Origin of the sequence: Nonomuraea sp. AD125B, from assembly GCF_041402765.1 — a bacterium.
Lineage (GTDB): Bacteria > Actinomycetota > Actinomycetes > Streptosporangiales > Streptosporangiaceae > Nonomuraea > Nonomuraea bangladeshensis.
On record NZ_JBGLOU010000022.1, the window covers coordinates 1 to 110,761 of the forward strand.

At 72.7% G+C, this 110,761-nt stretch carries 110 protein-coding genes and 1 pseudogene (1 of these 111 cut by a window edge); 69 read left to right on the plus strand and 42 right to left on the minus strand.

The features are described from left to right. Positions 1-411, minus strand: a 411-nt coding sequence (locus tag ACBR40_RS41030) for a tetratricopeptide repeat protein (RefSeq protein WP_371252196.1), incomplete at its 3' end; no start/stop codon positions are given. Positions 412-581: 170 nt separating this feature from the next. On the opposite strand from ACBR40_RS41030, the gene ACBR40_RS41035 reads away from it, so the two are divergent. Next, a complete protein-coding gene (locus ACBR40_RS41035; RefSeq protein WP_371252197.1) occupies positions 582-3,059 on the plus strand; it encodes a M28 family peptidase in 2,478 nt (825 codons plus the stop codon). A 4-nt stretch (positions 3,060-3,063) separates the two neighbouring features. Here the strand turns inward: ACBR40_RS41035 and ACBR40_RS41040 are convergent, their stop codons facing one another. Then, positions 3,064-4,629, minus strand: coding sequence for a cellulase family glycosylhydrolase (locus ACBR40_RS41040; protein WP_371252198.1), 1,566 nt, complete (start codon positions 4,627-4,629; stop codon positions 3,064-3,066). 201 nt (positions 4,630-4,830) lie between these two features. Here ACBR40_RS41040 and ACBR40_RS41045 point away from each other — a divergent pair, with 201 nt between their 5' ends. Then, entirely contained in the window at positions 4,831-6,519 is a 1,689-nt protein-coding gene (locus ACBR40_RS41045; RefSeq protein ID WP_371252199.1) for a GAF domain-containing sensor histidine kinase, read from the plus strand. Here ACBR40_RS41045 and ACBR40_RS41050 read toward each other — a convergent pair. The 4 genes from ACBR40_RS41050 to ACBR40_RS41065 form a co-directional block, all read right to left on the minus strand. After that, on the minus strand, positions 6,497-6,916 hold the full coding sequence (locus tag ACBR40_RS41050; protein ID WP_344213333.1) for a pyridoxamine 5'-phosphate oxidase family protein: 420 nt from the start codon (positions 6,914-6,916) through the stop codon (positions 6,497-6,499). The genes ACBR40_RS41045 and ACBR40_RS41050 overlap by 23 nt on opposite strands. A 174-nt stretch (positions 6,917-7,090) precedes the next feature. After that, positions 7,091-7,732: a response regulator transcription factor gene (locus ACBR40_RS41055; RefSeq protein WP_350770241.1), complete on the minus strand. Its 642-nt coding sequence runs from the start codon at positions 7,730-7,732 to the stop codon at positions 7,091-7,093. A 41-nt stretch (positions 7,733-7,773) separates the two neighbouring features. Next, positions 7,774-9,276 carry a long-chain fatty acid--CoA ligase gene (locus tag ACBR40_RS41060; RefSeq protein ID WP_371252200.1) on the minus strand — a complete coding sequence of 501 codons (1,503 nt, stop codon included), beginning with the start codon at positions 9,274-9,276 and terminating at the stop codon, positions 7,774-7,776. Next, complete coding sequence (locus ACBR40_RS41065) at positions 9,263-10,639, minus strand: PucR family transcriptional regulator (protein WP_371252201.1); 1,377 nt, start codon at positions 10,637-10,639, stop codon at positions 9,263-9,265. The genes ACBR40_RS41060 and ACBR40_RS41065 overlap by 14 nt, the downstream gene beginning before the upstream one ends. Before the next feature lie 179 nt (positions 10,640-10,818). Between ACBR40_RS41065 and ACBR40_RS41070 the strand changes: the two genes are divergently transcribed. From ACBR40_RS41070 to ACBR40_RS41090, 5 genes are read left to right on the plus strand one after another with little or no spacing between them, the layout of a single operon-like run. Further along, on the plus strand, positions 10,819-11,577 hold the full coding sequence (locus tag ACBR40_RS41070; protein WP_371252202.1) for an ABC transporter ATP-binding protein: 759 nt from the start codon (positions 10,819-10,821) through the stop codon (positions 11,575-11,577). After that, complete coding sequence (locus ACBR40_RS41075) at positions 11,574-12,290, plus strand: ABC transporter ATP-binding protein (RefSeq protein ID WP_371252203.1); 717 nt, start codon at positions 11,574-11,576, stop codon at positions 12,288-12,290. Before ACBR40_RS41070 ends, ACBR40_RS41075 begins: the two co-directional genes overlap by 4 nt. Before the next feature lie 2 nt (positions 12,291-12,292). Then, positions 12,293-13,174, plus strand: coding sequence for a branched-chain amino acid ABC transporter permease (locus ACBR40_RS41080; RefSeq protein ID WP_371252204.1), 882 nt, complete (start codon positions 12,293-12,295; stop codon positions 13,172-13,174). Continuing rightward, the gene (locus ACBR40_RS41085) at positions 13,171-14,175 is read left to right on the plus strand and encodes a branched-chain amino acid ABC transporter permease (protein WP_371252205.1); all 1,005 of its coding nucleotides are present in this window, start codon (positions 13,171-13,173) and stop codon (positions 14,173-14,175) included. Before ACBR40_RS41080 ends, ACBR40_RS41085 begins: the two co-directional genes overlap by 4 nt. 58 nt (positions 14,176-14,233) lie before the next feature. Then, complete coding sequence (locus ACBR40_RS41090; RefSeq protein ID WP_371252314.1) at positions 14,234-15,448, plus strand: ABC transporter substrate-binding protein; 1,215 nt, start codon at positions 14,234-14,236, stop codon at positions 15,446-15,448. A gap of 4 nt (positions 15,449-15,452) precedes the next feature. Here the strand turns inward: ACBR40_RS41090 and ACBR40_RS41095 are convergent, their stop codons facing one another. Further along, complete coding sequence (locus ACBR40_RS41095) at positions 15,453-16,406, minus strand: NAD-dependent epimerase/dehydratase family protein (RefSeq protein ID WP_344213315.1); 954 nt, start codon at positions 16,404-16,406, stop codon at positions 15,453-15,455. A 23-nt stretch (positions 16,407-16,429) separates the two neighbouring features. Continuing rightward, positions 16,430-17,629 (minus strand): cytochrome P450, encoded by a 1,200-nt coding sequence (locus tag ACBR40_RS41100; protein WP_344213313.1) that lies wholly within the window; start codon positions 17,627-17,629, stop codon positions 16,430-16,432. Between the two features lie 206 nt (positions 17,630-17,835). Here ACBR40_RS41100 and ACBR40_RS41105 point away from each other — a divergent pair, with 206 nt between their 5' ends. After that, a complete protein-coding gene (locus ACBR40_RS41105; protein WP_344214068.1) occupies positions 17,836-19,350 on the plus strand; it encodes an FAD-dependent monooxygenase in 1,515 nt (504 codons plus the stop codon). A 3-nt stretch (positions 19,351-19,353) separates the two neighbouring features. On the opposite strand, the gene ACBR40_RS41110 is transcribed toward ACBR40_RS41105, so the two are convergent. Next, positions 19,354-20,787, minus strand: coding sequence for an FAD-dependent monooxygenase (locus ACBR40_RS41110; RefSeq protein ID WP_371252206.1), 1,434 nt, complete (start codon positions 20,785-20,787; stop codon positions 19,354-19,356). Positions 20,788-20,839: 52 nt separating this feature from the next. Here ACBR40_RS41110 and ACBR40_RS41115 point away from each other — a divergent pair, with 52 nt between their 5' ends. Further along, positions 20,840-21,043 carry a helix-turn-helix domain-containing protein gene (locus ACBR40_RS41115; RefSeq protein WP_170223733.1) on the plus strand — a complete coding sequence of 68 codons (204 nt, stop codon included), beginning with the start codon at positions 20,840-20,842 and terminating at the stop codon, positions 21,041-21,043. Between the two features lie 10 nt (positions 21,044-21,053). Then, positions 21,054-21,509, plus strand: coding sequence for a Clp protease N-terminal domain-containing protein (locus ACBR40_RS41120; RefSeq protein ID WP_371252207.1), 456 nt, complete (start codon positions 21,054-21,056; stop codon positions 21,507-21,509). A 38-nt stretch (positions 21,510-21,547) separates the two neighbouring features. Here ACBR40_RS41120 and ACBR40_RS41125 read toward each other — a convergent pair whose 3' ends face one another. Further along, positions 21,548-22,027 (minus strand): hypothetical protein, encoded by a 480-nt coding sequence (locus ACBR40_RS41125; protein WP_371252208.1) that lies wholly within the window; start codon positions 22,025-22,027, stop codon positions 21,548-21,550. 450 nt (positions 22,028-22,477) lie between these two features. On the opposite strand from ACBR40_RS41125, the gene ACBR40_RS41130 reads away from it, so the two are divergent. Next, complete coding sequence (locus tag ACBR40_RS41130; protein WP_371252209.1) at positions 22,478-23,878, plus strand: hypothetical protein; 1,401 nt, start codon at positions 22,478-22,480, stop codon at positions 23,876-23,878. Positions 23,879-23,919: 41 nt separating this feature from the next. Here ACBR40_RS41130 and ACBR40_RS41135 read toward each other — a convergent pair whose 3' ends face one another. After that, positions 23,920-25,254 carry a hypothetical protein gene (locus ACBR40_RS41135; RefSeq protein ID WP_344213303.1) on the minus strand — a complete coding sequence of 445 codons (1,335 nt, stop codon included), beginning with the start codon at positions 25,252-25,254 and terminating at the stop codon, positions 23,920-23,922. Positions 25,255-25,458: 204 nt separating this feature from the next. Here ACBR40_RS41135 and ACBR40_RS41140 point away from each other — a divergent pair, with 204 nt between their 5' ends. From ACBR40_RS41140 to ACBR40_RS41175, 8 genes are all read left to right on the plus strand, one after another. Then, positions 25,459-25,920: an Hsp20/alpha crystallin family protein gene (locus ACBR40_RS41140; protein ID WP_344213301.1), complete on the plus strand. Its 462-nt coding sequence runs from the start codon at positions 25,459-25,461 to the stop codon at positions 25,918-25,920. A gap of 15 nt (positions 25,921-25,935) precedes the next feature. Then, positions 25,936-26,502 carry a hypothetical protein gene (locus tag ACBR40_RS41145; RefSeq protein WP_364461861.1) on the plus strand — a complete coding sequence of 189 codons (567 nt, stop codon included), beginning with the start codon at positions 25,936-25,938 and terminating at the stop codon, positions 26,500-26,502. Positions 26,503-26,508: 6 nt separating this feature from the next. After that, complete coding sequence (locus ACBR40_RS41150) at positions 26,509-26,871, plus strand: hypothetical protein (protein WP_344213295.1); 363 nt, start codon at positions 26,509-26,511, stop codon at positions 26,869-26,871. Between the two features lie 77 nt (positions 26,872-26,948). Further along, positions 26,949-27,227, plus strand: a complete 279-nt coding sequence (locus ACBR40_RS41155; RefSeq protein WP_344213293.1) for a hypothetical protein — start codon at positions 26,949-26,951, stop codon at positions 27,225-27,227. 62 nt (positions 27,228-27,289) lie between these two features. Then, positions 27,290-27,592, plus strand: coding sequence for an EthD family reductase (locus ACBR40_RS41160; protein ID WP_371252210.1), 303 nt, complete (start codon positions 27,290-27,292; stop codon positions 27,590-27,592). 180 nt (positions 27,593-27,772) lie between these two features. Beyond that, the gene (locus tag ACBR40_RS41165; protein ID WP_371252211.1) at positions 27,773-29,140 is read left to right on the plus strand and encodes a family 2B encapsulin nanocompartment shell protein; all 1,368 of its coding nucleotides are present in this window, start codon (positions 27,773-27,775) and stop codon (positions 29,138-29,140) included. 40 nt (positions 29,141-29,180) lie between these two features. Next, a complete protein-coding gene (locus tag ACBR40_RS41170) occupies positions 29,181-30,323 on the plus strand; it encodes a family 2 encapsulin nanocompartment cargo protein terpene cyclase (RefSeq protein ID WP_371252212.1) in 1,143 nt (380 codons plus the stop codon). Next, complete coding sequence (locus ACBR40_RS41175; protein ID WP_344213285.1) at positions 30,320-31,207, plus strand: geranyl diphosphate 2-C-methyltransferase; 888 nt, start codon at positions 30,320-30,322, stop codon at positions 31,205-31,207. The genes ACBR40_RS41170 and ACBR40_RS41175 overlap by 4 nt, the downstream gene beginning before the upstream one ends. Positions 31,208-31,275: 68 nt before the next feature. Here ACBR40_RS41175 and ACBR40_RS41180 read toward each other — a convergent pair whose 3' ends face one another. The 3 genes from ACBR40_RS41180 to ACBR40_RS41190 form a co-directional block, all read right to left on the minus strand. Next, positions 31,276-32,499, minus strand: a complete 1,224-nt coding sequence (locus tag ACBR40_RS41180) for a S1C family serine protease (RefSeq protein WP_371252214.1) — start codon at positions 32,497-32,499, stop codon at positions 31,276-31,278. Positions 32,500-32,667: 168 nt separating this feature from the next. After that, positions 32,668-33,390, minus strand: coding sequence for a class I SAM-dependent methyltransferase (locus ACBR40_RS41185; RefSeq protein WP_371252215.1), 723 nt, complete (start codon positions 33,388-33,390; stop codon positions 32,668-32,670). 33 nt (positions 33,391-33,423) lie between these two features. After that, entirely contained in the window at positions 33,424-33,807 is a 384-nt protein-coding gene (locus tag ACBR40_RS41190) for an STAS domain-containing protein (protein ID WP_344213279.1), read from the minus strand. Between the two features lie 198 nt (positions 33,808-34,005). On the opposite strand from ACBR40_RS41190, the gene ACBR40_RS41195 reads away from it, so the two are divergent. The 4 genes from ACBR40_RS41195 to ACBR40_RS41210 are packed head-to-tail and all read left to right on the plus strand — an operon-like array spanning position 34,006 to position 36,844. Continuing rightward, positions 34,006-34,575, plus strand: coding sequence for a CGNR zinc finger domain-containing protein (locus tag ACBR40_RS41195; RefSeq protein WP_371252216.1), 570 nt, complete (start codon positions 34,006-34,008; stop codon positions 34,573-34,575). Further along, the gene (locus ACBR40_RS41200) at positions 34,575-35,048 is read left to right on the plus strand and encodes a protein-tyrosine phosphatase family protein (protein WP_344213275.1); all 474 of its coding nucleotides are present in this window, start codon (positions 34,575-34,577) and stop codon (positions 35,046-35,048) included. The genes ACBR40_RS41195 and ACBR40_RS41200 overlap by 1 nt, the downstream gene beginning before the upstream one ends. Continuing rightward, positions 35,045-35,554 (plus strand): N-acetyltransferase family protein, encoded by a 510-nt coding sequence (locus ACBR40_RS41205; protein ID WP_371252217.1) that lies wholly within the window; start codon positions 35,045-35,047, stop codon positions 35,552-35,554. Before ACBR40_RS41200 ends, ACBR40_RS41205 begins: the two co-directional genes overlap by 4 nt. 57 nt (positions 35,555-35,611) lie before the next feature. Beyond that, the gene (locus ACBR40_RS41210; RefSeq protein WP_371252219.1) at positions 35,612-36,844 is read left to right on the plus strand and encodes a site-2 protease family protein; all 1,233 of its coding nucleotides are present in this window, start codon (positions 35,612-35,614) and stop codon (positions 36,842-36,844) included. Between the two features lie 32 nt (positions 36,845-36,876). Here ACBR40_RS41210 and ACBR40_RS41215 read toward each other — a convergent pair whose 3' ends face one another. Both ACBR40_RS41215 and ACBR40_RS41220 read right to left on the minus strand, forming a co-directional pair. After that, positions 36,877-37,347 (minus strand): hypothetical protein, encoded by a 471-nt coding sequence (locus tag ACBR40_RS41215; protein ID WP_371252220.1) that lies wholly within the window; start codon positions 37,345-37,347, stop codon positions 36,877-36,879. Between the two features lie 147 nt (positions 37,348-37,494). Beyond that, positions 37,495-38,670, minus strand: a complete 1,176-nt coding sequence (locus ACBR40_RS41220) for a sensor histidine kinase (protein ID WP_371252221.1) — start codon at positions 38,668-38,670, stop codon at positions 37,495-37,497. Between the two features lie 130 nt (positions 38,671-38,800). On the opposite strand from ACBR40_RS41220, the gene ACBR40_RS41225 reads away from it, so the two are divergent. The 3 genes from ACBR40_RS41225 (at position 38,801) to ACBR40_RS41235 (ending at position 41,530) form a co-directional block, all read left to right on the plus strand. Continuing rightward, complete coding sequence (locus ACBR40_RS41225) at positions 38,801-39,598, plus strand: lytic polysaccharide monooxygenase (protein ID WP_371252222.1); 798 nt, start codon at positions 38,801-38,803, stop codon at positions 39,596-39,598. A gap of 194 nt (positions 39,599-39,792) precedes the next feature. After that, entirely contained in the window at positions 39,793-40,980 is a 1,188-nt protein-coding gene (locus tag ACBR40_RS41230; protein ID WP_371252223.1) for an alpha/beta hydrolase, read from the plus strand. Positions 40,981-40,990: 10 nt separating this feature from the next. After that, positions 40,991-41,530, plus strand: a complete 540-nt coding sequence (locus tag ACBR40_RS41235; RefSeq protein ID WP_344213261.1) for a DinB family protein — start codon at positions 40,991-40,993, stop codon at positions 41,528-41,530. A gap of 8 nt (positions 41,531-41,538) precedes the next feature. On the opposite strand, the gene ACBR40_RS41240 is transcribed toward ACBR40_RS41235, so the two are convergent. Together ACBR40_RS41240 and ACBR40_RS41245 are read right to left on the minus strand one after the other, a co-directional pair. After that, on the minus strand, positions 41,539-42,669 hold the full coding sequence (locus ACBR40_RS41240) for a hypothetical protein (RefSeq protein WP_344213259.1): 1,131 nt from the start codon (positions 42,667-42,669) through the stop codon (positions 41,539-41,541). Between the two features lie 269 nt (positions 42,670-42,938). Continuing rightward, positions 42,939-44,807 (minus strand): adenylyl cyclase, encoded by a 1,869-nt coding sequence (locus ACBR40_RS41245; RefSeq protein ID WP_371252224.1) that lies wholly within the window; start codon positions 44,805-44,807, stop codon positions 42,939-42,941. Between the two features lie 184 nt (positions 44,808-44,991). Here ACBR40_RS41245 and ACBR40_RS41250 point away from each other — a divergent pair, with 184 nt between their 5' ends. The 13 genes from ACBR40_RS41250 (at position 44,992) to ACBR40_RS41310 (ending at position 61,489) form a co-directional block, all read left to right on the plus strand. After that, complete coding sequence (locus ACBR40_RS41250) at positions 44,992-46,419, plus strand: hypothetical protein (RefSeq protein ID WP_371252225.1); 1,428 nt, start codon at positions 44,992-44,994, stop codon at positions 46,417-46,419. Between the two features lie 180 nt (positions 46,420-46,599). Continuing rightward, a complete protein-coding gene (locus tag ACBR40_RS41255) occupies positions 46,600-48,264 on the plus strand; it encodes an ABC transporter substrate-binding protein (protein WP_371252226.1) in 1,665 nt (554 codons plus the stop codon). Positions 48,265-48,267: 3 nt separating this feature from the next. Then, positions 48,268-49,278, plus strand: a complete 1,011-nt coding sequence (locus ACBR40_RS41260; protein WP_329588794.1) for an ABC transporter permease — start codon at positions 48,268-48,270, stop codon at positions 49,276-49,278. Further along, the gene (locus ACBR40_RS41265; RefSeq protein WP_344213249.1) at positions 49,278-50,141 is read left to right on the plus strand and encodes an ABC transporter permease; all 864 of its coding nucleotides are present in this window, start codon (positions 49,278-49,280) and stop codon (positions 50,139-50,141) included. The genes ACBR40_RS41260 and ACBR40_RS41265 overlap by 1 nt, the downstream gene beginning before the upstream one ends. Then, positions 50,138-51,916: an ABC transporter ATP-binding protein gene (locus ACBR40_RS41270; protein ID WP_344213247.1), complete on the plus strand. Its 1,779-nt coding sequence runs from the start codon at positions 50,138-50,140 to the stop codon at positions 51,914-51,916. Before ACBR40_RS41265 ends, ACBR40_RS41270 begins: the two co-directional genes overlap by 4 nt. Next, complete coding sequence (locus tag ACBR40_RS41275) at positions 51,913-53,976, plus strand: hydantoinase/oxoprolinase family protein (protein WP_371252227.1); 2,064 nt, start codon at positions 51,913-51,915, stop codon at positions 53,974-53,976. The genes ACBR40_RS41270 and ACBR40_RS41275 overlap by 4 nt, the downstream gene beginning before the upstream one ends. Continuing rightward, positions 53,973-55,670 (plus strand): hydantoinase B/oxoprolinase family protein, encoded by a 1,698-nt coding sequence (locus ACBR40_RS41280; protein WP_371252228.1) that lies wholly within the window; start codon positions 53,973-53,975, stop codon positions 55,668-55,670. Before ACBR40_RS41275 ends, ACBR40_RS41280 begins: the two co-directional genes overlap by 4 nt. Next, on the plus strand, positions 55,663-57,330 hold the full coding sequence (locus tag ACBR40_RS41285; protein WP_371252230.1) for a hydantoinase B/oxoprolinase family protein: 1,668 nt from the start codon (positions 55,663-55,665) through the stop codon (positions 57,328-57,330). Before ACBR40_RS41280 ends, ACBR40_RS41285 begins: the two co-directional genes overlap by 8 nt. Next, positions 57,327-58,562, plus strand: coding sequence for an amidohydrolase family protein (locus ACBR40_RS41290; RefSeq protein WP_371252231.1), 1,236 nt, complete (start codon positions 57,327-57,329; stop codon positions 58,560-58,562). Before ACBR40_RS41285 ends, ACBR40_RS41290 begins: the two co-directional genes overlap by 4 nt. Further along, positions 58,559-58,957, plus strand: coding sequence for a nuclear transport factor 2 family protein (locus tag ACBR40_RS41295; RefSeq protein WP_344213237.1), 399 nt, complete (start codon positions 58,559-58,561; stop codon positions 58,955-58,957). The genes ACBR40_RS41290 and ACBR40_RS41295 overlap by 4 nt, the downstream gene beginning before the upstream one ends. Beyond that, entirely contained in the window at positions 58,954-59,286 is a 333-nt protein-coding gene (locus ACBR40_RS41300) for a TIGR04076 family protein (protein WP_344213235.1), read from the plus strand. Before ACBR40_RS41295 ends, ACBR40_RS41300 begins: the two co-directional genes overlap by 4 nt. Then, a complete protein-coding gene (locus ACBR40_RS41305) occupies positions 59,283-60,302 on the plus strand; it encodes an LLM class flavin-dependent oxidoreductase (protein ID WP_371252232.1) in 1,020 nt (339 codons plus the stop codon). The genes ACBR40_RS41300 and ACBR40_RS41305 overlap by 4 nt, the downstream gene beginning before the upstream one ends. Next, positions 60,299-61,489 carry an alpha/beta hydrolase gene (locus tag ACBR40_RS41310; RefSeq protein WP_371252233.1) on the plus strand — a complete coding sequence of 397 codons (1,191 nt, stop codon included), beginning with the start codon at positions 60,299-60,301 and terminating at the stop codon, positions 61,487-61,489. Before ACBR40_RS41305 ends, ACBR40_RS41310 begins: the two co-directional genes overlap by 4 nt. On the opposite strand, the gene ACBR40_RS41315 is transcribed toward ACBR40_RS41310, so the two are convergent. Beyond that, complete coding sequence (locus ACBR40_RS41315; protein ID WP_344213229.1) at positions 61,473-61,910, minus strand: Lrp/AsnC family transcriptional regulator; 438 nt, start codon at positions 61,908-61,910, stop codon at positions 61,473-61,475. The genes ACBR40_RS41310 and ACBR40_RS41315 overlap by 17 nt on opposite strands. A gap of 144 nt (positions 61,911-62,054) precedes the next feature. Between ACBR40_RS41315 and ACBR40_RS41320 the strand changes: the two genes are divergently transcribed. Beyond that, positions 62,055-62,867 carry a tryptophan 2,3-dioxygenase gene (locus ACBR40_RS41320; RefSeq protein ID WP_371252234.1) on the plus strand — a complete coding sequence of 271 codons (813 nt, stop codon included), beginning with the start codon at positions 62,055-62,057 and terminating at the stop codon, positions 62,865-62,867. Between the two features lie 32 nt (positions 62,868-62,899). Next, positions 62,900-64,153, plus strand: coding sequence for a kynureninase (gene kynU / locus ACBR40_RS41325; protein ID WP_371252235.1), 1,254 nt, complete (start codon positions 62,900-62,902; stop codon positions 64,151-64,153). On the opposite strand, the gene ACBR40_RS41330 is transcribed toward kynU, so the two are convergent. From ACBR40_RS41330 to ACBR40_RS41340, 3 genes are all read right to left on the minus strand, one after another. Then, positions 64,150-64,764 carry a cupin domain-containing protein gene (locus tag ACBR40_RS41330; RefSeq protein ID WP_364463185.1) on the minus strand — a complete coding sequence of 205 codons (615 nt, stop codon included), beginning with the start codon at positions 64,762-64,764 and terminating at the stop codon, positions 64,150-64,152. The genes kynU and ACBR40_RS41330 overlap by 4 nt on opposite strands. 72 nt (positions 64,765-64,836) lie before the next feature. Continuing rightward, entirely contained in the window at positions 64,837-65,121 is a 285-nt protein-coding gene (locus ACBR40_RS41335; RefSeq protein WP_371252236.1) for a hypothetical protein, read from the minus strand. A 6-nt stretch (positions 65,122-65,127) separates the two neighbouring features. Then, the gene (locus ACBR40_RS41340) at positions 65,128-65,991 is read right to left on the minus strand and encodes a dioxygenase (protein WP_371252238.1); all 864 of its coding nucleotides are present in this window, start codon (positions 65,989-65,991) and stop codon (positions 65,128-65,130) included. A 205-nt stretch (positions 65,992-66,196) separates the two neighbouring features. Between ACBR40_RS41340 and ACBR40_RS41345 the strand changes: the two genes are divergently transcribed. After that, entirely contained in the window at positions 66,197-66,808 is a 612-nt protein-coding gene (locus ACBR40_RS41345; RefSeq protein WP_371252239.1) for a hypothetical protein, read from the plus strand. Positions 66,809-67,648: 840 nt separating this feature from the next. Further along, entirely contained in the window at positions 67,649-68,197 is a 549-nt protein-coding gene (locus ACBR40_RS41350; RefSeq protein WP_371252240.1) for an NBR1-Ig-like domain-containing protein, read from the plus strand. A gap of 44 nt (positions 68,198-68,241) precedes the next feature. Here ACBR40_RS41350 and ACBR40_RS41355 read toward each other — a convergent pair whose 3' ends face one another. The 5 genes from ACBR40_RS41355 to ACBR40_RS41375 form a co-directional block, all read right to left on the minus strand. Further along, positions 68,242-69,192 (minus strand): SpoIID/LytB domain-containing protein, encoded by a 951-nt coding sequence (locus tag ACBR40_RS41355; RefSeq protein WP_371252241.1) that lies wholly within the window; start codon positions 69,190-69,192, stop codon positions 68,242-68,244. A gap of 34 nt (positions 69,193-69,226) precedes the next feature. Further along, positions 69,227-70,120 (minus strand): peptidase inhibitor family I36 protein, encoded by an 894-nt coding sequence (locus ACBR40_RS41360; RefSeq protein ID WP_344213210.1) that lies wholly within the window; start codon positions 70,118-70,120, stop codon positions 69,227-69,229. A 47-nt stretch (positions 70,121-70,167) separates the two neighbouring features. Beyond that, positions 70,168-71,013 carry a peptidoglycan-binding protein gene (locus ACBR40_RS41365; RefSeq protein WP_371252242.1) on the minus strand — a complete coding sequence of 282 codons (846 nt, stop codon included), beginning with the start codon at positions 71,011-71,013 and terminating at the stop codon, positions 70,168-70,170. A 159-nt stretch (positions 71,014-71,172) separates the two neighbouring features. Next, positions 71,173-71,808 carry a response regulator gene (locus ACBR40_RS41370; RefSeq protein ID WP_371252243.1) on the minus strand — a complete coding sequence of 212 codons (636 nt, stop codon included), beginning with the start codon at positions 71,806-71,808 and terminating at the stop codon, positions 71,173-71,175. Continuing rightward, the gene (locus ACBR40_RS41375; RefSeq protein WP_371252244.1) at positions 71,805-72,932 is read right to left on the minus strand and encodes a sensor histidine kinase; all 1,128 of its coding nucleotides are present in this window, start codon (positions 72,930-72,932) and stop codon (positions 71,805-71,807) included. Before ACBR40_RS41375 ends, ACBR40_RS41370 begins: the two co-directional genes overlap by 4 nt. A gap of 112 nt (positions 72,933-73,044) precedes the next feature. Here ACBR40_RS41375 and lgt point away from each other — a divergent pair, with 112 nt between their 5' ends. The 3 genes from lgt (at position 73,045) to ACBR40_RS41390 (ending at position 76,120) form a co-directional block, all read left to right on the plus strand. Next, positions 73,045-73,860, plus strand: a complete 816-nt coding sequence (lgt, locus tag ACBR40_RS41380; protein WP_371252245.1) for a prolipoprotein diacylglyceryl transferase — start codon at positions 73,045-73,047, stop codon at positions 73,858-73,860. Between the two features lie 77 nt (positions 73,861-73,937). Next, positions 73,938-74,831, plus strand: a complete 894-nt coding sequence (locus ACBR40_RS41385; RefSeq protein WP_344213200.1) for a type II CAAX endopeptidase family protein — start codon at positions 73,938-73,940, stop codon at positions 74,829-74,831. Between the two features lie 29 nt (positions 74,832-74,860). Continuing rightward, positions 74,861-76,120, plus strand: coding sequence for a sensor histidine kinase (locus ACBR40_RS41390; protein WP_371252246.1), 1,260 nt, complete (start codon positions 74,861-74,863; stop codon positions 76,118-76,120). 3 nt (positions 76,121-76,123) lie between these two features. Here ACBR40_RS41390 and ACBR40_RS41395 read toward each other — a convergent pair whose 3' ends face one another. Further along, positions 76,124-76,771 (minus strand): response regulator transcription factor, encoded by a 648-nt coding sequence (locus ACBR40_RS41395; RefSeq protein WP_344213196.1) that lies wholly within the window; start codon positions 76,769-76,771, stop codon positions 76,124-76,126. A 272-nt stretch (positions 76,772-77,043) separates the two neighbouring features. On the opposite strand from ACBR40_RS41395, the gene ACBR40_RS41400 reads away from it, so the two are divergent. The 6 genes from ACBR40_RS41400 to ACBR40_RS41425 are packed head-to-tail and all read left to right on the plus strand — an operon-like array spanning position 77,044 to position 84,870. Continuing rightward, complete coding sequence (locus ACBR40_RS41400) at positions 77,044-77,133, plus strand: potassium-transporting ATPase subunit F (RefSeq protein ID WP_344213194.1); 90 nt, start codon at positions 77,044-77,046, stop codon at positions 77,131-77,133. Continuing rightward, positions 77,133-78,794: a potassium-transporting ATPase subunit KdpA gene (gene kdpA, locus ACBR40_RS41405; RefSeq protein WP_371252247.1), complete on the plus strand. Its 1,662-nt coding sequence runs from the start codon at positions 77,133-77,135 to the stop codon at positions 78,792-78,794. Before ACBR40_RS41400 ends, kdpA begins: the two co-directional genes overlap by 1 nt. A 1-nt stretch (position 78,795) precedes the next feature. Continuing rightward, complete coding sequence (gene kdpB, locus ACBR40_RS41410) at positions 78,796-80,862, plus strand: potassium-transporting ATPase subunit KdpB (protein ID WP_371252248.1); 2,067 nt, start codon at positions 78,796-78,798, stop codon at positions 80,860-80,862. Further along, positions 80,863-81,669, plus strand: a complete 807-nt coding sequence (locus ACBR40_RS41415; protein ID WP_371252249.1) for a potassium-transporting ATPase subunit C — start codon at positions 80,863-80,865, stop codon at positions 81,667-81,669. 1 nt (position 81,670) lies between these two features. Further along, positions 81,671-84,205: a DUF4118 domain-containing protein gene (locus tag ACBR40_RS41420; RefSeq protein ID WP_371252251.1), complete on the plus strand. Its 2,535-nt coding sequence runs from the start codon at positions 81,671-81,673 to the stop codon at positions 84,203-84,205. Next, the gene (locus ACBR40_RS41425) at positions 84,202-84,870 is read left to right on the plus strand and encodes a response regulator (RefSeq protein ID WP_371252252.1); all 669 of its coding nucleotides are present in this window, start codon (positions 84,202-84,204) and stop codon (positions 84,868-84,870) included. Before ACBR40_RS41420 ends, ACBR40_RS41425 begins: the two co-directional genes overlap by 4 nt. On the opposite strand, the gene ACBR40_RS41430 is transcribed toward ACBR40_RS41425, so the two are convergent. Beyond that, entirely contained in the window at positions 84,858-85,433 is a 576-nt protein-coding gene (locus ACBR40_RS41430) for a TetR/AcrR family transcriptional regulator (protein ID WP_371252253.1), read from the minus strand. The two genes, ACBR40_RS41425 and ACBR40_RS41430, sit on opposite strands and share 13 nt — an antisense overlap. Positions 85,434-85,542: 109 nt before the next feature. On the opposite strand from ACBR40_RS41430, the gene ACBR40_RS41435 reads away from it, so the two are divergent. From ACBR40_RS41435 to ACBR40_RS41455, 5 genes and pseudogenes are all read left to right on the plus strand, one after another. After that, positions 85,543-86,091, plus strand: coding sequence for a hypothetical protein (locus ACBR40_RS41435; protein ID WP_371252254.1), 549 nt, complete (start codon positions 85,543-85,545; stop codon positions 86,089-86,091). A 39-nt stretch (positions 86,092-86,130) separates the two neighbouring features. Further along, complete coding sequence (locus ACBR40_RS41440) at positions 86,131-88,236, plus strand: NACHT domain-containing NTPase (protein ID WP_371252255.1); 2,106 nt, start codon at positions 86,131-86,133, stop codon at positions 88,234-88,236. Between the two features lie 98 nt (positions 88,237-88,334). Beyond that, positions 88,335-88,694: a hypothetical protein gene (locus ACBR40_RS41445; RefSeq protein ID WP_371252256.1), complete on the plus strand. Its 360-nt coding sequence runs from the start codon at positions 88,335-88,337 to the stop codon at positions 88,692-88,694. Positions 88,695-89,076: 382 nt separating this feature from the next. Further along, positions 89,077-89,874: pseudogene (locus tag ACBR40_RS41450) on the plus strand (PP2C family protein-serine/threonine phosphatase); the annotation flags it as partial. A 130-nt stretch (positions 89,875-90,004) separates the two neighbouring features. Then, positions 90,005-91,843: a glycoside hydrolase family 15 protein gene (locus ACBR40_RS41455; RefSeq protein WP_371252257.1), complete on the plus strand. Its 1,839-nt coding sequence runs from the start codon at positions 90,005-90,007 to the stop codon at positions 91,841-91,843. On the opposite strand, the gene ACBR40_RS41460 is transcribed toward ACBR40_RS41455, so the two are convergent. Then, positions 91,782-93,197: an MFS transporter gene (locus tag ACBR40_RS41460; RefSeq protein ID WP_371252259.1), complete on the minus strand. Its 1,416-nt coding sequence runs from the start codon at positions 93,195-93,197 to the stop codon at positions 91,782-91,784. The genes ACBR40_RS41455 and ACBR40_RS41460 overlap by 62 nt on opposite strands. A gap of 206 nt (positions 93,198-93,403) precedes the next feature. On the opposite strand from ACBR40_RS41460, the gene ACBR40_RS41465 reads away from it, so the two are divergent. Next, positions 93,404-93,928, plus strand: coding sequence for a hypothetical protein (locus tag ACBR40_RS41465; RefSeq protein ID WP_371252260.1), 525 nt, complete (start codon positions 93,404-93,406; stop codon positions 93,926-93,928). Positions 93,929-93,955: 27 nt separating this feature from the next. Here ACBR40_RS41465 and ACBR40_RS41470 read toward each other — a convergent pair whose 3' ends face one another. Next, entirely contained in the window at positions 93,956-95,080 is a 1,125-nt protein-coding gene (locus tag ACBR40_RS41470; protein ID WP_344213166.1) for an AI-2E family transporter, read from the minus strand. 154 nt (positions 95,081-95,234) lie between these two features. Between ACBR40_RS41470 and ACBR40_RS41475 the strand changes: the two genes are divergently transcribed. Beyond that, on the plus strand, positions 95,235-95,642 hold the full coding sequence (locus tag ACBR40_RS41475) for an SHOCT domain-containing protein (protein ID WP_371252261.1): 408 nt from the start codon (positions 95,235-95,237) through the stop codon (positions 95,640-95,642). A gap of 6 nt (positions 95,643-95,648) precedes the next feature. On the opposite strand, the gene ACBR40_RS41480 is transcribed toward ACBR40_RS41475, so the two are convergent. Further along, complete coding sequence (locus ACBR40_RS41480; RefSeq protein ID WP_371252263.1) at positions 95,649-96,896, minus strand: amidohydrolase; 1,248 nt, start codon at positions 96,894-96,896, stop codon at positions 95,649-95,651. 135 nt (positions 96,897-97,031) lie between these two features. On the opposite strand from ACBR40_RS41480, the gene ACBR40_RS41485 reads away from it, so the two are divergent. Further along, positions 97,032-97,712 (plus strand): trimeric intracellular cation channel family protein, encoded by a 681-nt coding sequence (locus ACBR40_RS41485; protein WP_371252264.1) that lies wholly within the window; start codon positions 97,032-97,034, stop codon positions 97,710-97,712. Between the two features lie 7 nt (positions 97,713-97,719). Here ACBR40_RS41485 and ACBR40_RS41490 read toward each other — a convergent pair whose 3' ends face one another. After that, on the minus strand, positions 97,720-98,034 hold the full coding sequence (locus ACBR40_RS41490) for a hypothetical protein (protein ID WP_371252265.1): 315 nt from the start codon (positions 98,032-98,034) through the stop codon (positions 97,720-97,722). A 65-nt stretch (positions 98,035-98,099) separates the two neighbouring features. Here ACBR40_RS41490 and ACBR40_RS41495 point away from each other — a divergent pair, with 65 nt between their 5' ends. The 8 genes from ACBR40_RS41495 to ACBR40_RS41530 all read left to right on the plus strand — a co-directional run bounded on the left by ACBR40_RS41495 (position 98,100) and on the right by ACBR40_RS41530 (position 104,642). Beyond that, the gene (locus ACBR40_RS41495; RefSeq protein ID WP_371252266.1) at positions 98,100-98,972 is read left to right on the plus strand and encodes a hypothetical protein; all 873 of its coding nucleotides are present in this window, start codon (positions 98,100-98,102) and stop codon (positions 98,970-98,972) included. Between the two features lie 126 nt (positions 98,973-99,098). Beyond that, positions 99,099-99,254 carry a hypothetical protein gene (locus ACBR40_RS41500; protein ID WP_344213144.1) on the plus strand — a complete coding sequence of 52 codons (156 nt, stop codon included), beginning with the start codon at positions 99,099-99,101 and terminating at the stop codon, positions 99,252-99,254. A gap of 50 nt (positions 99,255-99,304) precedes the next feature. Further along, positions 99,305-100,264, plus strand: a complete 960-nt coding sequence (locus tag ACBR40_RS41505; protein ID WP_371252267.1) for an MvdC/MvdD family ATP grasp protein — start codon at positions 99,305-99,307, stop codon at positions 100,262-100,264. Then, complete coding sequence (locus tag ACBR40_RS41510; protein ID WP_371252268.1) at positions 100,261-101,259, plus strand: TIGR04500 family putative peptide maturation system protein; 999 nt, start codon at positions 100,261-100,263, stop codon at positions 101,257-101,259. Before ACBR40_RS41505 ends, ACBR40_RS41510 begins: the two co-directional genes overlap by 4 nt. Next, on the plus strand, positions 101,256-101,444 hold the full coding sequence (locus ACBR40_RS41515; protein WP_344213138.1) for a hypothetical protein: 189 nt from the start codon (positions 101,256-101,258) through the stop codon (positions 101,442-101,444). The genes ACBR40_RS41510 and ACBR40_RS41515 overlap by 4 nt, the downstream gene beginning before the upstream one ends. Next, on the plus strand, positions 101,441-103,576 hold the full coding sequence (locus ACBR40_RS41520) for a peptidase domain-containing ABC transporter (protein WP_371252269.1): 2,136 nt from the start codon (positions 101,441-101,443) through the stop codon (positions 103,574-103,576). Before ACBR40_RS41515 ends, ACBR40_RS41520 begins: the two co-directional genes overlap by 4 nt. 21 nt (positions 103,577-103,597) lie before the next feature. After that, on the plus strand, positions 103,598-104,065 hold the full coding sequence (locus ACBR40_RS41525) for an NUDIX hydrolase (protein WP_371252270.1): 468 nt from the start codon (positions 103,598-103,600) through the stop codon (positions 104,063-104,065). Positions 104,066-104,186: 121 nt separating this feature from the next. Further along, entirely contained in the window at positions 104,187-104,642 is a 456-nt protein-coding gene (locus ACBR40_RS41530) for an SPW repeat protein (RefSeq protein ID WP_344213132.1), read from the plus strand. A gap of 30 nt (positions 104,643-104,672) precedes the next feature. Here the strand turns inward: ACBR40_RS41530 and ACBR40_RS41535 are convergent, their stop codons facing one another. From ACBR40_RS41535 to ACBR40_RS41575, 9 genes are all read right to left on the minus strand, one after another. Next, complete coding sequence (locus ACBR40_RS41535; RefSeq protein WP_371252271.1) at positions 104,673-106,166, minus strand: MFS transporter; 1,494 nt, start codon at positions 106,164-106,166, stop codon at positions 104,673-104,675. 18 nt (positions 106,167-106,184) lie between these two features. After that, entirely contained in the window at positions 106,185-107,072 is an 888-nt protein-coding gene (locus ACBR40_RS41540; protein WP_371252315.1) for a DMT family transporter, read from the minus strand. 48 nt (positions 107,073-107,120) lie between these two features. Then, a complete protein-coding gene (locus ACBR40_RS41545; RefSeq protein ID WP_344213126.1) occupies positions 107,121-107,699 on the minus strand; it encodes a hypothetical protein in 579 nt (192 codons plus the stop codon). Beyond that, complete coding sequence (locus ACBR40_RS41550) at positions 107,696-108,334, minus strand: DUF6286 domain-containing protein (protein WP_371252273.1); 639 nt, start codon at positions 108,332-108,334, stop codon at positions 107,696-107,698. The genes ACBR40_RS41545 and ACBR40_RS41550 overlap by 4 nt, the downstream gene beginning before the upstream one ends. Beyond that, positions 108,331-108,705, minus strand: coding sequence for an Asp23/Gls24 family envelope stress response protein (locus ACBR40_RS41555; RefSeq protein WP_371252274.1), 375 nt, complete (start codon positions 108,703-108,705; stop codon positions 108,331-108,333). The genes ACBR40_RS41550 and ACBR40_RS41555 overlap by 4 nt, the downstream gene beginning before the upstream one ends. Beyond that, positions 108,702-108,878 (minus strand): hypothetical protein, encoded by a 177-nt coding sequence (locus ACBR40_RS41560; RefSeq protein ID WP_344213120.1) that lies wholly within the window; start codon positions 108,876-108,878, stop codon positions 108,702-108,704. Before ACBR40_RS41560 ends, ACBR40_RS41555 begins: the two co-directional genes overlap by 4 nt. Then, positions 108,875-109,276: a hypothetical protein gene (locus tag ACBR40_RS41565; protein WP_371252276.1), complete on the minus strand. Its 402-nt coding sequence runs from the start codon at positions 109,274-109,276 to the stop codon at positions 108,875-108,877. Before ACBR40_RS41565 ends, ACBR40_RS41560 begins: the two co-directional genes overlap by 4 nt. After that, a complete protein-coding gene (locus tag ACBR40_RS41570; protein WP_371252316.1) occupies positions 109,273-109,773 on the minus strand; it encodes an Asp23/Gls24 family envelope stress response protein in 501 nt (166 codons plus the stop codon). The genes ACBR40_RS41565 and ACBR40_RS41570 overlap by 4 nt, the downstream gene beginning before the upstream one ends. Positions 109,774-109,912: 139 nt before the next feature. Next, positions 109,913-110,392 (minus strand): GNAT family N-acetyltransferase, encoded by a 480-nt coding sequence (locus tag ACBR40_RS41575; RefSeq protein ID WP_371252277.1) that lies wholly within the window; start codon positions 110,390-110,392, stop codon positions 109,913-109,915. 132 nt (positions 110,393-110,524) lie between these two features. On the opposite strand from ACBR40_RS41575, the gene ACBR40_RS41580 reads away from it, so the two are divergent. Then, on the plus strand, positions 110,525-110,761 hold the 5' portion of the coding sequence (locus ACBR40_RS41580; RefSeq protein WP_371252278.1) for a metalloregulator ArsR/SmtB family transcription factor. Its footprint extends 126 nt past the window's final position; the window shows 237 of its 363 coding nt (coding positions 1-237); its start codon is at positions 110,525-110,527; the stop codon falls past the right edge of the window.

Consider the following 110,761-nt stretch of genomic DNA (forward strand, 5'->3'; position numbering starts at 1 on the left):
GGGTGCGGCGGGGAGGGCGAGGGCGGTGGCGACCTCCGGGTCGGCGGAGGACGGGTCGCGGGTGACGGCGTCGTAGTAGCGGTAGGCGGCGCGGCCGAAGTCGCCCTCGCCGAGCAACGCGCGGGCCGCGACGACGCCGAGGCGCGGCGGGTAGCCGGGCGTCGCGAGGAACGGCTCCAGCGCCGTCAGCGCCTCGCCGTACGAGCCCCGCCGCACGAACGTCTCCGCGAGCGAAGCCGTCACGTCCGGGTCCCGGGGAGCGAGCATGAGCGCGGCCCGGAGCTCCGTCTCGGCATCGGCGAGGTGCCCCTTGGCCAGCAGTTGCTCGCCGAGGTGCCGCCGGAGCGGGAGGTTGTCCGGGGACAGGCGCGCCGCCTCCCGGAGCGCCTGGAGGCCGGCGTCTTCGAGCACAGTCCCGGTCCCTTCTGTCGCAGAACATCACTTCTGTACGGGACTAGGCAGGCTATCGAAGTCGATCGGAGCGGCGTGTCCGCTTCCCGCGAGCCTGAGGAAAACCACAGGTAGATCCGGGCATCCGCATCATTCCGGCGGCAGGGGCCCAGTCCGTAGCGTCCCCGGACATGATCGGAAAGTTGATCGACGTCCCGCGCCGGGCCGTGGCGGGCCTCGGCGCGGCACTGGTGCTGGCGTGCGCCGTCCTGCTGGCCGCGATGACCGACAGCACGATGCAGCCACTGCCCGCCTCCGCCGCGTCCGGCGAGTTCAGCGCCGCGCGGGCCCGTACCCATCTGGAGCGCTTCGCCACCGAACCGCGCCCCATCGGCGGCGCGGCGGCCGAACGGGCCAGGAACTACCTGGTGGCCCAGTTGCGCGCGGCCGGGCTTGATGTCGAGGTGCAGCGGGCCGTGGGCGCGAACGCCTCCACCGGGCTCGCCTCGTTCGGGCTGGTGCACAACATCGTCGCCACCCGGCGTGGCCACGACCCGACGGGCACGGTCGTGGTCGCCGCCCACTACGACTCGGCGGCGATGGGCCCCGGGGTCTCCGACGACGCCGCCGCCGTGGCCGCCATGCTGGAGACCGTACGGGCGCTCGGCGACGCGCCGCTCCGCAACGACCTCATGCTGCTCATGACCGACGGCGAGGAGGACGGCGTGCTCGGCGCCGAGGCGTTCGTCAGGGAGCACCCGCTCGGCCGGGCCGGAGGCGTGCTGCTGAACTGGGAGGCGAGAGGCGTCTCAGGACCGTCGCTGATGTTCGAGACCTCGCGGGGCAGCGCCGGGCTGGTGGAGGCGTACGCCGCCGCCGCGCCACGCCCGCGCGGCGACTCCACGATGGCGGCGGTGTACCGGCTGCTGCCCAACAACACCGACTTCACCCCGCTCACGGCGGCCGGCTTCGCGGGGCTGAACTTCGCCTACATCCAGCGCTCCTCGCACTACCACACGGCCGGCGACTCCCTCGCCAACCTGGACCCGGGCAGCCTGCAGCACCACGGCTCCACCATGCTGGCGCTGACCCGCGCGCTCGGCGCGGCCGACCTGCCCGCGTTGCGCACCGACCACGACGCCACCTACTTCCGTCTCTTCGGCGTCCTGATCACCTATCCGGACGCGCTGGTGTGGCCGCTCGCGGGGCTCGCCGCCGCGGCCGTCGCGGGGCTCGCGGTCGTGGCCCGGCGCAGGCGGCTGCTCAGCGTGCCGCGGCTGGTCGTGGCGGCGGTGTCGGGGCTCGTGCCGCTCGTGGTGTCCGCGCTGCTGGCGCAAGGGTTGTGGGAGCTGCTGGTGGCCTGGCGGCCCGCGTACGACGGGATGGGCGGGCTGCTGCACCGGCCGGACGCCTTCCGCGCGGCCGTGGTGGCGCAGACCGCGCTCGTGGTGCTCGGCTGGTACCTGCTCCTGCGACGGCGGCTGGGCCCGGCCGCGCTCGCGGTCGGCGGACTCGCCTGGGCGGCGGCGTTCGGCGTGCTGTGCGCCGCCGTCGCGCCTGGGGCGTCGTTCGTGTTCGCGCTGCCCGCGCTGGGCTGCGCCGTCGGCGGTCTCGTGGCGCTCTCGGTGGGTCGGCCGCTCGTCGCGGCGGCGGCGCTGACGCTCGGCGCGGTGCCGGCCGCGATGCTGCTGTCCGGGCTGGCCAAGAACGTCTTCGACGGGATGGGGCTGGCGCTCGGCGGCGCGGCGGCGCTGGTGACGGCGCTGCTCGGACTCCTGCTCCTGCCCGTCGCCGAGCTGTCCCTGCCCGGACCGAGCGCCCGCGCACGGGCCCGAGGGCTGGGCCGGCCCGAGGGTGATGCCCGTGCTCGGGGGCTGGGCCGGCCCGGAGCTGATGCGCGTGCCCGGGGGCTGGGCCGGCCCGGAGCTGATGCGCGTGCCCGGGGGCTGGGCCGGCCCGAGGCGGGCGCGCGTGCCGGGGGACTGGCCGGGGCGCCGGTGGGCGCTCTCGGTCTCGCGCTCGTCGCCTTGCTCGTTCCCGTGCTGGTCGCCGCCGGCCTGGCCGGTGACCGGTTCGACGCCCGCAACCCCGCCCGCACCCACCTGGCGTACGTCATGGACGCCGGCACCGGCGTCGCGCGCTGGGTCAGCGCCGACCCGGAGCCGCCGGCCTGGACCAGGAGGTACGTCACCGGCCGCGACCGCACGCCGCTGCCCCCCGGCTACGCGCGCGGCACCACGCTGTGGACCGGCCCCGCCCCCACCCTGGACCGGGCCGCCGGGCCCCGCCTGACCGTGCTGCGCCGCGACGGCGACCGCGTCGAGCTGCGCGTGAGCGCGGGCCGGGCCGCCCGTTCGCTCACGCTCAGGATCGAGCGCCCGATCACCGAGGCGACGGCGGTCACCGCCGGGACGGCCCCGGTGACCGTGCGCGTCGCCGGGACGCGGGCCAACACCTGGCCGGGCGAGGTCCGCTTCCGCGGCCTGCCGGACGCGGGGGCCCGGATCACCCTGCGCGTCCAGGGCGCCGACAAGGTACGGATCACCGCGATCGCCGAGACGGACGGCCTGGCCGCCGTGCCCGGCTTCGTGCCCAGGCCACCGGAGCTGGTGGCGGCCACCCGGGAGGACGGCGAGCTGATCGCGATCACCCGTACCTACACTGTCTGACCGGTCAGGAGCAGGCGGCGTTCTGCGGGGCGCCCGCCGGTCCGTTGGCGGTGAAGCCGACCACCACGGACGCGCCGGGCGCGAGCGTACGGGCGTAGTCGGGCCCCTTCGCCGTCCACGTCGTGCCGGACTGGCTGACGACCGCGTTCCATCCGTTGACCAGCGTCACGCCCGACGGGTACGTCCAGGTGGCGCTCCAGCCGTTGATGGGCGAGGAGCCGGTGTTCTTGACGGTGACCTCGCCCTGGAAGCCGCCCTGCCAGGAGTTCACCTGCCGGTAGGCGACGGTGCACTCGCCGGGCGGCACCTCGGTCGGCGTGCCCGACGGCGAGCTCGTGGGGCCGCCGACCGGCGGGATCAGGTACGGCTGCAGGATGTCCTGCTTGGCCTGGTTGATGGTGGTCCAGTCGTCGTTGACGATGCCGCCGGTGTCACCGGAGTTCGGGTTCCACGACCAGTACGTGAACGACATCCCGTTGACCCCGGTGCCCATGTACTTCATGAGCTCCTGGAGCCAGATCTTGTCGACGTTCGAGGCCAGCGTGGTGCCGAACTCGCCCAGCATGATCGGTGCGATGTTCTGCTTGTAGAGGTAGCCCCAGTACTTGTCCCAGATGGCGGGCATGTTCGCCGGGTAGGCGGGGTCGTCGAACCAGCTCTGGTGGTAGACCGAGGTGGCGTACTCGTGGGGGGAGTAGACCAGGCGGTTGGCCACGTTCAGCCGCACCGGGAACTGGCCGGCCTTGGACAGGTTGCCGCCCCACCAGCCGCAGTCCTCGTCGTTGCTCGGGTCGCCGTCCCAGACGTTGGGCTCGCCGCCGCTCGGGCAGCTGACGCCCTCGACAAAGATCAGCCAGTTGGGGTTGACGGACAGGACGGCGTTCCCCGCCCGCTCGGCGGCGAGCCGCCAGTCGCGGGACTGGTCGCCGCAGCCCCAGCAGGCGCCGGTGGCGTTCGGGTTGGTGCCCTGCGCGTGCGGCTCGTTGTGCAGGTCGGCGCCGATGACCGTGGGGTTGCCCGCGTAGTGCTGGGCGAGGGCCTTCCAGTCGTTGATCCAGGTGGTCTCCGGGGTGGCGGGGACGTACCAGAGGGGTGACTGGCCGGCCGAGGTCGGGCGGTGGCGGTCGAGGATGATCCGCATGCCCTTGGTGCCCGCGTAGTCGACGACCTTGTCGAGGATCTGCATCGGCGACAGGCCGACCAGGTCGGGGTTGACGTAGTCGTTGACGCCGGTGGCCGCGGCCCCGGGCTTCAGCGCGTCGTTCGAGTACGGCACTCGCAGCGTGTTGTAGCCGAGCCGGGCCATCAGGTCGATCTGGCTCTTCCACGGGTTGCTCGACCACAGGCCGTGGAAGGTCTTGTTGTCGGTCTCCATGCCGAACCAGTTGATGCCGGTCAGGCGCACGGTCGCGCCCGTACTGTCGACGATCTTGTTGCCGCTGGTGCGGAGGTAGCCGGTGCCGGTGCCGGCGGCCGCTCCGGCGGGAGCGGCCGTGGTCAGCGCGACCGTCACCGCCGCGCCCGCCACGAGCGCGGCCAGGGCGGACGTCGCCACCTTGGACAAGTGCATGGGGGTGCCCTTTCGAGGAGGGGAACGCGGCCGTCATGCTCGCCACCGTCCTCGCCGACCGTCAATGCGCATGCCCGCGACACCCGCCTTGACCTGCGCGGACGCGTGAAACTTTCACCTCGGCGGCGACGGCGTCACCGGCCGGCGTGATCATCCCTACCTGCGAGGTCGACCGGCCCCGCAGGGTGCGAGACTGAACGCATGGTGGATGACGAGCATCGCCCCCTGATGCCGAACATGCGGCTGGACGAGCTGCTGTCGGAGCTCCAAGTACGGCTCAACGCCGTGCTCGCCACCCGCGACCGCGTGCACGCCCTGCTGGAGGCGGTCGTGTCCGTGGGCAGCGACCTCGATCTGGAGACCGTGCTGCGCACCATCGTGGAGACCGCGACCAAGCTGGTGGACGCCAGCTTCGGCGCGCTCGGCGTGGTCGGGCAGGAACAGACCCTCGTGCAGTTCATCCCGGTGGGGCTGAGCGACGAGGAGATCGCGGCCATCGAGCACTGGCCCCACGGGCTGGGCCTGCTCGGCCTGCTGATCAAGGACGCCCGGCCGCTGCGGCTGGGCCGGATCTCCGACCACCCCGAGTCCTACGGCTTCCCGCCCGGCCACCCGCCGATGGGCACCTTCCTCGGCGTGCCCATCCGGGTCCGGGACGAGGTGTTCGGCAACCTCTACCTGACGGAGAAGCGCGGCGGCGGCGAGTTCGACGAGGAGGACGAGGCCATCGTGATCGCGCTGGCCACGGCCGCCGGCGTCGCCGTCGAGAACGCCCGGCTCTACGAGGAGTCGCGTCGCCGCGAGGCGTGGCTGGAGGCGTCCACCGAGGTGACCACCCGGCTGCTGTCCGGCGGCGGCACCCGCGAGGTGCTGACCATGGTGGCGGCGCGGGCCCGGCAGATGACCGACGCCGACCTGGCCAGGATCCTGCTGCCCGACCCGGCGGGCGAGCGGCTGCTGGTCGAGTTCGCCGAGGGCACGGCCGAGGACGAGCTGACCGAGATGTCCTACGCGCTCGACGGGACGGCCGCCGGCGAGGTCTTCCGCGAGGGGCGGCCGCTCCACTCGCCCGACCCGCTCGACGCCGACTCCCGGCTGCGCGAGCTCGGCTACGGCCCCGAGCTGCTGCTGCCGCTCGGCGCGGGCGACTCCGTACGCGGCGTGCTGGCCCTCGCCAAGTGCGTCGGCCGCATGCCGTTCAGCGCGGGCGACGTGCGGGCGCTGGAGGCGTTCGGCGGGCAGGCGGCGATCGCGCTGGAGCTGGCCGACACCCGCCGCGACGCCGAGCGGCTGAGCCTGCTCGAAGACCGCGACCGCATCGCGAAGGACCTGCACGACGTGGTCATCCAGCGGCTGTTCGCCACGGCCATGACGCTGATGAGCACGGTCCGGCTGGTCGAGCACCCCGAGGCGTCCGGCCGGCTCCAGCACGCGATCGACGAGCTGGACGAGACCATCCGGCAGATCCGCTCGACCATCTTCGCCCTCCAGAACGTCAGGGAGAGCGCGGCCCCGAGCCTGCGCGGCCAGATCGTGGAGCTGGTGGAGGGCGCGCGGGGTCACCTCGGCTTCATGCCGGGGCTGCGCATGGAGGGCCAGCTCGACGCCAGGATCTCCGACGAGCTCGCCGAGCAGCTGCTCGCCGTCCTGCGCGAGGCGCTGTCCAACGTGGTCCGGCACGCGAAGGCGACCAGGGCCGACGTGGCGGTGGAGGTGACGGGCGACCTGCTCGCGCTGTCGGTCCGCGACAACGGCGTGGGGCTGCCGTCCGGCGGCCGGCGCAGCGGCCTGCGCAACCTGGAGGAACGGGCGACGCGGCTCGGGGGGTCGTTCACGGCCGGACCGGGGGAGCAGGGCGGGACCGCGATCAGGTGGAGTGTCCCCCTGTGATCCGGCGTCCGCTGATCTGCTCCAGGCTGACCCGGATGTAGTGGTCGAGCCTGCCCGGCACCCACGGGTCGAGCGGCAGCGCGGCCAGCCGGGCCGTCTCGGCGGGGTCGGTGATAGCGTTGGCGTGCCCGACGACGCTCACCGACCAGCCCGTACGCAGCACGGGGTCGTAGTCGTCCACCTCGAACGCGACCACCGCCCGCCGGGTGGCCGCCGCCAGCTTGGAGCCGACGCCGGTGCGGATGACGATGCCGTCGCCGTCGAGGCAGAACGCGACCGGCTGCACCGCGGGCAGCGCCCGGTCGGTGAAGACGATCCGCCCGATGGGCGTCGAGGCGAGCAGGCGCAGGCACTCCTCGTCGGTGAGCACCTGGAGTCCGGACGAATCGAGTCGCATGCCTGCCAGCATCGCCGCCGGACGGGGCGGACGCTTAGGGACGAAAGTCCCTTCATGCCCGCCGTTCCGCCAGGACCCGGACGCGGGGGCTGGGGCTCGGTGGGGGGTGGGGGCCGGTCTGGGGCTGGGGCCTGGGCCGGCTTGGGTCTGGGGCTTGCGGCCGGGCCGGGGCCGCTACGGGCGGCGTTCGGTGCGCAACCGGGCGGCCAGGGCGGCGGCCTGGGTGCGGCGTTGCATGTTGAGCTTGGACAGCAGGTTGGAGACGTAGTTCTTGACCGTCTTCTCGGCCAGGAACAGCCGCTCGCCGATCTGCCGGTTGGTCAGCCCCTCGCCGATGAGGTCGAGGATGTGCCGCTCCTGCTCCGACAGCGCCGCGAGCGGGTCCTTCCTGGCCGCCTGCTCGCGCAGCCGCTGCAGCATGGCCGCCGTGGTCTGCGGGTCGAGCAGCGACTGCCCGGAGGCGACCGTGCGCACCGCGCCGACCAGGTCGGAGCCGTGGATCTGCTTGAGCACGTAGCCGGAGGCGCCGGCCATCACGGCGTCGAACAGCGCGTCGTCGTCGGCGAACGACGTCAGCATCAGGCACGCGAGCCCCGGCACCCGCGAGCGCACCTCGCGGCACACGTCGACGCCGTTGCCGTCGGGCAGCCGGACGTCGAGCACCGCGACGTCCGGCTTGAGCGCGGGGATGCGCGCGATCGCGGACTCGGCGGTGCCGGCCTCGCCGATGACCTCGATGTCGTCCTCGGAGTCGAGCAGGGCCGCCACACCTCTGCGCACGACTTCGTGATCGTCGACAAGGAACACGTGAATCATGACTCCACGCTAGCCGCCGACCGGCCCTGTCAGGTAGGGACCTAGGTCCCGGATCGGGAGCCGGGGGTCACCGCCGTGAGCTGGCCCAGCTCCCGCTTGAGTATCTTGCCGGTGGGGCTGGTCGGCAGCTCGGCCACGAACGTGACGTGCCGGGGATACTTGTACGCCGCCACCCGCTCGCGGACGAACCCGCGCAGCTCCTCCCCGCTCACCGGCGCCCGCACCGCGACCACGGCCGCGACCTCCTCGCCCAGCTCCGGGTGCGGCACGCCGAGCACGGCCGCCTGCCGCACCGCCGGGTGCTCGTACAGCACCTCCTCGACCTCGCGCGGGTAGACGGTGTAGCCGCCGCGGATGATGATGTCGCGGCGGCGGCCCACCAGGAAGAAGAAGCCGTCGTCGTCCACCCGGCCGAGGTCGCCGGTGTGGAACCAGCCGTCGCGCAGCGCCTCGGCGGTGGCGGCCGGGTCGTTCCAGTAGCCCTTCATGACGTTGGGGCCGCGTACCACGATCTCGCCGATCTCGCCCCGGGGCAGCTCGCGGCCGTCCTCGCCGACGACCTTCATCTCCACGTCCCTGATCGGGCGGCCGATCGAGCCGGGGCGGCGGCCGGGACCGCCCCGGTTCGCGGCGGCGACGGGCGAGGTCTCGCTCAGCCCGTAGCCCTCGACGATGCGGCAGCCGACGCGGGCCTCGTACGCCCGCAGCACGTCGAGCGGCAGCGCCGCCCCGCCCGAGGTGCACACCCGCAGCATCGACAGGTCGGACACGCCGGGATGGTCGAGCAGCGCGATGAACATGGTCGGCACGCCCTGGAACACCGTCACCCCGTCGCGCCTGATGACCTCCAGCGCCCGGCCCGCCTCGAAGCGGGGCAGCAGCGTCAGCCGCGCGCCCGCGTGCACGGTGGCGTTGAGCGAGCAGGTCTGGCCGTAGGTGTGGTAGAGCGGCAGCGCGCCGAGCACCACGTCGTCCACGCCGAGCGCGTGCATGCGGGCCACGGCCTCGGCGTTGCCGGCCAGGTTGGCGTGGGTGAGCTCGACGCCCTTGGGCCGGCCGGTGGTGCCGGAGGTGTAGTGGAGCACGGCGGTGTCGTCGGCGCGGGTGCGGGCCGGCTCGCGCTCGGGAGGGACGGCCCGCAGCAGCCGGGGCAGCTCGCCGGGCACCACGAAGAAGCAGTCGGCGGCGGTGCCCGCCGTCCCCGCCTCGGCGGTCTCGGCGAAGGCGTGCCAGGCGAGCAGCAGCCGCGCCCCGCAGTCGCCCAGGTAGGCGGCGATCTCGCGGCGCTTCAGCAGCGGGTCGAGCGGGACCGCCACGGCCCCGGCCCGCAGCACCCCGTAGTAGACGACGCCGAACTCGGGCACGTTCGGCAGCATGACGGCGACCCGGTCGCCGCGCTCGATCCCGCGGCGGCGCAGCAGCCCGGCCAGGCGGGCGCTCAGCTCGTCCAGCGCGCCGTAGGTCAGCGCCGCCCCGTCCAGCGTGAGAACCGCTCGGCCGCCGAGCCGCGCGGCGGCGTGGTGGAGCCGGTCAGCGAGGTTCATGGGAGGACCGTACGCCGGCGCGCCGCCGCCCCTCATCGGTCACGGCGGCCAGTCTTTCCCGGCCGTCGTTGGTGGGGACCGCGTCCTGCAGCGCGATCGCGACGAGCAGCTCGACGAGGTCGTTGATGGAGCGCAGGCTGCGCCCGGTCCGCTCCTGGATGCGGCGCATCCGGTACTGCGCGGTGTTGGGGTGGATCTGGAGGCGTTCGGCGGCGGTGCGCAGGTTGAGGTCGGCGGCGGCGAACGCCCGGATCGTCGCGGTCAGCACGCCGCCGCGCGCCCGGTCCTCCTCCAGCAGCGCCGTGATGCGCGGGTCAACCAGGTGGCGGGCGGTGTCGTCGGCCCGCAGCGCCAAATACTGGAACGGGGTGATCCTGGGCAGCGCAGCGACCCCGCCCTCCTCGGGCACGAAGTCCAGCACCGCCCGCGCCTCCTGGTACGCCTGCGGGATCTGCGCAGGCCCGGCCACCGGCGTGCTGATCCCCAGGGCGAGCCGGATGCCCTCGCCGGCGAGGCTCCCGACCACCGCCTGCAGCCGGTCGCACAGCTCCCCGGCCTCCGCGCCGGGCCCGAGCACGGGGACCGCCACGATCTCCGACTGGCGCACGACCGACAGCGTGCGGGCCCCGTTGCCGCCGGTCCTCGCCAGGGCGGCGCAGGCCGCGTGCCTGGCCTCGGCGTCCCTGTTGAGCCCGGCGGCCTCCGTGGCGGGGGCCTCGACCAGCATGGCGACCACGACCAGCAGCGGCGTGCGGGCGTCCGGCGCGAGCCCGTGTGCCTGCGCGGCGGCCAGTTCCCTGCCGCGCGTGGGCGTGCCGCCGGCCAGCAGCGTCTCCAGCAGGCCGCGGCTCTCCCGTACGGACTCGGCGGCGGCGTACTGCTGGAACTCCATGTAGGCGTACGCGGCCTGCGTGCTCGCGAAGTCGCAGTAGCGCATCTGGGCGACCGCCAGCGACAGCGCCGCCTCCCGCCCGGCGGGCGTCGGGCCGGCCCGCTCGACCAGCGACTCCCAGAAGACGCGCTGGCCGATCCGGTAGGCGTTGATGTAGTCGGCGAGCGGCACCCCGGCGCGGGCGCGGCGCATCGCGGCCCGCCGGACGAAGGCGATGTCGGCCGCCGTCACGGGCCGCTCCTCCAGCAGCACCGCGAGCTTGGCGCGGTAGTGCCGCAGGACCTGGTCGCGTACGTCGGCGTGGAAGTCGCCGCCCTGCGCCGCGTACGTGGGCACCTCGGCCCGGATCGCCGCCCCTCCGGCGTCGGCCAGGTCGTGGACGTTGTCCAGCAGCTCGGCGAGGATCCGCGCGCGCTGCGCGCGGACGGCCTCGGTGCCAGTGAGCGTTTCCGTGCTGAAACGACCGGACATGCCGGGATGATCCATGCCCGTGGCCGGGCGGTCAACGGGTCGTGACCGGGATGAGACCGTCGCTGTGCTCCGCGGACAACATGCCGCGGACATCTTGGGTCACCGTGCCCAATGCGGCCCCTGACGAGCGGATCCTACGCTGAGCCCACGCGTCAGAACAATGTTCTCCAGGAGGCCGGATGCTGGAGGTGCGCGATCTCACCGTCCGCTTCGGCGGCATCACCGCGCTGTACGGCGTGAGCTTCGCGGTGGCGCGCGGCGAGATGGTGGGGCTCATCGGGCCCAACGGCGCCGGCAAGACCACGCTGTTCAACTGCCTGACCCGCCGCTACGAGGCCGACTCGGGCGTCATCGCCTACGAGGGCACGGACCTGCGGGCGGTGGCCCCGCACGCGATCGTACGGCTCGGCATCGCCAGGACCTTCCAGAACCTCGGCCTGTTCCCGCGCATGTCCGTCCGCGACAACGTGCTGGCCGGCGCGCACCACCGGGGCCGCGCCGGTTTCCTGACGGCCGGGGTCCGGCTGCCCGGCGTGCGGCGCGAGGAGCGCGAGCTGCGCCGCGACGCCGACGCCGTCCTCGACCGGCTCGGCCTGACCGGGGTGGCCGAGCATCCGGCGAGCGGCCTGCCGTTCGGCACGCTCAAGCGGGTCGAGCTGGCCCGCGCGCTGGTCGCCCGCCCCCGGCTGCTGCTCCTCGACGAGCCGGTCAACGGACTGAACGCGGCCGAGGTGGCCGAGTTCGCCTGCACCCTCCGCGAGCTCAAGGACGCCTACGACCTCACCGTGGTCGTGGTCGAGCACCACATGGGCTTCGTGATGAGCGTCTGTCGCCGGATCGTCTGCCTGGACTTCGGCCGCAAGATCGCCGAGGGGTCGCCGGCCGAGGTGCAGCGCGATCCCGGGGTCATCGAGGCGTACCTGGGGACGGCCGTATGAGCTTCCTGGTGGTGGAGGGACTGGTCGCCGGCTACGGCGAGGCGCGCGTGCTGCACGGCGTGGACCTCAGCGTGGCCGAGGGCGAGATCTGCGCGATCCTCGGCCCCAACGGCGCGGGCAAGACCACGCTGCTGCGCGCCCTGTCCGGCATGGTCAGAGCACGCGGGGTGATCAGGCTCGGCGGGACCTCGCTGACCGGCCGCCCGCCCGACGCGGTGGCCCGGCTGGGCGTGGCGCACGTGCCCGAGGGGCGCGGCACGTTCATGCCGCTGACGGTCGAGGAGAACCTGCGGCTCGGCGCGTTCGTCCGGCGCGGCGGGCGCGCCGTTGAGGAGGACCTCGACCGTGTCTGCTCCTACTTTCCGCCGCTGCGCGACCGGCTCGGGCAGGTCGCGGGCAGCCTCAGCGGCGGCGAGCAGCAGATGCTCGCGCTCGGCAGGGCGCTCATGCTGCGGCCCAAGGTGCTCCTGCTCGACGAGCCGTCGCTGGGCCTCGCGCCGCTGGTCACCCGGGAGCTGTTCCGCATCGTCCAGGCCATCAACCAAGAGGAGCGGACCACCGTGGTCGTCGTGGAGCAGAACGCCCACCTCGCGCTCGGCGTCGCGCGGCAGGCGCACGTCCTGGAGACCGGGCGCATCGTGCTGTCCGGCACGGCCGAGCGGATCAGGGCGGACGAGCAGGTCGCCCAGTCCTATCTCGGATACCGGGTGTAGCCGTGGCCGGGTTCCTGCAGCAGGTCGTGGAAGGGCTCGGGGCGGGCGCGGTCTACGCCAGCCTGGCGCTCGCCCTGGTGCTGATCTACCAGTTCACCGGGATCGTCAACTTCGCCCAGGGCGAGCTGGCCATGTTCTCCGCCTATGTCGCCTGGCAGGCCATGGCGGCGGGGCTGCCGTTCTGGGCGGCGCTGGCGCTCACGCTGGCGGTGTCGTTCGCGGGCGGGATGCTCATCGAGCGGATCGTGATCAGGCCGGTCGAGGGCGCGCCCGAGCTGACCCTGGTGATCGTCACCGTCGGGCTGTTCATCTTCGTCAACGCCGCCGCCGGCTGGATCTGGACGTTCCTCATCAAGGACTTCCCGAACCCGTTCCCGCGCGGCGCGCTGGAGGTCGGCGGGGTGAGCGTCGGCTTCTCGACGCTGGGCGTGCTCGGCGTCGTGGCGCTGGTCATGGGCCTGCTGTACCTGCTCTTCCAGCACACCAAGATCGGGCTCGGCATGCGGGCCGTGGCCGCGAACCCCGACTCGGCCCGCCTGGTCGGCATCCGCGTGGGCCGTACGCTCGCGCTCGGCTGGGGGCTCGCCGCCACGGTCGGCGCGGTGTCCGGCGTGCTGGTCGCGCCGCTGCTGTTCCTGGAGCCCAACATGATGGGCGGCGTCCTCATCTACGCCTTCGCGGCGGCCACGCTCGGCGGGTTCGACAGCCCGGCCGGCGCGGTGGCCGGCGGCGTGATCGTCGGCGTGGCGGAGACGCTGGCCGGCGCCTACGTGCCCGCCATCGGCTCCGACCTCAAGATCGGGGTGCCCCTGGCGATCATCCTCGTCGTCCTGCTGGTACGGCCACGCGGGCTGTTCGGCCGAGCGGTGGTGGAACGCGCATGACCCAGGTCGAGGACGCCGGCGTGGACACGCGGCCCGCGCGCCGCCCCCGATGGACCCCCGTCGTGCGGCGCCGGGCGGCGGTGGCAGCGCTGCTGGCCGCCGCGCTCTACGCGCCGTTCCAGCTCGTCCCCTTCCACGTCTTCCAGCTCACGATGGTCCTGGTGTACGCGGTCGCGCTGCTCGGGCTGAACCTGCTCGTCGGGCACGCCGGGCAGATCTCGCTCGGGCACGGGGCGTTCTTCGCCGTGGGCGCGTACACGGCGGCGGTCCTGACGCACGGGCCCGGCCTGCCGTACCCGCTGACGCTGCCGGCCGCGGCGGTCGTGGCGTTCCTGCTGGGGCTGGCATTCGGGGTGCCCGCGGTCCGGCTGCGCGGGCTCTACCTGGCGCTCGTCACGCTGGCCATCGCGATCTTCCTGGTGCCGCTGCTCAAGCGGTTCGAGCACGTCACCGGCGGCTCGATGGGGCTGACGCTGCCCAAGCCCGGCCCGCCGGCCTGGAGCGGCCTCGCCGAGGACCAGTGGCTGTACTTCCTCGCCCTCGCGGTCGCCGTGGCCTCGTTCGCGCTGGTGGGCAGCATGCTGCGGTCGCGGGTGGGGCGGGCGCTGCACGCGCTGCGCGACGACGAGGGCGCGGCCGAGGTCATGGGGGTGCGGCTGTCGGCGTACAAGACGCTGGCCTTCGCGTGGAGCGCGATGTTCGCCGGCGTGGCCGGCTGCGTCTACACGTGGGTGATCGGGTTCGTCTCGCCCGACTCGTTCACCGTCAACCTGTCGATCACCCTGCTCGCCGGCCTGGTCGTCGGCGGGCTCGGCTCGACGGCCGGGCCGGTGCTCGGCGCGCTGTTCGTGATGTTCGTCCCCAGCATCGCGCAGGACCTCAACGAGGCCGCGCCGGGCGTCATCTTCGGCCTGCTGATCATCGCGGTGATGTACGTGGCTCCCACGGGCCTCGCCGGGCTGGCCGGCCGCCTGATCAGGAAAATCCCCCGGAAGGAGTAAGAGGGATGCGTGTATCTGCGATCGGCTGCGCGGCGCTGCTCCTGGTCGCCGTCGGCGCCTGCGGGGGCGCGAGAGCGGCGGCGACGCCGGGACGGCCGCGTCCGGCCGGTGCCAGGGCCAGCAGACGACCGGCATCACCGACAAGAGCATCAAGCTGGGCGGCATCTACCCGCTGTCCGGCCCGGCCTCCGCCTACGGGGACATCCCCAAGGGCATCAAGGCGTACTTCGACTACGTCAACGCCGAGAAGGGCGGCATCGGCGGGCGGAAGGTGGAGTTCATCGTCCGCGACGACGGCTACCAGCCGCCGAAGGCCGTCGAGGAGGCCCGCAGGCTGGTGGAGCAGGACCAGGTCTTCGCCCTGTTCCAGACGCTCGGCACCCCGTCCACCACCGCCACCTGGGACTACACCAACCAGCGCAAGGTGCCGCAGGTCTTCGTGGCGACCGGCGCGTCCAAGTGGGGCACCGACGCCGCGCACCCGTGGACCATCGGCTGGCAGCCGAACTACGTCTCCGAGGCCCGCGTCTACGCGCAGTACCTGAAGGCCGAGAAGCCGTCGGCCAAGATCGCCGTGCTCTACCAGAACGACGACTTCGGCAAGGACCTGCTCGGCGGCTTCAAGAAGGCCATCGAGGGCACTCAGCTCACGATCGTCGCCGAGCAGAGCTACGAGGTCACCGATCCCAGCATCGACCCCCAGATGCGCAACCTGGCCGGCTCGAAGGCCGACGTCTTCCTCGACGTCACCACGCCGAAGTTCGGCTCGCAGGCGCTGGCCGCCGACGTCAGGAACACCGGCTGGAACCCGCTGCACATCATCAACAACGTCGCCGCCTCGATCACCGTGCTCAAGCCGGTCGGCTTCGACAACGTGCAGGGCGTCGTGTCCAGCTCGTACTACAAGGACCCGAACGACCCGACCTGGGCGACCGACGCGGAGATGACGCTCTACAAGCAGAAGGTCAAGCAGTACGCCCCCGGAGCCGACCCGAACATCCCGTACCTGACCTTCGGCTGGGCCGTCGCCAGCAGCTTCCACAAGGCGATGGACGCGGCCACGTGCCCGACCAGGGAAGGGCTGCGCGACTCGGTGCGCAACCTGCGGGACGTCAAGATCGACATGCTGCTGCCCGGCGTGACGCTCAGCACCGGGCAGGGGGACGCGTTCCCGATCGAGTCGATGCAGCTGATGACCTTCAAGGGGCAGCGGTGGGAGCTGTTCGGGCAGGTCATCGACACGCGCAAGGAGTTCGGGCCGCTGACCGGCTGACGACTCAGACGGTGACGGCGCCCGTCTCCACCAGCCGGCCGACGGCCTCCTCGATCGCCTCCAGCGCCTCGTAGCGGGGCCGGTGGCCGAGCAGCCGCTCCGCCTTGGCCATGCTGCAGTGCGGGCTGTACATGATGTGGTCGTAGGTGACGGCCGCGTCCTCCTCGGACACCGTGGCCCGCCACCGCTCCCACGGCAGGTAGGTCAGCCGCGCCTCCCGCCCGAACCACCCGGCCACCGCCTCGGCGTAGCCGCGCAGCGTGAGCGCGCCCGCCGCCACCGAGTGGAAGCTCTCGCCGACCGACGCCGACGGCGTGGCCAGCGCGTCAATGAACAGCCTGGCCACGTCGTCGGCGTGCACGTGCTGCACGGTCTCCATGCCGAAGTTCGGCAGCGCCAGCTCCTCCCCGTCGGCGAGGGTCTGGAAGACGGCCGGGTTGACGTTGCCCGCCGGGTTGACCGGCACCCATCCGGGCCCGGTGATGTGGCCCGGGTGGATGACCGTCGCGGGGAACCCGTCGCGGTGCGCCCGCTCCAGCAGGTACGCCTCGATCGCGGCCTTGCGCTTGCCGTACTCGCCGAGCGGCCGCTTCGGCCGGTCCTCGGTCGTCGGCACCCGTGCGCTCGGGCCGTGCGTCCAGATCGTGCCGCAGTGCAGGAAGTGCCGGACCCGCCCGGTCAGCGCCTCGGCCAGGTGGCGGGCGCTCGCCTCCTCGAAGCAGATGAGGTCGATGACCGCGTCGCCCTCCAGGTCGGCGATCCGCCGCCCGAACGTGCCGGCCGCGTCCTCCGCCTCCCGGTCCGCCGAGACGGCGGTGACCCGTCGCCAGGCGCCGTGCGGGGTGTAGGGCTCCCGCTTGCCCCTGCTCACCGCCACGACGTCGTGGCCGGCGTCCACCAGCCTGGGGATGAGATAGGTGCCGATGTGGCCACTCGCGCCGATCACGACTACTCGCATGGACGCAGCGTAACCCGCAGGCGTCACCAGGCGACCGGGAGGGAGGACAGCCCGTACACGACGCTGAACGAGCGGAACACCGGCTCGGCGCCGTCGGCCACCCGCAGCCCGGGGAAGCGCTGGAACAGCGCGGGGAAGGCCGTCTTCAGCTCCATCCTGGCGAGCGGCGCCCCCAGGCAGTGGTGGATGCCGTGCCCGAACGCCAGGTGGCCGTGATCGCCGCGCGTCAGGTCGAACCGGTCGGCGTCCGGCACCAGCCCGGAGTCCCTGTTGGCCGTGGGCAGGGAGCAGATTACCAGGTCGCCGGCCGCGATGACGGTGTCGCCGAGCCGGGTCTCCGTGGCGGCGACCTTGGTGGTGCCGGAGTGCACGATGCTGAGCCAGCGCAGCAGCTCCTCCACCGCCGCCTCGATGCGCTCGGGCTCCTTGCGCAGCAGGTCGAGCTGGTCCGGGTGGCGGAGCAGCGCCAGCGTGCCGAGCGAGAGCATGTTGGAGGTCGTCTCGTGCCCGGCGAACAGCAGCAGGCTGCCGATGCCGATCAGCTCGTCCTTGGTGAGGTCGTCGCCGTGCTCGCGGACCAGCATGCCCAGCAGGTCCTCGCCGGGGTCGGCCTGGATGCGGCCGACCAGGTCCTCCATGTACGCCCGCGACTGGAACTGCAGCGCCACCCGCTCCTCGGCGGGCACCGTGACGTCGAGCATCCGGCTGGTGCGCTCCTGGAACCCGGCGCGGTCCTCGTACGGCACGCCGAGCAGCTCGCAGATCACCAGCGACGGGATCGGCAGCGCGAACGACGGCACCAGGTCGGCGGGCGGACCGGCGGCCTCCATGGCGTCCAGGTGCTCGTCGATGATGGCCTTGACCCGGGGCTCCAGGCGCCGCATGCGCCGGAGCGTGAACTCGGGGGTCAGCATGCGCCGCAGCCGGGTGTGCTCCGGCGGGTCCTGGCCGAGCAGGTTGCCCGCGTTGATCTTGGCAAGCTGCTCCGGGGTCATCTCGGGCGCTCCGGGCAGCCGCGCGATGGTCTGCTTGGCGATCGGGAACCGCTCGGCGTCGCCCAGGACCTCGCGGACGTAGGCGTGCCGGCTCACCAGCCAGGCGTCGGCGCCGAACGCGGTCGTGATCCGGGTGACGCCCGACTCCTCGCGCGCGGCGGCGAGGTCCGGCGCGGGGTCGAACTGCGCGCGCCGCATGTGCAGCGGCATCACCGAGGACTCGGACATGCGTACCCCTGAATGATCGTCGTTGGTGTGGCGTAAACCGTAACAATGCGGGAGGGGTGCCTCTAGTGTGATCTTCAATCAGTTATGGGTTCGTACCGCGCCTGATCACCTTTCCGCGATCCTGGGCCCCCGCGGGCGCCTTGACGGTGGCGACGGGACGCCAGGAGCATGCCCGTAACTTCCGAGGACGATTGGGGACGGTGGAGATGGACAAGGCGGGCGTGCCCGAGCAGGTGCCCGTGCTGGTCGCCGGAGGCGGGCCCGTCGGCCTGGCGACCGCCGTGGAGCTGGCGCACCACGGCGTGCGGAGCCTGGTGGTCGAGCCGCGGGAGACGGTGTCGTGGCTGCGCCCCCGCGCCAAGACCACCTCCGCCAGGACGATGGAGCTGCTGCGCCGCTGGGGCCTCGCCGAGACGTTACGCGCCCGCGCCCCGCTCGCGGTGTCGTGGTCGGACCAGGCGGTGTTCGTCAACAGCCTGCTCGGCCGCGAGATCGCCAGGATCGGCGGCTGCTTCGGCCTCGACCTGGTCGGCTCCGACCTCGCCGCCGAGCCGGGGCAGCAGGCGCCCCAGCCGCTGGTCGAGGAGATCCTGCGCGAGGCGGCCGGGGACGCGCTGCTCACCGGCTGGCAGGTGGCCGGGCTGACCGAGGACGGCGACGGGGTCACCGTGCGGATCGTGTCGGGCGAGGGCGAGGAGCGCGAGGTCAGGGCCGCGTACGTGGTCGGCTGCGACGGCCCGCGCAGCGTCACCAGGGCCGCCATCGGCGCCCGCTACGAGGGCCGCCAGGACGCCCGGCCCAACTTCAACATCGTCTTCCGCGCCCCCGGCCTCGCCGAGCGCGTCCCGCACGGCCCCGCCGTCCACTACTGGGTGCTCAACCCCGCCCAGCCCGGCCTGACCGGCCGCCTCGACCTGAAGGACACCTGGTGGTGCATCGCCCAGGGCGTACGGGCCGAGGACGCCGACCCGGTGCGGCTCGTCCGCAACCTGGCCGGGGACGACGACCTGGAGGTCGAGATCCTCGCGACCGACCCGTGGACCGCCCGCATGCTGCTGGCCGACCGCTACGCGAGCGACCGCGTGTTCCTGGCCGGCGACGCCGCCCACCAGAACCCTCCCTACGGCGGCCACGGCTTCAACACCGGCATCGGCGACGCGGTCAACATCGGCTGGAAGCTCGCCGCCGTGCTCAACGGGTGGGCGCCGGCCGCGTTGCTGGGCACGTACGAGGCCGAGCGCCGCCCGATCGCCGCCGACACCATCGAGGCCGCCGCCGCGAACATGGCCACCCTCGCCCCCGAGCTGGCCGACCCGGCGCTGATGGGCGACGAGGCCGAGTTCGAGAAGGTGCGCCCGGCGGTGGCCGAGGCCGTGCTGCGCACCAAGCACAGCGAGTTCCACAGCCTGGACCTGGTGCTCGGCTACGTCTACACGGGCTCGCCGATCGTCGCCGACGGCGCCGGCGAACGCCTCCCGCACCGCTGGCTCGCCCCCGGCGTCTCCCTCTACGACCGCCTCGGGCGCGGCTTCAGCCTCCTCGGCGACCCGGACGCGCCCGGCGCCAAGACCCTGGAGGCGGAGGCCCGCGACCTCGGCGTCCCCCTGGAGCTCGTGCCGCTTCCTGACGAGCCCCTGACCCTGGTCCGCCCCGACCAGCACGTGGCCTGGCGCGGCGACACCCCGGACGGCGTGCTCCGCCGCGCGCTGGCCATGAGCTGACCGTCAGGCGCGGCTCGCGGCGACCGCCCCGAACCACCTCCCGGCCGCCTCGGCCAGCCCGGCGGCGCCCGCCCACGCCACGTAGCCGTCGGGCCTGATCAGCAGTGCGTCGGCGGGCGGCCGCCCGGCGGCGGCGTGGACGACCTCGATCCAGTCGTCCTCCGCCAGGCCGTCCGTGCCGCCGCCGAGGTCGAGCAGCACCGGACGGCCGCTCCGCAGCAGCTCGGCCACCCGCCGCCCGTCCGCCAGCTCCAGGTCGGGCGCCGGCCTGCCGACGGCCGGGTGCGCGTCCGCGGCTCCGGGGTCGTAGCGCACCCCGGAGTCGTACAGCAGCCCGGCCAGGTGGCGGACCGGCTCCTCGAAGGCGAACACCTCGCCGAGCAGCGCGCGCAGCGCGGCGCCGTCCTCGCCGTCCACCCGGTCCACGGCCGCCTGGGCGCGGGTCTGCGTGAGCGTACGCGCCCCGGCCGGACGCCGTTCGGCCTCGTACGTGTCCAGCAGCTCCCCGGGCACTCGCCCGCGCAGCACGGCGGCCAGCTTCCAGCCCAGGTTGACCGCGTCCGTCATGCCCACGTTCAACGCGGCGCCGCCCGCGGGGAACAGGTGCGCGGCGTCGCCCGCCAGGAACACCCGGCCCGCCCGGTAGCGCTCCGCCAGCCGGGCCTGCGCGACGGTGGACGACAGCCAGATCGGCTCGCCGAGCGGCAGGTCGCGGCCGAGGTGCTGGCGCAGGGCCGCCCGGAACATCTCCAGGGTCACGGGACCTCGGGGCGGCGCGCCGCGCTCGCGGACGCCGGCGATGAGCACCCCTGGCTGGAGCGAGTTCAGCAGGACCCGGCCGTGGGGGCTGCGGTTCCAGCCGGGCTCCATGCCGGCCTCCAGCGGGTGGGCGTCGGTCCTGAAGTGGCCGACGATCAGCCTCTCCTTGTCGGTGTCGCCGGGGAAGCCGATGCCGGCGGCCTCGCGTACGAGGCTGTGGCCGCCGTCGCAGCCGACGGCGTACCGGGCGCGCAGCTGGCCCCGGCCGGTGGTCAGGGTCACCCCTTCCGCGTCCTGCGCGAGCGCGAGCACCTCGCATCCGCGCCTGACGTCGGCTCCGAGCTCCCGCGCCCGTTCGTCGAGCAGCCGTTCGAGGCGTGGCTGCTGGATGGCCAGGACGCGCAGAGGGATGCCCGGCACCCCTTCGAAGCGCAGCGGCACGCCCGCGAACGGGAAGCCGGGCGCGGGGCCCGCGTAGGGGCTGCCGGCGCTGAAGCGCTCCAGCAGGCCGCGGTGGTCCAGGGTCTCGACGATCTGCCCCACCAGGCCGTTGGCCTTGGGCAGGTCGCCGATCTCCGGACGCTTGTCCAGCACGATCGGGCGGACGCCGGCCAGGCTCAGCTCGCACGCGAGCATGAGCCCCACGGGTCCCGCTCCCACGATCAGCACGTTCTCCATGCCTGTCAGGCTAGATTGACAAAATCGCGGCTGTCAATCTAGCCTGACAAACGTGGACGTCACAGAGTTGTCCGAGCGCATCAGGTCGAACGACCCGGCCATGGGCCTGCGGGCGGTCGGCGCGCTGCACCGGCTGGCCGAGCAGGTCGAGGCCGTGTCGGTGGCGCTGGCCAGGGAGCAGGGCTGGACCTGGGAGCAGATCGGCGACGCGCTCGGCATGTCACGACAGTCGGTGCACGCCAAATACGGAAAGTGAGGCACCCGGGATGTTCGGCTGGGAGAAGAGCGCCTTCGGGGTGATCGTGAAGGCGGCGGTCCAGGAGGCGAGGGAGCGCGGCGACCGGCGCATGGGCACCGAGCACCTGCTGCTCGGCCTGCTCCACCACGAGCCCGTCGCGCGGGCGCTGGGCGCGGACGTCGCCGGGGCCCGCGCGGCCCTCGGCGACCTCGACCGCGAGGCGCTGCGGATGCTCGGCGTGGACGTCGCCGAGGACCTGCCGTCGAGGCCGCGCAGGCACCCGCCGCTCGGGGGCGGCTCGCTCACCTCCAACGCGCGCGCCGTGGTCGACCGGGCGGTCAAGGGCACGACGATGCGCAGCAGGAGCGAGGCGCCGAGGATCATGGCGCTCGCCCTGCTCGACCGCGAGCGGCCGGACCCGGTCGCGCAGCTCATCGACAGGCTCGGCATCGACCGGGCGGCCGCCCGCGCCCGGCTCGCCTGACCGGAGCCCGGCCGCCCGCCGTCGCGGCGCTACGGCGGCTACTCGGCCGCGCGGTGGCGGCGGTCGTCGTCCTCGCGCGGCCGCGGGGCGACGACGGTGAAGGAGGCGGTGGCCGTCCTGCCGCCGACCTCGACGGTCACCTTCCGGGTGCCGGCCTTGGCGTGGGACGGGACGGTCAGCTCCTTGACGGCCCGGCCGCCGGACAGGCTGACGCGGTAGCTCTTGCCCTCGGGGCTGATCACCGTGGCGGTGCCGGAGGTCTGGCCCTTGACGAGGATCGTCACGCCGTACGTCTGCCCGGCCCGCACCCGGGACGGATCGACCGCCACCGAGAGCGAGACCTGCCGGGGCCCGGCGTCCTTTCTGTCGCGGGCGTCCTGCTTCTCGGCGGGGGCCGGGGCGGCCGGGGCCGCGTGGGACGGCTGCGGCGCGGGCGCGGCGAGCGCGGCTCCGGAGAGCGGGAGGGCGAGGAAGGCGGCGCCGGCGAGGGTCACGGTGATGGGCTTGGAGAAACGCATTGCTCGAAACATCCGATCCTGGGACTGACCTGGCCGATCCTTGATGAACCCGGCCCCGGAGGTCATCCCTCGCCCGACATGCTGCTGACCGAAGATGAGAAGAGCCTGTCATCGTCCTGTGGATGGCATAAGAGCAGGTGAAGCGGGCTCCGCGTGGGGCGCGTCCAATTCTCGGCCGCGAACGTCTGGTCTGGAAAGCCGTTCCAGGGGAAGGGGAGGCGGAGCACTGGGTGGCTCCTGTGGCATCGACAGCGCTTTAAAGGGATAGGAAGGGCCCGGTGGGGACACGGCGCACGCGTCCCCACCGGGCCCTTCCGCTGCGCGCGCGGGGCGGCCAGGAAACCGGCGCGGTAATTCCTTTCCCCAACCCTTCCGTAACGGGGTGAACGCACACAGTTACTATGTGTCAGATTCGTACGTGTACGCATCACACATCCCAGGGGGCTGGATATGGACGAGAACAGGGCTGACACCTCACAGCTCGACTTCGACGACGAGGCGACGCTGTTCCAGGCGCAGGACGACCCGTTCGCCGCCGCCGCGGTGGACCTCGCGGTCGAGACCGAGCTGCTGCGGGACGACGACCTCGCCGACCGCGCCACCGCCGAGGTCGCGTGGCTGGCGGCGAGGCACGAGAGCGAGCGCCGCATCGCCGAGCTGGACCCCCGGGACCAGGACCGCGTCCGCCACCTCCAGGGCGAGCTGCGCGCCACCGGCGCCGAGGTGTGGCCCGTGGCCCACTGGTGGGGCTTCGAGATCCAGCTCAACGAGGTGGCCGCCGCCCGCGCCGCCGAGCTGGCGTCCCTGATCGGGGAGACCGCGGGCGCGGTGCTCGGCGGCTGGCTGACGCCGCTCGTCGAGTGGTCGGCCAGGAACAAGGCCCGCTGGATCGGCTCGGTCGCCCGCCCGTACGGCGCCCGCCTGGTCTCGCCGTGGACCGCGCCCGCCTCGCTCGTCCCGGCCCGCGTGGGCGCCGTGCCGGCCGGTGACGCCCGCCTGTGGTGGGCGGTCCACGAGCCCGGCGAGGGCTGGAGCGAGGACCAGCGCTTCGTCGACCACTTCACCGCCACCGGCGCGGCCCTCGCCGAGTACCGCGACCGCCTCTACGTCGCCCACCGCGGCAGCGACGGCGACGCCGCCCTGTGGTGGGCCGTCTACGACGCCGAGCAGGGCTGGAGCGAGGACCAGCGCTTCCCCAAGCACTTCAGCGCGAAGGCCCCGGCGCTCGCCGTGTACGACGACCAGCTCTACTGCGTGCACCGCGGCGCCGGCCAGGACACCGCCCTGTGGTGGGCCCGCTGGGACGGCTCCAGGTGGAGCCAGGACACCCGGCTGCCCGACCACTTCACCGTGAGCAGCCCGGCCCTCGCCGCCTACGACGGCAAGCTGTGGTGCGTGCACCGCGGCGCGCACGACGACAGCCTCTGGTGGACCGTCTGGGACGGCAGCAGGTGGAGCCAGGACAACCGCTTCCCTGACCACGCCAGCCGGTCCAACCCGGCCCTCGCCGTCTTCCGCGGCCACCTGCACTGCGTGCACCGCGGCGCCGGCGAGGACACGGCGCTCTGGTGGACCCGCTGGGACGGCTCCTCCTGGAGCCGCGACGAGCGGCTGCCCGACCACTTCTCGGCCGAGGGCCCGGCCCTCACCGTCTACAAGGACCGCCTCTACGTCGTGCACCGCGGCGCGGCCGACCAGAGCCTCTGGTGGGCCTCCTTCGACGGCGCGAGCTGGAGCGCCGACGAGCGGCTGCCCGGCCATTTCAGCGCCGAGGCCCCGGCCGCCCTCGCCTTCCGCGACAAGAACGCCACCCGCGACCAGCTCGTGGTGCTGCACCGCGGCAGCCGCTGACGCGCAGGAGGGGCGCCGCGCCGGCGCCCCTCGTCCCTTCTCTACCAGCCCGCGAGCTGGTCCACGAACCACTCCACCAGCGTCCCCGACACCGCGCCGTGCGGGGAGTTGCGGCTGTCGCAGCAGTACGCGTCGAGGAACGTCTCGTCCTTCTGCAGCAGCCGCAGGTCGGTGTAGAGCTCCGACGGCCACGTCAGCGGGTCCCGCGCCAGCGCGACCGCGCTCACCGACGGCACGAAGCAGGTGCCGCGGAAGCGGTCCTCGATCGGCAGCCCCATCGCGTCCGCGACCCGGCCGAAGGCGTCCAGGGTGCCGCCGGGCGCCCCGTCGAACGCCGCCACGTACGAGGTCGCGCTCGTCCACACCGGCTCGCCGAAGCCGATCGCGCCGACATTGCGCAGCTCGCCCTGGTCCGGCTGGATCCTCGCCACCAGCCGCAGCGGCCCCTCGCCCAGGTCCAGCACCGGCGTGCCGGGACGCAGGTCCGGCCCGCGCCCGTCGCCGGAGCCGTTGACCAGGCCCAGCTTGTACGGCCGCATCGGGAACCAGCCGATCCGGCGCATGTCCTCCAGCAGTTCCTTGCGCAGCGGGCTGGAGTCGGTGACCCGGCCCGAGTAGCCCGTGCCCGGCAGCCAGCCCCACAGGAGCTGCTGCGCCGCCGGGCTGCGGATCAGCTCGGCCTGCCCGGCCCCGTCGGGGCGCGGCTGGATCGTCTCGTGCAGGTAGGCGAGCTGCTGCAGCACCAGCGGGATCCACGCCCCGAGGTGCGGAGTGTCGTAGGAGAAGTACTTGTCGGTCTGGTGATCCACGCCCTCGCTCTCCATACGGGCCAGGGCGTACCTGGTGATCATGCCGCCGGCGCCGACGCCGCCCACGATCAGCGGCGAGTCGCCGCGCCGCGTCTCCAGCACGCGCAGCAGGCAGGTCACCGCGACGGCCGCGTTCGCCTGCACGTACGCCTGCCGCTGGTCGAAGCCCAGCAGGACGACGTCGAGCCCCATCTCCAGGAGCTGGTCGAGCAGCCCGGGGACGCCCGGCTCGTACGGCGCGTTGAAGTGCCGCCACATGCTCGCCAGGTCGCTCGGGCCGTAGTTGAAGCCGTCGGCGAAGATCAGCGGCCGGACCGGCGCCGTGCGCCCCTCCGCCAGGTGGACGTGGGCCCGGCCGGTCGCCACGTGGCCCCGGTGCGGTTTGTCCGCCACGAGCTCCCACACCAGGTCGGGCTCGGCCGCCTCGCCCTCGCGCACCGGCGGGGTGGCGAACCAGACCCCCGGGTCGCCGAGCGCGCTCGCGATGCGCTCGATCTGCTCCGGGGCCAGGCTGCTCTCGACGGTCCTGGTCTTGCTCTCGACGTCGATCCTCGGTTCCTGTGCCATGGTGATCCCCTCCTCACGTGATCACTCACAGTAATCGAAGCAGGTGAGGGGGTGGTGGCGGCGCGCGTGCGCCCGCCCAAGCGCAGTTCACCGGAGTGTCAGGAAACGGCGCTTCGCCGAGTTTGCCGATGAACGCCGGGTAGGGACGCGATGAACCACATGAGCAGGGACGGTCATGTTCCTGCCGTTACGGAGGTGAAAGCGATGGCACTGCCCGCCAGGCGGCACAGAGCACCGGCGCCGTGGGCGAGCGCGAGCCCGCCGGCCCGCTCGTGGGACCCCTTCACCGAGTTCCAGCAGCTCTGGGACCAGATGGGCCGGCTGTTCGAGCAGGGCGCCGAGGCCGACACCGCCGCCTGGCGGCCGGTCGCCGAGACCGAGGAGACGGCGGAGGCGTACCTGGTGCGCGCGGAGCTCCCCGGGCTGCGGCGGGACGAGATCAACGTCGAGGTCGAGGGCAACGAGCTGTGCGTCTCGGGCGAGGTCGCCGAGGAGGAGCGGGGGCCCAGGCTGAGGCGGCGCACCGGCGCGTTCGTCTACCGGACGATCCTGCCGTCCGACGCCGACCTCGACAAGATCGGCTGCGAGCTCGGCGACGGCGTGCTGACCGTACGCGTGCCGAAGACCGAGCAGGGCCGCTCGCGCCGCATCTCCATCAAGGGCTGACCGGGCGAGGCGGCCATGGCCGGGACCCAGGCGTTCTGGATCGACGCGGCCCACGAGGGCGCGCAGACCCGCTACGGGGAGCAGCTGCGCAGGTGGCGGCAGCTGTTCGCGGCGGTCGAGGGGGAGCCGGGAGCGGCCGGCGTCACCCTGGACCCGCTGCGCTTCGCGCTGGGCGCGTGGGAGGCCGCCATGCGCCCGGTCACGGACCTGCCCTACGTACGCTGCCATCCGCGCGTGCTCGACGCGGCCTGCCACCGCCCCGAGGAGGCGCGCGGCCCGCTGGCCGTGGTCGAGCTCGCCGTGCCCCCGCCGGTGCCGCTGCCCGACGGCTGGCACACCTGGCACCGCCCGGAGGGCGGCGGGGACGGGTACGCGGCGCCGCCGTACGAGCGGCCGACCGCGCTGACCACGCTGGAGCTGCGCACGCCGCTCTCGCCCGACCGGCTGCCCACCCCCACCCACGCCCGCGCCGCGGGCCTGCCCAATCTGGACGACGCACAGGCGTCGCTGGAGGCGCTGGTGTCCGAGCTGAACGCGGTCGTCGCGCCCTTCCTGCACGCCCTGGAACGGAACCCGAGGTGAACCCCCATGAACAGACCCGCAGGCGACCCCGACGACGAGTTCTTCGCGCCCGTGCTGCGCGAGCCGCCGCCCCCCGAGGCCGAGTCGGCGACCGGGAAGGTGAGCGACACCGGCGTGCCCGGCGTCTCCGGCGGCGGCCACGGCGACCCGGAGGAGCAGCCGCCGCCGAGGAGCGCGCTCGGCTTCCGGCTGCTCGCCGTCGCCCTGGTCCTGCTGGCCGGGGTGGTGCTGGCCGTGTGGGCGCTGCTGGCGGGCAACCCGGCGCTGGCGATCGTGCCGGCCGTGGTGGCGCTGGCGGCGGCGGCGTACCTGGTGGCGTTCGGCGTGCGGAGGGCGCGCTCGGACGGCGGGCCGCCCACGTTCGGGTGAGCACGGGCGGGTGAGCACGGGCGGGTGAGTACGGGCAGGGCGATCGGGCCCTGCCGGAGCGAGAAGGAGACCTGACCATGAAGAACGAGCGCAGGGGCGCCGCCGGCACCCAGCTCATCGACCGGGAGTGCGTGCGCGCGCTGCTGGAGTCCGACCGGGACGACGCCACGCTGGTCTACGTGCGCGGCGAGTGCGTGGTGCTGCCCGACGCCGAGGTGGACGAGGCGCACCGGGGGCTGGTGATCGCCCGCCGTGACGAGCTGATGGCCAGGATGCCCGGCAAGGAGCTGACCGACCAGATGCTCGACAACCTGGCGCACCGGCTGGACAACATCGTCCGCGATCTGGGCGCCTGACGTCTGGTGCCGCGCCCCCGGCCGGGGTTTGATCGAAGCACCCACGACCAGGGAGGCGGATCATGGCGTTCCAGCTCATCGTGCTCTACAACCACCCCGAGAGCGCCGAGGACTTCGACAAGCACTACGACGGCACGCACGCCCCGCTGGCCGCGCGGCTGCCGGGGCTGCGGTCCTACACGACGCTGCGGCCCGCCGGGGACCGGCCGCCCTACCATCTCGTCGCGGTCCTGACCTTCGACGACGAGGCCGCGTTCGGCGCGGCGATGGCCGGCGAGGAAGGCCAGGCGACGGCCGCCGACCTGGCGAACTTCGCCGGCGCCGGCGTCGAGATGCTGATGGGGCCCGCGGGGACGATCGTCTGAGCAGTGCGGGTCAGGGCGGCGGCCCCGCGCGGCCGCCCTGACGCCTCGGGAGAAAAAGAGCCGGGGTAAGCATCACCTGTCCGCCGAGCTACTCTGCCCAGCGTGTTCATATGAATACGTTCGGTGACGAGGCGCCGGCGATTGCGAGGGATGATGCCCACGGACCCCACCGAACAGCGGATGAGCCTGGACACCAGGGCCGCACGCACCCTGGCCACGACCACCAAGACCCGCCCCCAGATGCAGGCGATCACCTCCCGGTGGCTGCTGCGCATGCTGCCCTGGGTCGACGTGCGCGGCGGCACCTACCGGGTCAACCGCCGCCTCACCCACCGGGTGGGGCGCGGACGGGTGAGCGTGGTGCGGGAGGGGGCGGGCGACGTCCGCGTCATCCCCGAGACGCTGGCCGAGCTGCGGGCGCTGCGCGGCTACGACGACCTCGACGTGCTGGCCGCCCTCGCCGCCACGTTCACGCCGCGCGAGGTCGCACCCGGCGAGGTGATCGTGGCGGCCGGCACGCCGGTCACCGAGACCTACATCGTCGCCCACGGCCGCCTGGAGAAGCAGGCCGTCGGCAGATACGGCGCCACCGAGTCCCTCGGCGTCGTCACCGACGGCGACCAGTTCGGCGACGAGGCACTCGGCCAGGACGACCCCCGCTGGTCGTGCACGGTCAGGGCGGCCACCGCCGGCACGATCCTGGTCTCGCCGTGGGCCGCCTTCCAGCGCGTCCTCGCCCGCGCCCCCGGCCTGCGCGCCCACCTCGACCGCTACCTCGACAGCACCCGCAGGCCCGTCAACAGCCGCGGCGAGGCCGCGGTCGAGATCGCCGCCGGCCACGTCGGCGAGCCGGTCATCGGCGGCACCTTCGTCGACTACGAACTCCACCCCCGCGAGTACGAACTGAGCGTGTCCCAGACCGTCCTCCGCGTCCACACCCGCGTGGCCGACCTCTACAACCACCCGATGAACCAGCTTGAGGAGCAGCTCAGGCTCACGGTCCACGAGATCCGCGAACGCCAGGAGTGGGAGCTGCTCAACAACCCCGACTTCGGCCTGCTCCACAACGCCGGCTACGACCAGCGCCTGTCCACCTGGTCAGGGCCGCCCACCCCCGACGACCTGGACGACCTCATCAGCATGCGCCGCAAGACCCGCCTGCTGCTGGCCCATCCCAGGGCGATCGCCGCGTTCTTCCGCGAGTGCAACAAGCGGGGCCTGGTGCCGGGCAGCGCCGAGGTCAACGGGCACGAGATCCCGGCCTGGCGGGGCATCCCGATCTTCCCCTGCGGCAAGATCCCCGTCAGCGCGCAGCAGACCACCTCGATCATCGCCATGCGGGTGGGCGAGGACGACCAGGGGGTGGTGGGCCTCCACCAGACCGGCCTGCCGGAGGAGCACGAGCCCGGCCTCAACGTGCGCTTCATGGGCATCGACGAGAAAGCGATCATGTCCTATCTCGTCAGCGCCTACTACTCGGCCGCGATCCTGGTGCCCGACGCGATCGGGATCCTGGAGAACGCCGACGTCGCCGCGCCGCGCTCCTGACCCGCCTCTTCCCCCTGTTTCGTCGTCCGCGAGGAGCGTCATGCCCGCCGACCGGCTCCCGGTCCTGCCCACCGGCCTCGGAACGTCCGCGCTCAGCCTGCGCGCCGCCGCTCCCGTCCCCGCCCCCCTGCGGGAGGAGGGCGACGGGCACGAGGCGGGCCCCGCGCGGCCGTCCCCGCACGTCAGCCTGGCCCCGCTGCCCTATCGCGAGCAGCCCTGGGGTGACGGCTCCTATCCGCCGCTGCTGGTCCCCGAGACCGTTCGCGTCGACGACGACCTCGGCGCGGAGGTCGACCGGCGGCTGCTCGCCTGGGCGGAGCGGCTGGGCCTGCACGAGGGGCGGCTGGAGGAGTTCGGCCGCACCGGCTTCGGCCGGCTCGCCATGCTGACCCACCCCGACACCGACGACCCCGACCTGCTGCTGGTCGCCGCCCAGATGAACACCGCCTGGTGGGCGGCCGACGACTACTACGCCGACGAGAGCGACCTCGGCGCCACCCCGACGGAGCTGCCGCCCCGCCTGGCGCTGGTGATGTCCGCCATGGACCCGCCGCCGCCGGCCGGCGACTACACCCGGCAGCTGGAGGAGACGATCACGGCCGACCCCGTGCTGGTCGCGCTCCGCTCGGCCACCTCCCACCTGAGCAGGCACGCCCTGCCCTCGCAGGTGATGCGGGCGTGCGGCATCACGTTCCAGATGTACGTGAGCTGGTGCGCCTACGCCGCCTGGCGCTACCTGAAGACGCCGCCGCCGGTCTGGCGCTACCTCGCCGCCCGCCAGCACGACAGCTTCTACACCTCGATGACGCTCATCGACGTCGTCGGGGGCTACCACCTGCCCGCCGACCTGTTCTACGACCGCCGCTTCCACACCGCGCTCATGCAGGCGGGCACCGCCAGCGTGCTGGTCAACGACCTGCACTCGGTGGCCAGGGAGGCGGCCGACGAGCTGCCCGACAGCAACGTGATCCTGCTCATCGCCGCCGAGGAGGGCTGCTCGGTCGAGGAGGCGACCGAGCGGGCCGTACACCTGCACAACGACTTCGTCCGAGGATTCGAGGCCGGCCGGCAGGCGCTGGCCGGCGTGCCGTCGCCGGAGCTCAAGCGGTTCCTGCGCGGCGCGCAGGCGTGGATGGCCGGATGCCTCGAATGGCACGGCAGCAGCGCCCGCTACCAGTCATGACCGTCATCAGAAAGGACTTCGCCCGCGTGACCACCACGAACGCGCACAACTCCGTGCTCGGCAGCCAGTACCAGCGATCCGTCGCCGACTACTGGAACGCCGAGCGCAACCCCGTCAATCTCCGGCTGGGCGAGGTCGACGGCCTCTATCACCACCACTACGGCATCGGCCACGTCGACTGGTCGGTGCTGGAGGGTCCCGAGGAGACCCGCGAGCAGCGCCTCGTGGCCGAGTTGCACCGGCTGGAGACCCAGCAGGCCGAGACCCTGGTCGGCCACCTCGGCGCGCTGGGCCCCGGCGACCGCGTCATGGACGCGGGCTCGGGCCGGGGCGGCTCCAGCTTCCTCGCCAACCTGCGCCACGGCTGCCAGGTCGACGGCGTGTCGATCTCCGAGGAGCAGGTGGCCTTCGCCAACGAGCAGGCCCGGCAGCGCGGCGTCGCCGACCAGGTGCGCTTCCACTTCCGCAACATGCTCGACACCGGCTTCGAGACCGGCGCCTACTCCGCGATCTGGAACAACGAGAGCACCATGTACGTCGAGCTCTCGCTGCTGTTCGCCGAGCACGCCCGGCTGCTGCGCCGCGGCGGCCGCTACGTCTGCATCACCGGCTGCTACAACGACGCCTACGGCCTGCCGTCCCGGGCCATCAGCCAGATCAACGCCCACTACATCTGCGACATCCACTCCCGCAGCACCTACTTCAAGGAGCTGGTGGCCAACCGGCTCGTGCCGTGCAGCGTCATCGACATGACGGCGGCCACCATCCCCTACTGGGAGCTGCGGGCCCAGAGCCACCTGGCGACCGGCATCGAGCAGGCGTTCCTGGACGCCTACCAGAACGGCAGCTTCCAGTACCTGCTCATCGCCGCCGACCGCGTCTGAGCCTTCCCCCACCGGCCGGGCCGCCCTCCGGGGCGGCCCGGCCCCCCTCCGGGGCGGCCCGGCCCCCCTTACTTCTGCTCCTGCATCGTGGCGGTGACGACGTTCTCCTTGCCGTCACGCAGATACGTGATCCGCACCTGCTGCCCCACCGTGAACCCGCGGACCTGCCCCACGACCGTGTCGCCGCCGTCCACCGGCGTGTCGCCGATCTTCGTGATGAGGTCGCCCTGCTTGAGCCCGGCCTTGGCCGCCGGGCTGCCCTCGGTCACCTGGCGGATCAGCGCGCCGGGCACGTCGCCGGTCGCGTCGGTGACACTCACGCCGAGGAAGGCGTGGCTCACCTTGCCCTTGCTGATGAGCTGCTCCGACACCTTCTTGGCGGTGTTCACCGGGATGGCGAAGCCGAGGTTGACGCCCTGCGCGGAGACCGCGCTGTTGATGCCGATCAGCTCGCCGGCCGCGTTGACCAGGGCGCCGCCGGAGTTGCCCGGGTTGATCGCGGCGTCGGTCTGGATCATGCCGCCGAGCGTGGTCGTCTTGCTCTGCTGCTGCTGCCCCCAGGGGAACTGCTGACCGCCGCCGCCGTCGCCGGCGGTGACCGTACGGTCGAGCGCGCTGACGATGCCGGCGGTCACCGTGCCGTCCAGGCCGAGCGGGCTGCCGAGGGCCAGCACGTCGTCGCCCACCTTGAGCTGGTCGCTGTCCCCGAGCGTGGCCTTGGCCAGGCCCGACACGCCCTCGGCCCGGATCACCGCGAGGTCCGTCGCCGGGTCGGTGCCGACCACCTTGGCCTTGGCCGTCCTGCCGTCGTTGAACTTGACGGTCAGCGCGGTGCCCTGCCCGTCCACGACGTGGTTGTTGGTGAGGATCAGCCCGTCCTCCGACAGCACCACGCCGGAGCCCTCGGCCGACTGGCCCTGGATCATCACCACCGACGGCTGCACCTTCGCCGCCACCTCGGCCACCGTGAGCTGGTCGGCCACGGTACGGAAGACCGGGCTCGCCGCGCTCGCCGTGGCGACGGCGGCCGGGCGGTCGGCCCCGGCCAGGTACGCCCCCACCGCCCCGCCGCCGACCGCCGACGCCCCGAGTGCGGTCACGGCCGCCAGCGCGAGCCCCGCGACGGCCTTGCGGCTCAGCGCGAACACCGTCCTCCGCGACGACGGCGGAGGCGGCGGCGGCAGCGCCGGGCCCACCGGCTCCTTCCTGGGGAACCCGCCCACCGTGGGCGGCGTGTCACCGAACTGGGTCCAGCCACCGGCGGCCTGCTCGCGGGGGTCGTTCGCGTTCATGTCATCTCCTAGCGTCCCGATGACACAAGACTGATCAATGCCCGGTAAGAGCTGGTTAAGGGAAAGATCGGGTCACTTGTCGCGCCCTGACGCCGGCCTTATCGTCGCTGGCCGGGCGTAGGGGGAGGGGCCGGAAATTTGTCGAAATTTCCGGCAAGAGGCACCGCGTCAGCCGGCTTCGAGCACGAAGAACAGAAAGCTCAGGAACCGCAGGCCGGGCCGGTCGCGGAACTGCTCGGGGAACACCTCGCGGGCTTCCGGCACGGCGGGCGGCTCGCTGATGACGCTGATGCGGAAGCCCGCCGCCGTGAAGGCCTCGGTCATCGCGTGCAGCGGCCGGTCCCAGAAGCTCAGCGTGGTGGTCTGCCCGCCCATGACCCATTCTTCGGTCCGGTTACGGGTCTCGAAGTACTTGGGCTTCTCGCCGGCCATCTGCTGCGTGAGCGTGATGACGAAAGGATGGTCGACCGAGACGAGCAACCGGCCGCCGGGCTTCAGCACGCGTCTGATCTCGGCCAGCGTCGGCCCCCAGTCCTCCAGGTAGTGCAGCACCAGGGACGCGATGACGTCGTCGAACGTGTCGTCGGGGAAGGGCAGCGGGCCGGCCAGGTCGACGACCCGCAGGTCCGCGTCGGCGCCGAGCCGCCGCCGGGCCAGCTCCAGCATCCCGGCGCTCGCGTCAACGCCGGTCACGACGGCGCCCCGCTCGCGCAGCGCGGCGAAAAGGGGGCCCGCGCCGCAGCCGGCGTCGAGGATGCGCCGCCCGGCCACGTCCCCGGCGAGCTCCAGCATCGCGGGCCGCTCGTAGTACGCGTTCACGAGGCTCTTCTCGTTCTCGGCCGCGTACCCCTCGGCGATCGGGTCGTAGTCGTAGGAAGTCTCAGCAGACATCCGGCCATTCTGACCCATCGGTCACGAAGCCGCTCAGGCTTCCGTAAGGGTCTTCTCCTGGGCGTTGGCCTGCTGGAGAGCGGCGATCACGGCCTGTTCCACCGTTTCGTGCACGTGCAGCACGGTGTTCGCCTGGGTCAGCTCCATGAACCCGGCGATCTTGGGATGCGGCGCGGCCAGATGCAGCACGCCGCCGTGCTGACGGGCGAAGGCGTGGGTGTTGAGCAGCACCCGCAGCCCCGCGCTGGCGAGGAAGGTGACCTCGCTGAGATCGACGACCACGTGTTCGCCGGGAGCGCGCCGGTGGCGCTGGATGTAGAGGTCGAACGCGCGAGCCGTGGCGGAGTCGATCTCGCCCGCGACGGAGATCACGCACACGCCCGGCAGTTTCTGCACGGCGAACGTGAGATCCAGCATGCAATGCCCACCGATCGGAATTCGAGTGCGAATTCTCAGAGAACATGGACAAGGCGTTGGTTCGCCTTTACCGCACGATAGCCGGGCGCCGCCCTTCTTAGAAGATGCGGCTGTCGAATTCTTACCCTGCCGGAGGGGGCGCGGCGTGCGCTAGCGTAAGGGTTATAATCCTCCTACAACGGTTACCAAGGGAGGCTCATGGACATCCCGATCGCCGGCTACGCCACCGGAGTGGCGGTGGCGAACGACCTGGTCAGCACCTCGCCGACGGTGCGGGGCGCGGCCGGTGACGCGCTGCCCCGCCCGGCCGCGCTGGCGGGCCTCCTGGCCAGGCACGGCCTCGTCCTCGACGCCCCGCCGCCCGACGACGCCGCGCTCCACGAGGTGCACCTGCTGCGCCGCGAGGTCCGCGGCGTCATCGAGACCGAGACCGAGGAGCAGGCCGTGGCCGGGGCCATGGTGCTGGCCGGGCGCGCGGGACGCTCCCCGGTCCTGCGGCGCGACGACGCCGGAGCCTGGCAGTGGCACGTGCCCACCGCGCCGGGCGCGCCCCTGGCCGCCGAGCTGGCCGCCGTGATCGGCATCGGCCTGCTCGGCGCGGTGCGCACGCTCGGCCACTCCCGCTTCCGCCCGTGCGCCGCGCCCGGCTGCCGTGGCGTGTTCGTGGACGTCAGCAGGGGAGGGCGGCGGGCGTACTGCATGCCCGACCGGTGCGGCAACCGGGTCAACGTCGCCGGCCACCGCGCCCGCCTGCGGAGCGCGAGCTGATGGCGGCGCTGGAAGGGGCGATCCGGCTGCCGGACGGCCTCCATGTACGCGGCCGGGGCCTGCGCCACCCGCTCCCGCCGGGCCCGCGGCCCGACTTCGGGCTCTACCTCGGCTCCGACCGGCTCCGCCGCCGCCACGACGCCGCGCTGACCTGGCCGCACGAGTGGCTCGACTGGCCCGACTTCCTGCTGCCGCGCGACCGGGACCTCGCCGTACGCCGCATCGGGGAGTTGCGCGAGCGGGCGCGGGCCGGCCAGGCGGTCGAGGTGGCCTGCGGAGGCGGCGTCGGGCGCACCGGCACCGTGCTCGCCTGCCTGGCGGTGCTGTCCGGCCTCGACCCGGCCGCCGCGCTCGCCTGGACCCGCGAGCACCACCACCCCCGCGCGGTCGAGACCCCCTGGCAGCGCCGGTGGATCGCCCGCTTCCCAAGTGATCGTACGAAAGGCGACCTCATGAAAGGCGACCGCCCGTGACGCACTCCGACGCCGTCATCCGCGCGGCCGTCCCCGCCGACCTGGCGGCCGTGACCGCGATCAACGCCCACTACGTCGCCAACACCGTCATCACCTTCGAGGAGGCCCCGCCCACGGTGGCGGACTGGCAGGCGAGGCTGGCCGACCTGACCGCCCGCGGCTTCCCCTTCCTCGTCGCCGAGGTCGGCGGCGAGGTCGCCGGCTACGCCTACGCGGGACCCTGGCGGCCCAAGCCCGCCTACCGGCACACCGTGGAGGACAGCATCTACCTGGCTCCCGGCCACGTCGGCCGCGGCCTCGGCGGCGCGCTGCTGGCCGCGGTGATCGACGGCGCGACGGCGGCCGGGCTGCGCCGGATGATCGCCGTCATCGCCGACGCGGGCGACGACCGCTCGATCGCCCTGCACCGCAGGCATGGCTTCACCGAGGCGGGCCGGCTGACCGAGGTCGGCTTCAAGCTCGGCCGCTGGGTGGACACGACGCTGATGGAACGCCCGCTGACCTGAGGTTTCTTCGGTGACTGGCGGGTAGCCGGACCCCATCCGAGCGGATGGAGCAGACAGATGCGTTCGTCGTTCCGGTTGGGCCGCGTCGGCGGGGTCGTGGTCGGGCTCAACATCAGCGTGCTGGTGATCGTGGTCATCCTGGTGGCCGGGCTGTCGTTCGGGCAGTTCCCGCTCGCCTTCCCCGGCTACCCCGTGGTGGCGTACGTGCTGGTCGGCGTGGGCACCGCCGTCCTCTTCCTGGCCTCGCTGCTCGCCCACGAGCTGGCGCACGCCCTGGTCGCCCAGCGCAACGGCATCGAGGTGCCGCGGATCACGCTGTGGCTGCTCGGCGGGGTGGCCGAGCTGCGGAGCGAGCCCCGCACCCCGGGCGCCGACCTGCGGATCGCGGTCGTGGGGCCGGTGACCAGCTTCGTGTGCGCGGTGGTGTTCGCGGCGCTGGCGCTGGTGAGCGGCGCCGTGCCGCTGGTGGCCGGCATGTTCGGCTACCTGGCCGCGGTCAACGTGCTGCTCGCCGTCTTCAACCTGGTCCCGGCCGCGCCGCTGGACGGCGGGCGAGTGCTGCGGGCCGCGCTCTGGTCCCGCTGGGGCGACCGGGTACGCGCCGCCGTGGCCGCCGCCCGCGCCGGCCGCGTCTTCGGCTACGTGCTCATCGCGCTCGGCTTCCTCCAGGTCGTCTCGGGGCTGGGCTTCCAGGGGCTGTGGCTCGTCCTCATCGGCCTGTTCCTGGTGAACGCGGCGAGCGCCGAGGAGCAGCAGGCCCAGCTCGGCGCGACGCTGCACGGGGTGACGGTCGGCGAGGTCATGTCGGCCCGGCCCGTCACCGCCTCGCCGGACGAGACCGTCGCCGGGCTCATCGACCGGCTGGTGCTGAGCCGGCGGCTGTCGACGTACCCGCTGGTGGCGGCCGACGGGAGCTTCCTCGGGCTGGTGACGCTCAACCGGCTGCGCCAGGTGCGGCCCGAGGCGCGGGAGACCACCCGGCTCGCCGACATCGCCTGCCCGCCCGACCAGGTGCCGAAGGCGGTCCCCGACGAGCCGCTGCTCGGCCTGCTGCCGCGGATGAACGGCGGCGCCGACGGCCGCGCCGTGGTGCTCGGCCCCTCCGGGCAGCTCGTCGGCCTGCTCACGCCGAGCGACATCAGCCGGGCGATCCAGACCGCCGGCCTGCACCATCACGACCCCTACCCGCACCCGCGCGGCGCCGACCTCGCCGTCCCGCCCCAGCGCCGGCCCGAGCCCGAGCCCGAGCCCAAGCCCGGGGAGCGCGAGCACCGCCGCACCGAGGTCTGAGAGGGGCTACCGCGCGGCGGCAGGCCGGAGGCCTACCGCGCGGCGGCAGGCCGGAGGCGGCGGAAGAACGGGTTGGCCGCCGGGCCGAACATCATGCTCATCGCCCCGAGCACCGCCGCCAGGTGGATGACCCGGCTGAAAGTGAACAACAGGGTCATGAGGTCGGCGTCGCCGAAGAACTCCACGACCGAGTTCCCCGCCAGCAACCACTGGATCGGCTCGATCACCAGCGACAACGTGCCGAAGACCCCCAGGGACAGCGCGAGCGACACCCGCGCCCAGTTGTGGCCCTGGCTCAGCCGTACGGCCAGGAAGATCGCGGCAGCGAAGATCGTCAGACGCAGTCCGAGGCCACCGGCCAGCGAGGCGAACGAGGCCGTCCCCGCGGCGATCATGCCCGACACGGCCAGGGCCGCCTCGAACACACCGGCTCCGACGGCGACGAACCAGAGTGCCGAGGCGGTCTTGACCGAGGCGGGGGCGGCGAGCGGCGGTGTGGTCATGAGGTTCTCCCAGAGGGGCGGGTGACGAGCGGTACCAGAAGCAGTTTCCGCCGCCATGAGGGTCCTGTTCATGCCCGCGCACACCCGAGCCGCAGGTGGGGACAGCCCTACCGCCGGCCGTCCTGCCCCTCCGGCGGACGCCGCCGGTCAGGGCCGTCGCGCGCCGAGTGCCGCCACGGCGGAGGACGGGAGCGGCAGCACCGCGTGGATCCGGTAACCGCCGTCCTCGTGGAGCCCTGCGTCCATGGCGCCGCGGAAGAGCGCCACCCGCTCCCTGATCCCGGTCAGCCCGTCACCGCCCGGCGGCGGCAGCGGGCCGGGCCGGCCGTCGCGCGGCCACTCTCCGGTGATCTCCAGGCGCAGCTCGGCCTCGCCGTGCGTGATCCTGACCAGGGCCTGCGTGGGGCCGGGGTGCTTGAGCACGTTCGCGAGCGCGTCCTGGGCGATGCGGTAGGCGGACAGGTCCAGGCCCGCGGGCAGGGGCCGGGGCGTGCCGTCGATCCGCAGCGCCACGTCCAGACCCGCCGAGCGCAGGTGCGCGACCAGCTCGGCGAGCCGGTCGAGGGTGGGCTGGGGGGCCGTCTCGCCGGTGTCGGGGTCCGTGCGCAGCAGGTCCAGCGTGCGGTGCAGCTCCTCCACCGCGCCGCGCCCGGTCTCCTCGATCAGGGCCAGCGCCTCGCGCTCCTGCCTCAGCTCCCTGGGCAGGAGCAGCCGTACGCCGCCGGCCTGGAGCACCATGACGCTGACGTTGTGGGCGACGAGGTCGTACAGCTCGCGGGCGATCCTGGCGCGCTCCCGCGCCACCGCCACCACGTCGGGGGACTCGGGAGCGGCCGGCGGCTCGCCGGGGGAGCGCCGGCGGCGGACCGTGACGCCCGCCATCCCGGCGACGAGGGCCAGCGCGCCCGCGACCAGGTGCTCACCGACCGCCGCAGGCTCGGCGAGCACCTGCGCCGACAGGAACAGCGCGCTCATCCCGATCCCGGCCAGTCCCCGCGCGCCGGTCGCCGGGGCCTGGCTGAGTACGGTGAACAGCAGCAGCAGCGCGGCGTGCCACTGCCAGGCCCCCGGGGGCCGACCGGCCAGCAGGTACGCCGCCAGACTGATCCCCGTGAACACGCCCATCACCGTGACCGGCCGGCGCCGCCGCACCAGCACCAGGGCCGCGGCCGGCACCGCCGCCACCGCCCAGAGCCCGGGGACCGCCCCGCCGGCGGCCCGCAGCTCCTCGGCGAGCGCGAGCAGGCCGATCAGCGCGGCCGGCAGCCAGTCGATCGGCTCCGGCCACGTCGTCGTGCGGGGATCACGGGAAGCGTCGGCCATGAAGCGGAGCCTAGGGAGCGGAAGGAGGGGCGGTCATCAGCCCAGCGCCGCACGCGGGGTCCACCTCCGGGGTGATTCCCGGCGGTCGCGGGCCCGCTGAACCGCCGCCGCCCGGCTTCCGTACCTCGGGGTGAGAACGCCGAGCGGGGAGGTCGGGACGTTGCGGCACCGGATCACGAGCGCGGCCGGCGGGCTGCTGCTGTCGATGGCCATGATCGCCGGCCCCGCGGACGCGCACGGCGCGCTGGAGAGCCCGCTCAGCAGGGCCGCGGCCTGCGGCGGGACGGACACGTACGCGGCCTGCCGGGCCGCCGCCAAGGTCGCGGGCTCGGCCCTGCCCGGCGAATGGGACAACCTCAGGGTGGCCAACGTCGCGGGCAGGGACCGCCGGGTCATCCCGGACGGCAAGCTGTGCAGCGGCGGCCTGCCGGGCTTCCGCGGGCTGGACCTGGCCCGCAAGGACTGGCCGGCCACCAAGCTGCGGCCCGGCGCCGGCTTCACCTTCCGCTACCGGGGCACGATTCCGCACAAGGGCACCTTCCGCCTGTACGTCACGAAGCCCGGCTACGATCCGGCCGAGCCGCTGCGCTGGTCGTCCCTGGAACGCGAGCCGTTCCTCACGGTCAAGGACCCGAAGCTCGCCGACGGTTCGTACGCCTTCAAAGGCCGGCTCCCCACCGGCAGGACCGGACGCCACCTGATCTACACGATCTGGCAGAACTCCGACACACCGGACACCTACTACTCCTGCTCCGACGTCGTCTTCACCGCCGCCGCCCGCAAGGGCAACGCTCCCGCGCTCCAGCCGCCGGCCCAGGGCCCGGCCGCGCCGGTCGGCGTCCCGTGGCAGCTCGGCGTGGGCGTCCTGCTGACCGCAGGAGTGGGAACGGCCGCCTTCGTGGGTCTCCGGGCGGGCCGCCGCAGGTGACCGGGGGCTACCAGGATTGCGCTCGCCGCACGTTGTATTAACTTAGGCTTGCCTTAGTCGTACGACGTTGGGAGGCGACCATCAGCCGCGCGCAGCACGCCCTCTACGGCCCGGCCATCACCTCCGCCCTCGCCGCGCTGCCCGCCCGCCCCGCGCCCGCCGACCTGGACGCGCTCCTGGCGGCGGGCGGGCCGGTGCTGACGGAGTCGGACGGCCAGACCGAGGTGACGTTCGTGACCACCGGGGGCCGGGCCCCGCTGTCGCTCTGGATCCAGGGCGTCCGCCAGGCGCTCCCGCAGCGGATGCGCCGCCTCGGCGCCGACGGCCGGGGCCGCCAGGTGTGGGCCTACGGCGCCCGTTTCCCGTCCGACAGCACGCTCACCTACTGCTACGTCGAGCGCGACCCGCTCGCCAGGCTCGGCCCGGTCCGCCGGGCCCGGCTGGCCGCCTCGGCCGGCGCCCGCGACGAGCTGATCGAGACCCTGCTGTCGCGCTCCTTCCCCGACCCGGCCGCCCCGCGCCGGGTGCCGAACGTGCTCGGCCTGCTCGGCGGGCAGAAGGCGCCGATCCCCGCGACGGTCAGCGACTGGGTCACGCCGCTGGCCCTGCCCGGCGCGCCCGGCCAGGACTGGCGGCACCGCCCGGTGCGCCTCGGCCGCCTGGTGACCGAGCGCCCGGGGGCCGGCCCGCTGGCCCGCCCGGTCACCGTCTACCGCCCGCCGTGCCGCGGCGAGGTCCGTGACCTGCCGCTGGTGGTGGTCTTCGACGGCGAGGCGTTCGCCTGGCTGGCCGGCGAGCTGGACGAGGCCATCGCGCGGGGCCGGATGCCCGCCTTCCTCGTCGCCTACGTCCACAACCTGTCCAGGCGGCGGCGGGTCGAGGAGCTGTCCGGCGACCCCGGCTTCGTCGCGGCGCTCGTGTCGGAGATCGTGCCCTGGCTGCGGGCCCGGCACCACGCCGCGGCCGACCCGGCCCGGGTGATCGTGGCGGGGGCCGGCCTCGGCGGGCTGGCCGCCGCCCGCCTGGCGCACCAGCGTCCCGACCTGTTCGGCGCGGCGCTGGTGATGTCCGGCTCGCTCTGGTGGGAGCCGCGCGGGCGCGCCGGCCGTCCGGCCGGGCTCGATTTGCTGGCCCGCCTGGCCCGCGAGCGCCGCCACCGCTGGCCGATCCGCCTGTGGATGAGCTACGGCACGCTGGAGGCCGACGTCGGCGACCGCCGGCTGACCCTGCTCGGCGCCGTCGAGCGCTTCGCCCGCGCGGCCCGGCCGCACGTGGACGAGCTCACGGTGCGGGAGTTCCCCGCCGGTCACGACACGCCGTGCTGGCGGCTGGCGCTCCGCGACGGGCTGCGCCATCTCACGGCCCGCTGGAGGTCCTTCTAGACTCCCTGGAATGACCGTGATCGACGAACAGGGCCGTCCTGAGCCCCCCATCGCCGCCGGCGAGACCGCCACCCTCCTCGGCTACCTCGACTACCAGCGCGCCACCTTCAACTGGAAGTGCTCGGGCCTGGACGAGGCCGGCCTGCGGGCCACCGTCGGCGTCTCGTCGATGACCATCGGCGGGCTGCTCAAGCACATGTCGTACGTGGAGGACCACTGGTTCAACCGCTCGCTGCACGGCAACGAGCCGCACCCGCCGTGGGACACCGTGGACTGGGCGGCCGACCGCGACTGGGACTGGAACTCGGCCGCCGCCGACTCCCCGGAGCAGCTGCACGCGCTGTGGCAGGGCTTCGTGGCCCGCTCCCGCGAGCTGACCGAGAAAGCCCTGGCCGACGGCGGCATGGACCGCCTGGCCAAGCGGGGCTGGTCCGACGGCACGACCCCGTCGCTCCGCTGGATCATCTGTCACATGATCGAGGAGTACGCCCGGCACAACGGCCACGCCGACCTCATCCGCGAGTCCGTGGACGGCCTCACCGGCGAGTGACGGGAGGGTCAGAGCAGCTGGTCGTGCCGGGCGTCGGCCTCCTGGCGGACCGCGACGATGAAGGCGCGGCGCAGCTTCTGCCGGCGCGGGCCCTGCAGGCTCAGGCCGCCGCCCGGCTGGTGGGAGCGTACGTGCCGCTCGTAGAAGCGCCAGCAGCTCTGGATGCCGTGCAGCAGGTTCTCCAGCAGGTCGGGGGCGGGACGGCCGGGGTCGAGCGGGGTCAGGGGCAGGTGCACGGTGTCGGCGCCGACGGCGAGCTCGGGATGCTCGGCGTGGACCTCGCCGATGAGGCGTTCGGCCGCGTTGATGCGGTGGCGGGCCTCGATGATGCCGAGCAGGTGCCCCTCGCCGACGTGCAGGGCGTTGCGTACCAGGGTCATGACGACCTGACGCGGGCGCACGCCCGCCCCGAGCCCGCTGACGACCTCGGTCAGGCTCTCGAACGCGAGCGGCTTGAACCGCTGGTCGGCGGCGGCCACGATCTGCGCGGGATGGGCGTGCGTGAGCCGGGAGGCGGCGGCGACCGCGGCGTGCAGCCAGTGGGCGGCGGCGATGGCCGCCGCGGTGGGGTCGAGCCGGGTGAACAGCGCGTCGCAGCCGAACGGGTGCCGGCGCAGCAGCCGGTCGGCCTGGACCACCTGCAGCGGTGAGGCGTCCTCGCGGCTGAGGGCGACGGCCTGCCCGGCCCGCTGCGACAGGTCGCCCAGCTCGGCCCGCTGGACCGCGTCGAGCTCGGCGGTGACCTCGTCGGCGACCTGGGTGGTCAGGTCGGGCCGGCCGAGGAAGGCCAGGGTGCGGCCGACGGTGTGGGCGGCCTCCTGGACCCTGGTGCCGATCTCCGCCCAGGCGGTCCGGTCGGCGGAGACGATGAAGTCATGGACCGTTCCGAAGGCGTCGCGCTCCTGCTGCCGCTGCCGGCCGAGGCTGCCGGGCCCGTAGTGGTCGGCGACGCTGGCGGGGTGGGTGTAGCAGCGCCAGCAGGCCTGTGAGAGCTGGGTGAGCCCCGCGGACAGCCGCAGCAGCTCGTGGTGGGGGAGGAGGGAAGGTAGGTCGGCCACGGTGGTGGCGGTCTCGCCGATGCCGGTGCTCCATTGAGCGATGAGCGCGCCGCGGGCGCGGTCGATGGCGTACCGAGTCACAGAGACTCCTTCGACGGGGGGTCTGAGCGGGCGAGGGCCGTGCTCAGTGAGCGTGGGCGCGGTGGTGGGCGGCCACGTGCAGAATGCTAATGAGGACCCCGGTCGGCGCGGAGGATTTTTTCCTACGGCGCGCATTCCTGGCGGCGGCTTAATAACCGATAAAATGGCATTTGCGGTGCTCGGCGGGGTGGATATTTTGCTACCACGAATGCCGCCCGGCGGCTGAACGGCCGGGCGGCGTCCGCGTTTCGCGAGGGATTCACCGGGACTCAGGGAGCCGGATAGTCCGTGACGTAGACCGGCGATCCCGTCCTCGTGGCGTCGGCCGCCTCGCCCACGCCGTTGACGACGTGGTCGATCGTCCCGGCGCTGAGGTTGACGGTCATGATGTGGTGCAGCCGGACGCCGGGGGTGCGCGGCACCTCGAAGCCGTTCTCGGTGTGGATGTCGGGGTTGTTCTGGTTGAAGACGTAGACGCCGGCCCCGTACAGGCGGTGCGTCCGCACCCGGTCGCCCACCTTGTAGCCGGCCCAGCCCTTGACCTTCCCGTTCATCCAGTCGGCCTGGGTGGGCGGGTCGTACGGCAGCTCGTTCTGGTAGAGGATCGTGGTGCCCGCCTCGCCGTTCCAGACCGTGTTGTACTGCTGGAAGTGCTCGACGAACAGGCCCGTCGCGGTCACCCGGTCGCCGTTGACGACCGCGCCGGTGCGGCCGAGGTTCGTGTTCCAGCGCTGGGTGTCGGTCAGGCCCTCCACGCCGTGGTCGGCGCGCCACACCCACGTGTGGTCGATCAGCACGTCGTCGCTGTTGACCTCCAGGGCGACGTCCGTGCTGCCGACGTGCGGGCCGCCGACCCGGAAGTACACGTCGGACAGCGTCGTCGGGTTGCCGGGCGAGCTGTGGCCCCGGCCGTTCCGCTTGCCGACCCGCAGCAGGACGGGCGACTTCCGCTCGCCCGCGTCGATGGTCACGCCGGCCACGATCACGCCGGGGACGTCGGCGACGTCGATGGGGGTCGAGCCGCCCGCCGCGGTGAGCGTGGCGTGCCCGAGGCCGAGCACGACGGTGTCGGGGCGCTTGACCTCGATGGAGCGCGGGATGTCGTACACGCCGGGCGTGAGCAGCAGGTGCTTGCCGCGGGCGAGCTGGCTGTTGATGACCTGCACCGGGTCCGACGGCCGGGCCACGAAGAAGTCGCCGATCGGGATCGTCCGGCCGGGCGTCAGGCCGCCGGCCCAGGAGACGCCGCGGGTGTTCCTGCGGGCGGCCGGAACGCGCACCTGGTAGCGGCCGCGCGCGTCGGTGTAGAGGAACGGCTTCTCCCTGCTGACCGGGGTGGTGTCGAGCGTCGTGTACGGCGGGTCGGGGAACGCCGACTCCGCGGGCGCGCCGACGACGCCGGAGAAGACCTGGTTCCAGACCGCGTTGGACCAGCCGGCGACCTCGCTGTCACGGGTCAGCCACTGCTGCTGGGAGCCGTTCGTGACAGCGGGCAGCCGGGAGTCGGCGATGAAGCCGCCGCTCGCGTACTGGGGGCCGGCCGTGCAGTAGTCCATGAGCGACAGGGTGCCGCCGGTGACGTCGAGCCGGCGCAGGGAGACCGCCTGGGAGACGGCCCAGAAGTTCGCCGAGGACCGGCAGCCGTCCTGGCCGGTCGCGTTGATGTTGATGGACAGGTTGGAGAGGGTGCGCCAGAAGTTGACGAGGGCCAGGCAGTTGGCGGTGCCGCCGTCGGCGAGGCAGCGGTTGTAGACCTCGACCTTGCCGTTGATGACGACGTCCGTGGGGGAGGCGCCGAGGCCGGCGATCTCGGTGTAGTAGCCCACCTTGATCTGGAGGGGGTGCTCGGCGGTGCCGTACGTGCCCGGCTTGAACAGGTAGGCGTGCCTGGCGGTGCCCATCTCGGCGTCGACCTGGGCGGCGTGCGCCGCGTCGAGGGTGGCCTGGATGTCGGCGACCGGCATGCCCGGGTCGAAGACGGTGACGTTGGGGCCGAGGTCGGGCGCGCCGCCGCCGTGCGGTGCCGCGCTCGCGGGCAGGCCGGTGGCCCCGGCCGTCATGACGGCGGTGGCCAGCACGACGCCTAAGGCGATCGCCCGGCCGGCACGCCGGCGCCCGTCAGGTTGCTGGATCGTCATACGTGAAGTCCTTTCGACGGGCGGCCTGCCGCTGCGAGAGAGCGCTCTCTCGGGTTGTTTGTACCGTGCCGCCCGTCCCGTTCACAAGGGCGCGTAGGGGCCGTGAGGGCGCGGAAAACAGGGGTTGGCGGCGACCTCAAGATCGTGTTGTCTGGAGGCACCCCGAGATCGCGAGGATCAGCCGATGCCCCAGCCGAGAGCCGCCCTGCCCGCGCTCGCCGCGGCCGTGCTCGTGTCCGCCCTGGTGACCGCCGCTCCGGCCGGCGCATCGGCGGATCAGTCTCTGACCTCGGCGGTCTTCGGCGCCACGCACAACAGCTACTCGGGCGACCTCGACGGCGCCAGGGGCTCGATCGTCCGCCAGCTCGACGAGGGCGTGCGCTTCATCGAGTTGGACATCCACGACAACGGCTACGCGAGCGCCCGCGACTACGCGATCGGCCACGACTCGCCCGGCGACGCCGTGGACCACACGGGCAACCCCGCCTCGAACCTCCTGCGCGACTGGCTCACCGCGATCAACGCCTGGTCGGCGGCCCATCCTGCCGCCGCGCCCATCACCGTCGCGCTCGACATCAAGGACGACCTGACCGACAACACCTCCTACGCCGCGGGCAACCTCGCCGCGCTCAACCAGGAGCTCACCGCCGTCTTCGGCGACCGGCTGCTGCGCGCGTCGGACTACCCGGCCGCCACGCCGACGGTGGACGCCTTACGCGGCCGGGTGCTCGTGCTGCTGTCCGGCAACGGGCGGACACGCACGCTCTACAAGCGCGACGCCGGCACGAGCCCCGCCGTCGCCATGAACGCCCGCGGCCAGGTCGTCGAGGTGCACGACTCGGGGTCGGGCGACCTGTGGTACTGGAGCGGCACGTACGGCCCCGACGGCACGGTGACCTGGCTGCGCCACGGCCGCTACGACAGCGGCGTGACCCCGGCCGTGGCGCTCAACGACGCCGGCGACCTGGTCGAGGTCCACCAGTCCCAGAGCGCGACCACGCTGTGGTACCGCGTCGGCCGCCTCGCCGCCGACGGCGAGATCACCTGGTCGGCGAGCCACCAGTACGACAACGGCGTCCTGCCCACCGTCCGCTTCACCGACGCGGCGGGCACCCGGCTGCAGGAGATCCACCGCAGCCAGAGCAACAGCCAGAACTGGACCTGGACCGGCGCCCTCGACGCCGCCGCGCGCACGGTCGCCTGGACCGGCAACGCGAAGACCGCCGACGCCCGCCCCGACAAGACCACCGCGGTCAGCGGCACGTCCCGGGTGCGCGTCTGGACCGGCGCCGACGGCCCGACCCCTGCCACGACCCTGCGCGTGGACACCGACCGGCGCGCCGGCGAGCGCGTCCGCTACCCGCAGGTCGCCTTCACCGAGTTCCAGCAGGGTGACAGCGCCGAGCTCCAGCAGGACGCGCTCTACTACGCCGCCCCCGCCACGCAGTCGTCGTTCATCGTCTCCGCCCGGCAGGCGGGGCGGCTGGCCCGTGGCTGGGACTTCGATTCGGCGTCCCGGGCGACCGACCCGCTCGCCAACTACCCGGCGACGAACCGCCCGTACGACACGTGGTACCGCACCCTGCTCACGCAGGCGGGGGCCGTTCGCTGAACAGGGTTCGGCATGTTTCACCTGGGTGAAATTATCTGAACAGCCTTGTCCTGTATGCCCGCTTACCGGTAGAACAGCAGGCAACCAGCAGGGCTTTTGCCGGTGAACCGGCTTCGTGATGCGTTCATGAACGGAACGCCTGGCTGAACATGCCGTCCCTTCCGTCCCCCAGGAGGACACATGGCCGGATTCCCGCGCCTGGACGCCGCCACGTCTTCGCCGCTGTCGCGCAGGTCGGCGCTGCGCCTCGGGGGCAGCGTGGCGCTGCTGTTCGCGGCCGGCTGCGCCGCCGGGACCAAGGCGGGCGGCGAGCCCCAGCCGTCGGCGTCCGGCGGGACCGGCGCATCCGGTGGAACGCTCCGCATCGCCGTGAGCAGCTACATCAGCAGCTGGGACCAGGACTTCGTGGGCTTCGACCTCACCGCGTTGATGCTCTACAAGAACGTCTTCCCGTACCTGATCGACTACGGCGTCAAGGACGTCGGCGGGTCGCAGATCCTCGACAGCGAGAACATCGCCCCCACCTTCGCCGAGTCCTTCGAGCCCGACGCCGACAACAAGGTCTGGACGCTCAAGCTGCGCAAGGGCGTGAAGTTCGCCAGCGGCAACGAGATGACCGCCGCCGACGTCAAGTGGTCGAAGGACCGCGCGTTCGCCGCCCAGGCCAACGTCGCCGGCGTCTACCGGCTGATCGGGCTCACCAAGGCCGACCAGGTCAAGGTCGTGGACGACTACACCGTGGAGTTCCACCAGGCGTTCCCGAGCGCGCTCACCCGCCAGATCCAGGCCATCTCCCTCTACGTCTTCGACTCGGCCGAGGCCAAGAAGCACGCCACCGACGCCGACCCCTGGGCCAAGGAGTGGTTCGCCAAGAACCCGCCGACGGGCGGCTACTTCAACGTCGCCAAGGCCGTCCAGGGCCAGGAGATCGAGCTCGCCGCGAACACCGGCTACCCCGGCCCCGACCCGGCCAAGCTGAGCACGATCCGGCTCACCGTGGTCCCCGCCGCCGCCAACCAGCGCCTGCAGCTCCAGGCCGGCGACGTGGACCTCGCCCTCGGCATGAGCCGGCGCGACATCGCCGACCTCAAGGACGCCGAGGGCATCAAGGTCATCTCGGCGCCGAGCAACAACCAGGTCGCCATCCAGATGTCGGTCACCTCCGCGCCCTTCGACGACGTCAAGGTCCGCCGGGCGCTGGCCTGCGCAGTGCCGTACGAGCAGATCATCGCCAACGTCTACGGCGGCGACGCCCGCCCTGCGAAGAGCCTGGTGCCGCTGGACATGCCGGGCTACGCCGAGACCGGCTACCCCTACGCCTACGACCTGGACAAGGCCAAGTCCCTGCTGGCCGAGGCCGGCAAGCCGGCGATCAGCTCCGAGCTGGTCTTCGAGGCCGACAACGGCGAGCAGCAGCAGATCGCCGTGCTCGTGCAGAGCGAGGCGAGGAAGGCCGGCATCGAGCTCAAGCTCGTCCCGCTGGACCCGGCCACGCTCGGCGAGCGCCGGGGCAAGAAGAACATCCCGCTGCAGCTCACGGCCGGGCAGCTCTGGGTCAACGACGTCGAGTACATGCTGGGTACCAGCTTCACCAAGGGCGCCAGCCTCAACTACTCCAACTACGTCAACGACGAGATCGAGGAGATCTTCGACAAGTCGCACACCACGGTCGAGGACGCCGACCGGCTCAAGCTGTGGGCCCGGGTGCAGGAGATCCTCGCCGAGGACGTGCCCTGGGCGATCATCTGCCAGCCGAACTTCACCCTCCCCGTGCGGGAGAAGGTCGCCGGCTGGGTGCAGCCCATGGACGGCCTGGCCCGCCTGCGCTACCTGAGCGGGGTCTGACCCGTGCGGATCGCCCGGTTCACCGCCCGGCGCCTGCTCCAGGCGGTGCCCGTGCTGCTCGGCGTCATCGTGGTGACGTTCGTGCTGGTCCGCGTGCTGCCGGGCGATCCGATCCGCACCATTCTCGGCCCCAACGCGACCGAGGCCGACGCGGCGGCGGCCCGCGCCCGCTACGGGCTGGACCAGCCGCTGTGGCGGCAGTTCCTCGACTACGTGGGCGGCCTGTTCAGCGGCGACCTCGGCACCTCCATCCAGAGCGGCGCGTCCGTGGCGGGCGAGATGGCGGTCCGCGTCGGGCCGACGATGGAGCTCGTCGTGCTCGCCGTGGTGATCGCCACGCTGCTCGCCACCGCGCTCGGCATCTGGTCGGCGCGGCGGGCCGGCCGGGCCGGCGACCACACGCTGCGGGTGCTCGCCCTGGTGGGCAACTCGCTGCCGGAGTTCTGGCTCGGCCTGGTGCTGATCCTGCTCGCCTACAGCGTCCTCGGCTGGGTGCCCGCGCCGAGCGGCCGGGTCGATCCGGACACCGACCTGACGCTCATCACCGGGGCGGACCTGCTGGACGCGGCGCTCACCGGCAACGGCCCGGCGTTCGCCTCGGCCGCCGGGCACCTCGTGCTGCCGGTGCTGACCATGGTCGTCGTCATCGTCGCGCCGCTGCTGCGCAGCGTGCGGGCCTCGGCGCTGGAGGTGCTGGGGTCGGAGGCGTACCAGGCGGCGGCCGCGCACGGACTGTCCGCGCGGACGCTGCTGCGCGGCTACCTCACCCGGGCCGCGCTGGTGCGGCTGCCCGCGCTCGCGGCGCTCGTGTTCGGCTTCGCGATCGGCTCGACGGTGCTGGTCGAGTACGTCTTCTCCTGGCAGGGCTTCGGGCAGTGGGCGCTGCGCGGCCTGCTGTACCGGGACTACCCGGTGGTGCAGGCGTCCGTCGTGGTGATCGCGCTCTGCTACACGCTGATCTTCCTGATCGCCGACGTGGTGCACGCCGTGCTCGATCCGAGAGTGAGGATCTGATGGCCGACCTGACCACCGCGGCCGACTCCGGCCCGCCGCGCGTCGCCGCGGACCGGCGCTTCGCGACCACGCTGATCAGGGCGGGATCGGCGCTCCTCGGCCTGGTCGCGCTGGCCGTGCTGATCGGCCCGCTGCTGGTCCGCTGGGGCCCCGAGGAGATCGACCCGACGGCCTCGCTGGCGCCGCCCGGCGGGGCGCACCCGCTCGGCACGGACGTCAACGGCATGGACATCCTCAGCCGGGTGCTGTACGCGGGCCGCCTCGACCTGGGCGTGGCGATCGCCTCCGTGGCCCTCGCCGTGGTGCTCGGCACCGCGCTCGGGCTGCTCGCCGGCTACCGCGGCGGCCGGGTGGACGACGTGCTCATGCGGGTCCTCGACGTCTTCCAGGCGTTCCCCGCGTTCATCCTGGCGCTCGCGGTCGCGGCCCTGCTCGGCGGCGGCGCGGGCAACCTGATCCTGGTGGTCGCCCTGGTCAACGCCCCCGCCTACGCCCGGCTCGTACGGGCCGAGGTGCGCACGGTGCGCGAGCTGCCGTTCGTGGAGGCGTCGCGGACCGCGGGCGCGTCCGGGCTCGGCACCCTGTGGCGGCACGTGCTGCCCAACAGCCTCACCCCGGTCCGCGTCATCGCGCCGCTGAACTGCGGCTGGGCCATGCTGACCCTCGCCGGGCTGTCCTTCCTCGGCCTCGGCGTCACCGTGCCGGCCGCCGAGTGGGGAGCCATGATCAGCCTCGGCACGTCGGACGTGGTCGCGGGACGCTGGTGGACCTCGGTGCCGCCGGGCCTGTTCCTGCTGGTCAGCGTGCTCGGGTTCAGCCTGCTCGGCGAGGGGCTGCAGGAGCGGGCGGGGGTCGTACGGTGAGCCTGCTCGACATCAGGGACCTGCGGGTCACCATCGGCGAGGTCCAGGCGCTGAAGGGCGTGGACCTCACGGTCGGCCGCGGCGAGGTCGTCGGCCTCGTGGGGGAGAGCGGCGGCGGCAAGAGCATGATCGCCCGCTCGATCGTCGGCCTCCTGCCGGGCGCGGCCCGCGCCACCGGCGAGGTCCTGTTCGACGGCGCGGACGTGCTGACGATGGACGCCGCCGCGCTCGCGGCGCACCGGGGCGGCGGCGCGGCGATCTGCTTCCAGAACCCGCGCGGCGCGCTCAGCCCGACCCGCTCCATCGGCCGTCAGCTCACCGACCGCCTGACCACGCACCAGGGCGTGGCCGCCGCCGAGGCGCGTACGGCGGCGGTCGCCCTGTTCGAGAGCGTCGGCATCAGGTCGGCGGCCCGGCGCTTCGACCACTACCCGCACGAGCTGTCCGGCGGCCAGGCCCAGCGGGTGATGATCTCCCTCGCCACCGGCTGCGCCCCCGGCCTGCTCATCGCCGACGAGCCCACGACCGGCCTGGACGTCACCCTCACCCGCGAGATCCTGCGGCGCTTCCGCGAGGCGGCCGACGAGGAGGGCAGGGGCGTGCTGCTGATCTCCCACGACCTCGCCTCCATCGCCCGCGTCTGCGACCGGCTGGTGGTGCTGAACGCGGGCGCGGTCGTCGAGCACGGCCCGGCCGCCGACGTCCTGGCCGCCCCCGCCGACCCCTACACCCGCGCGCTGCTGGCGGCCGTCCCCGACGTCACCAGACCGGTGGCCCGCACTGCCGCCACCCCCGGGGACGAGGTCGTGCGGATCGAGGACGCCCACGTCGTGTACGGCAGCCGCTTCGGCTCCGGCGGCCACCACGCGCTGCGCGGCGTCAGCCTGAGCGTGCGCGCGGGCGAGACGGTCGGCGTCGTCGGCGAGAGCGGCAGCGGCAAGAGCACCCTGGCCCGCCTCATGCTCGGCCTGATCGCCCCGTCGCGCGGCACGGTCACCCTGGCCGGGCGCGAGCCGTCGAAACTGCGCGGCCGGGAGCTGCGCGACCTGCGGCGGCGGGCCCAGCTCGTCTTCCAGGACCCGATCGGCTCGCTCAGCCCGCGCCGCACCGTCGCCGACGCCGTGGCCGAGCCGCTGCGCGCCGCCGGGGTCAAGGCCCCCGAACGGGCCCGCCTGGTCACGGCGGCGCTGGAGCGCATGGGACTCGACGGCACGTACGCCACCCGGCGCCCGCACGAGCTGTCCGGCGGCCAGGCGCAGCGCGTCGGCATCGCGCGGGCGCTGGCCGGCGAGCCCGACCTCGTCGTCTTCGACGAGCCCACCTCCGCCCTCGACGTGACCGTGCAGGCGCAGATTCTCAAGGTGATCGGCGAGGTGACGGCCGAGCGGGGCCGCGGCTCGGTGTTCATCTCGCACGACCTCGCCACCGTGCGCGGGGTCTGCGACCGGGTGGTGGTGCTCTACCTGGGGCGGATCGTCGAGGAAGGGCCGGTCGAGGAGGTCTTCGCGCGGCCCCGGCATCCGTACACGAAGGCGTTGCTCGCCGCCGCCCCCACCCTCGCCGGGCGGGCGGACGGCGCGGGCGTGAGCCTGACCAAGGACCCCGAGGAGGCGGTTCCCGGCGCGGGCTGTGCGCTCGCGCCGCGCTGCCCGTACTCGGAGGACGTCTGCCGGGCCGAGGAGCAGGAGCTGCGGATCCTCGGCCCGGTCAGCGTCGCCTGCCGCCGCGCCCACGAGCTCCCGGACCCGCCGGATCGAGAAGGACCAGAGAGGTGACGCATCCCATGCCCGCGATCAGGCTGGCCGTCGACATCGGCGGCACGTTCGTCGACGCCATGGAGCTGGACACGCGCACCCACGCGGTCCGCTTCCGCAAGTCCCCGACGACGCCCGCCCGCCCCTGGGAGGGGGTGCTCGCCGCCGTCGGCCTGCTCGGCACCGACCCGGCGGAGGTGGAGCTGTTCATCCACGGCACCACGCTCGGGCTGAACGCGGTGCTGGAGCGGCGCGGCGAGCCCACCGGCATCATCGCCAACGCGGGCTTCCGCGACATCTTCCTGCTGGGGCGCGGCAACGTGCCCGCCGACCACATGTACGACTTCCAGTACCAGCGCCCCGAGAGCCTGGTCCGCCGCGCCGCCACGATCGGCGTGCGCGGGCGGCTCGACTACAAGGGCCGCGTGGTGGAGGAGCTGGACCCGGGCGACGTGCGGGAGGCGGCCAGGATCCTGGTCGAGGAGCAGGGGGTGCGCACGATCGCCGTGTGCTTCCTGCACTCCTACCTCAACCCCGAGCACGAGCTGCGCGCGGCCGAGCTGGTGCGGGAGGCGTACCCGGAGGTCACCGTGTCGGTGTCCACGGACATCGTGCGCGAGTACCGCGAGTACGAGCGCACCAGCACCACCGTGCTCGACGCCTACATCCGCCCCATCTTCGAGCGCTACGTGGACCGCCTGGAGTCCGGCCTCGCCGAGGACGGCTTCGCCGGCCGGTTCCTCATCATGCGCTCCGGCGGCGGGTCGATGACCTCGGCCGTGGCGAAGACCTCGCCCATGCACACCGTGCTGTCCGGCCCGGCCGGGGGGATCGCCGGGGCCTCGTACGTGGCCGCCGCGCTCGGCCGGGACAACCTGCTGACCTTCGACATCGGCGGCACCTCGCTCGACACCTGCGTGATCGAGCGGGGCCAGGCCGTGGCGGCCTACGAGGCCAAGCTGGAGCAGTTCCCGCTGCTCATCCCCGCCTACGACATCCGCACCATCGGCGCGGGCGGCGGCTCGATCGCCTACCTGGACCGGGGCCTGCTCAAGGTCGGCCCGCAGAGCGCGGGCGCCGTCCCAGGACCGGTCTGCTACGGGCGCGGCGGCGACCGGCCGACGGTCACCGACGCCGCCGTCGCCCTCGGCTACGTGGACCCCGACCGGTTCCTCGGCGGCGACATGCGCCTGCACGACGAGGCGGCCAGGGACGCGCTGCGCGAGCAGATCGCCGAGCCGCTCGGCCTCGCCGTTGAGGCGGCCGCGGCGGGCGTCTTCGACGTGCTGCTGGCCAAGACGGTCGGCGCGGTGCGGCAGATCACGGTCGAGCGGGGCCACGACCCCCGGGTGTTCTCGCTGCTGGCCTTCGGCGGCGCTGGGCCGCTGCTGGCTCCGCTGCTCGCCCGCGAGATGGGCATCCCCGAGGTGATCGTCCCGTTCGCGCCGTCGGGGTTCTCCGCGTGGGGGATGCTGACGGCCGACATCGTGGACGACGTGTCGCGTACGGTCATGACGACGCTGGACGACGCCGACCTCGACGCGCTGGAGGCGGTGTTCGCCGAGGCGGAGTCGGCCGCGGCGGCCTCGCTGGCCGCGCAGGCGATCCCCGCCGGGCAGGCCGTGCTCGAACGCGCCATGGAGGTGCGCTACCTCGGGCAGGAGCACTCGCTGACCGTCCCCGTCGGCCGTGACCTGCGGCCGGACGCGGTGCGGGCCGCGTTCGAGGAGCTGCACCACGCCCGGTACGGGCACGTCATGGACAACCGGCTGCAGATTCTCAACCTGCGGGTGCGCGGCATCGGCCGGATCGACAAGCCGGAGCTGCCCGCGTACGAGCCGGGCGACGGCGACCCGGCGCGGGCCCGCATCGGCTCGCGCGACGCCTTCGACTTCGGCGCCCGCGAGGTGACGTCCTTCGCCGTGTACGACCGGGCCAAGCTGGAGCCCGGTGACGTCCTGGACGGCCCCGCCCTGATCGACGAGGGCACCTCCACCACGGTCGTGCACTCCGGGCAGCGGGTTCAGGTGAACCCCTTCGGCCACCTGCTGGTCACCCTCACCCCGGAGGTGCGCTCATGAGCGAGGCGAACGTGCGGCTGGACGGCGCGACGGCCGAGGTGGTGCGCAGCTACCTGCTGGCGGCGGCCGAGGAGATGCGCGCGACCCTGATCCGCACCTCGTTCAACCCGGTCATCTACGAGGTGCACGACTTCGGCCTGTCGATGTACGACGCCGATCTGCGGCTGATCGCCGAGGCCACCGGCCTGACGTTCTTCCTCGGCGCGAACGACTTCTCCCTCGCCAAGGGCGTCGAGTACGTGGGCAGGGAGAACCTGCACCGCGGCGACGTGGTGCTGCTGAACTACCCGTACTGGAACGCGGCCCACGCCTACGACGCGACGCTGTTCGCGCCGGTGTTCCAGCCGGACCCGGCGGACGAGGCGGCCGACGGGACGCTGGTCGGCTTCCTGTGCGTCCGGGCCCACTGGATGGACCTGGGAGCCAAGGACCCCGGTTATGTGCTCGACTCGACGGACATGCACCAGGAAGGGTTGATTTTTCCGGGCACGAAGGTGTTTTCCCGTGGCGAGCCCGTCCGCGACATCCACGAGCTGATCCGGTTCAACTCCCGCATGCCGGACCTGGTCATCGGTGACCTGCACGCCCAGGTCGCGGCCCTGCGCACCGGCGAGCGCCGGCTGCTGGAGATCATCGACAAGTTCGGCCGGCCCACCGTGGACGCCGCCGTGCAGCGGATGATCGAGGACGGCGAGGCCCGCACCCGCGCCGCGCTCGCCGCGCTGCCGCACGGCACCTGGACCGCCGAGGACTGGGTGGACGACGACGGCATCACCGAGGACCCGGTGAAGATGCGGGTCACCGTCACGGTCGCCGACGACCGCTTCACCGTCGACTTCGCCGGCTCCGCGCAGGCCACGCCCGGCCCGATCAACATGCCCTTCGGCGCCACCGTCGCCCTCTGCAAGGTCATACTCAAGTCGCTGACCTCGCCCGACGAGCCGTCCAACCACGGCACGACGGTCCCGCTGGAGGTGCTGGCCGAGCCCGGCACGCTGTTCCACGCCGTCTACCCGCAGCCCACGTTCACGCTGTGGACCGGCATCGTGGCGGTGGAGCTCATCATGAAGGCGCTGGCGCAGGGCATGCCGGACCGGCTGCCCGCCTCCTCCGGCGGCGACGTGCCCGGCTTCATGATGGTCGGCACGCACCCGGACACCGGCCAGCTCTTCGCCGTCAGCAACAACGACCTGGTCGGCTGGGGCGCCACGCCGGAGCACGACGGCATGAACGCGGCCACCCACGTCTCCGGCAGCGCCGGGCGGAGCACCCCGATCGAGGTGCTGGAGGCGCGGACGGGGATGTTCTTCGAGCGGCTGGAGCTGCGTACGGACTCGGGCGGCGCGGGCCGCCACCGGGGCGGGGTCGGCCTGCGGCGGGACATCCGGTTCACCACGCCGGGCGAGTTCCTGTCGGTCATCAAGAAGACCCGGTCGCGGCCCTGGGCGCTGGACGGCGGCCTGGAGCCGGACCCGAACCAGGTGATCGTCTTCCCCGGCACCGACCGGGAGGCCCGGGTCAGCACCAAGCGGGTGAAGGTCGAGCCCGGCGACCGCGTGACCCTGCTGACGGCGGGCGGCGGCGGGCACGGCGACCCGCGCGGACGCGACCCCGAGGCGGTGCGCCGCGACGTCGCCGAGGGCTACGTCTCACCGGAGGCCGCCCGCGAGGTCTACGGCGTGGACGATGCCTGACCTGGACGGCGCGACCGCCGAGGTCGTGCGCTGCCACCTGGTCGCGGTCGCCGAGGAGATGCGGGCCACGCTGGAACGCACCGCCTTCAACCCCGTCATCTACGAGGTGCGCGACTACGGCATCTCGGTCTACGACACCGACCTGCGGCTGATCGCCGAGGCCACCGGGCTCAGCCGGTTCCTCGGCGCCAACGACCACTCCATCCGCAAGGGCGTGGAGTACGTGGGCCGCGACAACCTGCACCCCGGCGACGTGGTGCTGCTGAACTACCCGTACTGGAACGCGGCCCACTCCTACGACGCCACCCTGTTCGCGCCCGTGCACGGGGAAGCCGGGCTGCTGGGCTTCGTGTGCGTCCGGGCCCACTGGATGGACCTGGGTGCCAAGGACCCCGGTTATGTGCTCGACTCGACGGACATGCACCAGGAAGGGTTGATTTTTCCGGGCACGAAGGTGTTCTCCCGTGGCGAGCCCGTCCGCGACATCCACGAGCTGATCCGGTTCAACTCCCGCATGCCGGACCTGGTCATCGGCGACCTGCACGCCCAGGTCGCCGCCCTGCGCACCGGCGAGCGCCGCCTCGCCGAACTGCACGCCCGCTACGGCACCCCCCTCGTCGAGGCCGCCGTGGACCGGGCCGTCGAGGCCGCCGCCCGCTCGGCCGCCGACGCCGTCGCCGCGCTGCCCCAGGGCACCTGGACCGCCGAGGACTGGCTGGACGACGACGGCGTCACCGACGAGCCGGTGAAGATGCGGGTCACCGTGACGGTCGCCGACGGGCGGTTCGTCGTCGACTTCGCCGGCTCCTCCGGGATGACGCGCGGACCGGTCAACCTCCCGCTCGGCGCCACCATCGCCACCTGCCGCATCGCGTTCAAGGCGATCACCACCCCCTGGGAGCAGACCAACGCGGGCCACTTCGCGCCGCTGGAGGTGCGCGCCGAGCCCGGCACGCTGTTCCACGCCGTCTACCCCGCGGCCACGTTCACGCAGTGGACGGGGACGGTCGCGCTGGAGCTGATCTACAAGGCGCTGGCGCAGGGCATGCCGGACCGGCTGCCCGCCTCCTCCGGCGGCGACGTGCCCGGCTTCATGATGGTCGGCACGCACCCGGACACCGGGCGGCTCTTCGCCGTCAGCAACAACGACGCCGTGGGCTGGGGCGGCACGCCCGCCCACGACGGCATCGGACCGGCCAACCACCCGGCCCAGACGCAGGCCCGCAACACGCCCGTCGAGGTGCTGGAGGCGCGGACGGGGATGTTCTTCGAGCGGCTGGAGCTGCGTACGGACTCGGGCGGCGCGGGCCGCCACCGGGGCGGGGTCGGTCTGCGGCGGGACATCCGGTTCACCACGCCGGGCGAGTTCCTGTCGGTGATCAAGAAGACCCGTTCGCGGCCCTGGGCGCTGGACGGCGGCCTGGAGCCGGACCCGAACCAGGTGATCGTCTTCCCCGGCACCGACCGGGAGGCGCGGGTCAGCACCAAGCGGGTCAAGGTCGAGCCGGGCGACCGGGTGACGCTGCTGACGGCGGGGGGCGGCGGGCACGGCGACCCGCGCGGGCGCGACCCCGAGGCGGTGCGCCGCGACGTCGCCGAGGGCTACGTCTCGCCCGAGGCCGCCCGCGACATCTACGGCTTGCTGGAAGGAGCACCATGAACACGGTCGTCATCACCGGCTGCACCGTGGCCGACGGCCGGGCGGCCACGGGAGCGGACCCCGTCCCCGACGCCGGCATCCTCGTCAGGGGCGAGCGCATAGTGGACGTGGGCCGCCGCGAGGACGTCCTCGCCGCCGCCGACGCCGTGCCCGGCGAGGTCGCCCACCTCGACCTCGGCGGCGCGTACGTCACCCCCGGCCTGGTCAACATGCACACCCACCTGTCCCTGTCCCTCCCCGGCACCGTCGGCGACCAGGTCAAGGACATGAACCCGCACGAGCTGGCCCTCTACATGGCCGACGGCGCCCGCCGCACCCTCGACTGCGGCGTCACCACCGTGCGCTGCGTGGCCGAGAAGGACCACGCCGACTTCGCGCTGCGCCGCGCCATCGAGGCCGGCCGGGTGCCCGGCCCCCGCATCTTCACCGCCGGGCGGGCGCTCGTCTGCACCGGCGGCCACGGCCACGAGGGCAGCGACACCCTGGAGTGCGACGGCGCCGACGGCCTGCGGCGCGGCGTCCGCTCCCAGATCAAGGCCGGGGCCGACCTCATCAAGGTCATGATCTCGGGCGGCATCGCCGGGCGGCACGAGTCGATCGACACGCCGCAGCTGTTCGCCGACGAGATGGCCGCGGTGATCGAGACCGCGCACGCCTGGGGCCGCAAGGTCACCGCCCACGCCGGGCCCGCCGCCGTGATCGCCCAGGCCGTGGCGCTCGGCCTCGACTGCGTGGAGCACGGCTACCAGCTCACCCCCGAGGTCGCCGCCCAGATGGCCGAGCGCGGCACCGCGCTGGTGCCCACCCTGCTCGTCACCCGCTGCAAGGAGTTCTTCGACGAGCTCGGCGTGCCGGAATGGATGCAGTGCCGCTCGCTCAACGCCGGGCCCGAGCACCTGGAGAGCTTCGCCACCGCCGTCGCCGCCGGGGTGGAGGTGCTGCTCGGCAGCGACATGCCGCCGTTCTGGGGGTTCGAGGGCACCAACGCGACCGTACGGGAGCTGGAGCACATGGCCGAGGTCATCGGCCCCGCCCGCGCGCTCTACGCCGGCACCCTCGGCCCCGCCCGCTGGCTGCGCGCCGAGGCGGACATCGGCACCGTCGAGCCCGGCCGCTACGCCGACCTCGTCGCGATGGACGAGGACCCGCTGGCGTCGGCGTCGGCGTACCGGGGCGTCCGCTGGGTGATGAAGGGCGGCCAGGTCGTCCGCTCGGAAAGGAAGGCAGCATGACCCTGGTCCAGGGCGCCGCGGCGGCCATCGCCGCCGCGATCGACGACATGTACGCCGCGTTCGTCTCCGGCGACCGCGCCCGCTTCGACTCCCACCTGCACCCCGACGTGACCACCTGGGAGACCCACCTCCCGGGCCCGCTGCGCACCCGCGCCGAGCTGGACGCCTACCGCGACGCCCGCGACGGCTCCGGCCGCCGGCCGGTCATGGACACGCTCACCGCCCGCGACAAGCGCATCGACGTCTGGGGCGAGGTCGGCGTGGCCAGGTACGTCCTGGTCGCCGAGCCGCACGGCGCGCCCGCCCAGCACACGAGGGTCACCGACGTGCTCCGGCACACGCGGGGCCGCTGGCTGATCGCCCACCACCACGCCGAGCTGGTGAGCGAGCCGTGACCGGGGCGGGTCCCGAGCCGGACATGGAGCTGTACGACCTGCGGGTCACCGTCGACGCCATCGAGGGCCGCTCGGTCTGCGGCATGGCCGTCGGCGACTACTTCGAGCTGGAGAACAGCGCCCACCTGCGGCTGCCGGAGGGCCGGCACTTCTGCGTGTGGGCGCTCGCCAGCGTCCTGCCGTTCCTCGCGGCCAAGCAGCGCGACCTGGGGGCGGGCGACTGGCTGGAGCGGGACACCCTGTTCTGCTGCCCGGACCCGGAGGAGCGGCTGACGATGCGGGTCGAGCGGGTGCGGCGGCGTCCGATGAACTCGGCGGACCTGACGTGAGCGGACCCGTGGACTTCGAGATCGGCATCGGCCTGCAGAGCGACAAACAGGCCGGGGACTACGCCAGGCTCGGGCGGCTCGCCGAGGAGAACGGCATCGACGTGGTGTCGGTGTTCGGCGACCTGATGTACCAGCCGCCGATCTTCCCGCTGCTGGAGATCGCCGCCGCCACCTCGCGGGTGCGGCTCGGGCCGGCCTGCCTCAACCCGTACTCGATGGCGCCGTACGAGATCGCCGGCCAGCTCGCCGCGCTCGACCTCGCCTCCGGCGGGCGGGCGTACCTGGGGCTGGCCCGGGGGACCTGGCTGGGCGAGGTCGGGATCGCGCAGCCGCGCCCGCTCACCGCGCTGGCCGAGTGCGCCGAGGTCGTGCGGCGGCTGCTCGCGGGCGACAGGTCCGGCTTCGCGGGCGAGCTGTTCAGCCTCGCGGCCGGCACCGCCCTGCGCTACCCCGTGCGGCGGGCCCGGCCGCCGCTGCTCATCGGCGCCTGGGGGCCGCGCGGCGCGGCGCTCGCCGGGCGGGTCGCCGACGAGATCAAGGTCGGCGGGAGCGCCAACCCGGCGATGGTTCCGGTCGTGCGCGAGCGGCTGCGCCCCGGGGCCGAGGAGGCGGGGCGATCCGTGGACGACATCGGGATCGTGCTCGGCGCGGTCACCGTCGTCGCCGCCGACGGCGCGGCCGCCCGCGCCAAGGCCCGTCGGGAGGTCGCCATGTACCTGGCGGTCGTGGCCGAGCTGGACCCCACGGCCGAGGTGCCCGCCGACCTGCTGGCGCGGGTCAAGGCCGAGGTCGCGGCCGGACGGGACGACGCGGCGGGCCGGCTGATCCCGGACGACCTGCTGGACCTGTTCGCGTTCTCCGGCACTCCCGAGCAGGTGGCCGCGCAGGCGTGGCGGCTGATCGAGGCGGGGGTGCGGCGGGTCGAGTTCGGCACCCCGCACGGGCTCACCGACGATGAGGGGGTCCTGCTCATCGCCACGGAGGTGGCGCCGATGCTGAGAAAGGCGACACCATGACCGATCCCATGCCCGATCGCCCGTCGGCCACCGGGACGGCCGGGGCTGCCGGGGCGACCGGGGCCGCTGGAACCGCCGCGATCGCACCTGCCGCTGTGAGCGTGCTGGTCGCGGCCGGGCTCGCGGCGGATCGCGAATTGCTGGCGGAGTTGGCTGAGCGCGAGTTCGCCGCGCTCGGGGTCGCCGGGCGGCTGGTCGTGCCGCCGGATGCCGCGTCGTTCGCGGCCGCGCTGGACGCGGCCGGGGCCGAGCCGGAGCACGCCGTCGTCGCCCTGCCCGGAGCCGATCCCGAGGTGCGCGCCCTGATGGAGCCGGCGCGGCCGTACCGTGAGCGGCTGGTCTGGCTGGATCTCGCGAGGACCGGCCCGCACCAGGCGGGCGGCGCGCTCCACCTGTACGGGCGCGGCGTCAACGGCCTCACCTGGGCCGTACGGGCCGCGGCGCACCGGGTGAGGCACCGCCCCCGCCGCCTCACCTACGGCCCCCACCCCGACCAGTACGCCGAGCTGCTCCTGCCGGACGCGCGGCCCGCGCCCGTCGCGATGCTGCTGCACGGCGGCTTCTACCGGACGCGCTGGGCCGCCGACCTCATGGACGCGCTCGCCGCCGACCTGACGGCCCGCGGGTTCGCCGCCTGGAACGTGGAGTACCGCCGCCCGGACCGCCACGGCTGGGACGCCACCGTGTCGGACGTCGCCGCCGCGTACCACGCCCTTCAGACCCTCGGCGCGGACGTCGACCAGGACCGCGTCGCGGTGATCGGCCATTCGGCGGGCGGTCAGCTCGCGCTGCGCCTGGCCGCCGACCTGTGGGCGGCCGGGCGGGGCCCGGCGCTCGCCGTCTCCCTGGCCGGCCTCGTGGACCTGGTGGAGTGCGACCGCCGCGACCTGAGCGGCGGCGCGACGGCCCTGGCGCTCGGCGGCGGCTCCGCCGAGATCCCCGAGGTGTACGCGGCCTCCAGCCCGCTCGCCCGGCTCCCGCTGGGCGGCCCGCAGCTCGTCGTCCAGGGCGCCGGCGACGACCCGGACCTCGTGGACTTCAACCGCCGCTACGCCCGCGCCGCGACCGGCGACCCGGTCACCTACCTGGAGGCCCCGGGCGACCACTTCTCGGTGATCGACCCGGCCGCCCCCATCTGGGCCGCGACCGCCGCCCACGTCGAGGAGGCGCTCAGGCCAGCGGGGTGACCGGCCGCCACGCCACAGGGCTGGACAGCACCATCGTGCTCGACGGCCGCCCGTAGTGGGACAGCCCGTCGATCAGCCGCTCGAAGTGCGCCATCGAGTCGAGCGCCACGACGAGCAGGCAGCAGGTGTCCCCGGTCACCCGGTACACCTGGACGATCTCGGGCTGGGTCAGCACCTCCTCGTGGCGCAGCACGCAGCGGGCGCCGTAGCAGTCCATCCGGATCAGCGCCCGCACCTCACGACCGGCCCGGCCGAGGTCCACGTGGGCGTGGTAGCCGGAGATCACCCCGGTCTCCTCCAGCCGCCGTACGCGCTCGGCCACGGCCGGGGCGGACAGGTGCACCCGCCGCGACAGCTCGCTGTAGGAGAGCCGGGCGTCGGCCTGCAGCTCGCCGAGGATCGCCCAGTCCATCGCGTCCATGGCACCATCCGTCACTCTCGGCAGCGGCGAAAGGCAAACCGGAGATCGCCTTTCGAACGTAAACCCATCCTGCCCTATCACCTTCGTTCGCCTATTTCAGCATAGTTCGTCGTGAGTGAACATTGAGGTGAACGAGGAGGAGTGATGGAAGCCCCGAGACTGCGCTTCGCGAACGCCACCCCTTACGACGCGTACGTCGGCACCGCCGTCCTGCGCGAGCTGCCGGGCCCGCGCACCGCCGAGCCCGAGGAGCCCGCGTTCCTGGTCACCACGCAGGTCATGGAGCTGTACTTCGGCCTGGTGCGCACCGAGCTGCGCCTGGCGATCGAGCTGCTCGGCGGGCCCGCGCCGGCCCCGGCGACCGCCGTGATCGCGCGCGCGGCCGCGTACCTGGACGTGGTGAACGCGGCCTGGCGGCCGCTGAACCGGCTCACGCCGCGCCAGTTCAACGCCTTCAGGCCGGCGCTCGGCGAGGGCTCGGGATTCCAGTCGGCGCTCTACCGCGAGGTGGAGTTCCTGCTGGGGGACAAGAACCCGTCCCTCGTCCAGGTCCACCGCGGCAACGCCGAGGTCCACGGCGAGCTGCTGGCGGCCCTGCGCGCGCCCAGCCTGTACGACGCCGCCCTGTCCGCCCTGGCCCGCCGCGGGCACGACGTCCCCGAGTCCGTGCTCACGCGCGACCCGGCGCAGCCGTACGAGCCCGATCCCCGGGTGGAGAAGGCGTGGTCCCGCGTGTACGCCGAGGAGGGCCCCGGCGACGAGCTCTGGGAGCTGGGCGAGGCGCTGACCGACCTCGCCGAGAACTTCATGGCATGGCGGACCCGCCACCTGGTGGTGGTCCGGCGCGCGATGGGCGCGAAGATGGGCACCGGCGGGTCGAGCGGCGCGAGCTGGCTGGAGCGGTCGCTGCGCCGCGAGATCTTCCCCGAGCTCTGGTCGGCCCGCACCCTGGTCTGACGTGCCGACCCCCTGGCCCTGATGGAGAACGCGTGAACACCCACCCCGAGCAGGACGCCCTGGCCGCCGACGCCGCCGACCCCGGCCGCCGCGCGGAGTTCCTGATCCCGCCGGCCCCGGCCGGCTCCCCCTACCCGGAGACCGCCTACTTCGCCGGCAACTCCCTGGGCCTGCAGCCGAAGGGCGCCGCCGCGGCCGTCCAGGCCGAGCTGGCCGAGTGGTCCGGCCAGGCGGTCGAGGCGTGGTTCGCCGCCGAACGGCCGTGGGTGACCTACCCGGCGCTGCTCCGCGAGGACATGGCCGCCCTGGTGGGCGCGCGTCCCGAGGAGACCGTGGTCATGAACGCCCTCACGGTCAACCTGCACCTGCTGATGGCCACGTTCTACCGCCCGCGGGGAGAGCGCGTCCGGATCGTCATCGAGGACACCGCCTTCCCGTCCGACTCCTACGCGGTCGCGGGGCAGGCCGCCTGGCACGGGCTGGACCCGGCCCGCACGGTCGTCCGGCTGCCCGCCGCCGACGTCCCCGCGTACCTGGCGGCCGAGGGCGGCAAGGTCGCCCTGGTGCTGCTCGGCGGGATCAACTACCTCACGGGCGAGCTGCTGGACATCCCCGGCATCACCGCGGCCGCGCACGAGGCGGGCGCCGTGGCCGGCTGGGACCTCGCGCACGCCGCAGGGAACGTCCCGCTCTCCCTGCACGACTGGAACGCCGACTTCGCGGTCTGGTGCACCTACAAGTACCTCAACGGCGGTCCGGGAGCGCCCGGCGCCTGCTTCGTGCACGCCCGCCACCTGACCGGCGGCGCGGACCCCGCGCTGCCGCGCCTGACCGGCTGGTGGGGCACCGACGAGCGGGTCCGCTTCGAGATGCGCCCCGACCGCGACCACGTGCCCGCCGCCGACGCCTGGCAGGTCTCCACGCCGCCCATCCTCGGCCTGGCCGCGCTGCGGGCCGCGCTCGCCGTGCACGCCGAGACCGGGATGGCCGAGCTCGCCGCCCGCAGCCGCCGGCTCACCGGCTACCTGGAGTCGTTGCTCGCCCCGCTGAACGGCGGCCCGATCGAGCTGATCACGCCGTCCGACCCGGCGCGGCGGGGGGCCCAGCTCTCGGTGCGGGTGGCCGCCGGCGACGCGGGCGGGCTGGCCGGGCGGCTGCACGCCCGGCACGGGGTGCTCGCCGACGTGCGCAACCCGGACGTGATCCGCTTCGCGCCGGTGCCGCTGTACTCGACGTACCACGACTGCTGGCGGGCCGCCCAGGCCCTCGCCGCCGAGCTGGCCTAGAACAACCGGGGGGTGACCACCGACACCACGGTGGTCACCTGGTCGGTGTCGTTGTACATGCTGTGCGGCACCGTCGAGCGCAGGTGCACGCTGTCGCCGGGGTAGAGCCGGTGCTCCACGCCGTCCACCTCGTACAGCAGCTCGCCGCTCAGCACGTACGCGAACTCCTCGCCGGCGTGCCCGTACGCGGGCTCCCGCCGCCCGCCCGGCGCGATGTGCACCAGCAGCGGCTCCAGCACCAGGCTGGGGCCGCGCGCGGACAACATCCGGTACGTCTGGGCGCCGGACACGTACTCGGTGGCCGCCGTCTCCGCCCGGGTGAGCGTGAAATGGGTCGGCAGCCGGTCGGCGTCGCGCCCCGGCTGGCGGCCGGGGGAGTCGTCGAAGAACTCCGACACCCCCCGTTCGAGCGCCGCCGCGACGCTGTTCAGCGCCACCAGCCCGATCGTCGAGATCCCGCGCTCCACCTGGGAGAGGAACCCGATCGACAGTCCCGACCTGGCCGCCAGGTCGCGGAGCGTCATCCCCCGCTCCTTGCGGAACTCGCGCATCCGCGCGCCCACGAGCTCCTGCCGGGGCTCGTCCGCGCGCCGGTCCTCCGACGCCGCCACCGGGACCTCCATGTCAGTCGGGGGGTTTGTTCAGCAGCATGAACATATTTCACGCAACGCCCCCCGGCCAACTCACAGGGGGAACCGTTCCTCCACGGCGAGCAGCGCCGCCACGAGCGGCGGCAGGTCCGTCTGGTCCAGGCCCTGGATCTCGAAGCTGAGGGTGTTCCCGGACGCGGGATCGTCGCGCAGGCGGAGCCGGGCGTCGAGGTCGGCGGTGAAGCCGCCGGCGCGGACGTGGACGGGGGTGCGCAGCCAGCTCGCGTCCCAGGGGTCGGCGCTGGCAGGGAACGAGCGGCCGAGGACCGGGATCAGCAGGTGGTCGGACTCGCGGCCGCGGCCGATCATGATCTCCACGGGCCGTCAGGCCAGCCGGAAGGTGAACTGCACCCGCCGCCACGGCCCCGGCCGCCCGTCCGGCGCGGGGCCGTGCTGCTCGGCGAAGGGCACGATGATGGGCTCCTTCACGCCGAACACGGCGTCGGAGTCGAGATGGTCGCCGCCCTCGACGAAGAGCTGGGTGACCAGCGTGCGCCGCCCCGGGGCCGCGATCAGGAAGTGCAGGTGCGGGGCGCGCATCGGGTGGCGTCCGGCGGCGGCCAGCAGCTCGCCCACCGGCCCGTCGTCGGGGATCGGGTACGGCGCCGGCAGGATCGTCCAGAACGTCAGCCGCCCGTCCGCGTCGGTGCGCAGCCGCCCCCGCAGCACCGGCCCGTCCTGGTCCGGGAGCTGGACGTCGTAGTAGCCGTCCTTGTCCGCCTGCCACACGTCCACCACGGCGTCGGCGACGGGGACCCCGGCGGTGTCGGTGACCGTGATGTCCGCCAGGACCCGCTCGCCGTCGAGCCCGCCGGAGATGTCGGCGCCCTGCGGCAGCTCCGGCGGCCCCTCGACGTAGAAGGGGCCGAGCACGGCCGACGGCGTGGCCCCGGCGGCGCGGGCGTTGCCGAGGATGTCGACCAGGCTGCTCACGCCGAGCACGTCCGAGAGCAGGACGAACTCCTGGCGGACGTCGCTGGTGAGGTGCCCGGCCCGGGTGAGGAAGCCGATCGCGTGCCGCCACTCCTCGTCGGTGACGTCGTGCTCGCGCACGAAGGCGTGCAGGTGGGAGACGAGGCCCCGGGCGAGCGTACGCAGCCGCTCCGGCGCGCCGTCGAAGCTCGCCAGCACGCTCCGGGTGAGCTCGTCCGCCGCCCGCTCGACCGCGGGGTCAGGGGTCGTGGTCATCGTGGTCCTCCGATCGACGTCGTATGTCGTCAGCGGCCCGTCGGCGGCGACCAGGAGGGCTCCGGACAGGGGTGTCGCTCCTCTGCGGCAGGGCAGCCGCGCGGATCTTACCGGTTGCCAGGAGCGGCGGGCGAGGGCCGCCGGCCATGGACAAATTCGGGCTGAGTCGTACGATGAATGCCTTCGTGCCAATGGAGGGGGATTCATGAGCACACAACCAGAGGGCGGGCCGAGCGGTTTAAAACCGTTCAGAAGCATCCCGGCGGGCTGCACCGAATTCGTCGGTGATTCTCCGGCCATCCGGAAAGAGCTGGCCACGGCCGTCACCGAGATGCTGCAGTATCACAAGTCTCACCCCAGCGACGACAATCCCGTCTACCAGAACTGCAAGGCCGAGCTGGAAGCGATCAAGGACATGCTGACGACGTCGTATCTCGTGCGCGCGGGGACGCTCCTTTCCCTGGTCACGAAGCATGACGGCAAAGTCCAGGGCATCGCCGTGGTGAGCAAACTCGGAAGCTCGCTCAAAATCGACCAGGCGTCCGTCGCGCCGTGGAACATCGTCCGCCCCGCGGTCAGCGAGGCCGCCGCGCCGAACCCCTTCCTCGGGGTCGGCTGGCAGATAGTGGATGTCGGGCTCACGTACTGCGGGGTGGTGGACCTGACCGCCGCGACCGACCAGTCCGCGGAAAGCTTCAACAAGATGGGCTTCCTCACCCCCGAAGGCGGCCCGCTGAAAGGCGGGAGCGTCGGGGTGTTGAAAGGGGACCGGGTCGAAGCCTTCAAACAGAAAATGGCGAAGTTCCGCGACAAGTGAGGCGGGATTCCATAACAAAGCCGACGGGCATCCACGGTTCGCGAATAGGCCGGCCGGCGTTCGTGCTGATACCGGTTCGGGTTGAGGGCGGACCGTGGGTGCTGTTACCTTCGCACGGTGGACGACAGGCGTGCACGGGCGGAGGCGATCGAGAGCTTCGCGGCGACCTTGCGAGAATTGCGCAACGCGGTCGGCAACCCGCCTTACCGGGAGATGTCCGGCCGGTCAGGGGCGATTTCCCACACGACACTCCACGAGGCCACGAAAGGCAACCGGCTCCCGAGCTGGGAGACCACCGTCGAGTTCGTCAAAGCGTGCGACGCCGATCCGGCCGACTACCGCGAGCGCTGGGAGCAGGCCAACCGGGTGGTCAGATCGGCGAGCGCCGGTGAGTCCACGCCCCGCGCCGCCACGTCGGCGGAGCAGCCGTCCGCCGCGGCGGCTCGTCCGTCCGGCGGAGCGGAGCTCCTGCCCGATGCGGCGGAGTGTCCGTCGGATGGTGCAATGGACCGCTTGTCCGGTAGGGCGGCGCGTCCGTCGGATGGTGCGGTGGACCGCTTGTCCGGTGGGGCGGCGCGTCCGTCCGACGGACTCGCGGCCGGGCCCGGCGCTGCACGGCTCGCCCTCGCGTCGCAGGCGCCCCCATCCGCGGACGACGCCCCACCGCCCCCCGTGAACGACGCCCCGCCGCCTTCCCCGAACGACGCGCCCCCGTCCCCGAACGACGCGCCACCGTCCCCGGACGGCGTCCCGCCGCCCCCTTCCGCGCCCCTTCCCGTGCCCCCTCCCATGTCGCCGGCCGTGCCGCCGGCCGGAAAGGGGCGATCTCGGTCGGCCCGCGTGGCCGCCCTGGCGGCGGCGGTGGTCGTCGTCGCCGGGGCGGTGGCCGTCGTCGTGACCGTGCTCAACAACGGCGCCGCGACCGACGACCCCGGCCCGGCCCCGAGCGGGCCGGGATCGTCGGCCGCCGCGCTGTCCCCGGCCGAGTGCCCGGTGCGCTCGACCAACCCGCCCTGGGCCCCGCCCCTGCACCCGGGCGACAAGGCCGAGTTCATCGAGGACGTCACGCTCCCCGACTGCGCCCGCGTCGACGCCGGCAAGACCGTGACCAAGGTGTGGCGGCTCAAGAACGCCGGCACCGTGCCGTGGACGGGATACTCGCTGCGCCGCCTCGACTTCGCGCAGCAGGCCGACCAGTGCCAGACCATCTCGGACGTGCCGATCAAGGACACCCCGCCCGGCGGCACCGTCGACGTCGAGACCGTCGTCACCACGCCCAGGAAGCCGGGCCTGTGCTACGTGCGGTTCAAGATGGTGGACGCCTCGGGAGCGATCCTGTTCCCGGGGAGCCGGCCGATCAACTTCCAGATCATCGTCGACGCACGCTAGTTCCCCGCCACGCCGGGGCGCGACGGGGAACCAGGGACGGCGGCTCAGGAGCCGAGCGTGATCCCCGTGTAGTAGTGCTGGAGGATCCTGGAGTAGCTCCAGCCCGCGTTGGCCTTGTCGCGGGAGCCGTACTGCGACATCCAGTCGCCGTCGACCCAGTTGCCGCACGCCGTCGTCGTGGAGCAGTACTGCGCCCGGAAGATCTTCCCGCTCCGGGTCAGCCGGGTGCCCCAGGTCGCGTCCACGGCGGCGCTCGTCGTCGCCTTCGCCGAGCCGGGCTGGTACACCTGGCTGGAGGTGTGGTCGTAGACGTCGAAGCACTCACCGCTCGGCGTCCTGCGGTTGGAGTGCAGCGCCCAGTACCAGCCGAAGTTCTTCACGGCGAGCGCCCCCGCCTTGAGCGACTCGGCAGGCCAGCTCGACACCCACTCGTTGGGCAGGACGTTCTTGACGTAGGTCTTGAAGTCCACCCGCTCCACGCGGTCCAGGGAGGTGCGGTACACGAGGATCGTCGTGGGCAGCTTGGTGTCCGTGCCGTCGGTCTTGCACCCGGCCGGCGACGTGGAGCTGAGGAACTGGTGCGAGGCGTTCTGGTTCTTCAGCGTGGCGTTCAGGTTGGCCTTCGCGCCGGGGGCGAAGTCCTGGTAGCTGCCGGCGTAGCCGGTGTTGAAGTAGACGCGGACGGTCTTGCCGCTGCGGTTCCAGACGGAGGCGGCGGAGTTCTTGATGCAGGTGCCCTTGCCTGCTCCGGTCCCCTTGAAGTCGTAGCAGGTGGGCTGGGTGGTGCTGTAGTCGGGGATCGACCCGGTGAAGTCGGAGACCGACCCCTGGTGGTTGCTGTTGAAGTAGTAGCAGAACTCGCCGGTGTCGCAGACCCCGTCGCGGCTCGCTGCGGCGGCGGGGGAGGCGGCGGTGGTGAGGACCGCCCCGCCGACCGCCATCGCGGCGGTGGCCGCGGCGAGCCGTGAGAGCAGGCGGACCGTTCGTACGGACACGTTGTCTTCCTCTTCTGGTCGCGGCCGGGGAGCGTTATCGGATGCTGTAGCCCTGGGAGTTCCAGAACGAGGTGGGGTTCGGGTTGTCGAGGTGCGGGTCGCCGACGCTCTTGGCGGCGCGCGTCTGCCGCCCGAGGCGCATCTCCACGTGGGTGTGCGCGGACGAGCTGCTCGACACGCCACGCCACGACTCGGTGGCGATCACCTGACCGCGGCGGACCTGCTGGCCCACGGCCAGGGAGGACACCGGTGCGGAGTGCAGGTAGATCACCGTCTTGTTCAGCGAGGAGTTGTAGATGGCGATCGTGGACAGGTTCGCCCTGCCGGTGGCGCCGCGCACGACGTTGATGACCTGGCCCGCCACGAGGGCGTGCACGTTGGAGCCGATGCCGCGGGCGATGTCGATGCCCTCGTGCCGGCCGGAGGTGGAGGTGTAGCCGTCGAAGCCGCAGGTGATCCGGCCAGTGGCCGAGTACAGCGAGTACGACATGGCGCCGCCGCTCCCCGACGACGACGGGCCGAACTGGTGCGAGGCGTTCTGGTTCTTCAGCGTGGCGTTCAGGTTGCCCTTCGCGCCGGCGGCGAAGTCCTGGTAGCTGCCGGCGTAGCCGGTGTTGAAGTAGACGCGGACGGTCTTGCCGCTGCGGTTCCAGACGGAGGCGGCGGAGTTCTTGATGCAGGTGCCCTTCCCTGCTCCGGCCCCCTTGAAGTCGTAGCAGGTAGGCTGGGTGGTGCTGTAGTCAGGGATCGATCCGGTGAAGTCGGAGACCGACCCCTGCTGATTGCTGTTGAAGTAGTAGCAGAACTCCCCGGTGTCGCAGACACCGTCGCGGCTCGCGGCCGAGGCGGGGGCCGCGGTGCCGAGCACCGCTCCGCCGAGCGCCATCGCGGCGGTCGTGGCGGTGAGGATCCTGGTGAGCTTGCTCATGCTGTTCTCCTGTCTGTGCTGTTCGAGATCGAGATCGGAGTACGGGGTCAGCGCCGCCGGTACTCCTCCCAGGTGCGGATGGTCGTCCGCGGGCCGTCGTCCGGGCCGCGGTTGGCTAGCCCGTTCAGACCGAGGTAGTAGTCGCCGACCTGGTGCTGGGCCTGGCTGGACAGATCCGTGTCGCTGATCGCGACGGCGTGGATGTGCCAGGGCCAGTCGCCCTGCTGAGGGCTGCGCAGCCAGGCGGCGAAGCCGACGAGACGCAGCGCGCGGACGACGGCGGTGCGGGTGGCGGCGCTCATCCCGTCCACCGAGATGTCGACGACGCCGCCGCCGTCATGGGTGCCGACGGACGTGGGGTCGCCGCCGGGGTTGTACGACCCCTGGTCCAGCGTGAGGTCCCGGCCGAGCAGCCGCTTGGCCTCCGCGAGCATGTCCCGCGTACGGGTGTTGAGCACGGAACCGCCGACGGACACCCGAGCGCCCGGGGTGATGGCCTGGGTGACCGTGAACCGGCCGGCGCCGAGCTTGGTGAGCGACGTCCTGCCCGGCAGGCCGTTGGCGTCGAGGCCGCTGAGGCCGAGCGATTTCTGGTAGTTCGCGTAGGCGGTGACCGTCGTGGTGCCGAAGTAACCGTCCACCCACTTCGCGTCGAGCAGGCGGAGGTCACGCAGCGCCTGCTCGACGAGGAGCACGCCGGCCTTGGCGCCCGGGGTCAGCGTGTTGTCGGGCCGCCGGGGGTCGATCTGGGCCGCCTTGACGGCCGCTTCCATGTTGACGGTCGGAAGGGCCCCAGCGTCGGCCTTCTGTGCCGCCGCCGCCCCGGTCACCCCACTCAGTGGGGCGATCAGGACGGCCGCCGCGAGCAGGGCGGCGCATGAGGACAGCTTCATCGGGTACTCCTGGTTCACGGGGCCACGCGGCGATTCCGGGGTGGCGGAGTCCAAGGTGGCGGCTCGCCCGCGTGTCCGGTAGGAGATCCGTGTTGTCAGCCTGTTCGACGTGCTCCTGCCTGCGGAATTACACGCCGTCTGACAGGCGGCCGGGTGGCGTCAGCCGCCGAGGCGGATGATCCCCCGGGTGGCCGCCACGGTCACGGCGGCGGTGCGGTCGTCCACGCCGAGCTTGGCGAAGACGTGCAGCAGGTGGGTCTTGACGGTGGCCTCGCTGATGCACAGCTGCGCGGCGATGGCCTTGTTGCTCAGCCCTCGGGCGACCGCGCTCAGGACCTCGATCTCCCGCCCGCTGAGCGCGCCGGGCGCGTCGGCGCGCGCCCACGACAACACCCGGGTCGCGATCGACGGCGACAGCGCGCTCTCCCCCCGGGCCGCCGCCCTGATCGCGGCGAACAGCTGCTCGCGGTGGCTGTCCTTGAGCAGGTAGCCGATCGCCCCGGCGTCGATGGCGCGGGAGATGTCGCCGTCGGTGTCGTACGTCGTCAGCACGATCACCCGCGCGCCGGGGTCGGCCGCGCGGATCCGGCTGATCGCCGCCGCGCCGTCGAGCTCGGGCATCTGGAGGTCCATCAGCGTGACGTCCGGCCGCAGGTCGCGCGCCAGGCGCACCGCGTCCGCGCCGGAGACCGCCTCGCCGACCACCTCCAGGTCGTCCTGCGTCCCGAGCATTGCCCTGATGCCGTCACGGACCACCGGATGGTCGTCGGCGATCAGCACCCGGATCGCGCTCATCGCGCCCCCACGGGCAGGCTCGCCACGACCGTCGTGCCCTCCCCGGACGCGCTCTCCACGAGCAGCGTGCCGCCGAGCTGCGCCATCCGTTCCGACATGATCAGCAGGCCGTGGCCGGCGGCGGCCCGCCCCGGGTCGAAGCCGTCGCCGTCGTCGTGGACGTCCAGCACGACCAGGTCGTCCATGTACGACAGGGTCAGCGTGACCCGCTCGGCGCGCGCGTGGCGCCGGGCGTTGGCGACCGCCTCCTGTGCCACCCGCAGCAGCTCGACCTGGACCTGCGCCTCCAGGGGCCGCAGCGCGCCGGTGATCACGGCGTGCGCGTCGATGCCGGTCTCGTCGGACAGCCGGCCCGACAGCCGCCGCAGCGCCTCCGGCAGGCCGCCGTCGTCGAGCTCGCCCGGCCGCAGCGCCCGCACCACGCGGCGGCTCTCCGTGAGGTTCTCCCTCGCCGTACGCAACGCCTGCGCCAGGTGCCGGTCATCGGGCGAGCGCTCCTGCGCCGCCTCCAGCAGCATCACCACGCTGGCGAACCCCTGGGTCAGGCTGTCGTGGATGTCGCGCGCCAGCCGCTGCCGCTCGGCGGCCACGCCCGCCTGCCGTTCGGCCGCCGCCCGCGCCTCCTGGGCGGCCTGCAACTGGTCGATCAGCTCCTTGCGCTCGGCGCTCTGCCGGGCCACGGAGGAGAAGTAGCCCACGGAGGTGGCCGCGCTGACCGCGATCAGCGCGGTGATGGCGAGCTCGGTCCAGCTGATCGACCCGCCGTGGTGGTAGCTGTGCCACAACCAGCCCCCGGCGCACGACAGCACCGCGACCAGCCCGATCCGCACGGCGTCCATGCAGTACGGCACCAGCACGCACAGGCAGACCACCAGGAACGACCGGTCGATCGCGAACAGCCCCAGCCAGAGCAGCCCGCCGCCGGCGACGTACGGCAGGGGCACCTCGCCGGCCGGCGGCGTGCGCAGCACGAACCACACCGCGTACCAGGCGGCCAGCCCGGCCACGAGCGCCACCGGCAGGGCCTGGCCCACCTCCGTCAGCGGGCCGGCCGAGGTCAGCACCAGCCACGACCCGAAGAAGGCGTGCTGCCACCGGCGCCGGGACCGCTCCCAGGACTCCACGGGATCGACGATAACCAGCCGTCCGGCGGTCCGGCATCAACCAGTCGACTGACCCGGGAATCGGCGTCCCGCTCGATGCGCGCCCGGCCGCCGCGGGGCGAGACTCGGCGGTGTGACAGCCATCCCCAGCCCGTCCCAGGGCGTCTGGCATCTCGGCCCGTTGCCCATTCGGGCGTACTCGCTGCTCATGGTGCTCGCCATCGTCGTCGGCGCCTGGGTCACCCGCCGCCGCTGGGCCGCCCGCGGCGGCGACCCCGACGCGGTCGTGGACATCGCGACCTGGGCCGTGCCGTTCGGCCTGGTCGGGGCGCGTCTCTACCACGTGGCCACCGACTGGCGGCAGTACTTCGGCCCCGGCGGCGAGCCCCTGCGGGCCTTCGCGATCTGGGAGGGCGGGATCAGCATCTGGGGCGCCGTCGCCGGGGGCGCGCTCGGCGCGTGGCTGGCCTGCCGCCGGCGCGGCATTCCGCTGCGGGACTTCGCCGACGCCGTCGCGCCCGGGATCGCGCTCGGGCAGGCGATCGCCCGCTGGGGCAACTGGTTCAACCAGGAGCTGTACGGCAGGCCGACCGACCTGCCCTGGGCCCTGGAGATCGACGCCGCCCACCGGCCAGCCGGCATGGAGTCCACGGCGACGTACCATCCGGCCTTCCTCTACGAGTCGCTGTGGGACCTGGGGGTGGCCGGGCTCGTCCTCTGGGCCGAACGCCGCTTCCACCTGGACCGCGGCCGGACCTTCGCGTTGTACGGCGCGGCCTACACCACCGGACGCGCCTGGATCGAGTGGCTGCGCGTGGACCCCGCCCCTCTCGTCCTCGGCCTGCGCCTCAACGTCTGGACCGCCCTGCTGACCCTCGGCGCGGCCCTCACGTACCTGACCGTCACGCGCAGGCCCGGTACCCCTGGCTGTACCTCCGTTGGGGCGTAAGGGGGAACGACCGGGAGGGGGCGTCGCTGGTGTGCTGGTGACTGTCCATCAAGCGCTCCCCCAAGGGAAGTACCGACATGGCAGTCTTCGTCCGCCGTCGCCCGCTGCTCAGTTTCTTCATCCTGGCCAACCTGTTGAGCTGGGTCGCCTGGTTGCCGTACATCCTGTCGCGGAACGGCACCGGGGTCCTGGACTTCGAGTTCCCCGCCCTGCTCGGCACCTCGCAGCTGCTCGGCATGCTGCCCGGCGCCTACCTCGGCCCGATCTTCTCCGCCTACCTCGTGACCAGGATCGCGGAGGGCAAGGAGGGCGTCCGCCGGTGGGTGGGACGGATGACCAAGTGGCGGGTGAGCTGGGTCTGGTATCTGGTGACCGCCATCGGCGTCCCCGCCGCCATCATCGTCACCTGCCTCGCCATGACCGACGGGCAGTTCACCGCTCCTCCCGCCGCCGTGCTGGCGGCCTACATCCCGAGCCTGCTGCTCCAGATGGTCACCACGGGGCTGGCGGAGGAGCCGGGCTGGCGGGACTTCGCGCTGGCGCGCATGCAGCGCAGGTTCGGCGCGCTGGGCTCCACGATCATCCTCGGCCCGCTGTGGGGTCTCTGGCACCTGCCGCTGTTCCTGTCGGAGTGGGGCGGGTACCCGGACGTCAGCCCGCAGCGGATTCTCGAGTTCGTGGCGTTCTGCTGCACCTTCAACGTGGTCGTCACCTGGGTCTTCAACCGGACCGGGCAGAGCCTGCCGCTGATCATGCTGCTGCACGTCAGCGTCAACAACTTCATGTCGGTGGCCTTCGCGGAGGTGTTCCCGACGCTCGCCACGCCCGAGCTGGCGTCCCGGGTCACCCTTCTCGCGGGCACCACCGGGGCCGTCGTGGTGCTCATCGCCACCCGTGGCCGCCTGGGTTACCGTCCATCCACGGAGCCCGTTGCGGCCGCGGGAACGGAAACCGTGATGAGCCGGCGATAGCCTGTGGCGGGCCTGGGAGGTGCGTGCTCATGACGAACGGCGAGAACCGGGCCCCTCGGCGCGTGGACCTGGTCGCCCGGGGCCGCGCCGCACTGGACGCGCTCGAACACCTCGTCGCCGGGATGGGCACGGCGGTCCTGGCGCTGGTGGCGCTCATGTCGGCGGTGGTCACCGGCCTGGCCTGCCTGGTCGGCGTGGGGGTGCCGCTGGTGCCGGCCACGCTGCGCGGGTTGCGCGCGGTGGCCGACAGGGAGCGGGCCAGGCTCTCGCGCTGGGGCCCGGAGGAGCTGGTCGCCGCGTCCCCGCCCCCGGCCGGGCTGCGCGCGGCGCTCGCCGACAGGACGGTGCGGCGGGAGCTGGCCTGGACGGTCGCGCACGGCTCCGCCGGGCTGTTCCTGGGCCTGGTCGCCCTCACCCTCCCGCTGCACGCGGTGCAGGACGTGACCTTCGCGTTGTGGTGGTGGCTGCTGCCTGCCGAGGAGGCCGCGACGGCGGCGTACGGGATGTGGGAGGTCAGGGACGCGGCGGGCGCGCTCGCCGTCGCCGCGCTGGCCCCGGTCGAGATCGCGCTGACCGTGCTCGTCGCACCCTGGATGGCCCGGCTGCAGGCCTGGTCAGGGCGTCGCCTGCTGCGGCCCGGCGCCGACGTGGACCTGCACCTGCGGGTGGCGGAGCTCACCGCGACCCGCGCCGCCGTGCTCGACGCGCACGCCGCCGAGCTGCGCAGGATCGAACGCTCGCTGCACGACGGCACGCAGAACCGGCTCGTCGCCGTCAACGTGCTGCTCGGCGCGGCGCTCCGGGCGCTGGAGCGTGACCCGGCCACCGCCAGGGAGTCGCTCGAACGGGCGCAGAGCGCCGCGGAGCAGGCGCTCGGCGAGCTGCGCGGCGTCGTACGCACCATCCTGCCGCCCGTCCTGACCCACAAGAGCCTCGCCGACGCGCTCGCCGGTCTGGCCGCGGCCTGCCCGGTGCCCTGCCGGATCGACGCCGATCCGCTCATCAGGGCCGCCGCCTCCGTCGAGGCCACCGCCTACTTCGTGGTGGCCGAGGCGCTCACCAACATCGCCAAGCACAGCGAGGCCGGGCGGGCCGTCGTCCGCGTACGCCGCCTCGGCGACCGGCTGCTCCTCCAGGTCACGGACGACGGACGCGGCGGCGCGGACGAGCGCGGCTCCGGGCTCGCCGGCATCCGGGGCCGGGTCGAGGCGCACGACGGGACGTTCACGCTGAGCAGCCCGGCCGGCGGGCCGACGACCCTCGACGTGACCCTGCCCGCAGGGACGTGAGGGTCAGGTGCTCTCCAGGTAGCGCAGCACGGCGGCCACCCGGCGGTCGGTGCCGTCGGCGGGCTGCAGGTCGAGCTTGGCGAAGATGCTCCTGATGTGCTTGTGCACGGCCCCGCCGGTGACGACGAGCCGCTCGGCGATGGCGGAGTTGCCGAGCCCTTCGGCCATGAGGGCCAGCACGTCGCGCTCGCGCGGGCTGAGCCGGTCGAGCGGGTTGCCGGGCCGGTTGCGGGTCAGGAGCTGCGCGACCACCTCGGGGTCGATGGCGGTGCCGCCGTCCGCCACCCGGTGCAGCGCGGTCAGGAACTCCTGGACCCGCCCGACCCGCTCCTTGAGCAGGTAGCCGAGGCGGGCGCTGCCGTGGGCGAGCAGGTCGGTGGCGAACGCCTGCTCGACGTACGCCGACAGGACGAGCACGGCGAGGCCCGGCCTTCGCCGCCTGGCCTCGACGGCCGCCCTGATGCCCTCGTCGGTGTGGGTGGGCGGCATGCGCACGTCCACGATGGCGACGTCCGGCTCGTACGCGGCCACGGCGTCGAGGAACCCGGCCGCGTCAGGGGCGGTCGCCACCACGTCCAGGTCCTCGGCGCGCAGCAGCAGCGCCAGGCCCTCGCGCAGCAGGGGGTCGTCCTCGGCGATCACGATCCGCAAGGCGGCTTCACCTCCAGGCCCGCTGTCACAGTCCTCGCCCTCAGACCCTAGGCCAGCGGGCCCCAGGGAGTAGGAAGGCCGTCAATATTTGGGCTGCCGCCGTATGAAATGCGTCAAGAACCACCAAACCTCCCAATCCGCATCGTTTGCTGGTGACAGGTCCTTCCGGACCTCATCGAGTTGAGGAGTGGGATGGCAGACGTCATCTTCGTGGCCCTGACGATCGCGGTCTTCGCGGTCCTCGGGCTCGTCGTGAAGGCGGTGGAGCGGCTGTGAGCGCCGTCAACGCCGCCGGTCTCGTGATCGCCGTGGCCCTGGTGATCCTCATGGTCGCCGCCCTGCTGTTCCCCGAGCGGTTCTGATGAGCACGACCGCCGCCGGGATGCTCTTCGTCGCGTCCCTGGTCGTCGCGCTGGCGCTGGCGTACCGGCCGCTCGGCGACTACATGGCCCGCGTCTACTCCGCCACCGGGCACAGCCGGCCCGAACGGACGATCTACCGGCTGCTCGGCGTCCACCCCGAGGCCGAGCAGAGCTGGGGCGGGTACGCGCGCGCCCTGCTGGCGTTCTCGGCGGTCTCGGTCCTGGCCGTGTACGCCCTCCAGCGCCTCCAGGACCGGCTGCCGCTGAGCCTCGGCATGGAACCGGTCACCGACCACGTCGCCTGGAACACCGCGATCAGCTTCGTCACCAACACCAACTGGCAGTCGTACGCCGGCGAGTCCACCATGGGCCACCTGACCCAGATGGCCGCCCTGGCCGTGCAGAACTTCGTCTCGGCGGCGGCCGGCATGGCGGTGGCGGTCGCCCTGGTGCGCGGGTTCGCCCGCGCCCGGTCGGGCACGATCGGCAACTTCTGGGTGGACCTGGTGCGCGGCGTCCTGCGCGTCCTGCTGCCGATCGCGTTCGTCGGCGCGCTGGTCCTGGTCGCCGGCGGGCTGGTCCAGAACCTCTCCGCCCCGCACGAGGTGACCACGCTGACCGGCGCAAACCAGGCCATCACGGGCGGCCCGGTCGCGTCCCAGGAGGCGATCAAGGAGCTGGGCACGAACGGCGGCGGCTTCTACAACGTCAACTCCGCCCATCCCTTCGAGAACGCGGCCGCCTGGACCAACTGGCTGGAGATCTTCCTCATCCTGGTGATCCCGTTCTCGCTCACCCGCACCTTCGGCCGGCTGGTCGGCCAGCTCCGCCAGGGCTACGCGATCCTCGCCGTGATGGGCGTGCTGGCGCTGGCCGGGGTCCTGCTCACCAACGTCTTCGAGCTGTCCGGCCACGCCACGGTGCCGCAGGCGGCGGGCGCGGCGATGGAGGGCAAGGAGGTCCGCTTCGGTGTCTCGAACTCCGCCACGTTCGGCGCGGCGACGACGCTCACGAGCACGGGAGCGGTGAACTCCTTCCACGACTCCTACACCCCGTTCGGCGGCATGATGACCATGTTCGACATGATGCTCGGCGAGGTCGCCCCCGGCGGCGTCGGCTCCGGCCTGTACGGCATGCTCGTCCTCGCCGTCATCACGGTGTTCGTGGCCGGGCTGATGGTCGGCCGCACCCCCGAGTACCTGGGCAAGAAGATCCGCGCCCGCGAGATCAAGCTCGCCTCGCTCTACTTCCTGGTCACCCCGGTCCTGGTGCTGGTCGGCACGGCGTCCGCGATGGGCTCGGCCGAGCGGCGCGCGAGCATGCTGAACACCGGCCCGCACGGCCTGTCCGAGGTCCTGTACGCCTTCACCAGCGCCGCCGGCAACAACGGCTCCGCCTTCGCCGGCCTCACCGTCAACACCCCCTGGTACGACGTGGCGCTCGGCCTGTGCATGGCCTTCGGCCGGTTCGTACCGATCATCCTGGTGCTGGCCCTGGCCGGCTCGCTGGCCGCGCAGTCTCCCGTCCCCGAGGGCGCCGGCACGCTGCCGACGTACCGACCGCAGTTCGTCGGCATGGTCATCGGCGTGACGCTCATCCTGGTCGCCCTCACCTTCCTCCCCGCCCTGGCGCTCGGACCGATCGCGGAAGGACTGTCCTGACATGCCGGCCCCCATGCTCGACCCGGAGCAGCTGATCCGTTCACTGCCGGGCGCGCTGAAGAAGCTCGACCCGTTCACCCTGTGGCGCAACCCGGTGATGTTCGTGGTGGAGGTCGGCGCGGTCTTCACCACCGTCCTCGCCGTGCTCGACCCGTCGGTCTTCGCCTGGGCGATCGTGGCCTGGCTGTGGCTGACCGTCGTCTTCGCCAACCTGGCCGAGGCGATAGCCGAGGGCCGCGGCAAGGCCCAGGCGGCCACGCTGCGCAGGGCCAAGACGGACACCCAGGCCCGCCGGCTGGCGGACCCGGCCGACCCCACGCGCTGGGACGTCATCCGCGCGCCCGAGCTGCGGCAGGGCGACCACGTGATCGTCGAGGCGGGGGAGACCATCCCCGGGGACGGCGACGTCGTGGACGGCATCGCCAGCGTGGACGAGTCGGCCATCACCGGCGAGTCCGCCCCCGTCATCCGCGAGTCCGGCGGCGACCGCTCCGGGGTCACGGGCGGCACGAAGGTGCTGTCCGACCGGATCATCGTCAGAATCACCCAGAAGCCCGGCGAGAGCTTCGTGGACCGGATGATCGCCCTGGTCGAGGGCGCGAACCGGCAGAAGACGCCGAACGAGATCGCGCTCAACATCCTGCTGGCCGCGCTGACGGTCATCTTCCTGGTCGCCACCGTGACCATGCAGCCGCTCGCGATCTACTCCAAGCTCGTCAACCCCGGCGTCGCCGACTCACCCGCCCTCGACGCGAACGGCGTCACCGGCGTGGTGCTGGTCTCGCTGCTGGTCTGCCTCATCCCGACCACGATCGGCGCGCTGCTGTCGGCCATCGGCATCGCCGGCATGGACCGCCTGGTCCAGCGCAACGTGCTCGCCATGTCGGGCCGGGCGGTGGAGGCCGCGGGCGACGTCTCGACGCTGCTGCTGGACAAGACCGGCACGATCACCCTGGGCAACCGGCAGGCCGCCGCGTTCGTCCCGGTCCGCGGCGTCAGCGCGGCCGAGCTGGCCGAGGCCGCGCAGTTGTCCAGCCTGGCCGACGACACCCCCGAGGGCCGCTCCATCGTCGTGTTCGCCAAGCAGCGCTTCGGCCTGCGCGAGCGCGGGCCGGGGGAGCTGGCGCACGCCGAGTGGGTGCCGTTCACGGCGCAGACCCGGATGTCCGGGGTGAACGTGGACGGGCGCGAGGTCCGCAAGGGCGCGGCCACGGCGGTCATGAAGTGGGTGCGCGACGCCGGCGGCCATCCCGTCGAGGAGGCCGGCCACGTGGTGGACGGCATCTCCGCCTCCGGCGGCACGCCGCTGGTGGTCGCGGAGCGAGGCCGCGTCCTGGGCGTCATCCACCTGAAGGACGTGGTCAAGGCGGGCATGCGCGAGCGGTTCGACGAGATGCGCAGGATGGGCATCAGGACCGTCATGATCACCGGCGACAACCCGCTGACCGCCAGGGCCATCGCCGACGAGGCCGGCGTGGACGACTTCCTGGCCGAGGCCACCCCCGAGGACAAGCTCGCCCTGATCAGGCGGGAACAGGAGGGCGGCCGGCTGGTGGCGATGACCGGCGACGGCACCAACGACGCCCCGGCCCTCGCCCAGTCGGACGTCGGCGTGGCCATGAACACCGGCACCTCCGCCGCCAAGGAGGCCGGCAACATGGTCGACCTCGACTCCAACCCGACCAAGCTCATCGAGATCGTCGAGATCGGCAAACAGCTCCTCATCACGCGCGGCGCGCTGACCACGTTCTCCATCGCCAACGACGTCGCGAAGTACTTCGCGATCATCCCGGCCGTGTTCGCGGCCGTCTATCCGGGCCTGGACGCGCTGAACGTCATGCGCCTGGCCAGCCCCCAGTCCGCCATCCTGGCCGCGGTCGTGTTCAACGCGCTGGTCATCGTCGCGCTGATCCCGCTCGCCCTGCGCGGCGTGCGCTACCGGCCGTCCAGCGCCTCCAAACTGCTGTCCCGCAACCTGTACGTCTACGGCCTCGGCGGCGTCGTCGCGCCCTTCGCCGGCATCAAGGTCATCGACCTGCTGCTCCAGCTCCTCCCGGGGATGTCCTAGATGAAACACCTGCCGAACCCGCTGCGCCGGCACCTCGCCGCGCTCCGCACGCTCGCCGTGCTCACCGTCCTGCTCGGCCTGATCTATCCGCTGGTCGTCACCGGCCTCGCCCAGGTGCTCTTCCACGACAAGGCGAACGGCTCCGTCATCAGGGACGCGGGAAGCTCGCTCATCGGCCAGTCCTTCACCGACGCCGCCGGCCGTCCGGTCAGGAAGTACTTCCAGTCCCGCCCGTCGGCCGCCGGCTACGACCCGATGTCCACCTCGGCGAGCAACCTCGGCCCCGAGGACGTCATCGACGTCGCACAGGGCAGGCGCTCGCTGCTCACGCAGGTGTGCGCCCGGTCCAGGGCGGCCGGCGAGCTGGAGGGCGTCAGCGGCGCCCGCCCGTACTGCACGCCCGACGGCGTCGGCGCGGTGCTCAAGGTCTTCCCCGGCCGCGCCGTCAGCGTCAACCAGCCCTGCCCCGCCGTCCCCTTCGTCGCCGCCTATCAGGGCGTACGGGTCGAGTGCGCCAGGCCGGGGGAGGACTACGCGGCCGGCCGTACCGTGCCCGTGCGCGGGAACGCCCCCGCGTCCCCCGCCGTTCCCGCCGACGCGGTCACGGCGAGCGGCTCCGGCCTGGACCCGCACATCTCGCCGGCCTACGCCGCGCTCCAGGCCCCGCGCGTGGCGAGGGAGCGCGGCCTTCCCCTGGACCGGGTCAGGGCGCTGATCGAGGAGCACACCACGGGGCGCATACTGGGCTTCATGGGCGAACCCGCCGTCAACGTGCTCGAACTCAACCTCGCCCTCGACGAGGGCTGACGTGCGAGGAAGGCTACGGGTCTACCTCGGGGCGGCCCCCGGGGTGGGCAAGACATACGCGATGCTCAGCGAGGGCCGCCGCGCGCTCGAACGCGGCCGTGACGTGGTCGTGGGCCTGGTCGAGACGCACGGCCGGCCCCGTACGGCCGCCCTGCTGGAGGGCATGGAGATCGTCCCGCGCAGGACCGTCCGCTACCGCGGGGCCGCCTTCACCGAGCTGGACGTGCGAGCGGTCATCGAACGCCGGCCGAAGGTCGCGCTGATCGACGAGCTGGCCCACACCAACGCGCCGGGCTCGGGGAACGTCAAGCGCTGGCAGGACATCGACGAGATCCTGGACGCCGGCATCGACGTCATCTCCACGGTCAACATCCAGCATCTGGAGTCGCTCAACGACGTCGTCCAGGAGATCACGGGGGTCCCGCAGCGCGAGACCGTGCCCGACGAGGTGGTGCGCAGGGCCGACCAGATCGAGCTGGTCGACATGTCCCCGGAGGCGCTGCGCAGGCGCATGGCGCACGGCAACGTGTACGCCCCGGAGAAGGTCAGCGCGGCCATGTCGAACTACTTCCGGGTCGGCAACCTCACCGCGCTGCGCGAGCTGGCCCTGCTCTGGGCCGCCGGCAAGGTCGACGACCAGCTCGACCGCTACCGCGCCGACCACGGCATCGCCGACACGTGGGAGACCAGGGAGCGGGTCGTGGTCGCCCTGACCGGCGGCCCGGAGGGCGACACCCTGGTCCGCAGGGCGGCGCGCATCGCGGCCCGCACCAAGGGCGCCGACCTGCTGGCCGTGCACGTGGTCAGCGCCGACGGGCTGGCCGGCGCGGACCCGGCCAGCCTGGCCCGCCAGCGCACCCTCGTGGAGAGCATGGGCGGCTCCTACCACCAGGTCGTCGGCGGCGACGTGCCGCGGGCGCTGCTCGACTTCGCCCGCGGCGTCAACGCCACGCAGCTCGTGCTCGGCGCCTCCCGCCGGGGCCGGTTCGCGCAGATCCTCGCGCGCGGCGTCGGCGTGGAAACCATCAGCCTGTCCGGCTCGATCGACGTCCACCTCGTCACCCACGAGGAGGCCAAGAAGGGCCGCAGGCGGCCGGAGCGCGCCCGCGCCGCCCTGACCCCCGAACGGCGGCTGGCCGGCTGGGCCGTCGCGGTGGCCGGGCTGCCCGCGCTGACCGCCGCGCTCGTCCCCTTCCGCGACGTGCTGCGGCTGCCGAACGAGATCCTGCTGTTCCTGCTCCTGGTCGTCGGCGTCGCCCTCGTGGGCGGCATGTGGCCGGCCATCGCCGCGGCCGTCGGCGCGTCGCTGCTGCTCAACTGGTTCTTCACCCCGCCCGTCGGACGCGTCACCATCGCCGATCCGGAGAACCTGTTCGCGCTGATCGTGTTCGTGCTGGTCGCGGCCGCGGTCAGCACGATCGTGGACGTGGCCGCCCGGCGTACCCGCCAGGCCGCACGCGCCGCCGCGGAGGCCGAGGTGCTGTCCACGCTGGCCGGGCACGTGCTGCGCGGCGAGGCCGCGCTGCCGTCCCTGCTGGGACGGCTGCGCGAGACGTTCGGGCTCGACTCGGTCACCCTGCTCGAACGCGTCGGCGACCCCACTCCCGAGGACCGGGGCGACCCTCGCGCCTGGCGCATCATCGCCACCTCGGGAGGCGCCCCCTGCACCGCGCCCGCCGACGCCGACACCGACGTCGTGATCGGCGACGAGCTGGTGCTCGCGGCCCGCGGCCGGCTGCTCAACGCCGGCGACCGGCGGGTGCTGGAGGCGTTCGCCGCCGAGGCGGCCGTCGCGCTGCGCCAGGAGCGCCTGGAGGAGGAGGCCGAGCTGGCCAGGCCGCTCGCCGAGGCCGACAAGATGCGCACCGCGCTGCTCGCGGCCGTCAGCCACGACCTGCGCACCCCGCTCTCGGCCGCCAAGGCGGCCGTCGAGAGCCTGCGCGGCAGCGAGGTGGAGTGGACGGACGAGGACCGCGAGGAACTGCTCGCCACCGCCGACGAGTCCCTGACCAGGCTCGGCCGGCTCGTGGACAACCTGCTCGACATGAGCCGCCTCCAGGCCGGCGTCCTCGGCCTGGCGCTCCAGCCCGTGGCGCTGGAGGAGGTCGTGCCCCGGGCCGTGGACGATCTCGGGCCGCTGTGCGACCACGTGGAGGACGACGTGCCCGTCGAGCTGCCCGACGTCGTCGCCGACCCGGCGCTGCTGGAACGCGTGCTCGCCAACCTCATCGCCAACGCCGTCCGCTACAGCCCGCCCGGCTACAAGGTGCTGGTCACCGCCGGCCGGCACGGCGACCAGGTCGAGATCAGGGTCGCCGACCGCGGCCCCGGCATCCCGCCGCAGGACCACGAGCGGGTGTTCCTGCCGTTCCAGCGGCTCGGCGACCGCGACAACGGCACCGGCGTCGGTCTCGGCCTCGCGCTCTCGCGCGGGCTCACCGAGGCCATGGGCGGGACCCTCATCCCCGAGGAGACGCCAGGAGGAGGTCTCACGATGATCGTCAACCTGCCGGTCCACAGCGGGGCGGCGCCATGACCAGGATCCTGGTCGTGGACGACGAGCCGCAGATCCTGCGCGCGCTCCGCATCAACCTGGCCGCCCGGCACTACGAGGTCGCGGTCGCCGCCGACGGCTCCTCCGCGCTGCGCCAGGCCGCAGAGTGGCGTCCCGATCTCATCGTCCTCGACCTCGGCCTGCCCGACATCGACGGGGTGGACGTCATCCACGGGCTGCGCGGCTGGACCCGCGTCCCCATCGTCGTCCTGTCCGGCCGGGTCGGGAACGAGGACAAGGTCGGCGCCCTGGACGCCGGCGCCGACGACTACGTGACGAAACCCTTCGGGATCGACGAGCTCCTGGCCCGCATCCGCGCCGTCTCCCGCCGCACCAGCGTCCAGGAGGCCGAGCCGGCCGCCGTGCGCCTCGGCGACCGTACCGTGGACCTGGTCGGCAAGACCGTCTCCGGCGGGATCAGGCTCACCCCCACCGAGTGGCACATCCTGGAGATCCTGCTGCGCAACCCCGGCAAGCTCATCCCCCAGCGCTACCTGCTCACCCAGGTGTGGGGCAGCAAGCACGTCAAGGAGACCCATTACCTGCGCCAGTACATGGCCCAGCTCCGCAGGAAGCTCGAACGCGACCCCGCACACCCCCGGCACCTGATCACCGAACCGGGCATGGGCTACCGCTACGTGCCCTGAGCGGTCCGCTGGAGTACCAGCTCGACGCCGTGCAGGAACGTCTCGCCGACCGCCACCGGGTCGGTCAGGCAGCCCGCCGCCATCGCGCCGTCGCGCAGCATGACGACGTGCCGGCCCGCGGGCTCGGGCGGCGTCTCCCCGGCCCGCGCGAGCAGGTCGGTGACGGTGCTCAGGAACCACTCGCGGTGCGCGAGCACGGCCCGGTGCACGGGATGTCCGGGGTCCGGATATTCGGCCACGGCGTTGAGGAAGGCGCAGCCGCGGAACCCGGGCGACCGGATGTCCTCGGCGATCGACCTGGCGACCGCCCGCAGGACGTCGGCCGCCGGCCGGCCGCCGCCGAGGGCTTCGCCGACCCGGTCGCGGATGGCCTGGTCGGCGCCGCGCAGGTAGGCGACGACGAGCTCGTCCTTGCTGGGGAAGTGCCGGTACAGCGTCGCGCGGGTCACCTTCGCCTCCGCGACGATCCGGTCGATCCCGACGGCGTGCAGCCCTTCCGCGTAGAAGAGCCGGGTGGCGGTCCCGAGCAGCCGTGCTCGCGCTTCTGACGTGTTCTGCACCATTGCAGGGAGCGTAGCAGATAGAACGTTCGGTCTTGACAGCCACGAAGCCCGCTGCCACCCTTACCGACGACAAGACCGAACGTTCTATCTCTCCCGCGAAGGGACCCCCGTGAGCACCGTCACCGCCTCCACCTCCGCCGCCGCCTCCCTGCGGCGGCTGTACTTCGTCCGTTTCGGCTTCGCGCTCGTCTGGGCCGGCCTGCTGGCCGCGACCGCGTCGGGGCTCGGGCCGGTCAGCGTCGCCCTGCTGGTGCTCTACCCCCTGTTCGACGGGGTCGCGGCCATCGTCGACGCCCGCTCGTCGAAGGCGACGGGCCCGGCGCTGAGCCTGTACGCGAACATCGTGATCAGCTGGGCCACCGCCGTCGGCCTGGCCTTCGCCGCCGGGGCCGGCATCCCGGCCGTGCTGCGCGTGTGGGGCGCCTGGGCCGTCGTGTCCGGCCTGCTCCAGCTCGCCGTAGGCGTGATCCGCCGGCACCTCGGCGGCGGCCACTGGCCGATGATCATCAGCGGCGCCATCTCGACGGTCGCGGGGACCTCGTTCGTCCTGCAGGCCGCCCAGGACGGCGCGTCGCTGGTCAGCCTCGCCGGCTACGCCACGCTCGGCGGCCTGTTCTTCCTGGCCTCGGCGCTGCGCCTCGGCCGGGTCACCCGCTGAGCGGGCGCGGGAAGGCGTCCTTCTGGCAGGCTGTCGGCCGTGAACCCGCGTACGAAGACCTGGTGGTTATGGGCGGGCGTGGCGGCCGGGGCGGCCCTGCTGGTCGCCGCCGCGGTGCGACTGTGGCTGCTGCATCCCGGCGACGTGGACCCGGTCAGCGCCGTGTTCGCGCTGGTGGGAACGGCTGTCAGCGCGATCTCGTGGTGGCGGGCGCAACGGCTGGCCGACACCGACGTGTCGAACGCGATGACGCTGCTGGCCGGGCGCGTGCTGGCCGAGGAGCGGGCGCAGCGGGCGCAGCTGCTCGGCCCCAAGGGCAAGGACGTGCTCATCGACGTCGACTTCTGCTTCCACCCCACCGGTGGTGCCGTCTCCGCCCCGCCGGAGGGCGACCTGGGACACGTGGCCGACTACTTCCGCGGCCTGCCGGCGCCACGGCGGCTCGTGATCTCCGGGGTGGCGGGGTCGGGCAAGACCGTCCTCGCGATCGAGCTGATCCTGGAACTGCTCGGCGGCAGGCAGCCCGACGACCCCGTCCCGGTACGGATCTCGGCGACGAGCCTGGATCCCGACCTGCCGGTGGAAGACCTGCTGGCCCGGCACCTGACCGCGACGTTCGACCTGAAGCCGGTGACCGCCCGCGCGCTCGTGAAGGCCGGGAAGATCCTGCCCGTCATCGACGGGCTGGACGAGATGGACGAGACCGACAAGCCGGGCTACGGCTCGCGGGCCGCCCGCGCGCTGCGCGCACTGGAGGACTACGAGCACGGACCGGAGCGCTGCAGCCTGGTGGTGACCTGCCGCACGGGCCAGTACGACGCCCTGGTCGCCGACCGGGCCACCCCCCGGGGCGCCGTCCGCGTCACCGTGAAGGAGGTGGCCGGCGACAAGGCGTGGCAGTTCATCCAGAAGTTCACCGACCAGGAGGACCCGGACCGCTGGCGGCCGGTCCTGGACGCGCTCACCCGCCCCGGTGACGTCCTGGCCGACGCGCTCGGCACCCCGTGGCGGCTGACCCTGGCGGTCACCGTCTACGAGGAACGCGACCCCCTCACCGGGCGCTACGTGCGCTCCCCGCGGGACCTCACGGAGTTCACCGACGAGCCGTCCGTACAGGAGCATCTTCTCGACCTGTTCATCCCCGCCCGCCTGGCCGCGGCGGATCCGGCGGGAAAGGGGCCGACCGCCGAGCAGACCCACGCCTGGCTGGCCGTCCTCGCCGGTCATCTGCACCGCAACAAGAGCCGGCCGCCGTTCCACGGACGCGTGCTGTCCAGCACCGATCTCGTCCTGCACGAGCTGTGGCCGCTGGCGGGAGACCGTCCGCGGGCCATCGGCGCGCTGGTGGCCCTGGCCACCGGCCTTCCCGGGGTCGCCGTCGTCGTCGCCGGCTTCGTCCTGGTGCTCTCGCAGTTCGACGTCGTGGACGGCAAGGTGTCGGGCCGGACGGTGATGGCGCTGGGGCTGCTCCTTGTGCCGGGCACCGTGGCTCTGCGCCTGCTGAAGGAGCCTTTCGACGCCTGGCGGGAGGTGTGGTCCCCGGCGGACGAGATCGGCTTCCGCGGGGTCCGCGGCGTACGCGACCGCAGGAGCGCCGTGGTGGAGGGCGTGCTCGCCGCGGCGGGCGGCTCGCTGGCGGGAGTGGCGGTCGGCATGAAGCTCGGCGTCGAGGTTCCGCTGTGGGTGTCGATCGGGTTCGGCCTCCTGCTCGGAGCAGGGATGGCGAGCGGAAGGAGCGGGGGGGACGGCCCCGCAGGTCCGCGCAGGGGCGTCGAGGCGCGGACGATCGTCAGGAACGACGCCGTCCTGACCCTCGTGGCCGCCCTCACCTTCGGCCCGGGGTTCGGGTTCCTCCTCGGCGTCTGGTTCGCGGGGCTGCTGGACGGGCTCCCGGTCGCGACGGCGGTCGCGGCGGGCGCGGTGTTCGGGATGTCCCTCGTGGCGTCCTGGTCCCCGGTGCTGTCGCGCCGCTACCTGGGGCTTCTCCTGGCGACGCGGGGCCGGCTGCCGTGGCGGCTGGGCCGCTTCCTGCACCGGTGTTACGACGCGGGGCTGCTGCGGATCTCCGGGATCGCCTACCAGTTCCGTCACCGTGAGCTCCAGGACCACCTGGCCGCGCACCCCGCGCTCCGCGACGACAGGTGAGGGGCCCCCGCCCGCTCAACACGCGCTCAACAGGGGGTCAACAGCGGCCGCCCTACCTTTCTCTCACACCGACAGGCACGACGAGAGAGGACAGCACGATGAAGCTGGCAGTGAAGCTGGGAACCGTGGTCGCGGCGAGCGCCGCATCGCTGACCCTGGCGGGCATGTCGCCGAACGCGGCCATGGCCGCCCCCACCACGACGACCGCCATGACCGCGGCCACCCCCGCCGTCGCGGCGGTCGCCGCCGCACCCCGCCCCAGCGTCCGGTGGCTCTGCGGCAAGCGGGTCGTCAGGAAGCTCATCCCGGCCTGCTCCCACGGCAAGTGGGAGCCGAAGACGATCAAGAAGATGCGGTGCCTCCAGGGGCACGGACCCTACGTGGGGTGGACCGGCCCGGCGAAGCTCGCGTACTGGGCGAACAGGTGCTTCAAGACCAGCGAGTGGGAGAAGTGGTGACCGTCTTCTGACGGTCCGAGGGCAGAGGAAAGCCTTTCCCAAGAGCTGACCATGCTGCTTTCGACCTCCGGATCGCAACAGGTAGACAGAAAGCGTGGGATTTCGGGGAAACCCGCATCCGTGGGGGCAACCATCACTGCGCGACCACGCACTGGCGGTGATTCCGCTGGCCATGATCGTGGTGATCACTGCTGCCGACATCCTGTCCCCGAGCACCGTGCGCTTCGGCACGCTGCTGGTGGCGGCCCCCGCGATCACGGCCTCCTTCGCCGGCGCGTGGTTCACGGGCCTGATCGGGCTGCTCGCCGTCGTGGCCGAGGTGATCATCGGCTTCCACCACCATCTGATGGGCAGCGGGAACGAGCGGGCGGAGCTCATCGCCATGATCCTGGTCTCGGCGTTCGTGGTGCTGTTCTGCCTCGTGCGGGACCGTGAGCGGCGGGTCCTGGTGCAGGTGCGCTCGGTGGCCGAGGCCGCGCAGCGCGCGCTGCTGCGCCCGCTGCCCGAGTCGCTCGGCACGCTCCGGCTGGCCTCCGTCTACCTGGCCGCCGCGGCCGAGGCCAGGATCGGCGGCGACCTGTACGCGGCCGTACGCACCCCGGGCGCCACCCGCCTGATCATCGGCGACGCCCGGGGCAAGGGCCTGCCCGCCATCTCCGACGCCGCCGCGCTCGTCGGCGCCTTCCGCGAGGCCGCGCGCCGGGGCCTGTCCCTGCCGGAGCTCGCCGCCGACCTGGAGGACAGCGCGGGGTTCAACCCGTACGAGTCCGCCAAGGCGTGGCCGGTGGACGACGAGAGCTTCGTGACCGCGGTCGCCCTGGACATAGCGGACGACGAGCCGGTGCTCACCATGGTGAACTGCGGCCACCCGCCGCCGCTGCTGGTGCACGAAGGCAAGGTCACGCCGCTGGAGTGCGAGCGTCCCTCGCCGCCGCTGGGCCTGGGGAACCTCGGCGGCGAGGGATACAGCGTCTGCTCGTTCCGCTTCGAGGAGGGCGACCTGCTGCTGCTCTACACCGACGGCGTCACCGAGGCGCGCGACACCGCAGGCGTGTTCTACCCGCTGGCCGACCGGATCGCCGCCTGGACGCGGGAGTTCCCCGAAGGGCTGCTGAAGCGCATCTGCGCCGATCTCATCACCTATACCGGCGGCCGGCTCGGCGACGACGCCGCCATGATCGCGATCCGCCGCCTGCCCCTGCCCGCCGCCCCCGAGCCGCGCGACGCGTCGAGCGCCACCGACCTGGAGGCGGTGAGCGCGGTGAACCGTTTCGTCCGACCGGCGTCCATGGCGAACATTGGAGGCACTGATGGACACGTACCCGCAGATCGCGGACCACGGCATGGTGGGGGACCTGCAGACCGTCGCGCTCGTCTCCGAGACCGGCACCATCGACTGGTGGTGCGCGCCCCGGTTCGACTCCCCGAGTCTCTTCGCCTCCCTCCTCGACGGCGAACGCGGCGGACACTGCCGGCTCTCCGTCGACTCCGGCCGCGTCGCGGGGGTCACGGTCCGGCAGCTCTACCTGTCGGACACCGCGGTCCTCGTCACCCGCTTCATGGCTCCCGACGGCGTGGGGGAGGTCGCCGACTTCATGGAGCCGGACCCCTCAGCCGCCCCCTCCGGCCGGCACCGGCTGATCCGGGCCGTCCGGGTGGTCCGCGGCGCGCTGCCCTTCACCCTCGTCTGCCGCCCCCGCTTCGACTACGGGCGGGCGCCGCACGCCCTCACCCTCCTCGACGACGGCTCGGCCCTCTTCCGCGGCCCCGGCACGGACCTGCGGCTGCAGGCCAGTTCGTCCGTCACGCTGCGCCCTGACGGCGACGACCTCGCCGCCGACCTCACCCTCCGGGCCGGGGAGACGGCCTTCGTCGCCCTGACCGCCACGAGCGGCGCCGCCGAGCGGCCCCCGCCCCTCCTGACCGCCGACGAGGTACGCGGCAGCCTCGAATCCTGCCGCGCCTTCTGGCACGACTGGCTGCGCGCGTCCCGCTACCGGGGGCGCTGGCAGGACATGGTCAACCGGTCGGCGATCACCCTCAAACTGCTCACGTACGCGCCCACCGGCGCGCCGATCGCCGCGGCCACGATGGGCCTGCCCGAGCAGATCGGCGGGGAGCGCAACTGGGACTACCGCTACACCTGGGTCCGCGACGCCTCGCTGTCCGTCCGGGCCCTGATCGACCTCGGCTTCGTCGAGGAGGCCCAGTCCTTCCGCGCCTGGCTGCGCGAGCGGCTCGACGCCGGGGACACCACGTCGGGCGAGCCGCTGCAGATCATGTACCGGGTCGACGGGGATCCCCACCTGACCGAGGAGGTCCTCGGCCACCTGGAGGGATACCAGAAGTCCTGGCCGGTCAGGGCCGGCAACGCGGCCGCCGGCCAGCTCCAGCTCGACATCTACGGCGAGGTCGCCGACGCGCTGGCGCAGGCCCAGGAGGTCGGCGGCATCCACGGCTGGCGGGCCTTCTCCGGGGTGCTGGACTGGCTGACCGACGCCTGGGACCGTCCCGACGAGGGCATCTGGGAGACCCGCGGCGGACGCCAGGACTTCACCTACAGCCGCCTGATGACCTGGGTCGCCTTCGACCGCGGCATCCGCATGGCCACCGCCTACTCGCGTCCGGCCGACCTCGCCCGCTGGACGGGCGCCCGCGACGCCGTCTTCGGCCAGATCGTCGAGCGCGGCTGGAACCCGCGGCGGCAGGCGTTCGTCCAGCACTACGCCACCGACGTGCTGGACGCCTCGCTCCTGCTCATGCCGCGTGCCGGCTTCATCTCCCCCCGTGACCCGGCCTGGCTGAGCACCCTCGACGCCATGGGACGGGAGCTGGTCAGCGACAGCCTCGTCTACCGCTACGATCCCGACGCCTCGCCGGACGGGCTGCGCGGCAGCGAGGGGACCTTCAACCTGTGCAGCTTCCTCTACGTCGAGGCCCTGGCCCGGGCCGGGCGGCTGCAGCAGGCCCGCTACGCCTTCGACAAGATGCTCACCTACGCCAACCACGTCGGCCTGTTCGCCGAGGAGATCGGCCCGTCGGGCGAGCAGCTCGGCAACTTCCCGCAGGCGTTCACCCACCTGGCGCTCATCGCCGCGGCGATGGCCCTGGACGAGCACCTTGATCTCGCCGAGAGGAGGGGAGGCTGACGGCGGCGGCGAGGCCGATCAGGGCGAAGATCGCCAGAACGACCATGGCGAGCGCGTAGGCCCGGTTCCCCTCGGCCGCCCTCGCGATGAGCACCGTTCCGACGATCGCCGTCCCGAACGACGAGCCGAGGTTCGAGACGCTGCGCGACAGCCCGGAGATCTCGCCCTGCAGTCCCTCGGGGAAGCTGGACTGCACGACGTTGACCGAGGGGGTGAGCATGACGCCCACGCCCAGGCCGATCAGCAGCAGCCCAGGCGTGAAGGCGATGACCCTCGACGCCGCCCCGACCAGGACGAGCAGCACCACGATCCCGGCCACGGTCATGGCGAAACCCGCCACGATCAGCGCCTTCTGCGAGTGCCTCCTGGCCAGCCGCTCCGCCGCCAGCGAGGAGACGAGAGCGCCCACGGTCGCCGCGGTGAAGATGACGCCGGTCTGGATCGCGTTGTAGCCACGGACGGTCTGGAGGAAGACGGAGACGGTGAACGACGTCCCCATGAGGATCAGCCACTGCATGTTCTGGGTGACCAGGCCGAGGTCGGACGTACGGTCGCGGAACAGCCCGGTCGACAGCAGCGGCTCCCGCCCCGCGCGCTCACGGGCGCGGATGTGCAGGAAGAACCAGGTCAGCAGGACGGCCCCCACGGCGAGGAACACCACCAGCAGCGTGGTGTCGGCGCCGGCCTGGAGGATCCCGAACACCACGAAGAACATGCCGGTCGCGGACAGGACCGCTCCGGCGAAGTCGAAGGGGCGCTCCGGGTCCGGGGGCAGGGGATCGACGAGCCGGCGGCTGAGGAGGACGATCACCGCGACGACGGCCGCCTGGAAGAGGAACGCGGCCCGCCAGTCGATCGCCGTGGCGATGAACCCGCCGATCAGCGGGCCCGCCGCCGCTCCGACGCCGGCCATCCCGCTGATCAGGCCGAAGGCCCGGGCGCGTGAGGGGAGGTCCTCGTACGCCATCGTCGCGAGGATGTAGACCGGCGGGATCAGCAGCGCCGTCCCCACGCCCTCCAGCAGCGAGTTGCCGAGGATCAGCACGCCGAGCCCGGGGGAGAAGGCGCTGATGAGGGCGCCGGCCCCGTACAGGGCGAGGCCGGCCAGGAAGCACCGCTTGCGGCCCCACCGGTCGGTCAGTTTGCTGGCGGGGATCATGAGCACCGCCATGACCAGCAGGAACAGCGTGATCGTGCCCTGCACGCCGCGGACCGTCGTGTTCAGGTCCGCGCCGATGTCGTTGATCATCACGTTCATGTTCGAGCCCGCGAAGCTGCAGATGAACTGGGCGAGGGCGAGCGGCGCCAGCGGCCGGCGCGGCGCGGCGGCCAGGGCCTGGGCGGCGGGGGTCATGTTCCCGTGATCCCCTCTTCCCGGCCCGGGGAGCGCCGCGAACAGGCAAAAAGACTCCACGGGAATTTGCCCACTTTTGTAGCTATTTGCGAAGAAGGGGGAGGATGTCCTGGGTAGAGAAGCAGGGTAAGGAGTGGCCGCGAGCACGCGCATGGAAGCTGCTCGGACCGCTGAACGGAAACTCCGCCTCGCGGAGGGAGCCGATCATGGAAGAACCACGTTACGGACGCACCCAGCAGCAGGTCTCCCGGGAGCAGGTCTCGGAGGCGGTGCCCCAGCAACGTCAGGCGGAGCGGGCGGAGACGGCCCCCGCGACGAGGGAGCCCCGGCCCAGCGGCTGGCTCGGCTGGGTCATGTTCGCCGGCATCGGGATGATCATCCTGGGCTGCTTCCAGGCGCTGATGGGCCTGGTGGGGCTCCTTCACAGGGGCTTCTACATCATCACGCCCAACAACCTGGCGGTCCCGGTCAACTTCACGGCCTGGGGATGGTTCCACATAGCCATCGGGGTGATCGTCTTTCTCGCCGGACTCGCCATCATGTCGGGCAAGACCTGGGGACGGGTGGTCGGGATCACCCTCGCCGCCATCCAGGCGTTCGTGAACTTCGCCTGGCTGCCCGCCTACCCGATCTGGTCGGCCATCATCATCGCCTTCGACGTCCTGGTCATCTACGCGCTGGCCGTGCATGGGAAGGAGATGAAGGCGTTCAGCAGGGCCGGCATGCCGTAGACGGCATTCCCGCGGAGGAGGCCGGCGTCACTTCGGTGGCGGCGGCTTCTTCCCGCCGGTCGGCGGGGGCACCCGGGTGGCCACGGACTCCTGCAGCTCCTGACGGGTGACGAACGTGTCGACCAGCGAGTGCAGCATGGCCACCACGGGGATGGCCAGCAGCGCGCCCATCGCGCCGAACAGCGACGCCCCCAGGATCACGGCCGCGAAGGACACCCCTGGATGGATGTCCACGGCCCGCGAGCTGATCTTCGGCTCCAGCGTCAGGTTCTCCACCTGCTGGTAGAGCACGCCCCAGCCCAGCGCCGCCAGGCCGATCCAGGGACGGGGCGACACCAGCCCCACGACCACCGGCAGGGCGATGGAGATGTAGGTGCCGATGGTGGGCACGAGCTGGGCGACCAGGCCGGTCCACGCCCCGAGCGCGAGCCAGGACGGCATGCCGAGCGCCAGGAACACGAGGGCCGAGGCGACGCCGTTGATCGTGGCGAGGACGAGCCGGGAGGAGACGTACCCGCCGGTCTTGACCGTGGAGACGTCCCAGACGTTGATGAAGACCTGCTGGACGCGGCCGGGCAGCAACTGCGCGATCCACCGGCGCAGCGCCGGCCCGTCGGCCGAGAGGTAGAACGTCAGCAGCAGCAGGGTGAACAGGTTGAACACCGTCCCCGCCACCGTCCCCACCAGGCCGAGGACGCCGTTGAGCGCGCCCTGCGCGTACGAGGCCGCCTGCTGCGGGGTCAGGTTGAGCGAGTCGAGGATGGCGGAGATCTCGTAGCGGGTGCCGAAGCGGGCGTTCACCCGGTCGACGACGCCGGTGATGACGTCGGGCAGGGCCTTCAGCAGCACCGCGACCTGCCGGACGAGCAGGCTGCCGAACAGCACGAAGAAGACCACCACCGCGACGATGAACAGCGTCATCACCAGCAGCGTGGCCGTGCCGCGGCGCACCCGCCTGGACAGGCGGCGCACGGCGGGCTCCATGGCGAGCGACAGGAACCACGCCATCACCAGCATGGCGATCAGCGATCCCGCGTCGACGAGCACGAAGCGGACGAAGAACGCCGCCGCGACGACGGCCGCCAGGACGAGCCCGGCCCGCCAGATGTTCGCGGGCGCGAGCAGCACCTGCACGGTGGGTCTCGGTTCCATCGGTCATCAACGTACAAGCCGGGGCCGCTTGAGCTGGGCCTTCACCGCCTGGCCGGGTGCGGAAGATTGGCCGAACGTTGGGACTAGCAGGGCCGAGAAAGCGGCATGAAGGGTGAAAGGCGCAAAACGGTCTAGTGCCGAAAGGAGCGCCGCGATGGGCGACTATCCTCTTCTCAACCTCTTCTGGACCATGCTCGTGTTCTTCATGTGGGTCCTCTGGTTCATGCTGCTCTTCCGGGTCATCGGCGACCTGTTCCGCGACGACGACGTCAGCGGATGGGGCAAGACCGGCTGGACCGTCGTGCTGGTGGTCCTGCCCTTCGTGGGCGTCCTGCTCTACCTGATCGTCCGCGGCAAGGGCATGGGCCGGCGCGAGATGGCGCGGCTGCAGGCGAACGAGGAGGCGTTCCGCGCGTACGTGCGCGAGAGCGCCGCGGGCGCGGGCGGCGCCAGCTCGGGGACCGGCGACGAGCTGGCCAGGCTCGCCGACCTGAAGCGCCGGGGCGACCTCACCGACGACGAGTACGAGCGCGCCAAGACCAAGGTCCTCGCCGGGGTGTGAGGCCCGTCAGCCGCCGTCGACACCCAGGTAGGCCAGCGCCGAGACCACGGCCGCCCGCACGCCGGTGTCCAGGGTGGGCTGGATGACCGGGGCGAAGGCGGCGTTGTGGTTGCCGGGGACGTCGGCGTCGATCGTGCCCTTCCCGGCCGCCCGCGCGTACAGCTCGGGGTCCGTGCCGCCGAACCCCCAGTACGTGAACGGCGCGCCGAACGCCTTCGGGATCTCGCTGAAGTCCTCGCTGGCCGTCTGAAGATCGAGCTCTTTCGCCCGGTCGCCGAAGAAGGCGGAGAAGGCCGCGGCGACCCTGCGCGTCGTGTCCGCGTCGTTGACCGTGGCGGGGAAGGCGCCGAAATGCTCGACGTCGGGCTCGCGGGGAGCGCCCGAAGCGGCGCACTCGGCGCGGGCGATCCTGACGATCGCGTCCCTGACGCGCTGCCGCACGTCCTCCTCGTAGGTACGTACGTTGAGCTGGATCTCGGCGGTCTCCGGGATGTTGTTGGGGTTGGCCCCGGAGTGGATGCTGCCCACCGTGAGCACGACCGGGGTGAGCGGGCCGACCTCGCGGGAGACGATCGTCTGCAGGCGCACCACGAGCATCGAGGCCATCACCACCGGGTCGATGCCCCGGTCGGGGGCCGAGCCGTGGGCCGAGCGGCCGTACACGGTGATCCGGTAGTTGTCGGCGGCCGACAGCGCCGGCCCCGGCCGGGTGAGCACCTGGCCCGCCGGATAGGGCAGCACGTGCTGCGCCAGGCACACGTCGGGCTTCGGGATCCGGCCGGTCAGCCCGTCGTCGATCATGCCGCGGGCGCCGTCGCCGGGCTCCTCCGCCGGCTGGAACAGCGCCACGTACGTGCCCTTCCACGCGTCCCTGGCCTGCACCATCAGCCGGGCCGCGCCCAGCAGGGCGGTGACGTGCGTGTCGTGCCCGCAGGCGTGCATGACGGGCTGGCCGTCGCCGCCGACGGCCGTGCTCGCGTACGGCAGCCCGGTCCGCTCCTCGATCGGCAGGGCGTCCATGTCCGCACGGAACAACACGCACGGCCCGTCGCCGTTGGCCAGCACGCCGACGACCCCCGTGCCGCCGACGCCGTCGGTCACGTCGTACCCGTACGCGCGCAGCCGCTCGGCCACCCGCGCCGAGGTGCGTCTCTCCTGGTGGCCGAGCTCGGGATGGGCGTGCAGGTCGCGGTAGTACGCCTCCAGGTCGGGCCTGATGGCGTCAAGCCCGGCCAGCACGGTGTCGGCGGACATCGATCGCTCCCCTCAGCCTCACCCGCGGATGCTTTCCTGATATCGGTCTGGAGTAGTCCAGACGGGCGCAAACGTTCCGCCATCCGGGGGCGGACCGCCGCCGGTTCCCGCGGAGGCGTCCCTAGGCTCCTGCCTGTGCGGGTCGAGACGATCACGACGGTGCTGGACCTGGTCGGGGTGTTCATCAACAGCCTGCTCGGCGGCTCGGTGGCCCGCCGCAGGGAGCTCGACCTGTTCGGATACGTCGTGATCGGCGTCGTGTCCGGCCTGGGCGGCGGGCTGATCCGCGACGTGCTGCTCGGGCACGGGCCGCCGCTCGCCCTGACCAACCCCCTCTACATCCCGGTCGCGCTGGCCGGCGCGGGGGTGGCGTTCCTGCTGAAGTTCACCGAACGGGAATGGACCCGGCTCTTCTACGTCCTCGACGCGGTCGCGCTGAGCGTGTGGGCGGTCGCGGGGGCACAGCGGACGCTGGCCGCCGGGCTCGCCTGGCTCCCGGCGATCCTGCTGGGCACCATCACCGCGGTCGGCGGCGGCGCCACCCGCGACCTGCTGGTGCAGCGCGTCCCGGCCGTCTTCGGCGGCAACGGCCTGTACGCGTCGGTCGCCGCCCTGGTCGCGGCCCTGGAGGTGATCTGCTCGGAGCTCGGCGTGCCCGTCGCGGTGGCCACCCCCCTGGCGGTCGTCGCGGGCACCGTACTGCGGCTGGTCGCCTACCGGCGGGGGTGGGAGCTGCCCGGCGGCGTCGAATGGGAGGCCCGCGACGTCCTCGGCAAGGCCATCCGCCGCGACCGCCGCCGCCGGGACGACGAGTGATCGCACCTCATCTGGTGAGTAAGACGATGAAATACACAGCCGGGCAGAGGGCCCAACCCGACCAGAACGCGACGAACCCCGATGACGAGGGCCGTCGCGCGAACGATACGACGACTCCTGCCAAGCCGATGACGAGGATGGCGAACGGCGTGTACAGCAGGAGGACCGGCAGAAGCAAAAGGCTGAAGAACAGGAAAAAGGCAAACACGGCAACGACCAGATAGGCGGCAGCAGCCGACGCCGCACCACCCAGGCCCTGCAGCAGGTGCCGTGCCATTGTCTTCACCATCGTCATGATCGAGGCATTTTCGTCCTCGGGCAACCGCCTTATCCACAGAATGCGGTTCGGGGAATCGGCGGCCGGGCGGCCCTCACTACTGTCCGCGCATGGGAAAGAAGCGAAGGCGGAACACCCGCCGAGGCGGCGTCATCGGTATGGCATTGCTCCTGAACGAGCTTGACCTGGCCACCATGAGGGCGTCCTACCCGTCATTCGAGTTCGAGGATCACGGCCAATACCTCGCCACATGTGAGCAGATCTTGCGCTATATGCTCAAGGCTGGACACAGAGTCATGATCGGGGCCTTCACTCCCGCCGAATACTCCGCATACTGCCAGACGGAGCAGTTGCCGCCCGACTCGGCCGTGAGCAGGGCCCGATACGCCCAGGCGGTGTGCGAGGAGGATGATCCCTTCCCCTACCAGGGCGAACCCATCGGCGTGATCGTGGCCTCGCTCGCGCATCGCGAGCGGCTCCGGGCGCTCAGCATCCGGGCGATGGATCTGCTGGCCGCTTTTCCGCCCGAAGTGGTGCTGGAGGCGAAGGAACATGCCGCGGAGCTGCTCGTGCGGCTTTCGACCCACGGGGGCCCAGGCCGGCACATCTTCACCTGCCACGTGGGCGCCGGAACGCACGACCCCCTGGAAATCCTCGCCGAGGTCGAGCTGGAGCAGAACGCGATGCGAGTCATGAGCGTGGATTTCCCGGCCCTGGCGCTGATACTGAGCTTCGCCCGGGCCGCCGGAGCCGCGGGCGGCGTCGTCATGCGTTCCTTCACTTCCAGGACCGATCCGGACAGCGGATTGCCGGTGAAGATCGTCCGGGGCTGGGCCATCGTGAAAGGAGTCGTCCGTCCGCTGAAGGCCGCCGAGATCAGGCAGGCTTGCTGCACCGATGCGCGCACCGGAGCATCCCTTCCTCCCGAGCCGGCGGTCGAATACGCCGACTCTCACGAGCCTTTCCCGGCCGCCCCCGAGTGACGTTGCTCCGTCTCCAGGATGACGGTTGATCATCCACGCGACGGACGACGCTCTGCCCGCCGTCTCCCTAACGTGCTCCATGCGATGGGGGGCATTCGGCTCCCCATGCGGACAAAAGGATGATGAATGAGCACGGGGAAGACGCGTACCAGCCTCGACAACATCGCGGCCCTGGGCGCTGAGCTCGACGAGGGTCAGCTCCTTCAGGTGAGCGGCGGCGCCAAGAGCCAGGTCATCGTGATCTGCGGCAACCACACGCACACCTCCGGCGACAGCAACTAGTCAGCCGCGGGGGGCGCGGCCGGGTCGCGCCCCCCACCGGAACCATCCTGATGATCCTCGTACTGACCTCCGACGGAGACGAGCACGCCGAGCGCGTCGTGGGGACGCTCGCCGGGGCGGACGTCACCGTCTTCGACCCCGCGTGTTTCCCGGCCGCCGCCACCTTGGAGATCGGCCATCCGGGCGACGGCTCGACCGTCCGGGCTCTCGGCCACGGCGGACGCCGTGTCGACCTCGACGAGCTGACCGCGATCTGGTACCGCCGCCCGGGGAATCCGGTGGCCCATCCGCAGGCCGTCGCCCGCGAGCACGTCGAGGAGGAGTGCCGGGTCATGGTCGAGAGCCTGTGGGACGGCCTGGGGTGCCTGAAGGTCCCCGCCTCCAGGCCGGTCATCGACCGGGCGGGGCGCAAGGCGTACCAGCTCGAAGTGGCCAGGCGGCTGGGCTTCGAGCTGCCCGCGACACTGATCACGAACGATCCCGAGCGCTTCCTCGACTTCTACGTCCAGCACGAAGGCCGGGTGATCACCAAGCCGGTGCACGGCAACCAGCTGGAGGCGGACGGTGAGCGGTTCGGTCGGTTCGCGGCGCCCGTGACGCCGGCGGACCTCGGTCACGCCGACGCCCTGCGCCTGTGCCCGGTCATCGTCCAGGCGTACGTCCCCAAGCGGGTCGAGGTGCGGGTGACCGTGGTGGGCGGCGAGCTGTTCGCGGCCGAGATCCACTCGCAGGTCAGCAACCACACCCGCTACGACTGGCGGCACTACGACCCGGGCGCCACCCCCATCCTGGCGCACGACCTGCCGGACGAGGTCTCCCGGCGCTGCCTGGAGCTGGTCGAACGACTCGGGCTGTGCTACGGCGCGATCGACCTGATCCTCACGCCGGACGGCCGCCACGTCTTCCTGGAGATCAACCCCAACGGCCAGTTCCTGTGGATCGAGGACGCGACCGGGCTGCCGATCAGCGCGGCGATCGGCGAGCTGCTGAAGAGCGGAGTGAAGCGATGACGTACGGGCCGATGCTCGCCGACGCGGTCGGCCTGCTCAGCTCGGGTGAGCCCGAGCGCGGCCTGGAGAGGTTCCGCGCGGCGTACCCGCAGGTCCGGACGCGGCTGGTCGCCCAGCGCGAGGAGTTCGACGGATCGCTGCACCACGCCCTGCTCATGAAGGACGGCGACGCCACGGTCTCGCTGTCCTGGTGCCCCGAGCAGGCCCTGCCGTGGCCGCTGCGCGGCGTGCACCGCGCGGGCGAGCACCTGCTGCTCCGGGTCAACGGCATCGAGACGCCGGTGGCCAGGGCGATCGCCTGCCTGGACTTCATCTGGGACGAGTCCGCGCTGGCCGACCGGCTCATCGCCGACAGCCTCGTACGCGAGGAGCTGGCGGAGACGCGCGAGCCGCTGAGCGACGCCGCCCTCCAGGAGGCGATGGACGCCTTCCGCCGCGCCCGCGGCCTGCTGACCGTGGAGGCGACCCGGGCCTGGATGGAGCGCAACCGCATCTCCCACCAGGAGCTGGAAGAGCTGGTCGCCCTCGAGGCCGCCGTCGCCGCGCTCCGCGCGCGGGTGGCCGCGGGACGGGTGGAGGGCTGGTTCGCCGAACACGGCGCTGAGCTCGACGTGGCCCGCGTCGCGCAGGCGGTGTTCGTCGCCGAGCCGGCCGCCGTGCCCGACGCGGCCGGGTTCCTCGACGCGGTCGAGCGGGCCTTCGCCGACGGCGGCGCCCGTCCTGGCGAGGTGTTCGCCACCCTCCGCCGGGGCGACCTCGACAAAGAGTCGGCGGAACGCATCTTCGAAGCCCCTCCGGGGACGGTCGCCGGGCCGTTCCCCGTGGCGGGCGGGCATCTGCTGGTCAAGGTCCTCGCGGTGGAGCCGGCCGTGCTCGACGCGACCGTACGTGACCTCGTCGAACGCCGCATCTTCAGCGAATGGATCGACGAACGCAGGAACGCGGCCAAGATCGAATGGTTCTGGGGGATCGCGGAACGGACGGCCGGCGGGTGAAGTCGCTTCCGTACCGGGAGAAGGCGGTCCACCACCATCAGGGCGTCCGGCGGCACGTCGAGCGCCCCTACCGCGTCTCCAGGACGCTCCTGGTCTGGCTGTGGACCTACGTGGGCCTGCTCGCGCTGGCGCTGGCGATCGTGGTGCTGCTCGGCGTCCTCCCCGCGCTCGGTGATCCGCGATGAGGCGGGTCAGGGTGCCCGTGCTGAGGCAGAACACGATGGCCGACTGCGGCGCGGCGTGCCTGGCGATGGTGCTCGGGGCCCACGGCCGCCGGGCGAGCGTGCGCGAGGTCGTCGCGGACGTCCAGGTGTCCAGGGACGGGCTGACCGCCTTCGCGATCGTCGAGGCCGCCAAGTCGTACGGCCTGAACGCCAAGGCGTTCTCGATCGCGCCCGAGCGGCTCGGCGCGGTGCCGGGGCCGTTCGTCGTGCACTGGGAGTTCAACCACTTCCTGGTCGTCGAGCGGTGGCGCCCGGACGTCGTCGAGGTCGTCGACCCGGCCTCGGGGCGGCGCAGGCTCACGCCGGAGGAGTTCGACCTCGGTTTCACCGGGGTCGTGCTGGCTTTCGAGCCGGGCCCGGACTTCGATCCCCAGGGGCCCGAGCGGCGTCCGTGGCGCGCGAACCTCCTGCGCGCCCTGCTCATCCGCCACCGCGGCCTGCTCGTCCAGGCGCTGCTCGCCTCCCTGCTGCTGCAGGTGGCCGCGCTCGTGCTGCCCCTGCTGTCCGGGCTCGTCGTCGACGAGGTGCTGCCCGGCGGCGACCGTTATCTGCTGCACGTCCTCATCGTCGGCCTGCCGATCGTGGTGCTGATCCAGGGGATGCTCACCTACCTGCGTACGGCCCTGCTGCTCATGCTGCGGGCACGGGCCGACACGGAGTTCACGGGCGGGGTCGTCGGCCGGCTGTTCTCGCTGCCTTACGGGTACTTCACCCTGCGCGGGGCGAGCGACCTCGTCATGAGCACCCAGAGCGCGGCCAGCCTGCGGGCCATGCTGTCCGGCCAGGTGCTGTCGGCGCTCCTCGACGGTCCGCTCGCCGTGGTGCTCATGGTCCTCGTGCTGGTGCGCGATCCCCTGCTCGGCGGATGCCTGGCCGCGATGGCGGCCGTCCAGGTCGTGCTGCTGCTCCTCACCCGCAGGCGGATCGCCGACCTCACCGGGCGCGGCCTGACCGCCGCCGCCACGACCCAGGGCCGGCTCATCGAGTCCATCCAGGGCATCGAGTCGATCAAGGCGTCCAGCTCCGAACGGCGTGCCGTCGAGCGGTGGTCGGCGATGTTCACCGCCCAGATGAACGCCGACCTGCGCCTGGGCCTGACCCGCGGGCTCCTGGACTCGGTCCTGTCCGCCATCAGGATCCTCGCTCCCGCGCTGCTGCTGCTCGTGGGCACGGTCCGGGTGCTCGACGGCGGGCTGAGCCTCGGGACGATGCTCGCGCTCAACGCGCTCGCTGTCTCCGCGCTCACCCCGCTGACCTCGCTGCTGACCAGCCTCCAGGAGCTCCAGGAGGCCGGCGCCCACGTCGAACGGCTCGCCGACATCATCGAGGCCGAGCCGGAACGCACCGGCGGCGCGCGGCCGCCGCTGCGCGGGGAGGTGACGCTGAGCGACGTCGGGTTCCGCTTCGACCCTCGTTCGCCCTGGACGCTCAGGAACGTCACGCTGAGGATCGCCCCAGGTCAGAAGGTGGCGCTGGTGGGCAGCTCGGGCTCGGGCAAGAGCACCCTGGGCAGGATCCTGCTCGGCCTGTACGAGCCGGTCGAGGGCGAGATCCGCTACGACGGCACGCCCGCGCGCGACCTGGACCCGAGCTGGCTGCGCGGCCGGTTCGGCGTGGTCACCCAGGACCCGCACCTGTTCACCGGGACCATCAGGGAGAACATCGCCCTGACCGTCCCCGGCGCCCCGCTGGAGCGGATCGTGGCCGCCGCCAGGATGGCGCACGTCCACGACGACATCATGGCCATGCCCATGGGGTACGAGACGATGCTCACCGAGGGCGGCGGCCTGTCCGGCGGCCAGCGGCAGCGGATCGCCCTCGCCCGGGCCCTGCTTCCCGAGCCGCGCATCCTGCTGCTCGACGAGGCCACCAGCCACCTCGACACCGTGGCCGAGGCCGCCATCGAACGCAACCTCGCGGGCCTGCCGCTGACCCGCGTCGTGATCGCCCACCGGCTGAGCACCGTACGCGACGCCGACCAGATCCTCGTCATCGACGGCGGCCAGGTGGCCGAGCAGGGCACCCACGACGAGCTGATGCGATTCGGCGGACGGTACGCGGCCCTGTCCGAACTGGCCCGGCCGTCGCTGTGACCACCGCGTAGGCTGCGGCGGATGAGTTTCCGACTGGCGGCGTACGCCGTGTGCATCGAGGACGGCCGAGTCCTGCTCGCCCACCACGTGAAGCCGGACGGCGAGCGGGTCTGGACCCTCCCCGGCGGGAGGGTCGAGCACGGCGAGGACCCCTTCGACGCGGTCGTCCGGGAGGTCGCCGAGGAGACCGGCTGCGACGCGGTCGTCGAACGCCTGCTGGGCGTGGACTCCCGCGTGATCCCCGCCACCGTCGCCCGCGCCGGCGTCGAGCATCAGAACGTCGGCGTCTTCTACCGCGTCCGCCTCACCGGCGGCCGACTGCGTCCCGAGCCCGGCGGCGACATCGCCGAGTCGGTCTGGACCGCGTTCGCCGACGTCGCGCGCCTCCGCCGCTCATCGCTGGTCGACGTCGGCCTCGCTCTGGCGCGGACCCTCCCGGCGAGCGGCCATGTCGGTCCCGTCCCGGTCGGCGGTCTGATCCAGCACTGATCGGCCGCGCCACCGCGTCAGGATTTGGGGAGACGTTTACCTGCTCGGGGGTGTCGGCAGGACGAAACGGGCAGTTGACCAACATTCCTGTCTCTACACGAGAGAAAAGGTGGTGTGCGACATGGCTGACCAGCCGACGCGAGCCACTTACGACATCGGTCATCACCCCGACATAGCCGCGCTGCGCGCCCGCTACGACATGGCGGCCCAGCAGCCGGCAGGGCAGTCCGTCAGCGGGGTCGCCTTCCTGAGCGGGCTCTACCTGGCCATCTCGCCATGGGTGGTGGGCATCTTCGGCCGCACGAACCTGACCGTCAGCAACCTGATCACCGGGATAGCGGTGGTCCTGCTGGCGGCCGGGATCGCCTCGGCCAACGGCCGCTTCCACAGTCTCGCGTGGACGCTGCCGGTCATCGGCGTATGGACCATCATCACGCCGTGGGTCCTGCCGCCGCACGGAGCCGGCGCCTCGACGATCGTCAACAACGTCATCACGGGAGTGGTCATCCTCGTCACCGGCCTGGCCTGCGCCTCGCTCGGCATGATGAGCAGACGCCACGGCGGGCACCCACGATGACTCCCACGGTCCTGCGCTGACCCGCGCGGCTCAGCCGCGCAGGCGTTCGGAGGCGGCGGCCGCGGAGACGTCGTGCGGATAGGCGTGCCTGGCGCGCAGGAGCACGACCGCGTTCGCCACCAGGGGCACCAGCATGATCAGGAACGCGTACCGCAGCCCTTGCGCGCCCGGGCCGAGCGCGTCGGCCAGAACGCCGAAGAGCACCGGGGCGACGGCCTCCCCGCCCACGCGCAGGAACGTGCGGATGCTCTCCGCGCGGCCCCAGAGCCGGTAGTGGACGACGTCGAGGCGGGCGGCGTCCAGCGGGGGATTGGCCGCCGCTGCCGAGGCGGCCGCGACGAACAGGAACGGCAGCGCGAGCGTCGGCGACGTGGTGAGCAGCCCGGGGACGAAGAAGACGGCGGCGGCGGCGTAGGCGATCGCGGGGACCACCATGCGGGCGCTGATGTGCCCGCGGCGGGTGAGCCGGTCGGCGAGGCGTCCGCCGCTGAGCACCCCCAGCAGGGCCCCGAGGCCCACCAGCAGCACGACGCCCGTCAGCGCGACCTGGCCGAGGCCGTACTGCTCACGGGCGAAGACGACGGCGAAGGTGCGCACTCCGGCGAAGAAGAAGTATCCGACCACGGAGGCGACGATCAGTGCGACGTTCGTCCGGATGCTCAGCACGTACCGGATCGCCTGCCCCAGGGACATGTGCACGGGGTCACGGCGCAGCAGCGCCGCGGGATCGGGCCCGATACCGCGGCGGCGCACCGCGCGCCGCGCCGTGTCGTCGCGGTCCGGCCCGGCGTGGTCCGCCTCTCCACCGGGCGTCGCCACCGTGAACTTCCCGCCAGGTGTCACCGCGGGCAACCGGCTCTGACCGCCGCGCTCGGGCTCGGGCAGCTTCCGCCCGATGACGAAGACGAAGGCGACACCCACGAGCGCGAGGAGCCAGAACATGGAGCGCCAGGTCAGCAGCCGTGCGAGGGCGCTTCCCACCAGCAGGCCGAGACCGGCGCCGACCATCTCGCCGCTCAGGATGAAACCGTAGATCCGGCCCCGTTCGGCGGCCGGGAAGAAGTCGCCGACCAGCGAGACGACCGAGGGCGCGGCGGCGGCGGTCAGGCCCCCGACCGCCACCCGGGAGCACAGGAGCCACGGGAGCGAGTCGGCCAGGGCGCCGGCGATCATGGCCAGGCTCCACAGGACGATGCAGGCGGTGAGGAACCGTACCCGGTTGACGCGGTCGGTCAGGACGCCGACCGGCAGGACGGCGACGGCGCCGGCCGCGGAGGAGACGGCGGTCAGCGACCCGAGCCCGGTGTTGCCGATGCCCATCGACTCCTGGATCTCCGGCCCCACCGCGGCGACGGCCCCCTGGTCGGCGGTGACGAGCGCCAGAACGCCGGCGAGCATCGCGACGACCCGGAACCGCGTGGGGCCGCCCAGCAGGACCAGCATTCTCCGCCAGACCCCGTCGAACACGGCATGCGAGAAGCGGCTGAGCCTGCGGTGCCGCTCATTCCACGGTTTTGCGGACATCGGCGCCTCTCCCCTTGATCACCGTTCCTCCTTGCGCGGTCCGTTCCGTCCTTGGAGGGCGGTCTGCCCGGGCTTCGCCAGGAACGGGGATCGGCCGAGGACGACGATGCCGGTCGCCATCGCGATCAGACCGGCCACCTCGCCTGCCAGCGCCGCCGGGGTGACCTGCAGGCGTTCGGCGAAGATCGCCACGCCCAGCACGATCCCGCAGATCGGTTCGGCGACCGTGGTGGCCGGCAGGGAGATCTGGAGCGGAGCGGCGTCGAACGCGCTCTGGTTGAGGAGCAGGCCCACCACGGCGACGCACGGCAGGAGGTACGGCTGCCAGGTCGTGAGCACGTTCTGTCCGTGGTCGAACGTGAGCAGGGCGTTACGGGTCAGGACGTCCTGCAGCCCGTAGAGCACCCCCGCGGAGCCGGCCAGCAGAATCGCCTTGACCTTCAGTGACCGCCGCAGGCCGAAGACGACCAGCGCGGCCGCCACCACGACCACCGGGAGCGCCGCCAGCCAGCGCGGGGAGAGCGGATCGGGGAGGCGGCCGCCGTGCGGCTGCCCGGCGAACAGGAACAGCGCCACTCCTCCACACACCAGCACGGCGCCCAGTTGCAGCATGCGGCCGAACGGTTCCTGGTAGACGACATGGGCCGCGGTCAGGGCGAACAGCAGGTTCATCGCGAGCAGCGGCTCCACCCGCGCCACGTCCGCCTCTCGGAGCGCGATGGCGCCGAGGATCTGGCCGCACGCCATCAACCCGAGCCCGAACAGCCACAACGGCGTGCGCATGAGGTCGAACAGCAGGCGCGGGCGCAGCATCTCGTCCAGAGGCTGGCGGTACGCGGCATGCTGCTGGGCGACGAAGCCGAGGCCCAGCAGGCAAGCCGCACCCAGAGAGACAGCGATGGTCATCACCAATGGCGACGCTCTCCGAATCCGCTTCCCTGAACGCCGGTGGGGTCAGCGCACCATCCGGTGCGGGGCGGGCGGCGGCTCCAGGCTGACGCGGGCCACCGTGTGGACATGATCAGTGCGTAGAGCGTCGCGCAGGTGCTGAAGCGCGACCGCGGACAGGTGCCATCTGAGCTCCCCGATGGGCGCCCTCTCGTCGGCGACGACGCGTAGCCGCACTTCAGGGGGGTAGCGCGAGTCGGCCACGCGCGCATCGGCGCTCACCACGGCCGGGCTCGACGCCACGTCGGCGGCGACCGCCTGCGACACCCCGTCCACGGACACCTCCGAGAAGCCGGCCGGTGACCCTTCCAGCCGGATCGGGCGGTGCGTGACCTCCCTGCGGCCCTGCACCAGCAACCAGCGCAGCGCCAGCAGCGCCACCACGATCGACACGACCGCCACGGCCCACCAGATCGCCGGGCTGTTGCCGGCGAAGAACCCCCGTACGCCGCCGTCCACGATCGGGGTGTCCGCCGACCCGAGGCCGCCCAGCCCGCGGCCGGCCGCGAGCCCGCCCAGGACCAACAGCACCGATCCGATCAGCGCGAGTGCCCATCGGTTGCCCCGGCTGGTCTTCCTGTTCACTTGCGCTCCTTGACGTCCACGGTCACCCGGTACGGCTCCACGAGATCCAGTCCCGCCAGCCTGGTGAGCACGGCGGCGCGCACCTCCTGGGCGAACCTCTCCTTGTCCCACCCCGACGTGGTGGGCGTGACGGTGACCGTCCCGCCCCGCAGCGTGGCGTGGGCCGTGTGCACGCCCGGCACCTCCTCGGCCGCGTGCGCCAGGGCCCTGGTGACGCTCTTGGGGCGCAGCCCGATGATCACGTCGGGGTCGTGGCTGCGTACCGCCAGCAGGCGCGGCCGTCCCGGCACCAGAGCGGTGATCAGCAGCGCCAGCCCGATCAGCGCCACGACCACCGAGCCCAGCACGAACAGCGGGTCCGACCACGGCGTGGAGGCCGCCCAGCCGAGCATCCGGTCGTACGGCACCAGGCGCAGCGGAGCGCCGACCAGCGCCGAGACGGTCTCGGCGGCCACGAGCAGGCCCAGCAGCGTGAGCAGCACGGACACCACGACGGCCGGGACCCTCCGGGACGGGCGGAACGCCCGCACGGCCGCCCGGTCGGCGGCCTTGTCGCGTTTCGCCTGGTAGGCGCCTGCGGGGCCGTCCTCAGGAGGGACGGCGCCGTACTCCTGCGTCAACGTTCGCTCGGTCACGGCAGGTCACCGCCGAAGTCGGTAATGGTCACGTCCAGATGGGTGACGTTGAGGCCGGTCTGGGCGGCGACGCGGGCGATCACGTGCTGCCTGACCCGCGCCGCCACGTCCCGCAACGGCGACGGGTAGGCGACGCTCACGCTCAGGTGAACCGCGGCCCGCTCACCGCGGACCTCGGCGTCCGACGAGGGCGACCGCCACCCGCCGCCGGGGTGCACCCCCAGCACCTCGGGAACCTCCCCGGCCGCGCAGCAGGCGATCTTGGTGACCACCTCGTCCGCGATCCGGGTGCGCCCGCGGACCTCGGGAGGCGGAGGCGCCGGACGCTGCCCGGGCACGGTCACGATGCCCGCGCCGGTGGCAGCGGTCACTTCCGCCTCACGGACAGGTTCACTTCGCCGGTCTCGGCGAGCCGGCCGACCAGCCAGCCGACGGCGCCGAGCACCAGCACGATCAGGAACGGCACCAGCCCGCCGAACGCCCCGACGATCCCGAGAACGATGCCGACGGCCAGCCCGATCAACGGCAGCCACTGGTTGTTCATGATCCCTCCACGATGTCGTCCGCGCTGTCGTCCGCGCTGTCGTCCGCGACGCCGTGCGCGATGTCGTCGATGCGCACGTTCACCAGGCGCTCGCCGGCCAGGTCCGTCACGGCTCGCCGTACCTCGTCGGCGGTCTCCAGGAGCGGGCGGTCCAGGGTGGCGACGATGGCGATCTCGACCGCGCGGTCGTTCACGGAGACGCCCGTCAGCCGCCGGCCCGGCAGGTAGGTGGCCACGGTCCCGAACGGGCCGCTGGACAACCCGGCCACGCCGTCACACGACCGGACCCGCTCGGCGATCGCCGGCGCCTCGTCCTCGGGGCCTGTCCCGAAGCCGTCGTCCACCCCGGAGCCCGCCGGGCTCGCACCGGACTTCGGGGCCGGGCCCGTGTCCGTCATCGAACTCCCGGCTCCGGCCCGGTGTCCTGCCGGCGGCTCTTGTCGCCTTCCCGGCCGCGGTCCTGATCGGGCAGGTGGACGTCGTCGACGCGGATGTTGACCTCGGTCACTTCCAGTCCGCACATGCGCTCGATGGCGTTGATGACGTTCTTGCGCACCGCCCCCGCCAGCTCGGGGATCGCCATGCCGTACTCCACCACCAGGTCGAGGTTGACGGCGGCCTGCCGCTCGCCCACCTCCACCGACACGCCCTGCGTGACGCTCTCGTCGACACCGACGATGCCGCGTACGCTGCCCAGCGCACGCGCCGCGCCACCGCCCATGGCGAAGACTCCGGACATCTCGCGGGCGGCGAGCCCGGCGATCTTGGCGACGACGGTGTCTTCGATCCTGGTGGTGCCCTTCTCGGTGACCAGCGCGGCTCCCGGGCTGCCCTCGTACGTCCTGGCTTTCGGCACGGTCGCGGTCTGGCCGGTTTCCGTGGCTCGACTGGACATGGTGTCCGACACGTCCGTCACCTCCCCTCCTCCTCAGTAAGCACTGATAACCGCCCCAAGCCACCTGATTCCTACATAAAACAGACTTTTAGAACATTTATGACAAGCTGGGAGAGATCGCCTGGAAGTCGGGCTTCCGTCACGGGCGCCAGCACAGCGCGGGGTCGGGATGGTCGAAGAAGCCGAGCTTCCGGTAGAGCGGCTCGCCCTCGCGGGAGGCGTACAGGTCCACCCGCACGACCTCCCGCTCCCGGAACCAGTCGAGCAGGCCGAGCATGATCGCGCGGCTGTGGCCGCGCCGCCGGTACGCCGGATCGGTGACCACGCCGATGACGTGCCCGATCCGGCCGTTGCGTGAGTGCGGTCCGGGGAACCACTGCTCGACGGTGCCGATGCCGCAGGCGGCGAGCCCGTCGTCCCCGTCCACCACCAGGATGCGCGCGTCGTCCCGTGCCAGCTTCTCCTTCAGCACCGCGGCGAGAGCGCCCCGCCAGTCGTCGCCTGCCGACGAGGGGTTGAAGAAGTCGCCGCCGAGGTCTTCGAAGAGCAACGCCCGCAGTCGTACGAGTTCGGCGATGTCGTCTTCGGACGCCTGGCGAACGTCAGTTTGAAGTGTCATGAGGATCAGGCTGACGTAACGGCCTTGTGCACTACAACCCTTACGGAAAGCCCTCGCCGGACCTTCCAGCTCGCCTGGCAGGTGGCCCGCCCGCATATAATTTCGACAGACTTCGAATCAGGAGGGGTTGTCATGACCGTCCAGACCGGCGGGTGCTGCGCCCCGATCACCCGCGAACCGCTGGCCGAGGACACCGCCGCCGAGCTCGCCGTCATGCTCAAGGCGGTCGCCGACCCGGTGCGGCTGCGCCTGCTGTCGATGATCGCCTCCCACGCCGGCGGCGAGGCGTGCGTCTGCGACCTGACCGGCGCCTTCGACCTGACCGCCCCGACCATCTCCCACCACCTCAAGGTCCTGCGTACGGCGGGC

What these genes read in the sequence shown, in the direction of transcription:
- ACBR40_RS41575 (WP_371252277.1), bottom strand. Translation starts at nt 110,392, where the DNA reads ATGACACTTCAAACTGACGTTCGCCAGGCGTCCGAAGACGACATCGCC.
- ACBR40_RS41055 (WP_350770241.1), bottom strand. Translation starts at nt 7,732, where the DNA reads ATGATTCACGTGTTCCTTGTCGACGATCACGAAGTCGTGCGCAGAGGT.
- ACBR40_RS41110 (WP_371252206.1), bottom strand. Translation starts at nt 20,787, where the DNA reads ATGGAGAACGTGCTGATCGTGGGAGCGGGACCCGTGGGGCTCATGCTC.
- ACBR40_RS41315 (WP_344213229.1), bottom strand. Translation starts at nt 61,910, where the DNA reads ATGGACGCGATGGACTGGGCGATCCTCGGCGAGCTGCAGGCCGACGCC.
- ACBR40_RS41250 (WP_371252225.1), top strand. Translation starts at nt 44,992, where the DNA reads ATGCCCCAGCCGAGAGCCGCCCTGCCCGCGCTCGCCGCGGCCGTGCTC.
- ACBR40_RS41255 (WP_371252226.1), top strand. Translation starts at nt 46,600, where the DNA reads ATGGCCGGATTCCCGCGCCTGGACGCCGCCACGTCTTCGCCGCTGTCG.
- ACBR40_RS41155 (WP_344213293.1), top strand. Translation starts at nt 26,949, where the DNA reads ATGAAGAACGAGCGCAGGGGCGCCGCCGGCACCCAGCTCATCGACCGG.
- ACBR40_RS41265 (WP_344213249.1), top strand. Translation starts at nt 49,278, where the DNA reads ATGGCCGACCTGACCACCGCGGCCGACTCCGGCCCGCCGCGCGTCGCC.
- ACBR40_RS41570 (WP_371252316.1), bottom strand. Translation starts at nt 109,773, where the DNA reads ATGTCCAGTCGAGCCACGGAAACCGGCCAGACCGCGACCGTGCCGAAA.
- kdpB (WP_371252248.1), top strand. Translation starts at nt 78,796, where the DNA reads ATGCCGGCCCCCATGCTCGACCCGGAGCAGCTGATCCGTTCACTGCCG.
- ACBR40_RS41235 (WP_344213261.1), top strand. Translation starts at nt 40,991, where the DNA reads ATGACCGTGATCGACGAACAGGGCCGTCCTGAGCCCCCCATCGCCGCC.
- ACBR40_RS41475 (WP_371252261.1), top strand. Translation starts at nt 95,235, where the DNA reads ATGGGCGACTATCCTCTTCTCAACCTCTTCTGGACCATGCTCGTGTTC.
- ACBR40_RS41340 (WP_371252238.1), bottom strand. Translation starts at nt 65,991, where the DNA reads ATGACCACGACCCCTGACCCCGCGGTCGAGCGGGCGGCGGACGAGCTC.
- ACBR40_RS41500 (WP_344213144.1), top strand. Translation starts at nt 99,099, where the DNA reads ATGAGCACGGGGAAGACGCGTACCAGCCTCGACAACATCGCGGCCCTG.
- ACBR40_RS41195 (WP_371252216.1), top strand. Translation starts at nt 34,006, where the DNA reads ATGGACATCCCGATCGCCGGCTACGCCACCGGAGTGGCGGTGGCGAAC.
- ACBR40_RS41425 (WP_371252252.1), top strand. Translation starts at nt 84,202, where the DNA reads ATGACCAGGATCCTGGTCGTGGACGACGAGCCGCAGATCCTGCGCGCG.
- ACBR40_RS41530 (WP_344213132.1), top strand. Translation starts at nt 104,187, where the DNA reads ATGGCTGACCAGCCGACGCGAGCCACTTACGACATCGGTCATCACCCC.
- ACBR40_RS41565 (WP_371252276.1), bottom strand. Translation starts at nt 109,276, where the DNA reads ATGACGGACACGGGCCCGGCCCCGAAGTCCGGTGCGAGCCCGGCGGGC.
- ACBR40_RS41430 (WP_371252253.1), bottom strand. Translation starts at nt 85,433, where the DNA reads ATGGTGCAGAACACGTCAGAAGCGCGAGCACGGCTGCTCGGGACCGCC.
- ACBR40_RS41065 (WP_371252201.1), bottom strand. Translation starts at nt 10,639, where the DNA reads ATGTCCGGTCGTTTCAGCACGGAAACGCTCACTGGCACCGAGGCCGTC.
- ACBR40_RS41310 (WP_371252233.1), top strand. Translation starts at nt 60,299, where the DNA reads ATGACCGATCCCATGCCCGATCGCCCGTCGGCCACCGGGACGGCCGGG.
- ACBR40_RS41480 (WP_371252263.1), bottom strand. Translation starts at nt 96,896, where the DNA reads ATGTCCGCCGACACCGTGCTGGCCGGGCTTGACGCCATCAGGCCCGAC.
- ACBR40_RS41495 (WP_371252266.1), top strand. Translation starts at nt 98,100, where the DNA reads ATGGGAAAGAAGCGAAGGCGGAACACCCGCCGAGGCGGCGTCATCGGT.
- ACBR40_RS41390 (WP_371252246.1), top strand. Translation starts at nt 74,861, where the DNA reads ATGACGAACGGCGAGAACCGGGCCCCTCGGCGCGTGGACCTGGTCGCC.
- ACBR40_RS41125 (WP_371252208.1), bottom strand. Translation starts at nt 22,027, where the DNA reads ATGCGTTTCTCCAAGCCCATCACCGTGACCCTCGCCGGCGCCGCCTTC.
- ACBR40_RS41145 (WP_364461861.1), top strand. Translation starts at nt 25,936, where the DNA reads ATGGCCGGGACCCAGGCGTTCTGGATCGACGCGGCCCACGAGGGCGCG.
- ACBR40_RS41075 (WP_371252203.1), top strand. Translation starts at nt 11,574, where the DNA reads ATGAGCTTCCTGGTGGTGGAGGGACTGGTCGCCGGCTACGGCGAGGCG.
- ACBR40_RS41045 (WP_371252199.1), top strand. Translation starts at nt 4,831, where the DNA reads ATGGTGGATGACGAGCATCGCCCCCTGATGCCGAACATGCGGCTGGAC.
- ACBR40_RS41070 (WP_371252202.1), top strand. Translation starts at nt 10,819, where the DNA reads ATGCTGGAGGTGCGCGATCTCACCGTCCGCTTCGGCGGCATCACCGCG.
- ACBR40_RS41210 (WP_371252219.1), top strand. Translation starts at nt 35,612, where the DNA reads ATGCGTTCGTCGTTCCGGTTGGGCCGCGTCGGCGGGGTCGTGGTCGGG.
- ACBR40_RS41470 (WP_344213166.1), bottom strand. Translation starts at nt 95,080, where the DNA reads ATGGAACCGAGACCCACCGTGCAGGTGCTGCTCGCGCCCGCGAACATC.
- kdpA (WP_371252247.1), top strand. Translation starts at nt 77,133, where the DNA reads ATGAGCACGACCGCCGCCGGGATGCTCTTCGTCGCGTCCCTGGTCGTC.
- ACBR40_RS41130 (WP_371252209.1), top strand. Translation starts at nt 22,478, where the DNA reads ATGGACGAGAACAGGGCTGACACCTCACAGCTCGACTTCGACGACGAG.
- ACBR40_RS41035 (WP_371252197.1), top strand. Translation starts at nt 582, where the DNA reads ATGATCGGAAAGTTGATCGACGTCCCGCGCCGGGCCGTGGCGGGCCTC.
- ACBR40_RS41160 (WP_371252210.1), top strand. Translation starts at nt 27,290, where the DNA reads ATGGCGTTCCAGCTCATCGTGCTCTACAACCACCCCGAGAGCGCCGAG.
- ACBR40_RS41120 (WP_371252207.1), top strand. Translation starts at nt 21,054, where the DNA reads ATGTTCGGCTGGGAGAAGAGCGCCTTCGGGGTGATCGTGAAGGCGGCG.
- ACBR40_RS41085 (WP_371252205.1), top strand. Translation starts at nt 13,171, where the DNA reads ATGACCCAGGTCGAGGACGCCGGCGTGGACACGCGGCCCGCGCGCCGC.
- ACBR40_RS41365 (WP_371252242.1), bottom strand. Translation starts at nt 71,013, where the DNA reads ATGAAGCTGTCCTCATGCGCCGCCCTGCTCGCGGCGGCCGTCCTGATC.
- ACBR40_RS41050 (WP_344213333.1), bottom strand. Translation starts at nt 6,916, where the DNA reads ATGCGACTCGATTCGTCCGGACTCCAGGTGCTCACCGACGAGGAGTGC.
- ACBR40_RS41180 (WP_371252214.1), bottom strand. Translation starts at nt 32,499, where the DNA reads ATGAACGCGAACGACCCCCGCGAGCAGGCCGCCGGTGGCTGGACCCAG.
- ACBR40_RS41170 (WP_371252212.1), top strand. Translation starts at nt 29,181, where the DNA reads ATGCCCGCCGACCGGCTCCCGGTCCTGCCCACCGGCCTCGGAACGTCC.
- ACBR40_RS41360 (WP_344213210.1), bottom strand. Translation starts at nt 70,120, where the DNA reads ATGAGCAAGCTCACCAGGATCCTCACCGCCACGACCGCCGCGATGGCG.
- ACBR40_RS41285 (WP_371252230.1), top strand. Translation starts at nt 55,663, where the DNA reads ATGCCTGACCTGGACGGCGCGACCGCCGAGGTCGTGCGCTGCCACCTG.
- ACBR40_RS41150 (WP_344213295.1), top strand. Translation starts at nt 26,509, where the DNA reads ATGAACAGACCCGCAGGCGACCCCGACGACGAGTTCTTCGCGCCCGTG.
- ACBR40_RS41385 (WP_344213200.1), top strand. Translation starts at nt 73,938, where the DNA reads ATGGCAGTCTTCGTCCGCCGTCGCCCGCTGCTCAGTTTCTTCATCCTG.
- ACBR40_RS41525 (WP_371252270.1), top strand. Translation starts at nt 103,598, where the DNA reads ATGAGTTTCCGACTGGCGGCGTACGCCGTGTGCATCGAGGACGGCCGA.
- ACBR40_RS41520 (WP_371252269.1), top strand. Translation starts at nt 101,441, where the DNA reads ATGAGGCGGGTCAGGGTGCCCGTGCTGAGGCAGAACACGATGGCCGAC.
- ACBR40_RS41095 (WP_344213315.1), bottom strand. Translation starts at nt 16,406, where the DNA reads ATGCGAGTAGTCGTGATCGGCGCGAGTGGCCACATCGGCACCTATCTC.
- ACBR40_RS41460 (WP_371252259.1), bottom strand. Translation starts at nt 93,197, where the DNA reads ATGACCCCCGCCGCCCAGGCCCTGGCCGCCGCGCCGCGCCGGCCGCTG.
- ACBR40_RS41280 (WP_371252228.1), top strand. Translation starts at nt 53,973, where the DNA reads ATGAGCGAGGCGAACGTGCGGCTGGACGGCGCGACGGCCGAGGTGGTG.
- ACBR40_RS41140 (WP_344213301.1), top strand. Translation starts at nt 25,459, where the DNA reads ATGGCACTGCCCGCCAGGCGGCACAGAGCACCGGCGCCGTGGGCGAGC.
- ACBR40_RS41290 (WP_371252231.1), top strand. Translation starts at nt 57,327, where the DNA reads ATGAACACGGTCGTCATCACCGGCTGCACCGTGGCCGACGGCCGGGCG.
- ACBR40_RS41100 (WP_344213313.1), bottom strand. Translation starts at nt 17,629, where the DNA reads ATGTCCGAGTCCTCGGTGATGCCGCTGCACATGCGGCGCGCGCAGTTC.
- ACBR40_RS41415 (WP_371252249.1), top strand. Translation starts at nt 80,863, where the DNA reads ATGAAACACCTGCCGAACCCGCTGCGCCGGCACCTCGCCGCGCTCCGC.
- ACBR40_RS41185 (WP_371252215.1), bottom strand. Translation starts at nt 33,390, where the DNA reads ATGTCTGCTGAGACTTCCTACGACTACGACCCGATCGCCGAGGGGTAC.
- ACBR40_RS41200 (WP_344213275.1), top strand. Translation starts at nt 34,575, where the DNA reads ATGGCGGCGCTGGAAGGGGCGATCCGGCTGCCGGACGGCCTCCATGTA.
- ACBR40_RS41060 (WP_371252200.1), bottom strand. Translation starts at nt 9,276, where the DNA reads ATGAACCTCGCTGACCGGCTCCACCACGCCGCCGCGCGGCTCGGCGGC.
- ACBR40_RS41165 (WP_371252211.1), top strand. Translation starts at nt 27,773, where the DNA reads ATGAGCCTGGACACCAGGGCCGCACGCACCCTGGCCACGACCACCAAG.
- ACBR40_RS41370 (WP_371252243.1), bottom strand. Translation starts at nt 71,808, where the DNA reads ATGAGCGCGATCCGGGTGCTGATCGCCGACGACCATCCGGTGGTCCGT.
- ACBR40_RS41190 (WP_344213279.1), bottom strand. Translation starts at nt 33,807, where the DNA reads ATGCTGGATCTCACGTTCGCCGTGCAGAAACTGCCGGGCGTGTGCGTG.
- ACBR40_RS41215 (WP_371252220.1), bottom strand. Translation starts at nt 37,347, where the DNA reads ATGACCACACCGCCGCTCGCCGCCCCCGCCTCGGTCAAGACCGCCTCG.
- ACBR40_RS41505 (WP_371252267.1), top strand. Translation starts at nt 99,305, where the DNA reads ATGATCCTCGTACTGACCTCCGACGGAGACGAGCACGCCGAGCGCGTC.
- ACBR40_RS41540 (WP_371252315.1), bottom strand. Translation starts at nt 107,072, where the DNA reads ATGACCATCGCTGTCTCTCTGGGTGCGGCTTGCCTGCTGGGCCTCGGC.
- ACBR40_RS41320 (WP_371252234.1), top strand. Translation starts at nt 62,055, where the DNA reads ATGGAAGCCCCGAGACTGCGCTTCGCGAACGCCACCCCTTACGACGCG.
- ACBR40_RS41040 (WP_371252198.1), bottom strand. Translation starts at nt 4,629, where the DNA reads ATGCACTTGTCCAAGGTGGCGACGTCCGCCCTGGCCGCGCTCGTGGCG.
- ACBR40_RS41560 (WP_344213120.1), bottom strand. Translation starts at nt 108,878, where the DNA reads ATGAACAACCAGTGGCTGCCGTTGATCGGGCTGGCCGTCGGCATCGTT.
- ACBR40_RS41455 (WP_371252257.1), top strand. Translation starts at nt 90,005, where the DNA reads ATGGACACGTACCCGCAGATCGCGGACCACGGCATGGTGGGGGACCTG.
- ACBR40_RS41510 (WP_371252268.1), top strand. Translation starts at nt 100,261, where the DNA reads ATGACGTACGGGCCGATGCTCGCCGACGCGGTCGGCCTGCTCAGCTCG.
- ACBR40_RS41105 (WP_344214068.1), top strand. Translation starts at nt 17,836, where the DNA reads ATGGACAAGGCGGGCGTGCCCGAGCAGGTGCCCGTGCTGGTCGCCGGA.
- ACBR40_RS41245 (WP_371252224.1), bottom strand. Translation starts at nt 44,807, where the DNA reads ATGACGATCCAGCAACCTGACGGGCGCCGGCGTGCCGGCCGGGCGATC.
- ACBR40_RS41295 (WP_344213237.1), top strand. Translation starts at nt 58,559, where the DNA reads ATGACCCTGGTCCAGGGCGCCGCGGCGGCCATCGCCGCCGCGATCGAC.
- ACBR40_RS41345 (WP_371252239.1), top strand. Translation starts at nt 66,197, where the DNA reads ATGAGCACACAACCAGAGGGCGGGCCGAGCGGTTTAAAACCGTTCAGA.
- ACBR40_RS41220 (WP_371252221.1), bottom strand. Translation starts at nt 38,670, where the DNA reads ATGGCCGACGCTTCCCGTGATCCCCGCACGACGACGTGGCCGGAGCCG.
- ACBR40_RS41175 (WP_344213285.1), top strand. Translation starts at nt 30,320, where the DNA reads ATGACCGTCATCAGAAAGGACTTCGCCCGCGTGACCACCACGAACGCG.
- ACBR40_RS41445 (WP_371252256.1), top strand. Translation starts at nt 88,335, where the DNA reads ATGAAGCTGGCAGTGAAGCTGGGAACCGTGGTCGCGGCGAGCGCCGCA.
- ACBR40_RS41465 (WP_371252260.1), top strand. Translation starts at nt 93,404, where the DNA reads ATGGAAGAACCACGTTACGGACGCACCCAGCAGCAGGTCTCCCGGGAG.
- ACBR40_RS41535 (WP_371252271.1), bottom strand. Translation starts at nt 106,166, where the DNA reads ATGTCCGCAAAACCGTGGAATGAGCGGCACCGCAGGCTCAGCCGCTTC.
- ACBR40_RS41135 (WP_344213303.1), bottom strand. Translation starts at nt 25,254, where the DNA reads ATGGCACAGGAACCGAGGATCGACGTCGAGAGCAAGACCAGGACCGTC.